The sequence below is a fragment of the Streptomyces sp. TSRI0107 genome, from assembly GCF_001905845.1.
Lineage (GTDB): Bacteria > Actinomycetota > Actinomycetes > Streptomycetales > Streptomycetaceae > Streptomyces.
Map to the genome: position 1 here is coordinate 57,672 of NZ_LIVZ01000003.1, position 115,343 is coordinate 173,014.

Sequence of the window (115,343 nt, forward strand, 5' to 3'; positions counted from 1 at the left end):
CTGCCGCACGCCGCCCGGCTCCGCTGCACCGCCGTCACCGCTCACCGGCTTGCCGCCCGAGGCGAACTCCAGCCGCTGCTCACCGCTTTGGATGTGCTCGGTCCGTACGAGCGGCGCCTCGCCGCGCTGGCGGCCCTTGCCGCCGGGGAGCAGGGATATCTGCAGGCCCGTCTCGGCGACCCGGACCCGGTGGTTCGCCGGTATGCGCTGCGCGGTGCCCGGCGACTGCCGGTGCCGGACTGCGCTGTCGAGGCCGCCTACGACGACGCGCCCGCCGTGGTCCGTGCCGACCTCGCACGACTGCTGCGCGACGGGCGGCGGCCCGCACTCGCCGAGCGGCTGGTGCCGCGTGTGCGCGCCGAGTACGGAGACCTGGACGCGGCCCGCCTGCTGCCGGGCTGCTCTGCCCAGTTCACCGCGCGGCTGCTGCCCGAACTCGCCGGGGCGCTCGCGTACGAGGACTGGAGCACGCTGGCCGTGCGCCATCCCGTCGCCGTCCTCGACCACATGGAGCGTGAACTCGGCTCCCTCCCCCAGCGGTTGCGTGGTCGTTGGTGGCAGCGGCACGCCACCGGAATCGCCGCCGCCCTGCCCGCCGCGCCAGGGCGCGTGCTCGACCTGTTGGAGAGGTACGGCCCCGACGACCTGCCGGGCCCGGTGCACGACCGGCTGGGCGACCTCGTCGCCGTGGACGCCGAGCGCGTCACGCGCTGGCTCGCCGACCCCGGCCGGGCGGCAGCACGGTGGGAACGGACACCCGGCCGGGCGGTCATGCGGCAACTGGTGACGGCAGATCCGCCGTCGCTGCCCAGTCTCGGCGCCCGGTGGTTCCACCGGACGGCTTTCAGCACCTTGCTGCGGTCGATGCCACCGGCGCGCCGGCCCGGCTTCGTGGACGCCGTCGTCACCGCGGGCGAAGCGCGCCCCAACGTCCGCGCGCACGAAGGGGTGCTCGCCCTGCTGCCGGCCGCCGAGCGGCACGCCCGTGCCCGCGCCGCGATCGAGACACTTCGTGCCGGACGCCACTCGGGCTGGGACCTGTGGGGCCTGCTCGCCCTGCTGCCGCCCGCCGAGGCCCGCGCCGAACTGCTGGCCGCCCTCCATTCCGGTGACGCCGAGGATCGCGGAACGATCTGGAACCGCCTGGCCGCCAACGCCGGACACACCCGGGATCCGCAGCAGGTCGCCGAGGTTCTCGCGCTGGGCGCCGACCGGCTGACCAACGAGCGCGACCCCGTACGCGGGGAGGCCCTGTCCGCCTTCGCAGACCTACCGGCGTCCCTGCTCGCGGCAGCCCTCGAGGCCGACGCGTCCGCCGCGGGCCGCACCGGCTCCGCGTCCCTGGAACGGCTGTGCCTCGACGCCCTGGGCGCCCGGGACTGCTCGCGCGGCACCCGGGACACCATCCGCACCCTGGCCGTGACCCTGCTCGCCACCGCCGCCGACGGGGCCCCGGCCGCCGGCACGACGACCGCCAACGCACCGGCCGGCCCCCTCGGCGGAGCCGCCATGCACACTGCCGTACGCCTCATACAGGCCCTGACCGCTCACACCGCCACCGTGGAACTCGGCCGCCTGGACGACAAGCTGCGCGTCAGCGGGATACGCGTCGTGCTCAAGGCCCTCGGCCCGTGGCTGGACCGGGCCGCCGCCCACGGCGACATCCGGCCGCTGCTCGCACTGGTCAAGTCCTGCGGCCACCGGGTGCACCAGGTCCCCGAGCTCCAGGACCGGCTCGAACAGGCCCTGCGCACCTGCCCGGACAGCCACTTCGGCGAGGTCGCCGCGGCCTGGCTGGCCGCTCCTGCTTCCCGCGGCGACCGCGTGGCGGACCTGCTGGCACAGGAGCCGTCCGCGGTCTTCCTGCCGCAGGTGCTCGCCGTACTCGCCGCGCAGCGAACCGACCTGCTCGACCACGCCCTGACCGGGACGCCACCGCCAGGCGGCCGGTTCCCCGTGCCCGGCACCGCCCGGCCACTGCCCCCTTTCCGCCACGCCGACCGATGGCTGCCCCGGCAGCAGCAGGCCGCGGTCCGGCTGGCCGCGGCCGTCATCGCCGATCCCGGCCGCGGCATCGGCGAACGGGCCGCCCTGCTGCGTGCGGTGGCATCGGTGCCACAGCACGGGAGGTCCCTGCTGCGGCAGTACACCGCCTCCTCACCGGCCACGGCCGGGCCCGAAGACGCGGCCACGTCCACGCCACGCCCTGCCGAGTCGGCTCTGACGGCAGCGGCCCTGGACGCGGCCGCACACACGGACGACCCGGCCGCGGCCCTGGGGACCCTGCTTCAGCATGCCGGTGACGACCGCGCGGCAGCCGCCTGGTCCGCCGCCGCTCGCGCCGCCGCCCACGCCCGCCCCACGCAGCTGGCGGCCCTGCTCCATGACGTCCTGACCCGCGAGAGCGCAGTCAAGATCACCGTCAGGAAAGCGGCCGCCCGGCTCGCCGCCCGCCACCTGCCTCCAGCCGCCGCCACCGCACTGCTGTCCACCGTGGCCCGCACCCCCGGCGTCCACCCGGACGTGCACGCCACCGTCGTCGCGCAGGCCACCACGCTGCTGCCGAACGAGGACATGTGGGCCTTGCTGGAATCGGCGGCCACCGACGGGCCGGACCCCGCCCGGCGCACACTCCTCGACCACAACCCGGCAGACCTGGCCGCCCCCCACCGCTCACGCTACGGACAGCTCATCGCCCAACTGCCCTTCACCGCAGACCAACAGGCGGCCGACCAGGCCCTGTTCAGCCTCCGCGACTGGGCACAGTACACGCCCGCAGCCGGCACGACGCTGGCCAAGGTCTACACCGACCTCACCTCGCCACTGAGTATCTGGCGGGCACGTCACGGGCTCACGGAGCTGGCCCAGTCCGGCCTGCCCCACCCCATAGGCGGCGTGGAACCCGGCAGCCTGCTGGGCGACGTGGTCGAACGGCTCCTGGCGCTCATCGCCGCCGGTGAACCCCAAGGCGGCGCGCACGGTGGTGACCTGCCCGCACGCCGCCGCCTGGAGACCCTCCTCAACTCGCCGATCCAAGACCGCCGGATGTGCGCGGCTCTGGCCCGGCGACTGGCCACGGAACCAGCGCTCACGGCCCTGCGCACCGCTCTCCTCGTACGATCGATCGACTTGCAGGCAACCGAGCCGGAACTCTCACTCGCCTTCCGGGAGTTGATTACCGCGATCGAAGGCCGCCCTGTGCTCGCGGTCCGGGTGGCCGAGGATCTGGAGGAGGCACACCGGTACGGCACCCCGCTCACCGACCCCACCGCCGCCCTCGCCACGGTCAGTGCTCTCAGCAACGACGGTGGCCTGATCACGGGCCTCCTCGCCGTCAGCCTCGCCACAGCCCTCGGCACCCGTCAGAACTGGCCGCAAACCTGCCGCACAGCCATCGTCACGCTGCGCCACCACCCGCAACAGGACGTCCGCGAGGCGGCATACGCCACAGACCTGAGCTGAACCACAACAGCCCCGTCCGGCATCACCGCCAGGGGGTGCAGGGCGTCGGTGTGGCCGTGCTCGGCGGCCTGCCGGAGTGGCGGGGGTGGCATTCGCGCAGTCGCACGGCAGCTCTGCATGACGCTCAACACTATTCAGCGGTACTGACCAAACCCGGAGCGGACCGAAGCAGCACGAGCGGGCGCGTCACTGCTCGTCGAGGGATGCCTGCCGGGCAAGGAAATCCTCGAACGCCGCCTTCTGCTTCGGATCCATGAAGCCCTGACGGACATTGCGGGCCTGCTCCTGCAGCCAGTGCGCCTCGCCGGGGTCGAGCAGCTCGGCGACCACCACGCCATTGCGAGCAACCGCCGTGCGCCCTCCCACACGACGACGAAAGAGCGTGAACGCGCCGAACTCCGCTGGGTGAGCCAGTTCCCGCTTCTCCCCCACAGCCCGGATGCCGTCCCCAGCCTCACTCGCCGGGTAGGCGGTGGGTGCCCAATGCTCCCAGAGCGCCAGCATGGCCGCAGGCACCATCACCACTCGCTCCGCCTGTTCATGCCCCTCCCACATGAACGTGACAGTGACGGGCTCGCCGACCGCTTCGGCCAACCCGAGCACCCTCTCCACCTCATCGTTGATCGGGTAACCCACCACTACATCGATCTCAATGCCCATGACGCCTGAGGCTACTGTCCGCTTACGACACACCAGCCCAGCGCACCTGAGCCTCGTCGACCACGGCCCACCAGGCGAACCCGCCCGAGAGCGGATATCTCACCGCCCTGTCGCACCGCCTGAGCGCCTGTCCGAAGCCACACCACGCCCCACCGCGCTGCGCTTCGCGGCCTGAACGGCACCCCTCATCGGCCTGCACCCAAGTCAGGCCGGACGATGCGATGGTGTGACGATGTCGGTCATGGCTATCGAATCAGTGGTCGTGCGGCAGCGCGTCGAGAACCTGGACGCGGCTGTGCCCTTCTACGAGAAACTGACCGGAAGCACAGCATCCCGTTTCGCCTTCGCCGGGGTCACTCTGGCAAGTGTCGGCCCCTTCCTGCTGTTCAGCGGTCCGGACGAGGCCGCGCAGCGAGTCGCCGACGTGGCGGCCACCCTGGTGGTCGCAGATCTGGACGCAGCGGTGAAGGAAGCGGTGGCGGCAGGTGCCGAGGTGGTGGCTGCTACGTCCCCGACACCGAATGGCCACCGCGCGTTGCTGCGGCACCCCTACGGCGGGGTCTTCGAGTACGTCGGTCCCTGAACCTGCGGCCACCGCGATGGATCGCCAGGCCGTGACATGACGACGGCCGCATGGCTGGCTCGTCCACTGCCAGGACGCGGCCGCCTTCGTGGGCGAAGTCGGGTACAGCAAGCTGGCGGCGCATCCCGAAGCCCTCGACCAGTTGCGGGCCAGCCTGGGCGTGGGGGCGACCGCCATGCTTTTCCGCTGCACGGTCTGCAGTGCCCATCTCGCCTACGCCGACGCATCCTAGAAGTCGTCCGCTTGGGCGAGTCGTCGGTAGCAGATGGCGGTGCAGGCGATGCTGGTGACGGCCGGGGCGAGCCAGGCCATAGCCGCCTGGGAGGGCCGATCCGGGACGGACCGGCTGTCGTAACGAATCGGCGGCCGCCGTCCGAGAACGCAATGCCCCCCTTCACCATCTATTGAATCGAATGCCGATGTATGGCCAGTGGGGACGTCTCGGGACCGGACGGTCCGGTGCTGTCCGACTGTCCTTGCCAAGGAAACCGGCGAACCCGAGCCACCTGTGTGGCTGAGCTGGAGGGACGAGCGTGGCAGGTACGGAAGAAGCGTACGAGGTGCGGCCGTTACCGGAGCTGCTGCGCGAGAACTCCTCACGGCACGGTGACAAGGTCGCGTACGCCGACGACCGGCGCGGTGTGAGCTGGACCGAAGTGGAGCGCAGGACCGCCCGGTTGGCGGTGGGGCTGGGTGTCGGTCGGGGTGAGCGGGTGGCGTTCTGTCTCGGCAACGCCGTGGAACTGGTCGAGGGGCTGCTGGCCACGGTGCGGGCCGCCGCGGTCGGTGTGCCGCTCAGCGCGCGCGGTACCGATGCCGAACTCGCCGCGCTCCTGGCCGACTGCGATCCGGCCGTGCTGGTCACCGACCGGCGGAACCTGCCGCGCGTCACCCGGCTGACTGCGGGCCGGGCGATCCGGCTGGTGGTGACCGGTGAGGGGTCCCTGCCGGCCGGCGCCACGGGCTACGAGGCCCTCACCGCCGTATCCTCGGCCGCGCCGCCGGACGACCTGGGTCTGGACGAACCGGCCTGGCTGCTCTACACGTCCGGGACCTCCGGCACTCCGCGGGCCGCGGTCTCCAGCCAGCGGTCCGCGTTGTGGTCCTCGGTGGCCTGCTATCTGCCGCGGCTCGGTCTGTCGGAGTCCGACCGGGTGCTGTGGCCGCTGCCGCTGACGCACACCTACGCCCATTCGCTGTGCGTGCTGGGGACCACGGTGGCCGGGGCGAGCGCCCGGATCACCGCGCACGCCGAACCGGCCGCGCTGGCCCGCCTGGTGGCGGCGTACGCGCCGACGGTCCTGGCCGGTGTCCCGCTGACCTACCAGCAGTTGCTGGACACCGGCCTGGGAGCGGTCCCCTCGCTGCGGTTCTGTGTCACCGCCGGGGCGAGCAGCGACCCGGAACTGCGGGCACGGGCCGAGGAGCGGTTCGGTGCCCCGCTGCTCGACGGCTACGGCAGCACCGAGACCTGCGGCAAGATCGCGATGGAATCGCCGGAGGGGCCCAGGGTGCCCGGTGGCAGCGGCGTGCCGCTGCCCGGTATGGAGGTCAGGATCACCCCGACCGCGACCCCGGCAGACGTCACCGGCGCCGGCGTCAACGCCAACGCCGACACCGACACCGACACCGACACCGACACCGACACCGACACCGACACCAGCGAAGGCGAGATCTGGGTTCGTGGCCCCGGCCTCATGCTCGGCTACCACAACCGGCCCGAGGAGACCGCGGAGGTCCTGCGCGACGGCTGGTACCGCACCGGCGACCTGGGCCGGCTCGGCGAGGACGGCTGTCTGACCGTCATCGGGCGGGCCGGCGACCGCATCGTGCGCGGCGGCGAGAACGTCGACCCGGCCGAGGTCGAGCGGGTCCTGCTCGACCTGCCCGGGGTGCGTGACGCGGCCGTGGTGGCGCGGCCCCACCCGCTGCTGGGGGAGGTCCCGGTGGCGTTCGTCGTACCGGAGCACCGGGACCTCGATCCCGGAGGTCTGCTGCGGGCCTGTGCGAAGGTGCTCTCCGCTCACAAGGTGCCCGAGGAGATCCTGTTCACCCCGGCCGTGCCGCGCACCGGGGCCGGCAAGCCGCGCCGGGCACTGCTGCGCGAGGCGCTCGCCGGGCATCGCGCCGGCCCGGTCCTCTCGCCGGGGGCCGACCGGACGCCCGCCGAGCGGCGGGCCGCGCTGACCGACCTGGTGTGCGACGAGACCACGGCGATCCTCGGGGTGTCGGCCGAGCCCGCCGCCGCGTTCGCCGACCTCGGGCTGACGTCGATGGGCGCGATGACGCTGTGGCACCGGCTCGCTCTGCGTACCGGCCTGCGCCTGCCCGCCACGCTGGTCTGGGACCATCCGAACCCGGCCGCCGTCGCCGCCTACCTGGACACCCGCCTGTACGGGACAGCCGTACCCGCCGCGCAGGGCACCTCACCCCGCCCGCGCGGCCCGCGGGCGGAGCCGGTGGCGATCGTCGCCGTCGGCTGCCGTTATCCGGGCGGCGTGAACTCGCCCGAGGACCTGTGGCGTCTGGCGGCCGGGGGCGTGGACGCCACCGGTGACTTCCCCACCGACCGGGGCTGGGACCTGGACTCCCTTTACCACCCCGATCCCGACCGGCTCGGCACCACCTACGCCCGCCGTGGCGGGTTCCTGGACGACGTGGCCGGTTTCGACCCGCTGTTCTTCGGCATGTCGCCCCGCGAGGCCCTAGCCACCGACCCGCAGCAGCGGCTGCTGCTGGAGGTCGCCTGGGAGACGCTGGAACGCGCGGGCATCCCCGCACCGGCCCTGCGCGGCTCGGCCACCGGCGTCTTCGTCGGTCTGATGCACCTCGGCTACGACACCGGCGTACCGCCCCACGAGCTGGAGTCGTACTTCGGCACCGGTTCCACGGGCAGTGTGGCCTCCGGCCGCATCTCCTACGTCCTCGGGCTGCGCGGCCCGGCCATGACCCTCGACACGGCCTGCTCCTCCTCGCTGGTCGCCCTCGACCTGGCCGCCAGGTCGCTGCGCGCCGGGGAGTGCACCCTCGCACTGGCGGGCGGGGTGACGGTGCTGTCCGGTCCGCAGCCGTTCATCGCGTTCAGCCGTCAGCGCGGGCTGTCCCGGGACGGCCGCTGCCGGTCGTTCGCCGCGGGCGCCGACGGCACCGCCTGGGCGGAGGGTGTCGGTCTGGTGCTGCTGGAGAAACTGTCCGACGCCCGGCGCAACGGCCATCCGGTGCTGGCGGTGCTGCGCGGCTCCGCCGTCAACTCCGACGGCGCGTCGAACGGCCTGACCGCTCCCAGCGGAGAGGCCCAACGCGACCTGATCCGGCTGGCGTTGGCCGACGCCGGGCTGGGGGCGGCCGACGTGGACGCCGTCGAGGGGCACGGCACCGGGACCGCGCTCGGCGACCCGATCGAGGCCGGCGCCCTGCTGGCGACCTACGGGCAAGGCCGAGACCAGCGACTGCCGCTGTGGCTCGGCTCGGTGAAGTCGAATCTCGGACACACCCAGGCCGCTGCGGGTATCGCCGGACTGATCAAGATGATCGAGGCGATGCGGCACGGCGAGCTGCCCGCCTCGCTGTACGCCGACCGGCCGTCGCCGCACGTCGACTGGTCCTCGGGGGCGGTACGGCTGCTCGACCGGGCCCGGACCTGGCCGCGCCGCGACCGGCCGCGTCGTGCGGCGGTCTCGTCGTTCGGGATCGGCGGCACCAACGCCCACGTGATCATCGAGGAGCCCTCCGAGCCGGTTCCCGGCCCGGTGCCCGAGCGTCGCCGGTTGCCGGTCACGCCCTGGCTGGTCGGGGGTGGTGACGAGGCGGGCCTGCGCGCCCACGCGGCCGTCCTGGCGAAAGAGCTGGCCGGTGAGGAGGGCACGCTGGACGTCGCGTACTCGCTGGCGACGACCAGGGCGCCGCTGTCCCACCGGGCCGCCGTCGTCGCTTCCGACGCCGAGGGTCTGCTCGCCGGACTTCGCGACCTCGCCGCCGGCGCCGACGGTCCGGCGGTGCTGCGCGGCACGGCTCGGACCCGCCCGAAGACTGCCCTGCTGTTCGCGGGGCAGGGCGCCCAGCGGTCCGGCATGGGCCGCGAACTGCGCGCCGCGTTCCCGGCCTTCGACGCGGCGTTCACCTCCCTGTGCGAGGAGTTCACGCCGTGGCTCGACCGGCCCCTGCTGGAGGTGATCGACGCTCCCGACGACGGCCTGCTGCACCGTACCGACTACGCGCAGGCCGCCCTCTTCGCCTTCGAGGTCGCCCTGCACACGCTGCTCACCGAGTTCGGGGTACGGCCGGACCACCTGGCCGGACACTCGGTCGGCGAACTGGCCGCCGCCCATGTCGCCGGGGTGTTCTCGCGCGCCGACGCGGTGCGGCTGGTCGCCGCCCGTGGTCGGCTGATGGCCGCCCTGCCCCGCGGCGGGGCCATGGCCGCGGTCCGTGCGCCACTGGCCGAGGTGACGGCCCGGCTCGGGGACGTACCGGGCCGGATCGCCGTCGCCGCGGTCAACGGCCCCTCCTCCGTGGTGCTCTCCGGCGACGAGGAAGCGGTGAGCGCGCTGGCCGGCCTGCTGGGACGGCCCGCCCGCCGGCTGCGGGTCAGTCACGCCTTCCACTCGCCGCTGATGGATCCCATGCTGGCCGATTTCCGCGCGGTCGCCGAGTCGGTGACGTACCGGCCGCCCGCCGTCCCGGTGGTGTCGACGCTGACCGGCCGGTCCGAGACGCAGGCGCTCGCCACCGCCGACCACTGGGTACGGCAGGTCCGCGAGACCGTCCGTTTCGCCGACGCGGTGGCCCACCTGTCCGAGGACGGGGCCGGCTTGTTCGTGGCGGTCGGTCCGTCGGCCTCCCTCGCGGCCGCGGCCGAGGAGTGCGTCCCGGTCGATGCCGGCGCGGTGTTCACGTCGTGCGCCGACCCGCGTACGACGCTGGAGACGCTGGCCGCGCTGCACGTGCACGGCGTGGACGTGGACTGGCGGGCGGTGTACGCGGACAGCGGTGCCCGCCGCCGCCCGCTGCCGACCTACCCCTTCCAGCGGCAGCGCTACTGGCTGGACGCCGTACGGCAACCGGTCCCGGCCGGCCACCCCCTGATCGGGCACCCGCAGCCCGACGCCGACGGACCCCGGATCCGGCACATCGCCGTACTCTCCACCACCCGCCACCCCTGGCTGGCCGACCACCGCGTCGGCGACCGCACGCTGGCCCCGGCGACCCTCTTCGCCGAGCTGGCCGCCCGCGCCACGGGCACCGACGGACCGGTCCGGCTGACCGAGCTGGCCTTCCACGAGCCGCTCGTGCTGCCCCCGGCGCGGCCGATGCGGGTACAGGTGGTGACCGACGCCCCGGACGCCTCCGGCGAACGGCCGGTCGAGGTCTGGGCCCGCCCGGCCGACGGGACTGCCGAGTGGACCCGGCACGCCACGGCCACGCTCGCTCCGCCGGCGCAATCGCCGCCGCCCGCCGATCCGGGCGGGGCATGGCCCCCTTCGGGTGCCCGGCCCGTCCCCGTCGACTATCCGCGCCTGGCCGCCCACGGCCTGCACTACGGCCCCGCCTTCCGCGCGGTGACCGCGCTGTGGCAGCGGGACGACGAGGTGTACGCCGAACTAGCCCTGCCCCCGGGCGAGGCGGCCACGGCCGCCGCGTACACCCTGCACCCGGCGCTGTTCGACGCGGCCCTGCACGCCGCGGCGCTGGCCGAGGCACACAGCCCGGCACCGGCCACGCCCCGCGTCCCGCTCGCCTGCACCGGCGTGACGGTGTCCGCGACCGGCGCCTCCGCCGCGCGGGCGGTGCTACGGCGGCTCGGCCCGGACGAGTTCCAGGTCACGCTCAGCGATCCGGCGGGGCGCCCGCTCGCGGCGGTGACGTCCGTCGTCACGCGGGCGATGCCGGTCTCCATCGAGACGTACCGCCTGACCTGGCGACCCGTGACACCGGCCCCCGGCACCATCGACTCCGGCTCCGATTCCGATGCCGCCTCCGGCTCCGATTCCGACTCCGGCCATGAAGTGCTGGACCTGGCCCACGAGGTGCTGGACCTGGCCCGCCTGGCCACCGCCCCGCCCGGCACGACCGGCATCAGCGGCACGACCGGCATGCCGGACCGGGTACGCGGTCTTCTGTCGGCCGTGCTGGGCCGGGTACAGGACTGGACCTCCGGCACCCGGCCGGGCCGTCTGCTGGTGCTCACCCACAACGCGACCGGCGACGACCCCGACCCGGCCCAGGCGGCGGTCGCCGCGCTCGTGCGCAGCGCCCAGTCCGAGCACCCCGGCCGGATCGTGCTGGCCGACCGGCGTGGCACTCCTGCCACGGAGAAGGATCTCGCGGCGGCCTTGCGCTCGGGTGAACCGCAGGTCGCCCTGGACTCGGGCACCGTGCTGGTACCGCGGCTGGCGCCCGCCGACCCGTCCGCCGAAGCGCCGCCCGCACTGGACGCGGAGGGCACGGTACTCGTCACGGGCGGCACCGGTGCGCTCGGTGCGAGCCTGGTCCGGCATCTGGTCGCCGGCCACGGAGTGCGGCACCTGCTGCTGACCAACCGCAGCGGCCGTATCCCCGAATGGGTCGCCGACGTACCGGCCGAGGTGCGCGTGTCCGCCTGTGACATGAGCGACCGCGACGCCGTGCACGCCCTGGTCGCATCCTGCCGGCCGGCCCTCACGGCGGTCTTCCACCTCGCCGGTGCGCTCGACGACGGCGTGGTGGACGCCATGACGCCCGAGCGGCTCGCGGCCGTGCTCGCGCCGAAGGCCGACGGCGCCTGGTACCTGCACGAGGCGACACGCGACCTCGGCCTGTCCGCCTTCGTGCTCTACTCCTCGGCGGCCGGGGTGCTCGGCCGGCCCGGTCAGTCGAACTACGCCGCCGCGAACGGGTTCCTCGACGCGCTCGCCCGGCACCGCGCGGCCCGCGGACTGCCCGCGCAGGCGCTGGCCTGGGGAGCGTGGACCACAGCGGGCGAGGCTGGGATGGCCGGCCGGGTCGCGCCCGGCCGGATCGCCGAGGGCGGGCTCCTGCCCGTCACCGAACGCGAGGGCATCGCCCTCCTGGACACGGCGCTGCGGACACCGGAACCCGTCCTGATGCCGGTGCCGCTGGACCGCGCCGCGACCCGCTCCGACGCGTCCCCGCTCCTCGCCGACCTGCTGCCGGTCTCCGCACCCCGGACCGAACAAACCAGCCACCCCCTGGCGCAGGGCACCGTCCCGGTCTCGCAGGCACCCGGTGCCTGGCCCGAACGGCTCACCGCCGTCCCGGAGCCGGAACGCGAAGCACGGCTGGCCGATCTGATCCGCGCCGAGGTCGCCACCGTCCTGGGCTACCCGGACGCAGCCGCGCTCCCCACCGACCGCGCCTTCGCCGACCTCGGCTTCGACTCCCTGACCGCCGTGCAGGCCCGCAACCGCCTGAGCGCGCTCACCGGGGTACGACTGGCCCCGAGCGTCGTCTTCGACCATCCCACGCCGGCCCTGCTGGCGGCACACGTCCACGCGGCCCTGCTCGCCTCGGGAGCGATGCCAGGCGACGGGGGCGGCGAGCAGGAGAAACGGCAGGAGGCGGAACCCTAATCCCCGGTCTCCTACCGCTTCGGCCCCCTCTACCACCGGGTGCTGCGCGAGAAGGGCCCGTTCGAGGCCATGGCGCTGCGCTATCACGCGTCCTACGCCCTGCCGGTCTTCTCCCCCGCCGAGCACACCCGGTACTCGGTCCCGCCGATCCGGCTCGCCCAGGGCGACGGCACGCCGGTCGTGTACCTCCCGGACTACCTCTCGCCCCACCATCGCGTCCCGTCCGCCCTGGCCGAGCGGCTCGACGGCGCGCACGACGTGTTCCTGCTGGAGCATCCAGGGCTCGGGGAACGCCGGGGCGTGCCCGACGGCATGGACACGCTGGTCCGGGCGCACGCCGACACCGTCCGTGCCCTGCCCGTCCGGAGGTCGCCCGTCCTCGTCGGCTTCTGCGCCGGCGGCGTGATCGCGCACGCGGTGGCCCGGCACCTCGCCGAGAGCGGACGGCCACCGGCCGGTGCGGTCCTGATCGACACCCACGCCGGTGTGCTGCGCCGGGACGATCCTCGCGGGTCGGCCCTGATGGCAGCCGGCGCCGCCCTGCCGGAGGACGTCGTCGCGGCGTCGGACGACTCGCTGCTCATCGCCGGGGGCGGCTACGCGCGCGTACTGGAGGACTGGAACCCCGAGCCCTCACCGGTGCCCACGCTGCTGCTCCGCGGCCGCCCCACGCCGGAGATGCTGCGCATCGCCCCGGACGCGGACTGGCAGCCACGCTGGCCGCTCCCGCACGAGGGCGCCGACCTGACCGGTGACCACTACTCCCTGCTTCACCGCCACGCCGACTGCACGGCAGAGGCGATCCGCGCCTGGCTGAGCAGGCCACGCGGTCGTGACTGATCGGGGTCGAGCGGGAGCTCGGCTCGATGCGAGCACCTGTGCCGCTGGGGCATCTCTGGGACGAATGAGGGCACTCGGCGAAAGCTATGACGAACCGGACATCGGGTCGGCTTTCGAGCTTGAACAGGGGATCTGCCATGTCCACACACGCACACGCCGCCCGCACCGCGCGCACACCGGTCCAGCAGGCCGCTCTGGTCGTGGGAGCGGTCTTCCTCCTGGTCGGTGTTCTCGGCTTCATCCCAGGCATCACCACGAACTACGACGCGATGGAGTTCGCGGCTCACCACTCCGAGGCGAAGCTGTTCGGCATCTTCCAGGTGTCCATCCTGCACAACCTTGTGCATCTGGCCTTCGGCGTCGCCGGACTGGCGCTGTCGCGCACCGCGGCACAGGCACGGCTCTACCTCCTCGCCGGCGGCGCCATCTACCTGGTCCTGTGGCTGTACGGCGTGATCATCGACCTCGACAGCGCCGCGAACTTCGTCCCGCTCAACACCGCCGACAACTGGCTCCACCTCGTGCTCGGCCTCGGGATGATCGCACTGGGCGCCCTGCTCACCCGTAGGCACGACGCGACGCGGACTGTGTGACCGGCGGAGGCACTGGATCGCCCGACGGCGACGAGTGGCTGGTCACGGGCAATCCCCACACAGACCGAAAGCGCCGGTCTTCGCCGTGGCCGGCGTCGTTACGGCCGGAAGTCCAGTCCGCAAGGACTGCGTCCCGGCCAACAGGGCGGCGATCGGCCGACCGGTTGCGGGCAACCGGAATTCTGGTTGTCACATTATCGTGGGTACCCCGTCCCGCGCACAACATGACCGACCGCTCGCATTCTGTGAACCGCGAGGCGGATGTGACGGAAGGGCCGATGGCCAGGTGGGGCCCTGATGGCTTGCGGACGCCGTTGTGACGGGGGGAAGCGCACGTCTAGCTTGGTGGACGCGTCGGCGCCCCCCTCGATGGTGTGGCGCGCCGGCTCAGGTATCAGGCGGGACAACCCGCTTTCATCGACGGCACGTTCCTCGACGAAGGGATATGACGATGGCTTACGAGCGTCCCACTCTCACCAAGGTCGGCGACTTCCAGAAGGTCACGGGCCTGGCCGGGACGGGCAGCCCCGACCTGCTGGGCGGCCACAGCCTGCTCTGACCTTCTCCGAACCTTCCCTCTGATTGACGTGTACACGTAAATCCGAGGGTGGGTCAAGCGCGTGGGCGGCGCCACCGGTGCCGCCCACGCGGCGTCGCACACAGCCGACCGTCCCCGACCGGAAGGACCCGCTCATGGTGACCGGCCCGTCGTCCACCGCCGGGGCCTGCTGGTTCCTGGTCTTCCCGGACACCGATGCCGTCGCCGTCCTCGCCGCACGAGCCCGGTCGTGCGGGATCCAGGAGATCCCGCACCCGTCCGGACGGCCCTGGCTGATCGGCCGCTGGCCGGACCGCGACCTGACGACAGTGGCGTGCGGACCTGCCCGGCTGGCCGTGCTCGGACAGCACGCGGTGACCGAGGAGGAAGCGGCACACGCGGCTCGCGCCGGATCGCTCGAGGCCGCCGACGCCTACGCGAGGAAATGGCCCGGCAGCCACCACCTGATCGCCGGTCTCGACGGCAGGACGCTGGTCCGCGGCACCGTCACCGGCGTCCGCAGCGTCTTCGTCGCCCAGGCGCCCGGCACCCACGGCGCCCACGTCGTCTCCGACCGTGCCGACGTCCTGGCCGACCTCACGGGCGCGGACCTGGACGAGGGCCGCCTGGCCGTGCACCTGCTCAGTCCCGGAATCCTCCACCCGCTGACCACCCAGACGGTCTGGCGCGGCGTCGACGTCGTCCCCGGTGACCGGCGCGTCCTGCTCGACCGCGAGGGCCGGCTGCGCACGAGCCGCTGCTGGAGCCCGCCCCCGGCCGAACTGCCGCTCGCCGAAGGTGCCCGGCTGGTCCGGGAACGGCTCGCCGACGCGGTCGCCGTACGGATCAGGGGCCGCGAACTGATCAGTGCGGATCTGGGCGGCGTCGACTCCACCGCGGTCGTCGCCACCGCCGCCCGCGCGGGCGCGAAGACCGTCGCCTACACCGCCGCCGTCCACGACGTCCTCGGCGACGACGTCGCCTATGCGCGCCGCACGGTGGAGGCGCTGGACGCGGTGGAGCACCATGTGGTGCCCGCGACCGCCGTACCCCTGACCTTCGACCGCGTCGACGCGCTCGACGACGACCTCGACACCCCATCGCTGTACGCGGTCAACCGCCATCGGCGGATGCACATCATCGAGCGGGCCGCGGAGCGCGGCTCCCCGCTGCACCTGAGCGGAATGGGCGGCGACGAACTGTTCAGCGGTGCCTCGGCGCACGTCCACGGCCTGCTGCCGCGCCATCCCCGTACGGCCTGGCGGCTGGCCCGCGGCTTCGCCTCCCGGCACCGCTGGTCCCGCCGCACGGCCATGGCCCAGCTCCTGGACCGCCGCCCGTACGGCTCCTGGCTGGCCCGGGTCGCGCACGACCTGACCCTCCCGCAACCCCCCATGTCCGTCCCGCTCTTCACCTGGGGCACCCCGCCCCGGCTGCCCCCATGGGCCACCAGGCCGGCCGTGGAGACCGTGCGCGCGCTGATCCACGAGCAGGTCGAGGACGCGGAGCCGCTCGGCCCCGGCCACGGCGGTCACCGGGAGCTGGCCACCCTGCGCACCCTGGCCCGCTTCGCCCGGCACGTCCAGCAGATGTCCGAACCGCTCGGCGTGACCTTCGCCGCGCCCTACTACGACGACCTGCTCGTCGAGGCCGCCCTCGCCGTCCGCCCCGGCGAGCGGGTGACGCCGTGGCGGTACAAGCCGCTGATCGAGGAGGCCATGCGGGGCGTCGTCCCCGAGTCTGTCCGGCACCGCACCACCAAGGCGCACGCCGCCCTGGAGGAGGAGACCGGGCTGCGCCGCCACCGCTCCGCGCTGCTCGCCCTCTGGGAGGACTCCCGGCTGCGCGAACTGGGCCTCGTCGACGTGGCGGCCCTGCGCGACTGGTGCGTCCGGCCGCTCGCCGCCGACCTGGAGAGCGCCCTGCTGCATCCGACCGTCGGCTGCGAGGTGTGGCTGCGCGCACGCGAACGAGGCCGCGGCCCGCTGCGGCCGGCGGAAACCGACACAGGAGGTATCACGGCATGACGATGACCCTGCGCTCCGGAGTGGTGACGGCCGACACCGAGTACGGCATGGCGCTGCTCGACCAGAACAGCGGCGAGTACTTCACCCTCAACCCCACCGCCGCGCTGATCGTGCGGACCCTGCTGGACGGCACGAGCAGGGAGCAGGCGGTGACGGCGCTCACCGACCGGTACGACGTGACCGCCGAGCAGGTCGAGGAGGACATCACCCGCATCCTCCAGGAACTGCGCGCCGCGCGGCTCCTGGCCGCCTGAGCCCTGACCCCTGCCCCGGAGCAGTGCAGCGGAAGCGCCGTCCCCTCCCCCGCTCCGGGCCCGCCCCGCCCGCCCGTCCGTCCGTCCTCGTCACGGAGGCATCGCCACAGTGTCCACCTCGCAAGTCGTCCCGCACGACCCCCGCTCGGTGCCCCTCGGTCCGCGGCTGGTGACCCGGCTGGCCGTCGGCTGCGCCCACCTGCTCGCCCGGCAGCCCCCCGCCCGTATCCGCAAGGTCCTGCTGCGGCTGCGCCCCGGAGCCCGGCCGGCGACCCTCGCCGAGGCCGCCCGGGCGCGCGAGACCGTCCTCGCGGTCAGTCTGGCCGCGGGCGGCCAGCAGGGGTGCCTGCCGCGTTCCCTGGCCACCGTGCTGCTGTGCCGGCTGCGCGGTCAGTGGCCGACCTGGTGTGTCGGCGTCCGCACCCAGCCGCCGTTCGCCGCGCACGCCTGGGTGGAGGCGGACGGCGTCCTGGTCGGCGAAGGCGCGCCCGCCGACTACTTCCAGCGGTTCATCACGGTGGACTGAGCTGCATGCCTACGGCCCGGCCCTCGGCCCAAGGGCTGGGCGACACAGTCGTGGCCGGCCGGCCCGTCACGGGCAGCGAACCGAGCGGCGTGAAGAAGATCCCCTTCCAACGGACGTACACCGACGACGCGTTGTACGCACCGGTGACCGGCTGCCGCTCCCTGGCCTTCGGGCGGTCGGGCCTGGAGGCGGTGTACGACTCCGACTGTCCCGCGGCTCGGACGTCGTCACGACCATCGAACCGGCCGCCCGGAAGGCGGCGTTCACCGCGCTCGGCGACGACGAGGGTGCGGCCGTCGCGCTCGACGCGTCCACCGGTGACCTGCTCGCGGTGGTCAGCACACCCTCGTACGACCCGGCCGGCTTCAGTGGCCGTCTCCCGGCCGACGCGGAGGCCTGGCGGGGGCTGAACCAGGACAGCCGCCGGCCCCTGCGCGACCGCGCTCTGCGGGACGCGACGGCACCGGGCGGGACGCTCGACGTGGTGATCGCCGCGGCGGCCCTGGAGCACGGCCTCTACCGGAGTGCCGACGAACCGACGCGCACCGGCGGCAGCGGCGACTGCGCGGGCGCCTCCATCCGAACGGCCCTCGCCAACGCGTGCGGTGACGTGTTCGCCGCGATGGCGGACGCGCTCGGCACCGGCAAGGTCCGTGAGACGGCGCGCGCCTTCGGATTCGACGACCGCGAACTCTTCGTCCCGCTCCGTACCGCGTCGAGCACGTACGGCCCGGACGGCACGTCCACCGCCACACCGCTCCAGATGGCCCGGGTCGCGGCCGCCCTCGCCGACGGCGGGCGGCTCGCGCCCCCACGGCTGGTGGCCCAGGTGGAGAAGCCGGCCGTACGGGCCGTTTCGGAGCGTACGGCAGCCGCGCTGCTGACCGCCGTCCGCGCGGCGGACATGTGGGTCCCGGCCGAGGACGAGGACGGCACCCCGCTGTCCTGGTCCCTCGCCTACGCCCGCGCGGACGACGGGCGTAGGGTCGCGCTCGCCGCGCGGATCACGCACGCCGACCCGGCGGCCGCCGCCCGGGTGACCCGGCGGATGGCCGTTGCTCTGACATGACACCACCTGACGTGACACCACCTGACGTGACGTCACCTGATGTGACATCACATCACCTGGCATGTCTTCGGCTACGGTTCCCCAATCACGACGACCCGGCAGGGAGGGCTTCCCCGCTCCGCGAGGCGCATCAGCGCGAGTGACCAGCGCGCACCACCGCACTATGCGCTCCGGCGGCTCCCTGCGACGGTTCCCCTCCCGGTCCGGCGGTCGTACGGTGGGTGGTCGAGTCGCCATGGGCTGGGGGTCGCCGCAAAGACGGACGCCCTCGGGGCGCGGAGGGGTGGGCGGCATCGCGGAATCGGGGGCACGTGGATGGAAGTCCACAACCTGGCCACGCAATTCTTCGAGTTGGGGGCGCGGTATTGGCAGGCAGCGGACGCGGGACAGCCGACCGGACGGCTCTTCCATGAGCTGATCCTGCTCGGACGACGGATTCTGGCGGTCTTGCACGCGCCCGGCGGCCCGACCACACCGTCGGTTGAGCCGTCGCATGTCGCCGGCATCCTGCTGGACGCCTTCGGGCGGGAGCTCACCACCCACCGTTCCGGGGCCCGTACTCACCGGCAGGCCGAAGAACACTGGGCGCGGGCGGAGGAGTTCACACCCCATGCGACACCCGGCCAGCTCCGCTCCTTCCTGGCCGGCAAAGCCCAGTACGAGCTGCAGGAGGGGCGGCCCGGCGAGGCCTTCGCCCTTGTGGAGCAGGCCACGGAACTGGATGACGACGCGTCCCGGCACTCGCTCGGAACTCCGTCCGCCCTCTACGGCGACCTGCGAATACTGCGGGCCGAGGCGCTGTACCAGCTGTACGACGCCGAAACCGCCCTGGAGGAGCTGGCGCCGCTGGAGGCGGAACTCGCCGCTCTCCTTCCGGACGGGCCGATCGACGAGACCGATCCCGAAGCGATGCGTCCGCTCAGCGCGCTCCTCGCGCAGGGCGGTGACGGTCCCAAGAAGGTTGGCCGGCTGCTCCAGGCAACCACCGTCTACGTACGGCTGCTGGATGTGAAAGCGGGCGCGCTCCGCGACACGGGCGCACCGGAGGCGGCCGAAAAGGCCTACCTGCGCCGCATGCCGCAGTACGCGGCGACCGGCCTGCCGGAGGCGGGGCTGCTGCAACTGGCCCGCTGCGCGCTCGACCGGGGTGCGGTGGGCGAGGCGACCCGGCGGCTGGATCAGGCCGCCCTGCTGTTCGAGGACACCTCAGCGGCAGACCGGACGTCGATGCGGGCGCGTCTGCGCCTGGTGCGCGGCGCGGAGTATTGCCGTCTTCGTGCCGTGGCGGCCCGGCTGTCCGGGGCGGACGGATGGTGCGAGCGGGCCCTGCGCTGGTGCGACCGCGGGGCGCGCTGTCTGGCCGGCCATCCCGATGACACCCTCGCGGCCGGCCTGCTCGCCGAGCGTGCCCGGGCACACCGTGGTCGTGCAGACCGCGGGCACACAGACTGCGGCCAGGCAGACCGGGCCGATGCGGCACGCGCCTATCGCGAGATGGCCCACGCCCTCGACCGAGTACTGCGCGTGCCGCTCGGCCATCGCTTCGACACGCTGCACCTGCGCCATCGGCGGCCGCTGTTCGAGGAAGCGCTGGCCTTCGCCGAGCAGACCGCCGACGCACCGCTGTGTGCCGTCGTCACGGATCTGCTCAAGGCCCGCGCCTTCTCGGCCCGCCTCTCCCTGGCCCGCTCGGACGTACGGAACACCCCGGACGCGTCCCCCGGCACCGGCGAGCGGGACGCACGGCACGGAGCGGACCACGCCAAGTTCGCCGAACTGACCGAGCGGATCACGGACGCCGAGCATCACCAGCGCTGGGAGGAAGCCGACCGGCTCGGCGTCGAGCGGGCCGCGCTGCTGACCAGGATCCGTGCCGTCGACCCTCGCTGGCGCCTCATCAGGGACGATCCGCCCTTCGACCCGGACCGGCTCACCCGGTTCCTGGCCGCGTACCGCTCCGCCGCCCCGGGGAGCAACCCCGGCCGCTGTGTGGCCCTGAGCCTGTACGAACGCCCCGAGGGCATCCTGGCCCTGCTGGCGACACCGGACGGCAGGCTGCGCACGGGCCTGCGGCGGCTGAGTGACGACACCCGCGACGCACTGGAGGCCTACCAGGGAGAACTTCGCCAGGACACACCCGCACGCCTGGACTTCTGGGCCCACCACGGTCTCGGTCTCTCCGACCTGATCCCTCCGGAATTCGCGGAGGAGGTCACGGACAGCGGCACCTGCCTGCTGTCCCCGCACGGGCACCTGCACAACCTGCCCTGGACGCTCGTCCGTCACCGTGGCGGCCATGTGATCCGTGGGACGGCCATCGGAATCGTCCCCAACCTGTCCAGCGCGCCGCTGCTGGACCACCGGCCCGCGGGGACGGTCCGGGCCACGCTGCTGGGCGTCGACCGGCCGTCCAGGGGCGAGCCGCTTCCCGGAGCGCGGAAGGCGGTGTGCCACCTCGCCGACTGGCTGGGGCCGGAGCGGCTGCGCACGGGGCCGGTCACCGGCGATCGGGCGACGGTCGCCGCGCTGCACGACCTGCTGCTCTCCGGACCCCCGGCGCCCGGCCGGACGGAGGTGCTTCAGATCATCACCCACGGCGTGACCGCTCCCGGGGAGCCCTTCGGCGCCGGTGTGACGATGGCCGACGGGACACTCGAGACGGGGCAGGTGCTCATGAGCCGGATGTGCTTCGAGGAGGTGCTGCTCACCGTGTGCAGCACCGGCCTGCGCGCCACGGCCGACCACAGTGGCGGGCACGGGGCGCTCGCGGGGGCGGCACCCGGGACGCCGCGTCCCCTCGAACTCGCCGGTGACGCCGCCAATGCCCTGGTCCACGCCTTCCACGAGGCGGGAGCGGCCTTCGTACTCGCCAGCCCCGTCCCGATCCGATCGGCGCCCGCGATACGCCACTCCAAGGGGTGGATCTTCCAACGCTGCCAGGGCCGCGCTCCCCTGGAAGCCGCCCGGCGGGCCGCGGTGGCCATGCTGGACTCGGGCGACTCCCCCGAGCAGACCGACAAGTGGGCCGGAATCACGGCCTACGGAGCAAGGTGACCACACTTCGACGGTGAACAGCCGCGACGGATGCGAAGGAGTGACGATGACGTACGAGGACGAGCCGCAGCGGGCATCACGCGAACTGTCCGAGGAAGAGGAGGCCAAGGCGCAGGCCGACCTGATGGGCGACGGTACGGATCCGGACGACGGGCCGCCGCTGGGCATCGTCAAGGGCACCTATGACCCGAGGGACCGGCAACGCCCGCCCGCCCCGCCGGCGCCTCCCGCCCCGCCCGCAGAGTGACCCTTCATGCCGTCCAGCCTCGCGGGTTTCCTGGCCCTGCTGTACGCGGCCGTCCCCGGCTACCTCTACCTCGTCCGGTACGAACGGCACGGCCTGCGCGAGCGCCCGGGGGCCGCCCGGGAGATCGCCGAGCTGTTCACGGTCGGCACCTTCGCGACGCTGGCCGCCGCGGGGGGCGTCCTCGTGGTCGCCGAGTACGTGCCGGGCCTCGCCACGCTGGACGGCGTCGTGTCCGGCGCGCCGTACGCCCGTTCGCACGCTTGGCACCTCGTACGGTCCGCCGTCCTCGTCCTCGCCCTCAGCACCTTTGCCTGCGCGGCCCTCGGGGAGCTGCGCGGTCGCCGCAGCGGTGCGAGCAACTGGTCCACGGCGCCCGGCACGGTGTGGGCCGAGCTGCTCAAGCCCCGGCGCGGCGAGGCCGATCCCCGGGTACAGGTGCTGATGGACGACGACACACTGGTCTACGGCAGCGGACACATGGTCTCCGACGAGCGGGACACGTACTACCGCGACGTCGCGCTGCACCATCCCATCTCCATCCGCCGGCCCGGCGAGGCCCAAGCGCGGCCCTCCGAGGCGGACTACGTCATCATTCCCGGCGGTCACATCCGGCTCATCGAGATCACCGCCGTCCCTCTGCACCAGCCCCCCGGGAATTGAGCGTCGATGCGCCCCAATCGGCGCTTGGGGAGTTTCCCCGATGGAGAAACCTTTCGGCATTCAGTCCCGCATCACGCTCCACTTATGACCCGGGTCAGGAAATCACATCAGATGGCGCTTTCCTCTTTCGAGGGGTGGCTCTCGCTGGCATCCTTGGGGTCCTCGCGACCGGCAGGTACAACGGGGGGTGCGGTGGCAGGAGAACAGCGCGGTGTGCTGGGGCAGCTGATCAGAATCGTGAGCCTGGCGGCGCTCATCGTGGTCTACCTCGGCAGCCTGTGGGCCACTTACCGGCAAATGGACGCCGAACCGGCCTTCGACGGAGCGCTCGGAGTGCCCAATTGGGTCCATGCGGCGCTGGTCATGGGGCTCATGGTGTGCGGCGGACTGGGCGTCACGGCGGCGATCATCGACGGCCGCCGTGAATTGTCTTCCTGGATTCTCACATTGACCGGCGTGGCAGCCGCACTCGCCTGGAGCCTTTGGGCTTCTCTCAACAAGGACGACGACACGGTGGGCATGCTCTTCGCCGCCGTCTCTCCTTTGATCAGTTTGCTGGCGCTCGCCGAGCTGATGCGGCACTTGCGTACGCAGCCGCGCAGCTGACGCCCCGATCGGTCGGGAAACCGAGCGATTCGAAAAGGAAATGGCGAGGCGCGTTCTCATCGGGACGCGAAGGCGCCGAACTCCAGGGGCGTCGTGGCCACCGCCGGGGTGAACGGCGGACTGGGCGTGCGGGCTCAGGCTCTCGCGCTGCCGTCCCGAGTGCGACACCAGATTCGAGCATTGCACACGGACTCCACGGTCACCGTCTACCAGGCGTACGCGCCGGAGATCGGACTGCCGGCCGCCCGGGAGGGCCGTTTCCCGGCGGTGTGGCAACGGAACCGGATGACATGGATCAAACCGTCGTTCCTATGGATGATGTACCGCTGCGGTTGGGGCACCAAGGAACGCCAAGAGACCGTCCTGGCCGTCGAGATCACCCGGGACGGCTTCGAGTGGGCACTGGAACACGCCTGCCTGTCCCACTATGAGCATGGGCTCCACGCCGACCACGCCACGTGGAAGCGCCGGCTGAAGCAGGCTCCTGCCCGGGTGCAATGGGACCCCGAACGGGATCTGCACCTTCAGCCACTCCCCCACCGCTCGCTCCAGCTCGGCCTCGCCGGCGAAGCCGCACGTCTCTACGCCGACGAGTGGCTCGTCTCCATCACCGACGTCACTCCGCTCGCCCACACCGTCCATGCCCATGTACGGAGGTGGAGAGCTGGACATCGCCCGGCAGCTGCTGCCCCTTGAGCGTCCCTACCTCGTGAAGGATGAGCTCTTGGCCCATTTGCACCGGTGAGCCGCTCTCACCAGCAGCGCGCTGCGTTTCGCGTAGCACCACCGATCGCGCTCCCGCCGGTCCACCTCCCGACTGCAGCCCCGCTGCCGAGGGTGTTGCAGCGCCTGTTGGGGACCACGGTCCGTATGGTCTTGGTGTTGGTGCTCCGTCGTCGGGGCGTCTCCAGCAGTGTTGGCTGTCCCGCTCGGTCCGACGTTCGAAGTCTGGGACGGCCTACCCGGTCGACCAGGAGTGCTGCCTTGAGATCTGCGGACGCCTCATCAGGACCCGGCAGCCTTGGTTGGAATCGTGGGAGCGCGACACTGGCGCTGCTGTCGTTCGCGATGCTGATCGTCTCGCTGGACCAGTACATCGTCGTCGTGGCGCTGCCTGACATCGCACGCGATCTGGGCTACTCAGCGCAGACGCTCCAGTCGGTGATCAGCGCCTACGCGGTCGCCTCGGCGGGCCTGCTGCTGTTCGGCGGGCGGGCCGCGGACCTGCTCGGGCGGCGCAGGATCCTGGCGAGCGGACTCGCGCTGTATGCCGGAGGGGCGCTGGCGGGCGGCCTCGCCAGCGGGCCGGGCGTGCTGCTCGCCGCACGCGCGTTTCAGGGAGTCGGTGGAGCCTTGGTCTTCCCCACCACGCTGGCGCTCATCAACACCACGTTTCCCGAAGGGCGGGCGCGCAACCGGGCTTTGGGTATCTGGGGCGGTGCGGGTGCGGCCGGCCTGGTGATCGGCGTATTGCTCGGCGGACTACTGACCCAGGCTTTCGGCTGGGAGGCTGTCTTCTTCGTCATTGTCGCGTTGGCGGGTCCGGCATTGCTGCTCGCGTTCGTGCTGATCCCACCCGACGGTGCACGTGAGAAGGGCCGTACGTTCGATCTGCCTGGCGCGCTGAGCGTCACTCTGGGCGTCACCTCGATCGTGTTCGCGCTGGTGCTGGGTCCCGGCCTGGGCTGGCTTTCGCCGGGCATCCTGATCAGCGCCGCGGTCGGCCTGCTGCTGCTCGGAGCGTTCGTGGTGATCGAGCGGCGCAGCGCCGACCCGCTCATGCCCCCTCGGCTGCTGTCGAATCCCAACCTCGTCACCGGCGTCGTCATCGCGTTCATGTTCATGGCGACCTTCGGCTCTGTGCTCTACTTCCTGTCGGTCTACTTCCAAGAGGTCCTCGGCTACGACGCCCTGCAAACCGGCGCCGGGTTCCTGATCCCCACCGCGGTCGTCGTGGCAGGCTCGACGACGGCCGGCCAGCTCGTGACTCGGTTCGGGCTCAAGCGCACGCTGGTGGCCGCTCTCGCCATCGGTGCGCTCGGCGCCGTGCTGCTCGGCGTCGCGGTCTCGCCGGACGGCTCGTACGTCGAACTGGTCCCGGGTCTCGTCGCGCTCAGCGTCGGTGACGGCGTGGTGTTCACCACCATGTTCATCGCCGCCGCGACCGGCGTGGCGGACCGGGAACAGGGCATCGCCTCGGGTATCGCCTCCACCGGCTCCGGCGTCGGTGCCGCGGTCGGCCTAGCCGTCCTCGTCCTCGTGGCGACCGCCGGGCTCGACGACCTCACCGGCGAACGCCTGCGCGTCTCGACGGCAGAGGGAATCAGCACCACGCTGTTCGTGGTGGCCGGCGGGATCCTCGCCATGCTTCTCGTCGCTGTGACCCGGTGCCCGACACCACCAGCACCGGAGCCGGCTCCCGTACCCCGCCTGTGGCGTCGTTGCTGACGCCGTTTCAAGTCGCACAGGTGGGTCTCCGGATGCTGCCGGCTGCCACGATCTCCGCCAGTTCAGCGTCCATGACCGCCATTCCGCGCCCTGTGGCTTTTTGCGGCCTCCGCAAAAAGTCTGGGCCTCAGCGCCGTCCCCCACCGAACCTGAGCTCGCAGACGATCCCGGTCCGGCCCGAGGGGGATTTCCCATGACCACGACGACCCTGTCCGCCCCGCCACCCGCACTCGATGCGCGCCGGCGCTGGACGGTGCTCGCCGTCTGTGCGCTGAGCATGTTCCTGGTGGGCTTGGACACCACCATCGTCAACGTGGGCCTGCCCGAGATCGGACGCGGCCTGGGCACCGGCACCCGGGGGCTCGCATGGGTCGTCGACGCCTACACCGTGGTCCTGGCGAGCCTGCTGATCGTGTCCGGGGCGCTCGCGGACCGCTTCGGAAGGCGGCGGGTCTTCCAGAGCGGACTGATCATTTTCGGTCTGGCCTCGCTGGCCTGCTCGCTGGCTCCGTCACTCGGTGCGCTCGTCGCGGCGCGGGCCGTCCAGGGGATCGGGGCCTCGATGCTGAGTCCCGTGGCGCTGGCGATCGTGGTGAACGCGATGCCCGACCCACGGGAGCGGGCCCGCGCGATCGGCATCTGGGCGTCCGTCTTCGGGCTCAGCATGGCCGCGGGCCCGGTCACCGGCGGAGCGCTCATCGCCGCGTTCGGCTGGCGATCGGTGTTCTGGATCAACGTTCCGGTCGTGGTCGCCGCGCTCGTCCTGGTCGCCGTGTTCGTTCCGGAGTCGCGCGGGGCGCGCGCCCGGCGGCTCGATCTGCCCGGCCAAGTGCTCCTCACCACGGCCCTGTTCCTCACCGTCGGCGTCCTCATCGAAGGACCCCGTCTCGGCTGGGTGTCACCGGCGGCCCTCACCGGCTACGCCCTGATCGCCGCCGCCACCGCCGCCTTCGTCCGCGCCGAACTACGCAGGCCCGAACCCCTGATGGACCTCGGGCTCTTTCGGCGGCCGGCGTTCGCCACGGCGGTGCTGGGCGCGGTCGCGGTGTTCGTCGCACTCAACGTCAGCCTGCTGCTCAGCACGCTCTACCTCCAGCACGGCCGGGGCCTCACCCCGCTCGCCGCGGGCACGGCGACCCTCCCCATGGCCCTCGGAGCCACGCTGTGCGCGCCCTGGTCCGGCACTCTGGTGGGACGGCTGGGGCCGCGCCGGCCGCTGCTCCTCGCCGGCGCGTTCATCACCGCCGGGGGCCTGAGCCTGGTGGGTCTGAGCCAGGACACCGGCGTAGCGCTGCTCGGGCTCGCCCATCTGCTCATCGGCATCGGTTTCGGCTTCGCGAACGCGCCGCTCACCAACACCGCCGTCGGTGGACTGCCACCGTCCCGGGCGGGGGTGGCCGGGGCGATCACCTCCACCGCGCGGCAGGTCGGCTCGGCGATCGGCATCGCAGTCGCCGGGGCCCTCGTCACGGGCGTCGCGCCGGCGGGGCTCGCGCGGGCCTCCCACGCGGGTTGGCTGCTCGTAGCGGCGTGCGGACTCTTCCTGCTCGGCGTTGCACGCATCTCACAGACGACCGCAACGGTCACCGCAAAGGTCACTGACCGTTGAAGCCAACCAGCCCGTCCCTGCCTCCTTGCCCCGTGTCCCTCTCCCCCGCCCCCCTGCCCTCCCTCGCGGCGGGTTGCGGTTCGGGCTCGGAGGACGACGATGGATCGGGGAGGTGCGGGGAGGTTTCCGGGGGTGGATCATCAGCCGTGGCCGTGAGGCCGCAAGAACCGGGCACACCGTGCTTGCGACATGGAGTGAACATGACCGAGATTCCTCCGCCGATCACGCCCTACCTGGAGCCCGCCGCGCAGGAGCTGTGCAACGCCACCGCTCCGCATCCGAGGCTCTACGAGGTCCCTCCGGAGAAGGGCCGTGACATCCTTCTCGGCCTGCAGAGCGATGAGAGTGTTCCCCGGCCGGACGTCGACGAGGAGTGGGTCGACGTGGACGCCGGCGAGTGGGGCACGGTCCGCACCCGCGTCATCCGGCCCAAGGGGGCGAGCGGGCCGCTGCCTGTGGTGTTCTTCATCCACGGCGCCGGCTGGGTGTTCGGCGACGACAAGACGCACGACCGCCTTTTCCGCGAACTGGCCGTGGGAGCGGACGCCGCCGGTGTCTTTCCCGTGTACGACCGCGCTCCGGAGGCGAAATACCCCACGCAGGTGGAGCAGAACTACGCCGTGGGCCGGTGGGTCATGGAACACGGTGCGGAGCACGGCCTGGACACCTCACGTGTGGCGGTGGCCGGCGACTCTGTCGGCGGCTGCATGTCGGCGGTGTTCGCGCTGATGAACAAGGAGCGCGGCGGGCTCGACCTCAAGGCGCAGGTCCTGCTGTACCCGGTGACGAACGCCGACTTCGACACCCCGTCCTACGTGCAGTTCGCCGAGGGGTACTACCTGACCCGCGACGGCATGAAGTGGTTCTGGGACCACTACACCTCGGACCCCGCCCAGCGCGCCGAGGTCCATGCCTCCCCGCTCCAGGCCTCCCTGGACCAGCTCCGGGGGCTGCCCACCACCCTGGTCATCACCGACGAGGCCGACGTGCTGCGCGACGAGGGCGAGCAGTTCGCGAACAAGCTCCGTGAGGCCGGCGTCGGCGTCACCTCCGTGCGCGTCGGCGGAATGGTCCATGACTTCCTGCTCCTGGACAGCCTCCGTGACACCCGCGCGGCCAACGTGGCGCGCGCACTCGCCGTCGACGCGCTGAGGACGGCGCTGCACGGCAGCTGAGGCAGGACCACCCGATCCACCGCAGAACCACCCGATCCACCTCCCGCCCACAGGCGTGGGGCGGACGCAGGTCCGGGCTCCCGGACGCCCTCGCGGCGCGGGCCGGCCCGGACCTTCGGCGTACCTACCCACTGGCGCTCGCTCGCCCGCAGAATCCCCCCACTCGATTGTTGACGGTGCTTACATCGCTTCCTATTCTCATGTGAGCATCGCTTACATGAGAGTGAGGAACCCACGCCATGTCTTCGGCACAGAAGGACACCCTCGAGGTAGACCTGGGCGGCCGTGCGGTCACGGTCCCCAAGGGGGGTCTGTACGACCGGTACCGGATGAACCCTGACCTCGACGAGGTCGCGCGTGACCCCCGCGTCAGCGGCGTGGACTTCTTCCGGCAGCTGCCCAAGATCAAGGTCGACTCCCCGATCGGCCCCACGCTCACCCCGAACTTCTACTACAGCGTCTCGACCGCCCGGCTCACGATGCTCGCGCCGTCCCGAGCGATCCGCACCCGGCTGCCCGGAGAGCTCGCGCCACTGGAGATCGCTCCGGGCCTCGGCCTGATCTCCGTGATGTTCTTCCGCTACGACGTGTGCGACATCGACTTCTACACCGAGGCCGCCGTCGGCATCGCCGTCAGGCCCGCACGGCACGGGAAGCTCGGATTCTTCGACCTCGTCGCCGGCCTCAAGAACGAGCACCTCGACTCGTACGTCCTGTCCCTGCCGGTGAGCACGGAGATCGCCCAGGTACGCGGCCACGACGGCTACGGCTTCCCCAAGTGGGTCACCGAGCTCGACGTGGACATCGACCGCAGCCGGACGACCGCCCGCGTGGCCAACGACAGCGGCGGAGTCGACTTGTCGCTGCTGGCGGCCACGCCGAAGCAGACCGCCCACCCGAGCGGCGAGCGCGTCAGCTCGCTCACCTCGTACACGACGATCAACGGCGCGTGGCACTCGACCCTGAGCCAGACGCACGTGCTGAGCGCCGGTACCACGCGCGTCCCGCGTGACATCACCCTCCAGGTCGGAGAAGGCCGCATGGCCGACGACCTGCGGTCGCTCAGGCCGATCAGGACCATTCAATTCGACGTCATGACCGAAGGCCAGCTCGCCCTGCACATGCCGGTCCCCACCTCGGTCCAGAACCGCAACAAGTAGCGAGGATCCCCAGTCATGGCCACCGACCACGCCACCCGCCCCACCGCTGCCCGCGCGCCAAGCCTGCCCGCGTCCATCGCTCCCGCCGCGCTCGAGCGGCTGGCCGCCCGGGTCTCGGCCGCGCCGAACGTCGCGCGGGTCACCACCAACGCCCCTTACACCGGTGCCCCCCTCGCCGATCTGCCGGTCTCGACGCCCCTGGACGTCGAGGAGGCCTTCGCCCGCGCCCGTAGGGCGCAGAAGGCCTGGGCGGCCACGCCGCTCGACGAGCGCAAGCGGATCCTGCTGCGCTACCACGACCTCGTCCTGGCCCGTCAGGACGAGGCGCTCGACCTGATGCAGGCCGAGAACGGCAAGACCCGCCGCGACGCGCACCTCGAAGTGGTCGACATCGCGATCACCGCCCGCTACTACGCCCGCAACGCCGCCAAGTACCTGAAACCCAAGCGGCGTCGCGGCGCCATCCCCGTCCTCACCCACACCACGGAACTGCGCCACCCCAAGGGCGTCGTCGCCGTCGTGTCCCCGTGGAACTACCCGTTGAGCATGGCCGCCGGCGATGCCATAGCGGCGCTGATGGCGGGCAACGCCGTGGTGCAGAAGCCGGACACCCAGACCGCTCTGACCGCGCTGTGGTCGCTCGACCTGATGTACGAGGCCGGTCTGCCGGCCGGCGTGTGGCAGATGGTGATCGGCAGGGGCAGCTCCATCGGCGGCGCGCTGATGGACAACGCCGACTACATGATGTTCACCGGCTCCACCGCCACCGGCCGACAGATAGCGAGTGACGCCGGCCGCCGCCTCATCGGCGCCTCTCTCGAACTCGGCGGCAAGAACGCCATGATCGTCCTCGACGACGCCGACATCGAGAAGGCCGCCGACGGCGCCGTCGCCGCCTGCTTCCCCTCCGCGGGACAGCTGTGCGTCTCCATCGAGCGCCTGTACGTGGCCGAGTCCATCCGTGACGAGTTCGTCGCCGCGTTCGTCGAACGGACCGAGAAGCTCAAGATCGGCGCCGCGTACGACTACAGCATCGACGTCGGCAGCCTCACCACCCCGTCCCAGCTGAAGACCGTCACCGAACACGTCGGCGACGCCGTCGGCAAGGGCGCCACCGTCCTCGCCGGGGGCAGGGCACGCCCAGACCTGGGGCCGCTGTTCTACGAACCGACCATCCTCACCGGCGTCACCCCCGAGATGACGCTGCACGACCACGAGACCTTCGGCCCCGTCGTCGCCGTCTACTCCTACCGTGACGTCGACGAAGCGGTCGCGCGCGCCAATTCCACGCCGTACGGTCTCAACGCCAGCGTCTGGACCAGGAACGGGGCCCGGGGCCGCGCCGTCGCCGCCCGCGTGCACGCCGGCACCGTCAACGTCAACGAGGCCTTCGCCGCCGCATGGGGAAGCATCGACGCGCCGATGGGCGGCATGGGCGACTCCGGCCTCGGCCGCCGTCACGGCGCCGACGGCATCCTCAAGTACACCGAACCCCAGACCGTCGCCCACCAACGCGTCCAGGGGTTCACCCCGCCGGCCCGCGTCTCCCCGGAGACCTGGGCCGCTCTCCTGACCGGCGCGCTGAAAGTCATGAAGGCAGCCGGCGTGCGCTGAGCAGCGATCGGCCATTCGACCGTGGCCCGCTCGGGCCAGAACACAGTATGAGGGCGGCTCGTCCACACGACGAGCCGCCCTCTTCGTCTCGCACGCCGCCATGCGGTGGCCGGGCACACGCTCGGGCCCGCGCGGTTCCGGCGGCGGGAGTTCGGCGCGAGTTCGGCGCGAGTTCGGCGTGGCGGGATCGCGTACGGCATCGGCGGCAGGCGGCAGGCGGCAGGCGGCAGGCGGCAGGCGGCAGGGCGATTCGTACCGCCCGGAGCCACATGCGGATGTGCCCGGCGTCCCCAACTGAGCTGGGCACACCGGACACATCCGAGGACATCGCCACGAGGGCGGCGTCAACGACCCGCGGTGCTCTGCGTGTTGGACAGCCAGGCTCGGTAGCCGCGCAGGGCCTTTCGCTGCTTCCGCTGCTCGCAGATCAGGGCGATCGCCGGGTGAGTGCCGGGCTTGGGCTTGCGGCCACGGGCGAGGCGGCGCATCTGGTGGCGGACCTTCGCCATGCCGGCAGCGGAGGCGAGGGCCTTGTCCGACCAGGTCACCGGCTCCATCTGGCGGTCGGCCTCACGGTCTTGCGTCCAGCGGTCGGGGAGGTCGGGGGTGACCGCGAGGGCGGTGCCCATGCCGACGACCGCCACCCCGCTGTCGAGAACCCGCTCGGCGGTGACGCGCTGGGTGATGCCCCCGGTCAGCATCAGCGGAAGGGGGCTCGTCCGAACCAGGTCCTTCGCGAGGTCCAGGAAGTAGGCCTCACGGGCCCGGGTGCGGTCATCGGCGGGGCGGCCGGTCATCGCGGGGCTCTCATAGCTGCCGCCGGACAGTTCGACCAGGTCGACGCCGAGCGGTTCGAGCATCGCGATCACCTGGCGCGCGTCGTCGGCGTCGAAGCCGCCGCGCTGGAAGTCGGCCGAGTTCAGCTTCACCGCGACCGCGAAGGACGGCGAGACGGCGGCGCGGACCGCCCGCACGACGTCGAGGAGCATCCGGGCCCGGTTCTCCAGTGAACCGCCCCACTGGTCGGTCCGCTTGTTGACCAACGGGGAGAGGAACTGCGAGAGAAGGTAGCCGTGCGCCGCGTGGATCTCGACGCCGTCGAACCCGGCCTTCTCCGCGCGGTGGGCCGTGACGGCGAACCGGGTCACGGTGTCCTCGATCTGCTGCGCGGTCATGGCCGTCGGGCGGCCGAAGCGGCTGCTGTGCTTGCCGAGGTCGACGCCGATGTCGGTCGGGCCCCACACGACGCCGGGCATGTCGGACGCCACCTGACGGCCGGGGTGGTTGATCTGCATCCAGATCGATCCGCCGCCGGACTTGCCGGCCTTCGCCCACTCGGTGAACGGCTTCAGGGGCGCGTGCTCGTCGAGCACGACTCCGGCAGGGCCGGTCAGCGCCTCGGCATGCACCATCACGTTGCCGGTGATCAGCAGTCCGGTGCCGCCGCGGGCCCAGCGCCGGTACAGCGTGAAGAGCTGTTCGTCGGGGAGCTGGCCGTCGCCGGCCATGTTCTCCTCCATGGCGGCCTTGGCGATCCGGTTGCTGAGCACCTGCCCGGAGCTCAGGCGCAGTGGCGAGAACAGCTCGCTGGTCATCCCGGTTCCTTCTTCCATGTCCGATCACTTACGATGTATGCACCACTCACATTAGGGCCGCGATGTAAGCGCTGTAAACATAAGGGGATGTGACTCATGTCGCAGAGCGGTACGTATCATCACGGCGACCTGCGTGCCGCCTGTCTGCGGGCCGCGCGGGAACTGCTGGAGGAGGACGGAAGCGCGGGGCTCTCGCTGCGCGCGGTCGCCCGCCGGGCCGGCGTGTCGCCGACCGCCCCCTACCGTCATTACGCGGACCGCGAATCACTTGTCTCAGCGGTCGCCGCGGAGGGATACCGCGAGCTTGCCGCGCACCTGACAGCGGCCCACCCCGCGCCTTCGACCCCGGATGATCTGGCCGCGGTCGCGGTCGCCTACGTGCAGTTCGCGATCGAGCACCCTGCCCTGTTCCGGGCGATGTTCGCGGAACCCTGCGACCCGACCAGCGCGGAACGCGTCGCCGCGACCGCCGTGATCACCGAGTACGTGCAGGGCATCGTCCGCGACGCCTTCCCGGGCGCGGACGACGCGGACGCGCTGGCCACCACCGTGTGGGCCCTCGTCCACGGCCTGGCATTCCTGCACCTCGACGGCAAGCTGGACAGCTCCACGCCCGAGGTGGTCGCGGACCAGGTCCGCGCCTCCGTCCACGCGCTCTTCAGCGTGGCGCCCGCTTTGTCCCAGGCGGCGGCGTCGGCCGAGCAGTGACCGTCCGGTCGCGGCCTCTCAGCGCCTGGGCACGACGGCTGAGGAGCGAGTGCGCGGCCGGCCCCACTCGGGCGGTTCCGGCCGAGTGGGGCCCACTCGGGCGGTTCCGGCCGACGCGGCTCGCTCCGACGCGGCTCGCTCCTCAGCGTCCCTCTCGAGCCTGCTTACGCCATGTCCTCGCTGAAGTCCTCTTCCATCATCGCGCCGCCGAACCCGCCCAGGATCTCGTCGACGTCCAGCTCGGTGGCGTCGGCCGGGGCCGTGGGTGTCCGGCCCTCGCTGATCCGCACCACCAGGCCCAGCTTCTTCACGTCGGCGTTCTCGGCCAGCTTGGCGAGGTCGACGTACACCTCGGTCAGCTCGCCGTTCTTGAGCGTGAAGTCGGCTGTGACCTTGGTGTTCGGGGCGTCCGCGAAGTCCTTTTCCGTGGGCAGTTCCATGCCCGGCGGCAGGTCCTTGACGAGCGGGCGGATCTCGCCGACGAACTCCGTGATCAGCGTACGGAACGGAGCGGTGGCGGTGATGTGCTCGGAGCCGTCCTTGTCGTCGGCGGTCTTGAAGTCGACCTCGCGGGCGATGGTCTTGCGCAGCGCCTCAAGCACCCGCTTCTGCGTCTTGGCGTCCAGCGTGGGCTCCGGCGAGGGCTCCGCACCGGCCTCCGCCTCCAGTTCGGCGGTGGTCTCCTCCATCTTCTTGGTGTCGATCTTCACCCACTCGCCTTCCAGCACCTTCCTGAGGCCGTCCGCCTCCGGGGGCAGGTCCTGTGCCGACGGCACGGGGGCGCCCAGTGCCTTGCCGACGGAGTCCGTGTCGGTGCGGATGTAGGTGTAGTCGCCGATCACCCGGTACTCGATGAGGTCGCCGTCCTCGGTGCTGACCTTCATGGTCATACCGACGTAGTCCTTCTCGCCGGACTCGTCGATCGGCTTCTTCGACTGCACGGTGACACTGATCTTCGCGCCGCTGAGCAGGTCGGCGGCCTCGTCGGGCATCTCCTCGCCGGGCTCGGGGTCCGACGAGGAGTCAAGCGCCCTCAGGCTCTGGGCGTCGGTGTCCAGGTCGAGCTCGAAGGAGAGCGTCTTCTCCTGGCCGAGCTTCTCGAAGGCCTGGTCGAGCTTCTTCCCGGCGGAGAGCTGCTCCACGGTGCCGCAGGCGGCGGAACCCGCCAGGACGGCGCCGACTACGGCGGTGGCGGTCAGGGTCTTGCGTATGGCGGTGATGATGGTCTCCTCGTCACTGTGATCACGGTGTGATCGTCGAGAAGACTCCTGACACCGCCCAATGGTTGCCCTCCTGTCTCACCATGCGTCGTGTCGAAGCCCGCCGGCCGCGGAGGAGGCAGGGCGGATCCGCAGGCACCATGGCGCCGGTTCACTCAACTGCCCCGCAGCGGTTCGCCGTTGGCGCTGCAAGGGGGGCGGGGCGAAACGACGTCAGGACGACCGCCCCGCGCCGCCCATGCCATCACCTGTGCCATCGCCCCCGCCCTCACCCGTGCCCGCCATCCCCCGTGACGATCAGGCGGTCGGCCGCGGCGCGCGCCGCGGCCAGCGCCGCCGCGCGGTCGGTGCCGCGCTGGTTCAGCACAACGCGGGTGCTGAGCCCGTCGAGAAGCGCGAGCAACAGGTCGGCCCGCTCCGCGATCTGGTCCCGCGTGATCCCGAAGCGCCCTTGACTGACCCCCTTGGCGAGCAGCGACTCCAGGTCCCTCTGCCAACCGCGGTCCATCTCCTCCTGCGCGTCCCGCAGCGGGCCCTCCCCCGTCGTACGGGCCCAGAGCTCGATCCACAGCGTCCAGCGCGGGTCGCGCGGTCCGCGCGGGAGGTACATCCCGAGGAAGAGGTCCAGTTTGCGCTCGGCGGTCGTACGACGGGTGAGCAGGGCCCGCCGCTCCTCGCCGAGCTCGCTCTCGCTCCACCGCAGCGCCTCCAGCAGGAGCCGGTCCTTGCTGCCGAAGTAGTACAGGATGTGGCCGCCGCTGGTGCCCAGGCGCTCGGCGAGGGACGCCATGGTGAGCGAGGCCAGGCCGTTCTCGGCGATGACCGTCATGGCCTCTTCGAGCATCCGCTCCTGCGCGATGCGCCCGTCCCGCCGCCGCGCCGTTCCAGCCACGCGCCATCCTCCAGTCGGCCGCCGAATCGTCGGCCACCCAATCGTCGGCCGCCCACGTCGGCCGCCGACTCGTCGTGTCCCTGTCGTGCCCTGCCGCGACCTTATCCCGCGGATCCGGTTCCGGGTCTTGACGGGCGCGGCCCCATGCCACATCTTGAATGCCGTTCTAACTTCTAGAACGGCATTCAAACTATCGAGAGGGGTCCGCATGGGGCACGGCACCGGTGTGGCCAGCGACGAGGTCTTCCGCGTCGAGACCCATGGCATCGACACCATCCCCGACGAGGACCGGCACGGCAGTCCCAAGGACCTCTTCTGGCTCTGGTTCGGCTCCAACCTGACCTTCACGTACGTCATCAACGGCGCGCTCGCCGTCGCGTTCGGCCTCTCCTTCTGGCAGGCGACGGCCGTCGTGGTCATCGGCGGCCTGGCCTTCTTCGTCGTCAGCGCCGCGGGCCTGAGCGGCATCCGCACCGGGACCGCGACGCTCGTCATCTCGCGCGCCGCCTTCGGTCACCGGGGCAATCTTCCGGCCGGAGTCCTCAACTGGATCGTCAGCATCGGCTACACGGTCGTCAACACCGTGGTGGGCACCCTCGCCCTGGAGGCGTTCTTCGCGGACGCCGGCTGGCGCGCGCCCGGCGACACGGGGCGTGCCCTCGCCCTCCTGGTCACCCTCGCCCTCACCTTCGTGGTGGCGATGTGGGGCCACGCCACGGTGCAGGCGGCCGAGCAGTGGCTCGCCTACGGCCTGGCCGCCGGCTTCGGCGCGTTCCTCGTCTTCACCGTCCCCCAGGCCGACTTCGGCGGCACGACCGCGGCGGGCGCCGCCGGTGTCGCCGGTGTGTCCGCGTGGAGCTGGGCGCTGGTCGTCGCGCTCTCCGGCCCCTTCTCGTACCTTCCGATGCCCGCCGACTACACGCGCTACCTCCCCAAGGACACCTCGCTGCGCGCCATCACCTGGAGCGGGGCGTTCGGCGGTTTCATCTCCTCCGTGGCGCTCGGGGTCGGCGGCGTGGCCGCCGCGACGCGGACGGACATGACCGACGCGGTCGCCGGTGCGCAATCCCTGCTGCCCGGCTGGTTCCAGCCCGTCTTCCTCGCCCTGGTGCTCGGCGGCTCGGTCACCAACTCGATCATCACGCTCTACTCCTCCAGCCTGAACCTCCAAGTGCTCGGCATTCCCTGGAGCCGCGCCAGGACCATCGTCATCAGCGCGACCGTCACGGCCGTCGGCTCGCTCGCCGCGCTCTTCCTCACCGACTTCACCTCCTCCCTGCTGTCCTTCCTGTCGCTGCTGATCATCGTGTTCGCGCCGTGGAGCGGCGTGTTCCTCGCCGACATGCTGCTGCGCCGCTGCCGCTACGACGCCCACGCCCTGCACGCCGGACGGGCCGGCGCCTACTGGTACCGCGCGGGCTTCAGCCCGGCCGGTACGGCGGCGCTGCTCACCGGGCTCGTCTTCGCCCTGCTCACCTGCGACTCCGAACTCTGGACGGGCCCGCTCGTCGCCCCGCTCGGCGGCGCCGACCTCACCGTGCTCGGCTCGGTCGTCGCGGGCCTCGCGTACTGGGCGCTGAGCCGCCGCACCGGCGCCCCCACCCCTGCGACCTCCGCCCACTGACACCTCTCAGGAGCACCACCGCATGTCCCCCACCCCCGCCGACCTGGTCCTGCGCGGCGCCCGCGTCCACACCGTCGACCCGCGCCTGCCGCACGCCGAGGCACTCGCCGTACGCGACGGGCGGATCGTCTGGCTCGGCGCCGACGCGGACGCCGCCGCCTGGACGGGGCCCGGCACCCGCGTGATCGACGCCGCCGGACGCCTCGTCCTGCCCGGCTTCGTCGACGCGCACAACCACGTACGTCTCGGCTCCGACGACGCCTGCGTGCAGCTCGCGGGCGTCTCCACGCTCGACGGGATCCACGCGCGCATCCGCGCCTGGGCCGAGGCCCACCCGGACGCCGAGTGGATCGAGGCGGAGGCGTTCGACTACTCGGCCATCCCCGGCGGGCGCATGCCGCACGCCCGTGACCTCGACCCGGTCACCGGTGAGCGCCCCGCCTTCGTCCTCAGCTACGACGTGCACACCGCGTGGCTCAACACGGCGGCCCTGCGCAGGCTGGGCGTCGACCGCCACCGTACGGAGCTGCCCTTCGGTGACGCCGAGACCGACCCCGTCACGGGCGAACCCACCGGTTTCGTACGGAACTTCGCCGTCAAGGGCCTGTCGCGGGACGGCCACCGGGCGCTGCGCGAGCTGGGAGTGCCGTGGGCCTCGCCCGACCGGCAGTACGGGCGTCTGGCCAAGAGCCTCGACGACGCCATCCGGTTCGGCATCACCACGGTCGTCGAACCGCAGAACTCCCTCGACGACCTCGCCCTCTTCGAGCGGGCCCGCGCCGAGGGACGGCTGCGCAGCCGCCTCGTGGCCGCCCTCTTCCACCCGCGCGGCACCAGCGACGCCGACCTGGACGCGTTCGCGGCGGCGGCGCGCCGCTTCGACGACGACCGGCTGCGCGTGGGGCCGCTGAAGCTGTACATCGACGACGTGGTCGAGCCGCGTACCGCCGCTCTCCTCGAACCGTACGCGGGCTGCGGGTCGCACCGGGGCGAGACGTTCTACCCGCCGGAGGAGTTCGCCGAGTTGCTGGCCCGGCTCGACGCGCGCGGCTTCCAGTGCTTCGTGCACGCCACCGGCGACCGGGGCATCCGTACGGCCCTCGACGCGGTCGCGCACGCCCGCGCGGTCAACGGCCCGCGCGACGCCCGCCATCAGGTGGTGCACGTGGAGTGCCTGGACCCGGCGGACGTGCCGCGCTTCGCCGAGCTGGGGGTGGTGGCCTGCATGCAGCCGCGCCACTGCGCGCCGGAGATCGCCGGTCCCGGGCAGGACTGGGCGGAGAACGTCGGCGCGGACCGCTGGCACAAGGCGTGGCCGATGCGCAGCCTGCGCGACGCCGGCGCGGTCCTGGCCTTCTCCAGCGACTGGAACGTCGCGGAGATGGACCCGATGGTGGGCCTGTACACGGCGGTCACGCGCCGCCCGCTCGACGGGGGACGTGACGGCGAGCCGTGGCGTCCGGAGGAGACGGTGGACATCGAGACCGCCGTGCACGGCTACACGATGGGTTCCGCGTACGCCAACTTCCTCCAGGACGACCTGGGTTCGCTGACCGTGGGCAAGCTCGCCGACTTCGTCGTACTCTCCCGCGACATCCTGCGGTGCGATCCTCGGGACATACCCGGAACAGTGGCGGAGACGGTCGTGGTCGACGGCGAGGTGGTCCACACGGCTACCGCCGCCTGATTCCTCGCCGGTCCGCCGCCACACCCGCGGCGGCGAAGGAGCGGTGCCGTCCTCCCCGAGGCGGACGACGCGGCCACGGCCCGGTCGGCGGCGGGCGCGGGGCGGCATGGATCATTTTGGCTGGGCCCGCGCCGCTTCCGGCGCGGGCAGGCTTCTTCATCTCACGGGGGATTCCATGACCGCACGTGACGCGGTGCCGGGGCTGGCCGCCAACCCGTCCGCGCCCGCCGACGTTCTTCTCCGTATCGTGCCGTCCGAGCACGACTGGGACATCGTGACCCGTCTCGTCTGGCGCAGGTCACTGCCGGCCGAGGTCGGTGACGCGCTGGTCACCCACCCCGACCGCCGGGTGCGCTCCGCGCTGGCCGAGAGCTGGCACGCCGACCCGGAGCTGCGGGCCAGGCTCCTGGACGGCCCGGACTCGGACGCCATCCTCGTCGCCTGCGGTCCGCTCCCCTACCGTGCGACGGTCGCTCCCCTGCCGGACCGTGCGTACGAGCGGCTGCTGAGCCACGAGCGGCCGCTGGTCCGGCACGAGACGGTCATGTCCGCCCACGTCCCGGTCCACGTCCTGGTGCCGCTGGCCACCCACGAGGACCCGGTGTTCCGGCTGGCCGCGTGCCGCCGCGTGTGGTCCGAACTCCCCGACGAGGTGCGCGCCGCGCTCCTCGACGACCCGGACCGCAGGATCCGCCAGACCGCGGCGGTGCACGTGGCGCACGAGGACGCCGAGCGCACCGCCTGGCTCGTCGAGACGCTCACGGACCAGTGGCAGCTCGAGGACGTGCTGGAAACCGGCCTGCTCACCCGGGAGCTGGCCGAACGCCTGATGGCCGACGGAAGGCACCTGGCCCGCCTCGCGCTCAATCCGACGTTCCCCGCGGACCTCGCGGCCCGCCTGGCAGGCCATGAGGATCCGCAGGTGCGGCTCGCGGTGTCCGCCCGACCCGAGCTGACGGAGGACCAACGCGCCGCGATCGACTGGACGGTGACGCCCGAGGACCGGCTGGACGTCCTGAAGTGGGTGTGGCGCTCGCGCGGCGACGAGGCCGTGCTGCGCCGCTGCGCGCACTCGGCGCACACCTGGCTGCGGCGCTCCGCCGCGCTCTGTGAGGAACTGCCCGAGGACTGCGTGCGGCTCCTGGCCGACGACGAGGACTTCGCCGTACGACTGCTGCTCGCCGAGTGGCATCCGAAGGCGCCACCGGAGCTGCTGTACGACCTGTACCTGCACGGCACACACCGTGCCGTCGGCATGCTCGTCACCCGGCCCGGGTTCCCGTCGGCCGGGCTGGCGGCGCGCTGCGCCGACGCGGAGGATCCGAGGGAGCGCGCCCTCGCCCTGCGCGATCCGGACGCCTCGCCGTCCCTGGTCGAGCGGCTCAGCCGGGACGCGGACGCAAGCGTGCGCGGGGCGGCGGCCCACGATCCCAGGCTGCCGGTTCCCAGACTGATCGACCTGCTCGACGACCCGGAGGTGGGCCAGGCGGCTGCGGCCAACCCTTCGCTGCCCGTGGAACAGATGCGGGCCCTGCTCGACCGGGCGGGAGTGCCGGAGCTCGACCGGCCGGTGACACCGGTCCGGGCACGGCGGCGTGCGGCGCTGTACAGGCGGCGGCCGTCATGGGTGACGTACAGCGCGGGCCGACTGCCGGACGACCACCGCTGTGTGCGGGGTCGTTGCTGTGACTGAGCACTCTGGCTGGCCGGCCCGGCTCTGGTCGACCAGAGCGCTCGGTCACAGCAGGTGCCGGCCGGCAGGGCCGCCGGAGGCGGAGGGAGCGCCCGGCGTCCGGTCAGCGGGAGGCGGCGAGCAGCTCGAGCGTGTCGATCACGCGGTTCGAGAAGCCCCACTCGTTGTCGTACCACGCGACCACCTTGACGTGGCGGCCGTCGACGCGGGTGAGGGCCGAGTCGAAGATCGACGAGGCGGGATTGCCCACGATGTCGGACGACACGAGCGGGTCCTCCGAGTACTCGAGGATGCCGGCGAGCGGCCCTTCCGCCGCGGTGCGGTACGCCGCCAGCACGTCGTCGCGCGTCACATCGCGGGCGACCGTCGTGTTGAGTTCGACGATCGAGCCCACCGGGATCGGTACGCGGATCGAGTCGCCCGACAGCTTGCCGTCGAGGTTGGGCAGCACCAGGCCGATCGCCTTGGCGGCGCCGGTCGTGGTCGGCACGATGTTGACGCCGGCGGCCCGGGCGCGGCGGGCATCGCGGTGCGGGCCGTCCTGCAGGTTCTGCTCCTGCGTGTAGGCGTGCACCGTCGTCATGAACCCGTGCTCGATGCCGGCGAGTTCGTCGAGGACCGCGGCCAGCGGCGCGAGCGCGTTGGTGGTGCAGGAGGCGTTCGAGACGATCGTGTGCAGGTCCGCGTCGTAGGCATCGGTGTTGACCCCGAACGCGAGCGTGACGTCGGCGCCGTCCGACGGCGCGCTGACGAGGACCTTCTTCGCGCCCGCGTCGAGGTGGGCGCGGGCGGCCTTGGCCGAGGTGAAGCGGCCGGTGGCCTCCAGGACGATGTCGACGCCGAGCTCGGCCCACGGCAGCTGCGACGGTTCCCGCTCTGCCAGCACCCTGATCCGACGTCCGTCGACCACGAGGGCGTCCCCGTCGGCGGTCACCGGGCGCCCGAGCCGGCCGGCCGTGCTGTCGTAGGCGAGCAGCCGGGCGAGAGTGGCGGGCTCCGTCAGGTCGTTGACGGCGACGATCTCCAGAGCGCTGTCGCGCTCCAGCAGTGCGCGCAGCACATTGCGTCCGATGCGGCCGAATCCGTTGATGGCGATGCGAGTCATGAGTGATGTCCCTTCCCTTCGCCACCAGGCTCGCCCGCGGCTCGCGCCGCTGACAGTGGCGGGATCGCCACGGTTCGAAAGGATCTCGCCACGCGGTGCCGGGCGGGTCACTCGCCCCGGGTGAAGGTGCGCCGGTACTCGCTCGGTGTGGTGCCGAGGATGCGCTGGAAGTGCAGGCGGAGGTTCGCGCCGGTGCCGAGTCCGACGTCGGCGGCGATCTGTTCGACGCTTCGCTGCGAGCGCTCGAGCAGTTCGCGGGCCAGGTCGATGCGGGCGCGCATCACCCACTGCATCGGCGTGTAGCCGGTCTCCTCGACGAAGCGCCGGGAGAAAGTGCGCGGCGAGACCCCGGCCTGCCGCGCCAGGATGTCGAGGGTGAGGGGCTCGTCGAGCCGGTGCAGCGCCCACTCGCGGGTGGCGGTGAACCGCTCGCCGAGCGGCTCGGGCACGCTGCGCGGCACGTACTGGGCCTGCCCGCCGCTGCGGTAGGGGGCGGCGACCAGGCGCCGGGCCGCGTGGTTGGACGCGGCCACTCCGAGGTCGCCGCGCAGGATGTGCAGGCACAGGTCGATGCCGGAGGCGGCACCGGCCGAGGTGAGCACGCTGCCCTCGTCGACGAACAGCACGTTCTCGTCGACCTGGACACGTGGATGCTTGGCCATGAGCGCCCGCGTGTAATGCCAGTGCGTCGTGGCACGCCTGCCGTCGAGCAGGCCTGTGGCGGCGAGCGCGAAAGCGCCCGTCGAGATGGCGGCGAGCCGCGCGCCCCGGTCGTGGGCGGCGATCAGCGCGTCGACGACGGCCTGCGGCGGGTCGTCGCGGTCCGGGAACCGGTAGCCGGGGACGAAGACGATGTCGGCCCACTCAAGGGCGTCGAGGCCGTGAGCGACGTGGTACGCGAGACCGTCGCCGCCCGTCACGAGCCCGGGCGTCGCCCCGCACACCCGCACCTCGTACGGCATGCTCGCGCGGGTCGTGAACACCTGCGCGGGAATGCCGACATCGAGCGGCTTCGCCCCCTCCAGCACGAGGACGGCGACGCGGTGCAGGCGACGGGAGGCTGGCATGGCAAGAGGTTACGTGGCGTGTGACTGCCAGACGCCCTAGCGAGACGCCCACTGCGCGGACTGGGCGGACGACATACCGGCCGGGTGGTCTTCCGCCGGGTCGCGGTCCACTGTCCGTCCCGCCGATCGCCGCGTCCCGCCGATCGCCGCGTCCGGCCGATCAGACTCCCATCCGGGTTCAGGCGCCGGAGAAGAGATCGCTCACTGCGATGACTTTGCTGCCGAGCATGAGTCTCCTACGGGAACGCCCCTGCCGGACGTCAACCATTCGGGCCGGGGCAGCGCAGATCACGATCCTTGACAGGAGTCCAGCCCATATGACCGACCCGGCACTGACAGCGGACCGCAATCGCGAGACCGGGATCTGGCCCTTGATCCGCGCCGAGCGAGCGGCGCTGGCGGCTGATCTCGCAGGTCTGACGGACGAGCAGTGGTCAACGCCGTCGCTCTGCTCCGGTTTGACGGTGCGTGAGGTGCTGGCGCACCTCACCGCGGGTCCGCTGCCGGTTCGATTTCGACAAGCAGGTGGCCATACGGCTGGCCGAGCAGCTAGGCGCGACCCCGGGCGAGACCCTTGAACGCTTCCGGCGCATCGTCCCGAGCACGACCAAGCCTCCCTTGCCGGCGATCGCCATGCTGGGCGAGACGATCGTGCACGGAGAAGACATCCGGCGCCCGCTGGGCATCCGCCGCGACTATCCCATCGGGGTCGTCACGGAGACGGCCCAGTACTACCAAGGATCAGATCTCGTGGTCGTTGCCAAGGGACGGATCGGTGGCCTGAGACTCGTAGCGGATGACGGCCCGTTCACGACCGGTTCCGGGCTTCTCGTGTCCGGCCGCACCTTGGTCCTGGTGATGGCCATGACTGGGCGCGCGACGTACTGCGACGACCTCGAAGGCGACGGTGTGGAACTCCTCCGCAGCCGCTGCGGGACCACGTGACAAGCCACTCCGCTGGTTCCGGATCTGGCGGTTGCACGGCATAGGTGTGCTTTCTCCTCATCGGGCACGCGAGCGCCGTAGGGCCGCTCCGACTGTTGCCGGCAGCGCAGCAGGCCGAGCACCCGTACGCCTTCACATTTTCATCACCCTTCTGCCACCCAACAATCACCGATTCGGTATGCTCCGGGACGCTCCATCAGCATCATCGAGGGGGGAATCCTCATGCGCACCCGTAGCACCCTGACCGCCGCGGCGATATCCGCGGCCGTCACCGCGGCACTCGGCATCGTCACGGCAGCCCCGGCGCAGGCCGCCGAGTACTCCTCGGCCCTGAAGGTCAAGGGCATCCAGTACGACGCGCCGGGCCGGGACGACAACCGGTGCAGCGGCGGCAACACCAAGAACGAGTACCTGACGATCAAGAATTACTCGCGCACCACGACCGTGAACCTCAAGGGGTACGTGGTCAGGGACGACGCCGGAAACAGGTTCACGTTCACGGCCAGCCACAGCCTGCAGCCCGGCGACCAGGTGAGCCTCCGCGGCGGCCGGGGCACCGACTCCGACGCGAACAACGTCGTCTACCGGCAGAACTGCAACTTCATGTGGAACAACGACAAGGACACCATCTACCTGTACAAGCCCTCCGGCTCCCGCGCCGACGTCCACTCCTACACCAAGCGCGACAATGACCGCGACGGGAACGGCTACATCACCTACCACGGCTGACCGGCGGCAACGTCGCTGAACGAATCAGACGCCCGGCTGCCGCACCGCCGCTCCCACGCGAGGGGAGACGCGCGCCGCGCCTGCCGGGCGCTGTCGGTCGTCGACGATGACCCGAGTCCCATGAATCCGGGTGTCGGCGCTGACGGCGTGGCGCCACTCGGGTCATTCCACAGACCCGCCTTGGAAGATGGGCAGCAAGCATCATTTGATCACGGATGCGACGCACGCCCTGGCGGCGCCCCGATGTCCCGGTCGCCGAAGGCCGGCTCAGTCCGAGTTCACTCGTAACGCAGACGCAGTGACTCCCGTTCGGCCTCCTCGATCTGGTCGATGGTCAGGCCGGGCAGATTCAGCTGGGCCAGCGTGACCTCGGCGCTGGTCGGCTGGTCTTCGGCGGGCACCCACTGCTCCGGTTGCCAGGCGTTGGCGCGCATCAGCGACTTCGGGCAGTGCGGGTAGACCTGCTCGATATGCACCACGATCGCTGTGACCGGCGGTTTGCCGACAGGCGTGAGTTGGGCGAGCAGCTCCGGGCGGGCCGAGACGCAGGCGCGGCCGTTGACGCGCAGCGTGGTCGGCCGGCCGGGGATGAGGAAGAGCAGGCCGACGCGTCCGGTCTGCAGCACGTTGTGCATGGTGTCGAGCCGCTTGTTGCCGGTCGCGTCGGGGATCGCCAACGTCCGCTCGTCCAGCACCGAGACGAACCCTGCCGGGCCGCCACGCGGCGTCACATCCGCCCGGCCCTCGCCATCCGCACTGCCGATGAACACCAGCGAGGAACAGCCGATCAGCGCCCGGGTCTCCTCGGTGAGGCAGTTGATCTCCTTGCGGAGCGCGTTCGGGTTCGGTTCCGGGTAGAGCTCGCGCAGTTGGTCCGGGCTGGTGAGGGCGTCCGCCTGGAGGGATTCGAACAATGTGCCGGCGACTCCAGTGTCGATCATCATACGGACGACCCTAGAAGACAACCGAGGAGGCGGTACGCGGGTCAGCGCGGAATCTCGCCGGCGTTGGACCGGCCAGGGGTGACGAGTACTCAGCCCAGTTGCCGTCTGACCGGCTACTGCATCAGCTCGGCGTGGGGATGCTCCGGCGAAGTCGGGCAGACGTAGAGCTGCTGTATGTATCCGCTGCCGATTTGGACCGCGGTCGGCTGTCTCGGGACAGGGTCGGTGACAGGCGGCGTGGCGCGGGCTTCGAGGGGGACACGGCCACGGGCGTGCACCTCAATGCCTTTGGCTCGGAAGAAATCGATCACGGCCTGGCCCTCCGGGCGAGTGTCCGTGGAGGACGCCCTGGTGCGGGCTTGATTTTCGTCAGGGATCCAACTGCGCTTGCTGTCGTCCCATTCGAAGGTGGCGATGGTCAGCAGCGGGACCATCTTGGACTCGCAGGTCAGGCAGAACTGGGGGTTGGGATCGGTAGGGCCCCAGGAAGCCCAGCCGCCGACCTTCCAGCCGGGCGCGACGGACAGGTTGTCCCAGTAGAAGCTCTCCGGGTGGGGCGCGTAGGAGCTGTCCACATCCGCGTCGGCAGCCTGCCAAGTGCTCCAGTCCCCGAGCGGCTCTCGGAGCTCTTTGCTCAACTCCATGGGGTTGGGGTACTCGGTGATCTGCTCCGGCTTGAGCAGGCACGGCTCGGGCAGGTAGCCATCGAACTGCACCGCGGGCGGTTCCGGGGGCGTTGTGAGAATGTCGGTCACCGTGGCTGCCGACCGCCAGAACAGCGCGGTTCTGGGCATGATCGGGTGATCGAAGGGACACCACAGAACCTGAAGCAGGTCCGCCCCGGCCGGTGCGTGCAGATCGGGCACATCGCGCACGTACAGCTGCGCGACCGGCAGCATCGCCATGGATCCCTCATACGGCTGGGCGACCGCCGGCTTCAGCGGAAGCTCCCGCGGGGGACGGATCCGGTCAAGGGTCTCTCGCTCCTGCGGGGTCAGGCTCCTGCCTCGCGCGGCGGCACGGATCCGCCGTTCCACCCGCAGATCCGCCGGGCACATCGCCGGGTTCAGTCCGTCCACTTCATGAGGGCCGTCGCAGTGAGGCCAGGGCTCGTCGGCGGGCCACAAGAGCGGCCCACCGACCGAACTGTCCTGCGGCGACGGAGCCCCGGGGTAAGGGTGCAACCGGGTTGCTGTGCGTGCCAGCGGAGCGAGTTGGGGGAAAACTGCGGTGACGTCGACCGGCCGCGGCGGTGTGGTACGGATGACAGTCATAGTGGTGATGTTGCCAGCAGCCACTGACAATGGGCGCACTGGTCCGCGTACTGCTGACATCAGGTAACTTCCGACACACGGCCTACGACCCAGCGGCCGTCCCGCGATTCTTCTCATTGGGAACTGTCCGCGTGCGAGGGGCGGCCGGTGCTGTGGGCCGCTCGGCTCTCCCCCGTCGGCCATGACGTACTCGCCTACGCGGAAGCCAGTCCCCCGTCGGTGCCGATCCCTGACCAGCCGAGCCCGGGAGAGCAGTTGGTTGAGCTGCGCCCGGCGCAGATGAACGCGCTGCGCGTGTATGTCAGCCTCGGAGACCGGCTGCGCGTTCATCCGGCCAGGGAGCTGGCCGAGCGGGTGAGGACGGCCCGCTACAGCGGCCCGGAGAACCGCTGGCGGCTGCATCTGACTCCGCAGCAGATCGAATCCGTCGCCTGCGCCTTCCACCTTCGCTCGGTGGCAGGATCCGCCGCGGAGGCCAACGAGTTCGCTCGCAGCTACCGCGTGATCTATCGGCCGGACGACACGACCGGCCAGACGCAGCTGGTCACCCTCGCGTAGCCGGCCCCGGTCTGGATCCATCTGCGCAGTGTGGGATTCCGGCGGCGGAACGAGTACGACCGTTACCGCAAGCCGCTTGTCTGAGGGACCGGTCCCTGGGCCGGCTGGTCGGTCCGCGGTCCGTCAGCGGCCTCGGCGGGCGTTGAGCCGGGCGGCCTGGCGCGTCAGGTGGTCGCGCTCGGCCAGGTTGGGGGCCTTGTGAGCCGCCTCGGCGTACAGCCGTGCCGCCGTCGTCAGGTCGCCGTCGCGCTCGTGGAGGTATGCGGCCACCGCGGCATGGCGGGGCAGTGTGGCGTCCAGTGCCGCGAGCGCCGCCAGGCCGGCGCGTGGTCCGTCGGCCTCCCCGACGGCGACCGCGCGGTTGAGCCGGACGACCGGGCTGTCGGTCAGACGCGTGAGCTCGTCGTACCACTCGACGATCTGCACCCAGTCGGTCTCCTCGGCGGTGGGCGCGTCGGCGTGGAGTGCCGCGATGGCGGCCTGGGCCTGGTACTCGCCGAGCCGGTCGCGGGCGAGGGCCGCCTGCAGGATTCCGATTCCCTCGGCGATCAGCGTGGTGTCCCACCGGCCGCGGTCCTGCTCGGCGAGCGGCACCAGGCTGCCGTCGGGCGCGGTCCGGGCGGCGCGCCGGGCGTGGTGGAGCAGCATGAGGGCGAGCAGCCCGGCCACCTCGGGGTGGTCGATGCGGGCCGCGAGCTGCCGGGTGAGGCGGATGGCCTCGGCGGCGAGGTCGATGTCACCGGAGTAGCCCTCGTTGAAGACGAGGTAGAGGACGCGCAGCACCGTGGCGACGTCGCCGGGCTTGTCGAAGCGCACACCGGAGACGGTGCGCTTGGCGCGGCTGATGCGCTGGGCCATGGTCGCCTCGGGCACCAGGTAGGCCTCGGCGATCTGACGGGTGGTCAGTCCGCCGACGGCGCGCAGCGTGAGCGCGACCGCCGATGCCGGTGTCAGCGACGGGTGGGCGCACAGGAAGTAGAGCTGGAGCGTGTCGTCCACCGCGGGCACCGGGCCGGGCAGCGGCTCCTCCTCGACGCGCTCCTCGCGCCGGCGGCGGGCGGTGTCGGCGCGTGCCGCGTCGAGGAACTTGCGCCAGGCCACGGTGACCAGCCAGCCCTTGGCGTCCCGAAGGGGCTCTGCCCTGTCCGAGCCGTGCCGAGGGCTCGGGGGAGGGTCCGCCGCCCAGACCCGGAGAGCCTCGACCAGAGCGTCCTGCACGGCGTCCTCGGCCGCCGCGAAGTCGGCTCCGCGGCGGACGAGGACGGTGATCACGCTCGGCGTGAGGCTCCTGAGCAGGACCTCGTCCATCGGTGATGTCACTCCGTGATGGTGGGCGGCGCGGCCAGGAACGGGCGCACCTCCAGCCACTCGTGGATCGGCTTGCCGCCCGCGCCCGGGGCGGCCGACAGTTCCCCGGCCAGCTCGACGGCGCGCTCGTAGCTGTCGACGTCGATGATCATCCAGCCGGCGATGAGGTCCTTGGTCTCCGCGAACGGTCCGTCGGTGACCGGCGGGCGCCCCTCACCGTCGTAGCGGACCCACGCTCCCTCGGGGGCGAGGGCCTGGCCGTCGACGAACTCGCCGGTCTTCTCCAGCCGGGCCGCGAAGTCGTTCATGTACTGCACATGCGCCGAGATCTCCTCCGGGCTCCACTGGTCCATCGGCACGTCGTTGACCGGAGCCGGGGCGCCGCGGTAGTGCTTCAGCAGCAGGTACTTGGCCATCGTGGTTCTCCTCGGTGCTCGTGCGGCCCATTGTGGCCGCGTTCACCCCGGGGACGGAGCCGGACGCGGGTTCTCGACATCGCCGCCCGACTTTTTTTCGGGCTCTCCCCGCAGACGTCAGCGGGCGGGAGGCGCCGCCGGTGCCGTCGGCCCGTCGAACGGCGGCAGCACCTTGAAGCGCTCGTCGAGGGTGACCGTGGGCGTGATCCGGGACAGCGCCGCGCGGACCAGCGTCAGCGGGTGGTCCGGGAACTGCGCGTCCCACTGTTCGTGGTCGCCGAGGTGGTACGGCAGCCCGCCGCTCAGTCCCGGCGCATACGGATGCGGCCGGAAGTAGTCGGCCGGCCCCACCTGCGCCAGCACCATCGCCTCGCGCACGCCCGTCATCGCGCCCTCGGCGGCCTGCACCTTCACCACCGTGCTGCACCCGGCCCTCGGCACCGTCCAGGACCCGAGGAACACCTGCCCCCGTCCGTTCGGCCGGGGAACCTTGATCAGCTGCCGGACGGCCGGGACGCCGTCCACCGCACCGAGCCGCGCCTCGATCAATCCTCCGCCGGCCCCGGCCACGCCCTGTGCGAGAGCGGCCCGCAGCCGCTCGGGCTCGTCGAGCCGGGTGGGCAGGTCCGGGACGAGGGGGAAGAAGTGCACTGACAGCACGACGTTCCGCTCGTCGGTCCACACCCCCGGCTCGCGCTCGGTGAAGCCGGTCAGGTCCATGCCAGTGATCGGAGTCATGCCGATCATCATCGCGATCCCTGCCTTCGGCCCGGCAGGCGGGGTCCACGAGGAACGCGGCCCCGGCCAGTGCTGGGGGACGCCACGGGCCGGACCGGGTGTTGAGGCCGGCTGTCAGCCGAGGCAGAGCACGAGCAGGCACACTTCCGCGGGTTCTGTCGAGGCGGGTGCCGGGGCGGTCTCGGGCGCGTCCGCGTCCGTGTCGTCGGGGGATGCCGGCGCGGCTGGTTGCTGGGCTGCGGTGCCGCCGCCGTCGTGGGCCGCGGGGGGCCGGGCGGTTGTCTGCTGCTGCGGTTCCCGTGCCGTGACGGCAAGGGGTGGTGCGGCGGCGGCCGGCTGGGCGTTCGGCGGCGGGGCCAAGGTGGGCCGGGCGACCGGCGGTGTTGCGGACACCGGAGCCGCGTGCGGCTGCTGCCGCGCGGCGTCGGCGGATGGTGCCTGGGCCTCGGCGGGGGTACGCGACGGCCGGTCGTCGGTACGTGAGGTCGGGGGCGTCGCGTTCGGCTGGGGCACCTGCTCCTGCGCCTTGCCCATGCTGTGGTTGTCCGGCGCTGTGGCCGCCTGGGCCCGGTCGGTGCTGTGCCGGTCCATCGCGACGACCGACAGTCCGCCGCCGACGATGGCGACCGCCGTCGCGACTGCGGCCCGGCGCTTGTTCTTCTTCCAGCGCGCGAGCTGCCGACGCCGTGCCGCCCGCCCCTGCTGCGCGGGTGGTACGCCCTCCGCGTCCGTCGACAAGGCCTCGCTCGTGCCGGGGTCGAGCTCCGTTTCGCTGTGCCTAGGGGTGTCGTGCCCGGCGTCGGGGGCCTCGGGCTGCGCGGCATGCGGGGTGCCGGGTGCGCCGCCGGCGATCGCCGGGTCGGTGTCCCAGGGCGGCGCGGTGTGGTTCTCGGCGGTGGGGGGAGCGATGTCAGGGGCGTAGGCGCCACACCCCGGACACACCAAGGCGCCGTTGAGATGTCGGCGGCACGCGGAGCAGTAGTCCATCTGTGGTCTTCCTGAGTTGCTTGTGCCGTCGGCCCGTTCGGGCCACGACCTGGTCGCATTCGCACGCGGGATCGAGCAGCCAGCAACGCTAACGACGCTTTCGAAAGGCTGTGTGCAGCCTGTGTGGCGCTCTTGCACAGATTCTTTGGGGCCGGACGGCGCTCGGACGGTGCCGCGGACAGCGCAGCGCGACTCGGGGTGGGCCACTGTGGTGAGCGCGCTGCCGCATTGCGGGCCTTCCGCCGTGGCGGTCCCGGGCGGAACGGGCGTGTGCTGCCCAGAGTGCCGTGCCCCTTTGTTCCATGCTCGGGGCTGTGCCCCTGGTGCTGAGCCTGGCTCTGGCCCCCGGCGCCGCCGCCCGGGCGGACCTTCTCGTTTCTACAGCTCGAACTCGACCTGTTCGACGTCGGTGAAGCGGACCTCCTCCAGCTGGCCTGCGCGGCGGCCGGCGTCCTGGAAGTACACCTCCTTGAGCCCTTCGGCGGCGATCTGCTGCAGCTGCCGGTCGTCGGCGCCGGCCTGCTGGGCGTCGAAGAGGCGGGCGGCGTACTGCGGCGGCAGCGCGACGGTCAGGTGCCGGATACGGGCGTCGTCGGTCGAGCCGACCGGGGCGGTGTAGCCGATGCGGGCCCTGGTGTCGATGACGATGCCGCCGGTCGTGGCGGCCTTCTGCCGGGCCCTGGCCCGGACCTGGGGCTGCCACCGCTTCTTCACCTCGCGTTCCATCCGGGCGGCGAGTTCCGGGCGCGGCTTCTTGATCTGGTCCTTGACGTACCGCTCGACGGTGCGCTGGGAGATCCGCAGCATCTGGGCGACCGCCTTGGTGCCCTTGAGCTGCTTGACCAGGTACCGCATCTGCGCGCCCGCGCTCTTGGGCGCCGGACGTGTGAAGGACTTCTGCACGGCGGCGTCCAGGCCGTCCCCGAACAGGCTCATCGCCCTCTCCCCCTACTCCCCGTTGTCGGCGTCGGTGACGGTGCCGTCCTTGATGTACCGGGCGAGGTTGAGCTCCGGGGCGTCGAACCGCTCACGGACCTCTTCGCCCCACAGGACGGTCTGGGTGCCCTCGTGCTTGACCAGGCCCGGGTTGATGCCGAGCTTGAAGCCGCCGGGCAGCGGTTTGCCGTCCCGGTAGGGCAGGTAGTCGAGCGGGCTGGTGCCGTCGGCCGCGTACACGACGCAGTCGGACAGGATCGCGACCGGGTAATCGCCGGTGAACGCCGCATGCTTGACGATCTTGCGGTGCAGGTTGATCCGTGTGCGGGAGATGACCGCCGCGCGGATGTCCGGCCTCCAGGTGGGCCGGGACAGGGCTCGCCACGGCTCCCCCGGGCGCCAGCCCTCACCGCGCGGGCGCTCGCGCAGCTTGCCCAGGCCGCCCTTGACCGTCGCCTTGATGGCGGAGACGACGATCGCCAGCTGCGGGTCGCGCTCCTTGTAGCCGTCCATCGCCGCCAGGAAGTCGGCAGGCGCCATGTCCGGGTGCACGCCCAGGTCGGCCATCGTGGCGAGGAAGGCGTCACGGAGCCGGTTGTACCAACCGTCCAGATAACGGCCGTTGTCGTACCGGACGTACGCCTCGGTGGGGCGCACCTCGTAGCCGAGTTCCACTGCGTACGCCACCGTGGGCGTGGCGTACCAGGCCGGGCCCTCGGGGCGCTCGCCCGTCGGCGTGAACGGGCTGGGCAGCAGGTCGGCGTCCAGGTTCGCCCATCTGTCCTTGGCGACCTTCACCCGGGACAGGTCGACGTGGGAGAGGTCGACCAGCCAGGAGCCGGGCAGCTTCGCGTCGAACACCGGATTCCTGACGTGGGTCGGCGCGCCGAGGCCCACGGTCAGGCCGTTGGCTCCGGCGGCGAAGGCCATGTTCACGTCGATGCCGATCAGGTGCCGCCGGGTGCACTCGGCGTCGGTCATCGGCCGTGCCCAGTCGTACGCCTCCTCGAACAGCTTCTCCCCGGGGCCGCGGACGTGGAAGCGCGGCAGATCCTTCAGGAGCGGATGGCCGTCCGGTGCCTCGCACGGGGCGCAGTCCACCGGGTCCTTGCCCAGGCTGCCGGGGTTGTGCTCCGAGTGCCGCTTGCCGTTCGCGTCGGGCTCGGAGGCGCGGGTCGGCGGGTGCAGCGCGGTCATCAGCTCCAGGCCGGTGACGGCGGTGGAGCCGCGCGGGGTCGTCACGCGCGACGCGTACACGCAGAGGAGCCGGGCGAGTTCCGACGGTGGGAGATGGGCGGCGTCGCCCCAATGGCGGGAGTCGAGCGCGTGCCAGGACGGGACGCACAGCTGGACGCAGGCTCGCTCCGATCCCTGCGCCGGGCGGTAGATCCGCGCCCATGGCCCGAAGCCGCGCTTCGTGAGCTTCCAGCCGGCGCGGGCCAACTGCTTGACGACCTTGTGGCCCTCCGGGATCCGCCCGGCGAGCCGCTCCTCGTCCGTGAGCGCGACCGGCAGGCCGTAGCGTTCCAGCGCGGCCTCGGTGAGCACGAGCAGCGGGTCGGCGTCCTTGCCCGGGCCCGACAGCCTCGGCTGCCCGAGCTTGGCCTCCGTGAGCGCCCAGTCCACCAGAGCCGGGATGCTCTTGGCGGGCACGTCCAGAACCAGGCCGCCGACGCAGTACGCCAGCGCCTGCCCGTCCTCGTCGACATCGACGACCGCGAGCGGACCGTTCTCGAAACGCGGGTCGGTGCCGGTCGACGGGGTGCGGGTGGGGGCGGTCTTCCCCTTCTCCGAGCCTGGGCGTCGTGACGTCGACGGTGTCGACGGCGTCGAAGAACTGCGCGGGCGCGGCGCGACGACGACGACCGAGTCCGGAGCGTCGGCAGAAACGTCGGCAGCCGACGCAGGGGCCACCGGGCTGGCGGTGACCGTTTCCGGCACCGCCGTGTCGTCGACCGGGGCTTCGCTGTTGACGGGGGCAGGGTAGAGCTTCGCGAGCCCTTCGAGGAGGCGCGCGTACGCATCCCGCTCCGGCGGCCGGGGCTCGGTCTTGCCGGACTCCCAGCCGCTGACCGTGGCCCGGCGCACCTGCAACGCGGCGGCGACCTCCTCGACGGTCAGGCCGTGAGCCTTGCGCAGCCGCCTGCGCTCGGTCGGCGGCGGCAGCGAGGCACGGGACGCGAGCAGCGCGTCGACCGCGTCGAACAACTCGGACATGGGCGGACCTCCCTACGGCCAACCTATCACCGAGCGTACATTTGCAGCGCATTGAGCGTACTTATCGCGCACTTTTCGCGTGCATCGCATGAGTAAGTTCCTTTTTCTCGGTCCCCGGTGAGCCCGAGCGCCGGATCGCCCGTAGATTGGAAGAGACGCGCAGGCGCTCGCGCTCACAGACCCCGGAGCGCGTATGACACCACTCCGACGGAACGTGGGAACTGCTCGACCAGGCCACCGATCCGCCGCTCGGCGCCCGCCTGCACCATGTCCCCCGCCCCCAGGCCGGCCTCACCTACGGCTCCGGGGACACTCTCGTGCTCTACACGGACGGCCTCATCGAACGCCGTGACGAGGACATCGACGCGGGCCTGGCGCGCCTGACCACAGCACTGGCCCAGGACAGCGCCCTCGACCCCGACCGGCTGGCCGACGCGTTGCTCGTCCGCCTCGACGTCGCCAGCGGCGCACCCGACGACATCGCCCTCATCGTCATCCGCCTGTGACCCCGCCGCGCTGTGAAGGCGAGTACGGAGGCTGTTGTCGTTCTCGGACGCGTTGACGCTGCTGGGGTGCGACCCGCCCGCCGGCGCCGCCCTGGGCCGGGCGCTGGGCGGGGCGCTCAGCGTCGCGATCGGCGGAGTGGCCGACGGGCTGCTGCGGATCGCCGACGCCCGCGGCAGCGTGCTCACGCTGGGCCGGGGCGCCGTACGGGGTGTCGGACGGCGCCTGGCACACGCGGAAAGCCGTGCGCAGCGCACCGAGTTGCTGCACGCCGCGCACACGGTGATCGTCGTGGTCGCCTGGTTCCAGGCGCTGGAGGAGCGGCATCTGCCCGTCGGGCTGGACGACTTGGAGCTGACGCGCCGTGAACAGCTCTCTCTCGCGGGCGCGTCGTCGGTGGCGGAGCGGAAGGACGCGTTCGCGCGCTCGCTCGCCGCCCCGGACGCGCCGAGTCCCGCGCCGCACCGGCCTGTCGAGGCGGTCATGGCGGAGTTGGAACGCTGGTACGAGGGCCTGTCCGCGAGGTTCCTCGACTTCGCCGAGGGACTGCTGGCATGGAGCGCTCAGGGCGACGCGGCCCGGAACGAGGCCCGGCGGCTGATCCGCAGCGAGCTGCCCCGGGAGGCCGTCGAGTTCCGCCGCCGAGCGCGATCGGCTGGCGAGCCTCCTCATCGCCGTGCTGCAGCAGCACGGGCAGCGCTGTCACGAACCGCACCGTGGGACGAGCTGCGGCACAAGGCAGACGTGTCCGGGAGCACGAACGACGGTGTCGTACGCCATGCCGGCCATGGACCCGGTCTTCGCATGGCTCGGTCCGGCCGTGACGACCTTCACCACCTCGCGGGGCGGGCCGGCCACCTCCCTCGCGCACGACGTGCTGGAGCGTCTGCTGCCTCGCCGATGTTCCGCAGGAGGTGCGGGAACGGATACGGCGGCTGCTCGGCCCGCGCCGGGACTGCGGCGACGTCCCTCAGGGGACGCTGTGACGGCCAGGCGCGGGTAGGTGGGGTGCGGGCAAGCCGCACCCCGCTTCCCGCGCTTCGGCTCAGGGCTTGATGAGGACCTTGAGGCTCTTGCGGTCTGCCATGGCCTGGTAACCCGCCGGGACGCCGTCGAGGTCGGTGGTGGCGTCGAAGACCTTCCCCGGCTCGATGACCCCGTCGAGGATGTCGGGCATCAGTTCCTCGATGTAGGCGCGGGCCGGCGCGGGTCCGCCGGCCAGGCGGATGTTGTGGCGGAACAGGCTGCCGAAGCCGATCGGCGCCTCCTCGTACTGGGGCACGCCGACGCGGCTGATCACGCCGCCGGGGCGGACGACGCCGAGGGCCTGCTCGTAGGCGGACATGTGGCCGACGGCTTCGAGGACCGCGTGCGTGCCGTGCCCACCGGTCAGCTCGCGGACCGCCTCGACGCCTTCCTCGCCGCGGGCGGAGACGACATCGGTGGCACCGAATGCGCGGCCGAGGTCGGTACGCGCCTCGTGGCGGCCCATGAGGATGATCTGTTCGGCGCCCAGGCGCTTGGCCGACAGGACCGCCAGCAGGCCGACCGCGCCGTCACCGATCACGGTGACGCGGGTGCGCTCGTCGACACCGCCCGCCACGGCGGCGTGGTAGCCGGTGCCGAGGACGTCCGACAGGGTCAGCAGGGACGGAACGAGGGCGGAGTCCGCCGCGACGGGGAGTTTGACGAGGGTGCCGTCGGCGAGCGGGACGCGGACCGCTTCGGCCTGGCCGCCCTCCTCCGGCTCGCCGTCCCAGAAGCCCGCCTGCGGGTGGGCGCAGGACGTGTGCAGGCCCTCGCGGCAGAACTCGCAGGTGTTGTCCGAGATGGCGAACGGGGCGACGACGAGGTCGCCGCGCTTGACGGTGGTCACCTCCGAACCGGTGTCCTCGACGATGCCGATGAACTCGTGACCCATCCGGGCCGGCCCGTCCTCGGGCTTCATCGAGGCGTACGGCCACAGGTCGCTGCCGCAGACGCAGGACGCGGTGACACGGACCAGCGCGTCGGTGGGCTGTTCGATGGCGGAGTCGGGGACGTCCTCGACGCGGACATCGCCGGCGCCGTACATGAGGGTTGCGCGCATGAGGTGCTCTCCGGGGCGGTGATTGCGATTCGAGTGGTGTGCTGGTCAGGGGGGTGGGCGAGTGCGTGCCCTGGCCGAGTTCAAGCCTGTGCGGCGGGGGCGCCGGGCGCACTCCGGGGCTCCGCCGAACCGGGTGCGGTGAAGCGGCGGCACCGGTCCCGTGCGGGGCGAAGATGAGTACGACGACTCAGGCCACGGCGGCGCTCCACGGCCGACGATGAAGATCAACGCCGTCGAGATCTGGAGACCGCTCCGTGCTCAGCCGCATCGCCGACCTGCTGGTGCCCGCCTTCGGCCGGCTGTCGGTGACCACCGACCCCGGTACCGAACTCGCGCCGGGCAGCATCATCGCCGCGAACCACACCTCGCTCGCCGACCCCGCCGTCGTGCTCGCCGCCCTGCACCGCCTCGGCGTCGAACCGGTCATCATGGCCACCGCGGGCCTGTGGCGCGTGCCCGTTCTGGGCCGCGCCCTCGTCCGCGAAGGGCACATCCTCGTACACCGAGGCGACCGACGGGCCGCGGCCGCGCTCGACCTGGCCGCGGAAGCTCTGGAGCGGGGCAGGCACCTGCTCATCTACGCCGAGGGTGGCCTGCCCCGCCGCAAGGACGCCTCGGAGGCGGCCCCGGCAGCTTCCGCAGCGGCCTGGCCCGGCTCGCCGAGCACGCCGGCGCCCCCGTCGTGCCGGTGGGGCAGGCCGGTGCCCGGCGCATCACCTCCGGCGGCATCGTGAAACAGCTCGCAGGCCTGGCGACCGCCCCAGTGCGGCGACCGAACCTGCACGTGCACGTGGGGGCGCCGATGGTCCTGACCGGGGACCTCGCCGCCTGCACCGCCCAGGCCCGCACCGCGGTGACCACGGCATGGCGTGCGGCAGCCGCGCGCCTCGGCGAGCCCGCATCTCTCGCCGCGTAGCCGTCGCCGGCCAGGCCGACGGCGACGCGCGCGGGCCGCGGGTCCACCCCGGGCGGCGCACAATGAGACAAAACGGTCCATCGATGTCAAGGACGTCTCGGATGTCTGGAGACCGGTCGGCAAGCCAGAACATACGGGAACGGCTGCGCTCCGAGCCCGGGACGCTCCTGGAGCACGTGTCCGTGGCCGTCATCGGCATCGACGACCGCGACCGGATCTGTTTCTGGGGTCCGGGCGCGAGGGATCTGTTCGGCTACGACGACGACGCGCTCGCCGAGCCCGCCGCTCTCCTCTTCCCGCCACCGCCACCGCCACCCAGCGGTCCGGGAACCGGCGCTCACGGAGCGGGTGCGGCCGCGTACCTGGCCGGCCGGGGCCGCACCCTCGGCTACTGGCGCGGCCGGCTGCCGGTACGGCATCGGGACGGGACGGTCTTCGACTGCGGCTTCCGGGCCTTCACGGTCGCCGGCGAGCAGGGCCGCACGGTGGTCATGGCCCTGGCGAGCAGGAGTGCGGAGCTCGACCGGGTCAAGACCAACCTCGCCTTCCTCGACGCCATCTTCGAGACCTGCCCGATCGGCCTGCTCATGCTGGACGAGGAACTTCGGTACGTCCACCTGAACCAGGCGCTCGCCGACATGGACGGACTCCCCATCGAAGAGCACATCGGCCGCCGTATGACGGATGTGATGGGTGCCTGTGACGACGCCGCCGGCTTCGAGCGGCTGCTGCGCGGCGCGGCCGAGAAGGGCCGCCCGGTCGTGGGCCACCTGATCGGCGTCCGGCACAAGGGGTGCGAGCAGGTCCGGTCGGTGAGCCTGTTCCCGCTCACCCGGGCGGTCGGCACGCCCCCCGGTGTCGGCGGACTCGTACTCGACGTCACCGACCGGGAGCAGGCCCTCGTGGAGGCCGCGGAGTCACGCGAGCGGCTGGCGCTGCTGGACCGGGCCACCGCCCGGATCGGCACCACCCTGGACGTGAAGGTGACGGCGGGCGAACTCGTCGATGCCGTGGTCCCGGACTTCGCCGACGCGTCCGTGGTGGAGGTCGTGGACTGGATGAACGAACCAGAGGTGTTCGACCCGCGTCTGCCGCTGGTCACGCGCCGCATCGCCGCCGGGACGGTGCTGCCGCCGCCCGCCGGGGAACTGGTCGGAGGGCTGGACACCGTCCGCTACCCGCCCGGCTCCAGCATCCACAGGGTGCTGCGGACCGGCCGCCCGATCGCCGTCCCGGTGAGCGCGGACTTCGTGACCACCACCGTCGTGCACCAGGAACGCGCCCGCGTCCTCATCGACAGCGGCCTGACCGGCATCGTCATCGCACCGCTGATCGCCCGGGGAACCGTTCAGGGGCTCACGATGTTCGGCCGCTCGGCCGCCCGCCCCCCGTTCACCGAGCAGGACCTGCGGCTCGCCGCGGAGTTGTCCTCCCGCGCCGCGCTCTCCCTGGACAACGCGCGCCTGTACAGCAGGGTCCAGGACATCGCCCTCACCCTGCAACGGGCCCTGCTGCCCACGAGCCTCGCGACCAGCCCCCACCTCGAGGTCGCCCACCGCTATGTGCCCGGCAGCCACGTCACCGTGGTCGGCGGCGACTGGTACGACGTGATCAGTCTGCCCGGCGACCGCGTCGCCCTGGTCGTCGGCGACGTGATGGGCCACGGCGTGCCCGCGGCGGCGGCCATGGGAAGGCTGCGGATCACCGCGAAGGCTCTGGCCCGAAGCATCCCGGAACCCTCCCTTCTGCTCGCCGAGTTGGACGCGTGCGCCCAGGAGGCGGGCATCGAGCTCGCGACGTGCCTGTACACGGTGTACGACCCGGGCACGGGCCGCGCCCGTATCGCCTGCGCCGGGCACCCGCCGCCGCTCGTACGGCATCCGGGCGGCCGGGTCGAGACCGTCGACGCGGTGCTCGGGATCCCGCTCGGCGTGGGCGGACACCCGTTCCGAACCACCGAGATCGCCCTCCCCGACGACGCCGTCCTCGCCCTCTACACCGACGGCCTGGTCGAATCACGGGGCAGGAGCATCGACGAGGGACTGGCACTGGCCCGCGCCGTACTGGGCGACTCGCCGGACGGGTTGGAGGAGACGGCCGACAGAATGCTGTCCACTCTGCTCCCCCGCCCGCCCGGCGACGACACGGTCCTCGTCCTGGCCCGCGTCCACCACCGCCCACGAGACATCCCCTAGGGGGTGTCTCGCCGATCATGCCGGGCTCGCGGCGCCTGGCACCGCGCCTCGCCGCGTTGTCGTCGGTCCCCGATGCGCCGCATCGGCTCCCTCCTCCGCCTTGCGATGCACGGCACCAGACGCCGCTCCCTGATCCGGCCTGATCGACGAGACACCCCCAGGCGGACAGGGCGGGGACCGTCACTGTGCGGTGATGCGCAGGATCCCGGTGACGGTGCCCTGAAGCAGTGTGCCGTCGGGTGTGATGGTCCCGGCCATCTGCAGGGTGTCGTACAGCGCACCGACCCCCACGCTCCTGCTGCGCACGACACGCCCGGTCGCGGGGTCGATCTGCGCGTAACGGTACGGGTCGAGCAGGCTGGTGCCCTTGGTGCCGGGGATGACCGGGTCGCGCAGCACCGTGTGGAGCAGTCCGTCGCCCGTCGACAACTTCGGTACGGCGGCGGAGCGGAGGGCGTTGTCCCACACCGTCGAGCAGCCCGAGCCGTCCGCTCCGACGTCCACGCGGGTCAGCCCGCCCGCGAAGTCGGCCGAGGCCGGGACGCTGTCGCCGGCGCCCTCGGGGACGGCGGAGTAGGGGTAGCCGTAGGTGCCGGCGACGAAGACGCTCCGGCCGATCGCCACCGGCGAGTTCTCGCTGCCGGGTCCGCCGGCGGCCCGGAGCACCGGGACACGGCAGACCTGCGCGCCGTCCGAGGTGCGGTGGACCAGCAGGTGTGCGGCGGTGTCGGCGTTGTCGACGAGGGCGACGTACTCCGTGCCGGAACCGGGTCCGAAGAAGGTCGGCGTGGATCCGCTGCCCCAGCTGAGCAGACCGGGCTTGCGGGCGGAGCCGCGGTCGTAGGGCTGCCGCCATCCGATGCGCGGGGCGCCGTCGTCGTCGGCGGTGAGCAGATAGGTGGCGTGGGTGGTGGTGACGGCCGTGCCCTGGGGCGCCGTCGAGATGCTGTTGGCGACCCGCTCGCCCGCGGGCAGCGTCAGCGCGCGAACCTTACCGGTCGTGTCGTCCGCGGTGCCGACCACACCGCCACCGGTGGCGAACCACACGCGGCCCTGCCAGTCCGGCGCGAGGCCGGTGACGGCATCGTCGGCGGGGACGACAGAGCTGAGCGGCAGACGGCGGTCGACCGACAGTCGCCAGTTCCCGTCGCTGCCCTGGTGGTGCCCGACGCGCAGCAGACTGCGGCTGCCGTCCACGACCACCAGCCTGTCCTCGTGGTCGACGTAGGCGTACACACCGCCCAGGAGTGACCCCTTGGTGAGTTCCAGGGTGGCCAGCGAGGAACCGTTGCCGGGATCCAGCAGATGGACGGTGGGCACCTGGCCGAAGATCGGGGTGCACAGGGCGATCGGAAAGCCGTCGGAGCCGACCAGCACCGTCGGGCAGGCCGAGGCGAGCGCGATCCGCGTCGACGCCAGGCTGCCGGCCCCCGGCCCGGGCAGAGGAGTCGTGTCGGAGGATCCGGTGTCGCCGTGCATGGTCGCGGTGCCCTCCGGGCCCGCGTACGGGTTGTACGGGGGCGGCGGGCCGAAGCCGTCGGCGGCGGGCACGGCCGCGGCAGGCGTGCCACCGAGGAGAGCGAGTACGGTCAGCACGGCGAGCAGGGTGCCGATGCTTCTCCATCGCGGTCGTCTGCGGGGGGTGCCGAACCGGGGCGGCCGCGTGGACATGGACGTAGACATGGACATGGACGCAGACATGGGCATGGGCATGGGCATCGTGAGGAGGGTCCCTTCATCGGGGCATGCCAGAAGACTGCCGCTCGGGCAGGGGGCAGGGGGCAGGTGATGGCGTCTGTCAGCGAACCCATCAGGGTGCCGGAATGCCCGATACGGCAGCGCGGGCGCGGGCGCGGGGCCCTGAGGGGTGCTTCAGACGCGGGAGCCCGGATCAGCGGGCGTCAGCCGGCTGATGACGCGAACGCGTTCAGCCGGTAGGAAGACAGAGCGCGCCGGCCGTACGCACGAGATCGACGTGACGTCGCCGCGTGAAACCCTGCCAGCAGATCATGCGCTGATCACACCAGGAAGCTGACACATGGTCAACAAAAACTCTCGCGCGTTTCGCATGGCGGACAGCCCCCCACCACTTGAGGTGCCGTAGCGGATCACACGTCCGGGCTCGCGACGTGGTGGGGCTGCCCTGCGGGCCGGGGCGCCTCGGTGGCGGCCCAGGCGGCGAGTAGCTGGAGTTTGTCGTGGTCGGGGGTGTGGGGGGCGGCGCTGTAGGCGGTGAGGGTGAGACCGGGCTGAGCAGGCAGTTCCATGGCGTCGAAGTCGAGGGTGAGCAGGCCGACGGCGGGGTGGCGGAAGGACTTGCGGCCGGTGTGGTGCAGGCGCACGTTGTGCTTCGCCCAGGCGGTGCGGAACTCCTCGCTGCGGGTGACGAGTTCCCCGATGAGGGCGGTCAGGTCGCTGTCGTGCGGGGCGCGGCCGGCTTCGGTGCGCAGCAGGGAGACGGTGGTGTTCTTGGACTCCTCCCAGTCGGGGAAGTAGTCGCGGCCGCGTGGATCGAGGAACTGGAAGCGGGCGATGTTCACGGGCGACCGGGAGGCCGCGTCGGCGTACAGCGGGGAGTAGAGGGCCCGGCCGAGCTGGTTGGTGGCGAGGATGTCCAGACGGCCGTTGCGGATGAAGGCCGGGGAGTCCGCCATGGAGTGGAGGACCCGCAGGACGCTGTCCGGGAGCGGGCCGCGGACGCGCTTGCCGCGGCGGGGAGGCCGCTTGGCGGCGGCGCGGGCCAAGTCGTAGAGGTGTGAGCGTTCGGCGTCGTCGAGCTGGAGGGCGTTCGCGACGGCGCCGAGGACTTCTTCCGAGGCGCCGGCGAGGCGGCCGCGCTCGAGACGGACGTAGTAGTCGATGCTGACGCCGGCGAGGAGGGCGACTTCTTCGCGGCGCAGGCCCGGCACGCGCCGGTTGCCGCCGTACGCGGGGAGACCGGCCTGCTGCGGGGTGATCTTGGCGCGGCGGGAGGCCAGGAACTCGCGGATGTCACTCTCGGTACTCACACATTCCAGGCTAGGCCGGACGGCAGGCGCGTGGGGGGGTCCTGTGAGTACCTGTATCGGCAGACCCTCCCCCACCGCTTTGACCTGCGGTTTCCTCGATAGCAGCGGAAGCTGGGCACGAGGGCGCGGGCCGCGGATGGGCTCTGGGTACTGGGCTCTGGTTACTGACAAAAGCCCGCGCCCAGCCGCGACCGCCCACAGTGAGTCAGCGCCGGTTTCACTCGTTCGATCAAGGAGTCTCCAGAAGATCGCCGACGAGCGCGACGCCGCCTGATCACTCACCCACCGACCGCCCCGCGACAGCCACGGAGGAACACCATGGAATTCGTCGATCCCCAGCCCACCGGCAAGGGCCCGGAAGACTGGTTCAACGGGGACGTCTGGTTCGACGTCATCCACGCCGGCACCGAGCCGTCCCGGCTGCGCGCCAACATGGTGCGCTTCGCTCCAGGGGCGCGCACGGCATGGCACCACCACGCCGTCGGGCAGACCCTCCACGTCGTGGCCGGAATCGCCCTTGTGGGCACCCGCGACGGCACGGTCTTCGAGGCCCACCCCGGCGAGACCGTGACCTGCCCGCCCGGCGAAGAGCACTGGCACGGCGCTGCCGAGGACCGTTTCATGCAGCACATCGCCCTGTGGGAAGGTACGGCTCCCGACGACGACCGGCCCGAGACCAGCTGGCTCGAGCACGTCACCGAGGAGGAATACCGCGCGCCCCGCACCCGCAGCCAGTGACGCGCGCCGGACGGCTACGGCACCTCAGCCGATGCCGTAGCCGTAGCCGCGTGCGAGTCACGCCATGGGCCGGGTCTGAATCTGCATGCCGGGTCGGCGTCGGTGGACGGTCACGTACGCCATGCCGTTCTTGCCGGCGGTGAGGCTCCGGGCGGAGCCGTGTGGGAGCCAGACCAGGCTGCCCGCGGCGAGCGGCTGCGGCGGTTCGGTTCCGAGCGTGCCGTCGCCGGCGACCACGAGCACGAGGACGTCGAGCTCGGGCTCGACGTGGGTGGCGATACCCCCCTCGGGCGGAATGCGGACCAGGTTGGCGTCGAGCTGCCGTCCGGGCTCGGCCAGCCGCCACAGTGCTCCGCCGGGGGCGGAACCGGCGGCCGAGAGCGCGTCCACATCGCACAAGACACGCGGCCCCTCGGCAGCGAACCGCTCGCGATCGTCCGCGCCGGCCTGTGCGTCATCCATGCCTTGTCACCATTCGCCACCTGTCCTCACGGATGGTCTCCGCGACGTCCGCGCGTCCTGACCCCGAAGGGGAATCTTAGGGTCAAGACCATCTACGCCGACTCCACGCACGACCGGGGAACCCGGAACCCACCCTCCGGCGCCGTTGTCCTCACTTCCACGGGTCGGTGAACGACCGTCCAGGCACCGGCTTGGCGATGAGTACAGCTTGTCGGAGACCATCTCGCCGCGTCGGGACGGCTGGAGCACTGCTTCCACGAGTGCGAGCGCGGCGCGCTCGGCAGGCAGGTGCTGACGACGATCTGACCGGCGCGCAGCTGCACAGGCTGATCGTGGTGCGCGGTACCGAGCCGTTGCCGATGAGCCCTGAACAGGGCCGGCGACACCTCCGCCAGCTCGGGGACGCTCTCCACCGGATGAACGAGCTGTGGCGTCTGACGTTGCCGCTGGGGACGGAGGAGCAGTACCGCGAGCCGGCGTTCAAGCGAGCGCGCGAGGAGCACGACGCCGTCCGCGGACATTCCCTCCCCGAAGGACTGTGGGACGGCATCCGTGCCCCGGGCATCAAGGAGTGGCCGGGTCTGCCCTACGGGCTCCTCTTTCTGGACGCGTGGCGCGGGCGGTCGACGGCGAGGAACTGCGCCGCAGGCTGGGCGCGGCGGTTCTGTCGGGCAATCCCTGGGCACGCCTCCATGCCGGCTACGTTCTGTGGCTCCTCGATCGTCCCGAGGTGCCTAACACACGCCACGTCTGGCGGACGTGGCTCGCGGCAGCGTCCTGAGACGAGCGGGCCCCGCCCGGACCGTACAGGAGGTGAGGTCGGGGCTTCTCAGCTCGAACGAGCAACGACCTGTCCAACGACGGAGCAGCGACCTCCGCACTGTCGGCAGGTTGCCTCGCCGAAGGCGTAGGTCAGGGCGTGCGCCACATCCTCGTGGCCGTCCGCCAGGGCCAGCTCGTAGAGGCGGCGGCCAAGGCCGTCGAGCGTGCCTGGGGCGGCCGGGTGGAGAGGGAGGGTTTCGACATCATCGGAGAGGGCGTAGTCCTCCGACGTACTGAAGCAGCCCCGCTCGCCGATGACCACCCATAGCGCCGCGCAGCAGTCCGGATCGGGGCACTCGAGCTCGTACTCCTCGCTGACGATGCCCCAGGTCAGGTCCTGAGCCCAGTGAATGTCGCCTTCCAGGTTCAGGATCGTCTCGAGCAGGTGGCAGTAGTCGTTCCGGTCAGCGGTGGCCTGCCGCCACCGATTCGCGGCGGCCAGCAGGCGTGTGACTGCGGGGGCCTGCTCATCCCGTAGGTTCCGGGTCTCGTATCGCTGATCGGCCTGGACAAGGAGGGCACCGGCAAGGTGGAGGGCCGCAGCCGCCGTGTCGGCGTCGTCGCCCTCAGCCATGTCCATCAGCGCGGGCAGTACCGATGGATGGGACGCTTCGAGGGTTCCGTTGTGATACAGCTCCGTCCAGAGGTCGCTCCAGGCCTGACTGTCCCGGCCCGTGGAGGCACGGTTCAGCAAGGCGGCCAGGCGGCCGGAATCGGCGTCGTCTGCACGGCGGGCCGGGGATCTCTCGTCCATCTCCGACATCCAAGCAGAGTCCGAAGGCGGCCATGGCTTCGGGCTTGTCAATGATCCGGGCCCGCCCCCGCCTGACAACCGCGTCCCATAACCTCGTGAATGAAGACGCCAGACGGAATGTGTCACCGCAATGAGGAGGCGATGGTGATCACAAGGGTCACGCGGTTCGTCGCGGGCGCCGCGATCGTGGCCTGCATGGTGCTCGTCGGCGTCGGCGCCAATACACCGAGCGGCGCCCCCTTCACCCGGTCACTGCCCGCCGACGCTGTCAAGGATGTCGTACCGAACCGGGTCATGACCTGGAACCTCTGCAACCCTTGCGAAACGAGCAACGCTGACCGGGCGGCGGAGATCGCCACGTACGCGCCGCAGGTCATCGGTCTGCAAGAAGCGTGCGCACGCGACGTCGAGAGTATCCGGGACTATCTGGAGGTCCTTCACGGGCTGGTTTACAACGTCGAGTACGGCTCCGTTCTCAGGAATTGGGGCCGCTGCGGGGGAATGCCGTGGAGTCCGGGGGCCTATGGGCAGGCGATCCTCTCGGCGGCACCGATGAGAGACCACGTCAGCGTGGAATACCCCGACGGAGGGTCCGAAGACCGTGGGTACATGGCAGTCACCACCATGGTGGACGGCCGGTCCGTCCGGGTCTTCAACACCCACCTCGCCGAACGGCGTCAGGAAGCGGTCCGGGCGGAGCAGACCGACGTACTCGCCGCGGAAATCGCCCGGTACGACCGCGCGATCGTGCTCGGCGACTTCAACGCCGTACCGGACGCCCCCGAGCTGGCTCCGATAGCGGCACTGGCCATGGATACCGACCCCCAGTGCCGTCCCTCGCTCGCCGGCACCTGCGAGCCGACCACCGACTGGCACAGCAAGTTCGACTACGTCTTCCTGCGAGGCATCACCCCGCTCAGGCACAGCGTGCGGCCCAGCCAGTACTCGGACCACCACGTGCTGCACACCGACGTGGATCTGCCCTGACGCGATCTTTTATTGGTTTGCCGCCTGCCGGCCCGGTCGGATAGGAAGCTCACATGCTAAAGGGCAGCACGGTCGGGCTCAGAGCCCGGCACGAGGACGACATCCCGATCCTGCGGACCGAGCTCTACGACGACGTGGTCAACGCCTCGCGAGCCGAAAGCGGGCCGTGGCGGCCGATCAAGCCCGGCTCGAACGATCCGCGGCTCGTGGTGGACGACAATCAGCAGGGAAGCGTCGCGTTCTCCGTGGTGGAGCTGGAGGGCGACACCCTGGTCGGCACGGCGACGCTGTGGGGCATCGACAACCACAACCGGTCCGCGCACATCGGGCTGGGGCTGCGGCCGTCCTGCCGCGGCAAGGGCTACGGCACCGACGTGGTCGCGGTGCTGTGCCACTACGGTTTCGTCGTGCGCGGCCTGCAGCGGCTGCAGATCGAGACGCTGTCGGACAACGCCGCGATGCTGCGCTCCGCCGAGCGCAACGGCTTCGTCCGCGAGGGCGTACTGCGCTCCTCGGCCTGGGTGTTGGGCGAGTTCCTGGATGAGGTCATCCTCGGGCTCCTCGCCCAGGACTGGAAGCCGGAATCGAAGGCCTAGGCCGCCGGCCGACGGTCAGCGCGGACGCCACGCACCCAGCCCGGCACGGGCCGGCCGCCTCAGGGACGGTTGAATGCTCAGGTGGTGAAGTGGGCGCAGATGTACGACTGCTTCGGGGACGTCGATCGAGTCCCCGAGCTCTTGGAGCGGGTCGAGCGCGAGGACGACGCCGAAGCGTGGGATGAGCTTGGGTACCGGCTGGTCCTCGAACATGACTTGGTGTTCCCCGCCAGTTTCGCCGCCCTGCCGCGCCTGGTCAGCCTCGCCTCCCGGAGCGCGCGGGCACGTGGACTCGCCGGGACGATCATGCGGCGCGCGGCAGGAAGTCACTGCTGCAACGACCTTCTGACCGAGTGCGCCGACGCGATCGTGGACACTGGCACCTGGGCGACGTGGACCGGCGTGACCTACGGCCGGCGTCTCCCGACAGCCTCTCCGGCACTGGTCGATGGATGCACGAGACCGCCGTCCGGGACGGACAGGACGCGCTCGCCGACGGGATCACGTATCTCTTCGGCCAAGCGAAATGCCCGCGCTGTGCCAGCGTCTTCACCATCGCCGATGAGTACGCCTCCTCCAACCGCCCTGTGATGTGAGCATGCACGGATCGCCCGCTTCGCCGCCGGCGACGAAGCGTGTCAGGGACCGCTCCGGCAGCTTCGGAAACTGCCGTGGGCCCGGTCAGGTGGCGGGCAGTGGTCGGTCCCCATGCCGGTGGAGGCGGTCGGTGAGGAAGGTGAGGATTTCGTCGCGGGCCCGGAGTGTGGGGTGGCCGGTCTCGTCGACGAGGTGGGCGGTGACGACGCTGTGCGGGGTGCCGACCAGGTCGGCGAAGAAGGGTGGTGGGGCCGGGTTGGCGGCGCTGTCGGGGAGGACGCGTCCGTCGAAGGCGTCGCCGAGCAGCGCGCGGTAGGCGGCGAAGCGCTGTCCCGTGCACCAGCGGTCGCCCTCGAAGCGGTAGGCGAGGACGGTGAGTCCGTCGCGGTGGAGCCGGTCGCGCACCGCGCGCGCGTCCGCCGCGTCGAGTTCGAGTCCGCCGGGGTCGTCGAGCGGCAGCGACGGATGGTTGACCACCGGGGCGATCACGGCCGGTTCCAGGGCCATGGTGAGGGCGAAGTTGCCGGTGAAGCAGAGGCCGATCGCGCCCACCCCCGGCCCGCCGCACGCGGCGTGGGCCTGGCGCGCCAGGCCGCGCAGCCAGACCGTCACCGGGCTGGTGCCGCCCCCGGCGAAGGCGCGGAACTCGGCGCTGACACAGGCGCGGCGGACGACCTCCCGGCCGCCTTCGACCGTGGGGAAGGCGCCGTCCGTCCCGAACAGGGAGGGCACATGGACGGTGAAGCCCGCGTCCCGCACCCAGCGCGCGAGCCGCAGGACGTCGGGGCTGATGCCCGGCATCTCGGGCATCACCACGACCGCGGGCCCGGCCCCGGCCACGTACACCGTCTTCTCCACCCCGTCCACGGCCACGTTCCGGCGGGTGAAGTCGGTGATCGGATCGTTGTCGCTCATGGGGCCAGCCTGGTGCCAGGGCCGGCTTCCGAGGGAGGGGCGGGATCGCCGAGGTCAGGGGTAATCTCGCCACACGTGCGGGGGCGAACCGGTACGCCGTCGGGGACACCGGGCCGGGACACAGGGGGTGCGGGAGCGGTGGCGGAGGAGACGCGGCCGGCCGACGAAGGTGCGGGGCCGGGCCGCGGGCCGGGTGCGCTGCGGGTCGGGGTACTGGCGTACTCGGGCTGCTTCGCGTCCGAAGTGTTCGGCGTCCCCGACCTGCTGACGATGGCCAGGCATGTCGCCGGACCCGACGCGCCCGGTTACCGGGTGTCGGTCGTGTCGCCTCGTCGCCGGGTCATCGCCTCGGGCGGCGCGAGTCTGGACGTGCGTCCCTTGCACGAGGTCGACGTCCTCGTGGTCCCCGGTTTCGAACTGCGCCCGGGCACAGACCTCGACGCGCGGCTCGCCCGGCTCGGCCCGGAGATCGCGGCGATCCGCGCTCAGGCCGCCGCCGGGACCGCCCTCGTCTCCCTCTGCGTCGGCGCGTTCCTGCTCGGCGAGGCCGGGCTCCTCGACGGGCGCCGGGCCACCACCTCGTGGCTGCACGCCGGCGAACTGGCCAGGCGCTGCCCGGACGCCGACGTACGGCCCGAGTACCTGGTCGTCACCGACAAAGGCGTGACGACCACGGCCGCGTTCAGCGCCATGTACGACTTCGCGCTGGACCTGATCCGCCGGCACGACGGTGCCCGGGTGGCCCGCACCACCGCACGGCTGACGCTCGTCGACGACGCGCGGACCTCCCAGACCCCGTACGTCGACCCGCGGCTCCTGCCGCAGCCCGGCCGGGAGTTCTCCCAGCGGGTCATGCGGCGGCTCGACCAGAACCTCGCCGAGCGGTACGACCTCGCCGCGCTCGCGGACGCCTTCCGGGTCAGCACCCGGACGCTGCTGCGCCGCTTCGCCGAGGAGACCGGACGCAGCCCGCTGGCCCATCTGCAGGCCTCCCGGGTCCGCCGCGCCCGCCATCTTCTGGAGACCACCGACCGCACCGTGGCCGCCGTCGCCGCGGCCGTCGGCTACCAGGACCCCGGTACCTTCGCCGCGCTCTTCGCCCGCCACACCGGCCACCGTCCGAGCGCCTACCGGGCCGCCTTCCGCCGCACGGCCCGGGGGTCCGCCCCGGACGGCGGCGCCTGACGGGCCGGCCGCTGAAGCCGACCGTCGCCGTTCCCGGAGAGCTGCCGGGACCGAGCGATGGGGCGCCGGGGGGTGAGTGCCGGTCAGCGGCGGATCAGGCCGAGTTCGGTGGCCGTGGCGACGGCGGCGGTGCGGGAGTCGACGTCGAGCTTGGCGTAGACGCGGGCCAGGTGGGACTTGACCGTTCCTTCGGTCAGGTGGAGACGGTCGCCGACGGCCTGGTTGGACAGACCCTCGGCGACCAGGGCGAGAACCTCCGTCTCGCGCCGGGTCAGGGCGGTGCCGGGGGCGCGCAGCCGGTTCATCAGCCGGTCCGCGACGGTGGGTGCGAGGGTGGTGCGGCCGGCCGCGGCGGTGCGTACGGCGGCGGCCAGGTCTTCGGGCGGGGCGTCTTTGAGGAGGTAGCCGGTGGCGCCGGCCTCGATGGCGGGGAGGGTGTCGGCGTCGGTGTCGTAGGTGGTGACGATCAGCACGCGGGGGGCGTCCGGGCGGGCGGTGATCCGGGCGGTGGCTTCGGCGCCGCCCATGCCCTTGCCGAACTGGAGGTCCATGAGGACGACGTCGATGCCGCCCTCGGCGGCACGGGCGACGGCGTCCTCGGCGGTGGCGGCTTCGGCGACGATGACGAGGCCGGGCTCGGTTTCCAGTACGGCGCGCAGCCCGGCCCGTACGACGGGGTGGTCGTCGGCGAGAAGCAGGCGGATGGGGGTGTCGGTCACGGGCGGGCCTTGGGCTCGGTGGTCTCGGAATCGGCGGGCTCGGAATCGGCGGGCTTGGTCGGCTCGGTCTCGGCGGGCGGGGTGAGCGGTATCCGGGCGGCCAGGGCGGTGCCGTGGCCGGGGACGGATTCGACGGTGAGGGTGCCTCCGAGCGCGTGGGCGCGGGCGCGCATCGCGGCCAGCCCGAACCCGCCGGCCTCGGGGTCGGGGGTGGGCAGGCGGGCGGGGTCGAAGCCGCGTCCGTCGTCGACGACGTCGAGGGCGATGTGGTCACCGAGGTAGCTGAGCGTGACCTCGGCGGTGGTGGCCTCGGCGTGGCGGGCGGTGTTCGCCAGGGCGGACTGGGCGATGCGCAGCAGCGCGACCTCGTGCGCGGTGGCGAGCGGTACGGGCTCGCCGGTGAGGTGGAAGCGTGCGGTGAGCCGGTGCCGGGCGGAGGTGGTGGCGCACAGGCGTTCCAGGGCGCCGGCCAGGGTGGTGCCTTCGAGGGCGGGCGGGGTGAGGGCGGCGACGAAGCGGCGGGCCTCGGCGAGGTTGTCGACGGCGGCTTGCCGTGCCTGGTCGACGTAGCGGGCCGCGTTCTCCGGTGTGCGGGGCAGAGCTCGTTCGGCGGCGCGCAGCAGCAACTGGATGCTGGACAGGCCCTGGGCGAGGGTGTCGTGGATCTCGCGGGCCAGGCGTTCCCGTTCGGCCAGCACCCCGGCGGTGTGCTGGGCGGTGGCCAGGTCGGCGCGGGTGGCGGTGAGTTCGTCGATCAGCCTGCGGCGGTGTTCGCTCTCCCGGTACAGGGCCTGGTAGCCCCACACCACCGCGACCGCGACGGCGGCGCCGAGCGCCGGGCCGATGGCCATGGCGGGGCTGAAGGCGTGCTGGTGGGCGGCGAATCCGGTGATGGCCGCCGCCTCGGTGGCGGCCACCGCGGCCAGTCCGGCGCGGCGGGGCAGCAGGTGGAGCTGGAGGAAGTACAGCGGGAAGGCCACCCATACGGCGTCGGGGGTCAGGGCCAGCAGTACCAGCCACACCGCGCCCACGGCGGCCAGCCACCAGGCGGCGGCGGGCCGGGAGGAGCGGACGCGGGGCAGGAGCGGTCCGGCGGCATACACCAGTCCGCACGCCGCGGCCACGGCGACGATCACCCCGGCATGCGGTCGGCCCGCGGTCAGGGCCCGGGCGGCGGCCAGGGCGAGCAGGCCGAGGACCAGCAGGTGCAGGCACCAGGTCAGGGCCCGGGTGGTGGGGGTCAGGGCGGGGGCGGCGGTGTTCACAGTGCCTTCCAGGCTACGGAGGCAGACTCCCGCGCGCCTCCATCGAAAGTTAGAACCCAGGTGCCGTCTTCCGGCCCGTGAAGTGCCGTCCTGTGCCAGACGCGCGCGCCGGGGCGCGGCGGCGACGGTGGAGTCCTACCGCTTCGACCGCCGGAAAGGACGGGCCAACGCCGTGTTCGTCGCCTGGAGAGACCTGAGGTTCGCCAAGGGGCGCTTCGCCCTGATGGGGACCGTGATCGCACTGATCACCCTGCTGGTCGGACTGCTGTCCGGGCTGACGGCCGGTCTGGGCCGGCAGAACACGTCCGCGATCACGTCTCTGCCCGCCGACAAGATCGCTTTCCAGGCTCCCGCCGGCGGGCAGGACGTGTCGTACTCCGACTCCGCCGTCACCGAGCGGCAGTGGCGGCAGTGGTCCGAGGCTCCGGACGTCGAGAGCGCGGAACCGCTGGGGATCACCACGACCAAGGCCACCGCCGGGGACAGGAGCGCCGCCGTCTCCGTGTTCGGTGTCGAGCCCGGCTCGTCCATCGCCCCGGCGAGCGGAAAGATCGACGACGAGTCGGTGGTGCTGTCCACCGAGGCCGCCGACGCCCTCGGCGTCGAGGCCGGCGACGTGCTCACCCTGGCCGGGCAGCGGCTGGAAGCGGCCGCCGTGCGGGGCGATGCCTTCTTCAGCCACACCCCGGTGATCTGGACCAGCCTGGACACCTGGCAGAGGACGGCGGCGCCCACCGGCTCCGGTGACGGCGCGGCCGCCACCGTCATCGCCCTGAACACCGATTCCGAGGCCGATACGGCGGCCATCGACAGGCAGGCCGGTACGAGGACGGTGTCCACCGGCGACTCGCTGGCCGCGATCGGCTCCTACTCCTCCGAGAACGGCTCCCTGCAGCTGATGCGCGGCTTCCTGTTCGCCATCTCCGCCCTCGTCATCGGGGCCTTCTTCACCGTCTGGACCATCCAGCGCAGCGGTGACGTCGCCGTCCTCAAGGCGCTCGGCGCCTCCACCGCCAGCCTGCTCAAGGACGCGCTGGGCCAGGCGGTCGTCCTCCTCGTCGGCGGCACCCTGCTCGGCACCGGCGTCGCCGCCGCCCTGGGAGCCGTCGTGGCCGGCTCCGCCGTACCGTTCCTCCTCACTCCGGCAACCGTCCTGCTCCCGGCCGCCGTGACGATCCTCCTCGGCGCGCTGGGGGCCGCGCTGTCCATCCGCCGCATCACTTCCGTCGACCCGCTGACCGCCCTGGGGAGCGCACGATGAGCTTGCACCTGTCCGGCATCACCCTCACCTACCCCGACGGCGACACCCGCCTGACCGCTCTCGACCAGGTCGGTCTGGAGGTCCCCAAGGGCAGCCTGACCGCCGTGGTCGGTCCCTCCGGCTCCGGCAAGTCCAGCCTGCTCGCCGTCGCCGCGACCCTGATCACCCCCGACGCCGGCACCGTCACCATCGACGGCACCCGCACCACCGGCCTGAGCCGCGCCGAGCTCACCGACCTGCGTCGCCACAAGATCGGCATCGTCTTCCAGCAGCCCAACCTCATCGCCTCGCTCACCGCGGTCGAACAGCTCCAGGTCATGGCCCAGATCGACGGCCGAAAGCCGCGCGCCGCCCGCGACCGGGCCCTGGAACTCCTGGACGCGGTCGCTCTGGCCGACCAGGCCGACCGCCGGCCCCACCAGCTCTCCGGCGGCCAGCGCCAACGCGTCAACATCGCCCGCGCCCTGATGAACGACCCCACCGTCCTGCTGGTCGACGAACCCACCAGCGCCCTCGACCACGAACGCGGCGCCGCCGTCATCGACCTGATCACCCGCCTCACCCACCAGCAGGCCACCGCCACCGTCCTGGTCACCCACGACCGCACTCACCTCACCGCCGCCGATCAGATCGCCGAGGTTCACGACGGAAGGCTCACCGTCCCGGCCGCCGTGACGACCTGAACCGGCCGGCAGGGAGATCGGACACGCGGGCAGGGCAGTTGACGCTCCGTGAGCAGATGCCCCGGCGGAACGGTCAGGCAGCCCGGCAGAGCACCGCCGGGTCTGCCGTGGCGGCGGCGCGGACCCCGGGTGCGGGCACGGGGCGGGCGGTGCGGACGACGGCAGCGGCCTGCGAGCGGCTGCGTGCGAAGACGACCAGGCGCAGCACTGCGAACCGCGCGACACCGGCGAGTGCGGAGGCGGACAGGTAGACGATCTGCTCGAGCATCGCACCGGGCGCCGCCATGAGCTGCTGCAGGACGAACATCGCCAGGCAGGTCACCGCGTACCCGGCCGCCGCGGATCCGGCCGACTGCGAATGCTGGCGCCAGGTCGCGCGCCCGCCCGCGCCGAAGGTGAAGCGCGCGTGCAGCTCGGTGGCCAGGAGTGTGGAGACAACGGTTATCAGGGCGTTGGCCAGGCCCCAGGGCATCCAGGAGGCGAGAGCCACCACGGCGAAGCTGGAGGCGAGCCCCACCCCGCCGCCGCAGAGCACGAAGCGGGCGAAGGCGGTGAACGCGCCGGGCGCCGCCGGCTGCCGGCTCTGCACTGTCTCCCTCATTCGACCCACCCCTATTGATCGCTCACCCCGAGAAACACACGCACTCGTCCCGGCATGGGAGGCGAGCGGTGCACCAGTGACACCATGATGGCACATTCATGGCACCAGCGTGAGTCAAATATGGCACCACTGATGCCATCGATGGCGCTACGTCAACGAAGCGGTCGGCGCGTAGGACTTCGGCGAGGGCTCAGTGGACCTTTTCGATGTGGGGGTGCGACGGGTCGGCCGGGCAGACGTGAAGCTGGAGGTTGTTGCCGCCGGCGATGTCGATCTCGGTGAAGTGGCCGTCCGGCTGGCGCCAGGGATCCGTGAACGGGGCCTTCCGTTCCTCCTCGGGGATCCAGGTCACACTGCCGGAGTCCCATTCCGAGGAGGCGATGGTGAGGAGCGGGACCGCCTGGGTGCCGCACTGGGGGCAGGGGAGGTCGACGGGGTCGGTGACCACCCAGTGGATCCAGCCGCCGGTCTTCCAGCCGCGGGCGTGGCAGAGGTTGTTCAGGTACAGCTCCTGCGGTTCGTCGGCGTACGAGCTGTACAGCGAGGGGTCGACCGTCTCCCAGCGGCTCATGTCGTCCAGCTGATCGCGCAGTTCCTCGTCCAGCTCCCGGGGATCGGGGAATTCGGTGACCTGCTCCGGTGAGAACAGGCACGGCTCCGGGAGGTAGTAGCCGTCCTGCACGATCGGCGGCTCGGGCGGTGCGTCGAGGACGTCGGTGACGGTGGCGGCGGAGCGCCAGAAGAGCGCGGTGCGGGGGTGGGGGTGTTCCGCGTGGTCGAAGGGACACCACAGGACCTGGAGGAGGTCCGCTCCGGACGGGCAGGGGAAGGGTATGTCGCGGGCGTACAGCTGGGCCACGGGCAGCAGGGGGATCGGGCCGTCGAACCACGGGCGGCCCGCATTGAACCGCTCCAAGGCCTCCAGTTCCTCCGCGGTCCACTCGGGCGCCTCGGGGTCGAGGCGCAGCCGCTCGGCCGCTTCCGCGCGGCTGCGGCGGAGGAGCCGGATGTCGTCCGGGGAGTGCGTCACCGACGCCGCGTGTCTGTCGTGCGGCTCGTCGCAGTACGGCCACGGCTCGTCGGCGGGCCACAGCAGCGGGCCGCCGACGGAGCTGTCGTGCACGGTCGGGGACCCGGGCCGAGGGTGCAGCCGGGTCGCCGTGCGTGCCAGCGGGGCCAGTTGAGGGAAGAGCGCGGTCACGTCGACCGGCCTCGGCGGGGTGGTACGGATGGCGTTCATGGCGGTGATGCTGCCAGCAGGGTCTGACAATCGCGGGCGGAGATCACCGCACGTCAGGTGAACGCGTGACCGGCTCCTCGGCGTCGGTGGCTTCGAAGACCTCTTCGGAGTGCGGATCGAGGTCTTCGGGCAGCCCGAGCGCTCCGGCACGCTCCAGCAGGTCACCGATCGCAGCGAAGTGCGCGCGGACCCTCCGGGTGTAGTCGTCCTCGGAGCCACCGGTATCGGCATCGGCCTCGCCATCGGCGAGTACACCAACCACCATGTTCAGCCCATGTCCCGATCTTGCCAGTGGTGATGGGACGACCGTTCTCGGGGGCCAAGGGGGGCCGGTCCGGGCCCACCCGAGTCCACCCGAGTCCGCCCGGGTGAATGTTCCGCCGCCGGTTCCGCTCGGACGTCCTCCCGGCCGAGCCGATCGACATACTGTCCGAATGCGGACGCCGAACAAGATTCCCGCCCTGATCCACCAGACCTGGAAAGACGCTGACGTACCGGACCACTGGCAGGAGTGGGTGGACTCGTGGCGTCTGCATCACCCCGGCTGGGGATACCGGCTGTGGACCGACTCGGACAATCGCGCCTTCCTCCAGGAGCACTATCCGTGGTTCCTGCCGATCTACGACGGCTACCCGGAACCGATCATGCGGGCCGACGCGATCCGCTACTTCCTGCTCGACCATTTCGGCGGGCTCTACGTGGATCTGGACTTCGAGTGCCTGAGACCGGTCGACTCGCTCCTCGACGGCCGAGAACTCGTCCTCGGCTGTGAGCCCGAATCACACACCCGGCTGCTGCTGGCCCGTCAACGCGGCCTCGACCGCATCGTCGGCAACGCGTTCATCGCGTCCCGGCCGGGCCATCCCTTCTGGGCCCATGTGCACCGGCAGTTGGTCGGCGCGCACCGGATGTCCGGCGCTCTGGACGTCACCGGCCCCTTCTTCCTCACCCGGGCGGTCGACCGCGCCCCGGAGCCCTCGTCGGTCACGGTTCTCGGCCCGGAGGTGCTGTATCCCGAGGTGAGCCCGTACGCGCGGGAGCTGTTCGGCCCTCAGGAAGCCGACTACGCGCAGGCGTACGCCGTGCACCACTGGTCGGGCAGCTGGGTGGCGAACACGCCGGGGAGCGCGCGGACGTCGGCCGGCAGACGGGTCCCGTTCTGGGCGAGCCAGGAGCGGCATCCGGTCGCGGACGGCCTGCTCGACCTGGACGCGCAGCGGCGCCGCTGGGCCGCGGGGGCGCCCGCGCCGACGGTGTCGTGCCTGATGGTGACGAAGGACCGCTCGTCGACGGCGCGCCGCGCGATCGCGTGCTTCCGTGCGCAGACCTACTCCCAACTGGAACTGGTCGTCGTGGAGGACGGCGCGGACGACACCCTGGAGCAGCACATCCGCGAGCTGGGCGACCCGCGGATCCGCCATCACCGGTTGCCCGCGGAGGGGCGGCCGTTGGGCGAACTGCGCAACGAGGCGGTGGCCCGGGCCGGCGGGCCGTACGTGTGCCAGTGGGACGACGACGACCTGTACGACCCGGAGCGGATCGAGACGCAGATGGCGGCGATCCTGGCGCTCGGCGCCGACGCCTGTTTCCTCGCCCGGGAACGGCTGTGGTGGCCCGCCCGGCACAAGCTCGCCATCTCCTGCGCGCGGGTGTGGGAAGGGTCCATGGTGTGCGCCAAGGACCGCCTCCCTCGCTACCCGGCGCTCCGGCGGGGCGAGGACACGCCGGTGGCGGAGGAGGTGGTCCGCGGCTGCCGGGTGGTGTCCATCGACGCCCCCGAGCTGTACACGTACGTGTGTCACGGCGGGAACACCTTCGACGAAGCCCATTTCGCGGAGCACTTCGAGGTCGCGACCGAGGTCTGGTCCGAACCCGCCGCCTACGCCGAGCGGTTGCTGGCCATGGCGACCCGGCTGCCGATCGCGCCGGACGACATCACCCACGCGGAGACCGGCCCCGCCGCCCGGACCTCGGAGCGCGATCCGCGGCCGGTCCTCGAACCCGCCCCGGGCCCGGCGAGCGAGCGCCCCTCGGTGCTGGTGCTCACCCCGCTGAAGGACGCGGCGGCGTTCCTGCCGGGCTATGTGGAGAACCTCCGCAGCCTGGACTACCCGCGCGAGGCGATCTCCCTGGGCCTGCTGGAGGGCGACAGCACGGACGCGACCGAGGATCTGCTGCGCGAGCTGCTGCCCGCCCTGGAGGCGGAGTACCGGCGGGTGACGCTCGTCCACCGGGACTTCGGCCTGCGGTTGGACGGGCCGCGGTGGGAGCCCGGCATCCAGCGGCGGCGCCGGTCGGTGCTGGCCAGGGCGCGCAACCACCTGCTCTCCCGGGCCCTCGCCGACGAGGAGTGGGTGCTGTGGCTCGACGTCGACGTCACCGGCTGCCCGCCGGATCTCGTCCAACGCCTTCTCGGGGCACGCAAGGACATCGTCGTCCCGCACTGCGCCACGACGGCCGGCGGGCCGACGTACGACCTCAACACCTTCGTGCTGCATCCCCGGGCCGGCACGCTCAACTGGTCGCAGTGGCTGCGCGACGGCATCCTCCAGCCTCCGCGCGGGTTCGGCCGGACGTATCTCGACGAGTTGCGGGGGAAGGGGCTCGTCCGCGTCGACTCGGTCGGGGGCACGGCGCTGTTGGTGCGGGCCGACCTGCATCGCGACGGCCTGGTCTTCCCGGCCTTCCCGTACCGGCAGCTCATCGAGACCGAGGGCCTGGCCGCGATGGCACGCGACATGGGCACTGCCTGCTGGGGTCTGCCCGACCTGGAGGTGCTGCATCCGCACCACGCGGCGGATCAGGCGAAGACGGCGGTCATGGCGCCGTCGCCGTGACCTCCATGGGGCACACCTCCCTCGCATGGAGTAATCATCTCGGCACCCGGCGTGGCGGAAACCTACGGTGGCGCTACTGCCCGCCTCCGCGACGGAGACCACCAGCGGTGGAGGGCATCCCCCATTCGCACACGAAAGGCTCCACCGTGAAAGCCCGTGTCATGTCATCCCTGGCCCTGCCCGCCGCACTCGCGACCGCCGGACTGCTCAGCTCCGCCGAGGCGGCCTACGCGGCCGCCCTCGGCACGGACGCATCGGCGTCCGCGTCCTACGCACGGCAGGGACAGGCGATAGGCGACGACGTCACCCTCTCCTCCGGCGAGGGCCACCCCTGCACGCCCATCGGAAACGTCACCGTCACCGACTACGGCCACTGCTGCACCCCCGTGGGCAACGTGACCATCACCGACTACGGCCACTGCTGCACGCCGGTGGGCAACGTGACGATCACCGACTACAGCGTCTGCTGCACCCCGGTCGGCAACATCACCGTCTGTGACTACGGCCAGCACCAGGAGCACGGTCACGACGGCTGGGGCCACAGCCGTGAAGAGGACTACGCCCGTGGGCGTGAGGTGCGCCTCAGCTGACCCGTGATCGGCGGGTCCACCGCGACGTAGCCCTTCTACAGGGCCGGGGGGGGGCGTCGCGCCCACCGCGGTGGAACCCCGCCCTCCCCTCCCCCGTTGTCGATCCCCCCTCTCCCTCCCGCTCCCCTTCCGTCCGACGCGAAAGACGACGCATGTCCCACGGATCCGACCCTGTGGTCTCGGTTGTCATCCCCTGCCACAACTACGCCCGTTACCTGCCCGAGGCGGTGTCCAGCGTCGTCGCCCAGACGTTCCGCGCCTGGGAACTCGTCATCGTCGACGACGGCAGCACCGACGACACCGTGAAGGTGGCCGAGGAGCTGATCGCCCGCCACCCGGACCGCGTCATCAGGCTGCTGCGACAGGCCAATGCCGGGGTGTCCGCCGCGCGCAACACCGGCATCGAGGCCGCGGCCGGCCGTTACATCCTGCCGCTGGACGCCGACGACGTGATCGCGCCGACGATGCTGGAGAAGACCGTCGCGGTGCTCGACGAGAACCCCGGCATCGCCATCGCCTCGACCGACGTCTTCACCTTCACCGACGACGACCTGCCCCCGCAGGCGATGCCCCTGCCCGCCTACAGCAGAGAGCTGCTGCTCCAGCGACTGATCATGTTCTACTGCTCGCTGTACCGCCGTGAGGCGTGGCAGGCCGTCGGCGGGTACGACGAGGCCATGCGGGCCGGGGAGGACTGGGACTTCTGGGTCGGGTGCGTCGAGCACGGCTTCGACGCGCACCACATCCATGAGCCGCTGTTCGGGGCGCGCAACAAGGACACCGGGCTGCACCTGGAAGCCGCCGAGAACGACCTCGCCATCCGGGCCCGCATCGTGGCCAACCACCCGGACCTGTTCAAGCCGGTCACCCGGGGCTGGGCGCACGCCGTGCTCTCCCAGGACGCGGAGGCCTGTCTGCGGGACGAGAACGTCCCCGACGACATCCTCACCCGGGCTGCCGAGATGGACCAGTTCCTGTCCGCCGTCATGGCGCTCCAGCGCACGACGCGGGTGCAGTACTACCACATCCGGCGGCTGGAGCAGGCGCTGGCAGCTCGGGGTGACAGCCCCGCACCGTCGGCAGCATCCGCACCCTCGGCCCCGTCGGCACCGTCCGCACCGGACGACGAGCCCGCCCCGACGGTCTCCTCCGTGTGAACCCCGCCGTTCGCCTTGTCTGCGGCGCGGAGCCTGGAGCCCCATCAGCTCCAGGTCGCGCACCGGCGCCCGCCCTCGCTCGGAACGCCCCTCGAACGCGTGCCGCGTACCAACCCACCCCGGGATGACCCGGGCCACCGCGAGGCATGGCGGATCGTTCCGCCTCGGAAGGCTCCCCTAGTGCCTCTGACGGGCGCGCTACTGATGGACGCAGACAGGGGGGCACCGAGCCATGACAGCCATCACCAAGATCGTCGCCCAGGTCGCCACCGCCGACGTGGAGTACGCCGGCACACAGTCCCGGGTCTATCTCGGCATCGCCGGAAGGGAGTTCCGCCTGGCCACGGGAGACGGGGACTTCGCCCGTGGCGCGAAGAAGGATTTCGTCTTCGGTGACGGCACCAACGTACTCAATCCCGAGCACAACGATCCCCGCCTCAGCCCGGTCCTGGAGACGGCCGACCTCGACCACCACCCCGTCTACCTGCGCATGGGAGAGGACGGTCACGAGCCGGCCTGGTGCCTGGACCACGTCCTCGTCACCGTCAACCCCGGGCCGGACGGCCGCGTCTACGACTGCCCTGCCCTCGAGGGCACCGGCCCCGAACACCGGACCTGGTTAGAGGAGATGCGCGGCACCGTCCTGCACCTGCGTCGCCGGGGCGCCTCCGCCCCTCAAGAGGCGACACCGGCTCCGGATCCAGAGCTGTCGTCGCAGCTGAAGCAGGAACTGGGCCGGCAGCTCGGTGAGCAACTGAAACAGGAGCTCGGCCAGCAGCTCGGTGAGCAACTGAGGCAGGAGCTCGGCCGACAACTCACTGAGCAGCTGAAACAGGAACTGAGCGAGAAGCTGAGGCGGGATACCGACGCGCCGGCGGTGCGGATCGTCCACGGCAGTGTCCGCGCCAACGGCACGGTGGAGGGCGACAACAGCGACTTCGTCGTCCAGCGGCTCACCCCGGGCATCTACACCATCCAGCTCCGCCAGCCCTTCACCACGACACCCACCGCCACCGCGACGATCGCCGGCCGCGCCTGGCGGCTGCTCGACAACGTCCACGTCGTCAAGGCCACCCCGCAGGAGGTCGAGTTCTGGACCGGCGACGACAGGGGCAACAAGGGCGACCGCGACTTCCACTTCCAGATCATCGAACGAACCCAGCAAAGGTCGGCGTGAGTGAGCCATGCCCCCCTGATCCGCACACGCCAACCCGAGCCCAGATGCCGGCGTCGTAGGCTGCTACGCATGCACAGCACCCTGACGGAGCATGCCCGGTGCCTCTACGGAGACGAGTACCGGCCCACGCCGGAGTGCGGGCTCGAACACCGGGAGCACTACTTCGTCGAGGAGCTGACGTTCGCCGACGCCGATGCGATCCTCGCCATGCTGCGTGAGCTCTGCCCGCATGTGGTGGACGGGCGCTTGCCGGTGTGGGTCCGGAATCTGGCGTATCGCTTGGTGCTCTTGCAGCGACCGGACGAGCCGGCACTGATGCGGGAGGCTGCGCGGAACCTGTGGATGCACGGCCCGGACTGGGACGGCATCGCCACCAGCTTGGAGGAGCGGGCGCGCGCTCTGGAAACAGGCTGACCCCGGATGCGGGGTGCGGCGCGGACCGCCTCACTGGTCCGGCGGAAGTTCTGGCTAAGGTGCGGCCATGTACCGCAGCCACGCCCGGCCCCGCCGGTCTGCGGCTCCCGTTCGCAAGGCGGAGAGCGGCTGGTTCGGGCCGTCGACGAGGCCGTCCCGGCAGGGCTCGCCGTCGACGGCGCAGAGCTGACGGAGATGTGCGTGTAGCGCCCTGTCGCTTCACCGGGTGACCGAGCCGAGTCCCCGCTGCGGAGATCACCCGTCTGGCTCCGCATGCGGGCCGGAGATCCGGCAAGGCGCATTCCGTGCTGGTCGCGGCCCTCCTCCTGGCCGTCCCCGGCCGAGGCGGTGCTGTGGTCGGTCCCCGAGCCGGCCACAGCACCGTGTCCTTGCTTCCGTCGGCAGGTGTCGGCCCCTGGGCGGTCCGGTCGGTCGCCCGGGCCGCCGTGGTCGTACCCCGCCATCAACCGATCGGATGATGCCGCTTCGAGCGCGATGGCCGATGTCCGGAAGTGCCCCGCGGCGGGACGCTTTTGCGCATGGCAATCATCCAAGTCAGCGGCCTGCGGAAGGCCTACGGGGGCAGGACGGCCGTCGACGGTGTGTCCTTCGACGTCGAGGAGGGGGAGGTCTTCGGGATCCTCGGCCCAAACGGCGCCGGCAAGACGACCACGGTCGAGTGCGTGGAAGGGCTGCGACGGCCGGACGGCGGGGTCGTCCGCGTCGCCGGCCACGACCCCGTGGCCGACCGTGACGCCCTCACCCGCATCCTCGGCGCGCAGCTCCAGGAGAGCGAGCTGCAGCCGAAGATCACCGTGCGGGAGGCGCTCGAACTGTACGCAGCCTGCTACCCGGACCCCGCCGACTGGCGTGCGCTGGCCGAGCGCCTGGGCCTCGCCGAGCAGCTGCGCACCCGCTTCGCGAAGCTGTCCGGCGGTCAGAAGCAGCGCCTGTTCATCGCGCTGGCCCTGATCGGCAGCCCCCGCGTCGTGGTGCTGGACGAACTGACCACCGGGCTCGACCCGCGCGCCCGGCGCGACACCTGGCAGCTCATCGAGGATGTGCGTGACAGCGGTGTCACCGTGCTGCTGGTCACGCATTTCATGGAGGAGGCGCAGCGCCTCTGCGACCGGATCGCCCTGATCGACCAGGGCCGGGTCACGGCACTCGACACCCCGGCCGGGCTGATCGGGCGGAGCACGCGGAGTACGACGGTCTCCTTCCGTCCCTCCGACCCGCTGGACACCCGCCTGTTGGCGGGTCTGCCCGCGGTCGCGGCCGTGACGGAGCAGGACGGCCGGATCGTGATCGACGGCACCGACGAGACCGTCGATGCCCTGCTCTCGCTGCTCGCCGGGCAGGGCGTCACCGCTCATCACCTCCGCATCACGGAGGCCACTCTGGACGACGCCTACCTCGACCTGACGGGACTGGACAGATGACCACCCTCACCGACACCCGCCCGGCCGCCGTCAAGGGCAGTGCCGCCGCCGTCCTCAGGTCCGAGGCGCGGCTGTTCCTGCGGGAGCCCGCCGCCCTGTTCTGGATCCTCGCCTTCCCCACGCTCCTGTTGTGCGTGCTGGGTGCCATCCCGTCCTTCCGGAAGCCCTCGGCCGATCTGGACGGCCTGCGGGTCGTCGACCTGTACGTCCCGATCGCCGTGCTGCTCGCCATGATCACGGCCGGGATCCAGTCCATGCCGCCGGTGCTGACCGGCTATCGCGAACGCGGCATCCTGCGCCGCATGTCGACCACCCCGGTGCGGCCGGGCGCCCTCGTCGGCGCGCAGATCGTGCTGCACGGCGCCGCCGTGGTGGTCTCCGCGGCGGTCGCCCTCGCGGTGGGCCGGATCGTGTTCGACGTGGCCCTGCCCCGCCATCTCGCCGGCTACCTGGTGGCGTTCGTGCTCGCGGCCCTCGCCGCCCTGGCACTCGGCGGCACGGTCTCGGCTGTGAGCCGTACGACCAAGATCACCCAGGCGGTAGGGTCGGCGGTGTTCTTTCCGGCGATGTTCACCTCCGGTGTCTGGCTGCCCGTCTCGGCCATGCCCGACGCCCTCCAGCGCATCGTGGACCTCACTCCTCTCGGTGCCGCCGCGCAGGCCCTGGACGCGGCCGCCGCGGGAGACTGGCCCGGCTGGGGCCACCTGGGGGTCACGGCGCTGTGGGCGGTGCTGCTGACGGCGGCGGCCGGACGCTGGTTCACATGGGAGTAGGGCAGGCATGACGACGACGGTCGAGGAGCGCTGGGCGCAGTTCTTCCGCTACGGCCCTTACGCCCTGCTGGGCCTCGCCATCCTGATCAGCGCCGCGGCCGCCGACGCGGTGATGACCCGCCGGGAGATGTACGTCGCCGCGGCGATGGTCGTCGCCGCACTGGCCCTCCAGGGGTGGTGGACCCGTGCCGTGCCACGGCTGCTGGCGACGGACGGCACACCGGACCGGTCCGCGGACCACGACGCCCCTCGCACGGAGCCCACCTGCGACACGGCGGACGTGGGCGTGCGCGTACTGCCCGAGCGCTCGACCGCCGGATACGTCTACTTCCTGCTCCGCACCGCTCTCGCTTTCGCGCTCACCTGGCTCAACCCGTTCTTCGCGATCTACGCCTGCCTCGGCTACTTCGAAGCGGGGCGTCTGCTGCCGCCACGCGCCGCCCGGGCCGGACTGGTGGTCACCGCCGTCACCATGGCCGGCTCCCAGTCCGGCGGCCTGCCGCCCGCCTCGGTGATGAACTGGGTGGCGTTCGGCGCACTGTTCCTCGTGAACACGGTGCTGGTCATCGTCATGAGCCACCTGGAGACCAAGGAGGCCGAGAAGGTCAAGGAGCGGGCCGAGACCATCGCCGCGCTGGAGAAGGCGCTCGCCGAGAACGCCGCCCTGCACGCCCAGCTCGTCGTCCAGGCACGTGAGGCGGGCGTGGCCGACGAGCGGCGCCGCCTCGCCGCCGAGATCCACGACACCATCGCCCAGGGCCTGACCGGCATCATCGCCCAGCTCCAGGTGGTGGCCTCCGCCACCGACCCGGACCTGGCCCGCGCCCACCTGGGCCGCGCGCAGGCGCTGGCCCGGCAGTCCCTGGGCGAGGCCCGGCGTTCCGTGCAGAACCTCTCCCCGGCCGCCTTGGAGCACGCCACCCTGCCCGAGGCACTGCGAAGGACCGTCGACGAGTGGTCCGAACGCACCGGTGTCACCGCCCGGTTCACCGTCACCGGCACCGAGGAGCCCCTGCACGAGGAGGTCGCGGCCACCCTGCTGCGGATCGCCCAGGAAGCCCTGACCAACGCGGCGAAGCACGCCGACGCGACCCGGGCGGGCGTCACCCTCTCCTACATGGGCGACGAGGTCACCCTGGACATACGTGACGACGGGCGCGGCTTCGATCCCGGCACCGTGCCGCCGCGCACCGGCACCAGGGGTTTCGGCCTGCACGGGATGCGCGCCCGCGCCGAACGCATCGCGGGCACCGTCGCCGTGGAGTCCGAGGCCGGCCAGGGCACCGCGATCAGCGCTCGCGTACCGTTGGTGCGCCATGACTGACCACACCATCACCCTGCTGATCGTCGACGACCACCCCGTCGTACGGGACGGTCTGCGCGGAATGTTCGCCACCGCCCCCGGCTTCGACGTCCTCGGTGAGGCCGCGGGCGGCGTGGAGGGCGTCGAACTCGCCCTGCGCCTCGACCCGGACGTCGTCCTCATGGACCTGCGCATGCCGGCCGGGAGCGGGGTGGAGGCCATCGCCGAACTCACCCGGCGCGGTGCCCGCGCCAAGGTCCTCGTCCTCACGACGTACGACACGGACTCCGACACGATCCCCGCGATCGAGGCCGGCGCGACCGGTTATCTGCTCAAGGACGCGCCCCGCGAGGAGCTGTTCGCGGCGGTCCGCGCCGCCGCCGAGGGGCGCGCCGTGCTGTCGCCCGCGGTCGCCTCCCGTCTCGTCTCCGCCGTCCGCCGCCCGGCCGCGCCCGTGGCCGACACGTTGTCGGCCCGCGAGCGCGAGGTACTGGAACTGGTCGCCAAGGGCACCCCCAACCGCGAGATAGCCCGCGAACTCTTCATCAGCGAGGCCACGGTCAAGACCCATCTCACCCACCTGTACGCCAAGTTGGGTGTGAAGGACCGGGCGGCCGCGGTGGCCGTGGGCTACGACCGGGGCGTCCTCGGCTGATCCGAGGCGGCTCGTGCGACGTGTCACCCCCGGTGAACCACGGCACGAGGTCGCTTCGGCGCCGGGCTCTACGACCTGGTGGCGTGGGTCAGTTCGCACCTCCCGTTCGTGCAGGACCGGCGCAGCCGCCCGGCCGAGACGGTCTCCACGAGGCCGATCGCCCAGCACATCGGGCAGCCGCGCAGCGCGATCAGGCCGACCGGGGCGAGCAGCAGGCTCACCGGCCCGGTGACCGGCAGCAGGGCCAGGGCCCCGGCGAGCGCGCCGAACCCGACGGCGCCGCGGGCCAGATGGCGCGGGACGGTGGCGCTGGCGAAACCGCCACGCGGCGACGCGTCGCGTGTGCCGGGGGTGTTGGGTGTGGAACGGGGCGTGGCGGGGTGTGTCGTCGTGGTCGGATCAGGTGTCATGGTCGGTTCCCCTTGTTCCGGCCGGTTCTTCGCGCAGTTCTTCGCGCAGTTCTTCGCGTACCGCCGAACGCGCCCGGTGCAGGCGGGACTTCATCGCGGCGGTGCTCAGCCCGAGCCGGTCGGCGACGGTGCGGCCGGGCAGGCCCTGGATGTCCCGCATGACCAGCACCTGCCGCTGGTCGTCGGGCAGGGCGGCGACGGCGGCCGCGACGCGTTCGGCTTCCAGGCGCAGCAGGACGTCCTCCTCGGCGGACGGCGCGGTGCCGCCGAACGCTTCGAGCGGGCCGGGCGTGCCGAGCGGGCCGGGCTGTTCGGCCGGTCGGCGGTGGAGCAGGGCGCGGGTGCGGCGCAGGCACTCGTTGCGGACGATGCGGAACATCCACGACGCCAGCGCCCCGGAGGCGCGCAGCATGCCGATCTTGCGGTAGAGGATGATCAGCGCTTCCTGCGCGGCGTCCTCCGCGTCCTGAGGTGTGGCGCACAGTGTGTGCGCGAACCGGTGCACATGCGGATAGGAGTCGTACACCAGCGCGGTGAGCGCCTCGACGTCGCCTCGTTGCGCCGCGGTGACCAGGGTCGCGCCGGGCCAGGAGTGGTCAGCCACGCTGACGCCTCCTGCGACGCAGCAGCGTGACGGTGCACGCGCACAGCAGCAGCGCGGCGGCCGCCACGGCGATGACGACGGCGGTCATGATGTCCTCCCGTTGGGGTGTGGGGCGGACGCGGTCGTCCGCACGCCTATGAGAGGCACGGTGGGCACGAAAGGATTCACCCCGGTTTCCGCGGGCCGGCACTCGCCCGACGGTCCGGCGATCACGCGGCCTCAGCGGGGCGTCGGCTGCGAGCGTTCCACGCGGTCCAGGTCGCCGGCGAGCAGGTCGCGGTGGCTGATGGTGAAGTCTCCGTTGGGCAGGGTCTGCCCTCGGCCGTAGTACCGGCCCACGACCTCGGCGGGGAGGAACGCGCGCAGGCTGTGGCGCATGCCGCCGGGGTAGTCGACGGGTGCGCCCCAGCCGGCAGGGGCCTGGTCGGTGGAGAGCAGGACCCAGTGGTCCACCGGCACGGCCGTGCCGAGATCCGGTGGCCCTCCGGTGTGGCTGTCCAGGGCCGGCACCGTCAGGCGGTCGGGGTCGAGGGGCGGGTACCACAGCAGCAGGGGCTTGGCCTGTCGCGCGTCGGCGTTGTCGAAGCAGCACAACGCGATGGTGTGGTCGGGGAAGTGGTCAGCGTAGAAGCGCAGGAGGTCCGGGTCGACGTTCGGGCGCCGGTGGGGCGGCACCTGCCACAGCGCGGCGGGAATCGCGGTGGGGTCGGCGGCGAGGAGCACCGTGTAGACGTCGTGGTCGAAGACCTGGACGGGCTGCGGTTCCGCACTCATCCACGCGATGTCGTCGGCTCCGGCGGCGACGGGTTCGACGGCGGCGACCATGCGCCGCAGGACGTCGCCGGCGCGTCCGGTGGGGAGGAAGTGCCTTGGAGTGAGCTGCCTGGTGGGCAGGTGCAGGAGCATGGCGTTCGGGCCGTCCGCCAGGTTGGCCGCGGTGTTCTGGTAGCCCAGCACGTGGATGAGACCGTGCACGGGGTGGTCCTGCCGTCCGCAGTACACGATCGTGCCGGAAAACGCGGCCTCACCTGTCGAGATGCACATGGCGGCAAAGTACCGCCCCTGTCGGGGGGGAGCCGAGGGGGTTCGCCTGCCGGGGACCGCCACCGGCGCTCCACAACACGCGGCAGCACGCGTCGTCCGGCTCCAGCGCTCGCGCGCCGGGAGGGCGATCCGCGTTCACGACGACCTGGTGGAGTCAATCACGCAGCCCGACCGCCGCTCTTGCCGCCGCCACGAATGCGGCGATCGCCGGATGACTGCCGCCGCCCGCGCGGAAGGCGACCTTCGAGCGGCGGAACAACGGCAGCTCGGTCAGCACCACGCCTGGGGGGCTTTGCGCAGTGGCCGTCTCCGGTACGAGTCCGGCCCCTTGCCCGGTGGCGGCCAGGGCCAGCACGGTGCGGAAATCGTTGACCTGATGGCGGATTCTCGGCTGGAAACCGGCAGCCTGGCAGGCGCGTACGGCCATCGCGTGACCGGTCGTGCCGTCCCGCGCGGTGATCCACGGGACCTCGGCGCAGGGTCCGAGCAGTTCCGCGAGGGTGCCGCCGCGGCTGGACGGCTTGGTCTCCGTGTCGGTGACGAGGTACATCGGCTCGTCCAGCAGGGGCACTTCGTCCACCGAGGGGTCCGGTGACGCGGGTACGAAGTCGTAGTCGTGGACGAGGGCGACGTCGAGTTCCCCGGCTCGCAGGCCGTCGGAGACGCGGGCGGAGTCGATCTCCTGCACCATCGGTTCCAGTGCGGGATGGCGTCGGGCCAGTTCGGCCAGCGCGGTCGGCACGATGGTGTGCCCGGCGGAGGGGAAGGTCCCGATGCGCAGCGGCCCGCCGATGCCCTCGCGCGTGCCGGCGAGCTCGGCGACCGCCAGCTCCAGGCGTTGCAGCACGGCGTCGGCGTGGGCGACGAGGGACCGGCCCGCCGGCGTGAGCATCACGCGCCGGCCGCTGCGTTCCAGCAAGGCCACGCCTGCCTCGCGTTCCAGCACGCCCAGTTGCTGGGAGACGGCGGAGGCGGTGAAGGTCAGCGCTTCGGCGACGGCCGCGATCGTGCCCCGCCGGTCCAGTTCGCGCAGCAGGTAGAGACGACGGACATCAAGCATAAGCTGAGCTTACGCATGGACGCAGAAATCAGAAATGGATCTACCGGGTCCGTGTGGGTCAGGGTTGGAGCATGAAGCCGAACCCGATCTTCGAAGGCCTGTACGTCCCCCTGGTGACCCCGTTCACCGACGACCTGAGCCTGGCCCCGGACGCGCTGGCCCGGCTCGCCGACGAGGCGCTGTCGGCCGGTGCCTCAGGGCTCGTCGCTCTCGGCACGACCGCCGAATCCGCCTCGTTGACCGCGGAGGAGAAGCAGACCGTGGTGCGCATCTACTCGGCCGCCTGCCGAGCACACGGCGCCCCGCTGATCGTGGGGGTCGGCACCAGTGACACCGCCACCGCCATCGAGTCGCTGCGCGAACTCGCGGCCACCGGGGTCGCCGCCGCGGCGCTGGTTCCCGCGCCGCCCTACGTCCGGCCCGGGGAAGCCGGGACACTCGCGCACTTCACCGCGCTGGCCGAGCACGGCGGCATGCCGCTGATCGTGTACGACATCCCCTACCGCACCGGGCAGACCCTCAGCGCCGGCACGATCGCCGCGCTCGGCCGCCTGCCGGGGATCGTCGGCATCAAGCACGCGACCGGCGGGATCGACGCGACCACCGTGGAGTTGCTCGACTCCCCCGCGCCCGGGTTCGCCGTGCTCGGCGGGGACGACGTCGTGCTCTCACCGCTCGTCGCGGCGGGCGCCCACGGTGGAATCGTCGCCTCGGCCAACGTCCGCACCGCCGACTACGCCGAACTGATCTCCCTGTGGCATCGAGGCTCCGCCGCACCCGCCCGCAGGCTCGGCGCCGAGCTGGCCCGCCTGTCCGCCGCACTCTTCGCCGAGCCGAACCCGACCGTGATCAAGGGTGTGCTGCACGCTCAGGGACGCATTCCCAGCCCGGCGGTCCGGCTGCCGTTGCTGGCCGCCGCACCCGGTTCGGTCCGCCGGGCGGCGCTCCTGGCCGACAGCCGTGAACGCGTCGGCGCCCCGGCGTGAGTGACATCCGAGCGAGGAGCACCGGCGACTGGGGTTGTCGTGGCGTGGCCCACGTCCAGGGGCTTGCCTGGCGTTCTTGGCCGCCGTACTGGCCGACGACGACGCTCAGTCCGCTTCCGCCAAGGGGAGCCAGACCTCGGAGAACGCGAGGCCGTGCTCGTGGGTCACTGCCCCGCACGGGCAGCCCAGCGTGATCAGGCGCCAGTCGCAGGTGACCGTCCACGGACCGGCCGTACCGCCGCACGCCGGGCAGCCGAAGGTCTCGGCCGTCCACACTCCGGGGGCGGGTCTGCCGTGGCGACGGAACCTGCCCGCGTACGAGACCTGCCAGGGAACGGCCTGGGGTGTGATTGAGACGGTCCCGGTCGGGCAGGGACCGGCCAGGGCGGTGAACAGGTCGATCAGCTCGGGGAGCAGGGCCTGGCCCGCTTCGGTCGGCGGCAGCGCCATGCCGTCCGGCAACGGGGGCTTGTGCGAGGTCCCGTATCTCGGGGCTGCCGCCGCGGCAGGTGGGTTCGGGTGGGTGTGCCAGGGCAGGAGGGCGCGAGCGACGGCCGCCAGCAGAGCAGCGGTTGGCGGGTTCACGGCTCCCGCGTCGAGGTGGTGCAGGGTGGTGCGCAGGATGCGTTGGAGCCGTCGGTCCCGGTCCGTGGCCGACGTCCGCGCCGTCGCGGCCCGCCGGGCCGGGAGCGGGGCGGTGAGGCGGGCCAGGACGGCCGCCGCCGCCTCGGCGTCCGATGCGGCGGGCCGCCATTCGCCGGTGGCCAGGAGCTGCCGGGCCCGCTGGGATTCCCTGGTGAGGGCACGTGTCAGCAGCGGACGGGCCCCGGGGGCTGCCATAGGCGTAGGGGTGCCCTGCCCACTCCTCATGGCGTCGCCCATCCCCTCCCCCTGTGCGTCCTGCCGGTGGAGATTCCACCACACGAACGGCCCAGGCCCGGCACCTGCCGCCAGGAGCTAGGGGGCGTCTCGTCGATCATGCCGGATCAGGGAGCGGCGTCTGGTGCCGTGCATCGCAAGGCGGAGGAGGGAGCCGATGCGATGGGGGTCCCCCCTGCTCGAGCGGAGCCGAGAGCTTGGGGGAATCGGGGACCGACGACAACGCGGCGAGGCGCGGTGCCAGGCGCCGCGAGCCCGGCATGATCGACGAGACACCCCCTAGGACAGTGGCCGGCCGTCAAGGCCCAACCGGCTGACGCCTCGGGGCGAGAACGTCATCGGGCCTATCCAGCCGTGGCGGACGAGGGCGACCTGGGACGGCAGCGGTGTCACAGGATCGAGGGCCCTCCCGCGTGACCAGTTCTGGAACAGTCCCTCGGTCGTCTCGACGGCGGACACCACCATGGTCACCTTCAGCTCCCCGTCGCTCCAGGTGTTCCACAGCGCCCAGCCATCGGGCCTCGGTTCGACGCCGAGGCGCGCGCACACCTCCTCGTACTCCTCCTCCACCCCGGCCGGCATGGCTCCGGGCTTCAGCACCGAGGCTCCGACCAGTCGGACCAGAGGCCGGTCCTCCTCCAGGCAGCCGTCGCCTTCGAAGTGGTAGTGGCGCAGGGCGCGAGCAAGTGCGTTCACACTGCGTCGGAGGGGTGTCGCGTCGTCCGGGTCCTCCCCGTACGAGAGCCACCCTTCGCTCGCTGCTTGCGCCTTGACGTGGTTGGCGAGGCGTTCGATCTCCCGGAGGTAGTCCAGATCGCTGAGTTTCGGGGAAGTCATGCCCCGAAGTCTCACACCAGGCCAGGCCGCACCGACACGCGAGCCGAGCGTTGCGGCCGGTGAGCGAGTTGATCTCTGTTTGGCCAAGACGCGGGGGTCCGCGCGGAGCGGGCGTGAGGATCGTCGGCATGGCGCTGCGACCTGTTCAGGTGAATATCAAGGCTCTGGATGCCCCTGCGGTCGGCCGGTTCTGGGCGGGGGCGCTCGGCTGGAATGCTTACAGCCCCGGCGTGACCACCTACGTCGGACCCGCGGGCGGCCTCGTATGGCCGGACCCGGTCGCCGTCTGCATCGACGTCGTCCCCGTCCCGGAAGCCAAGACGGCGACCAAGAACCGTTTGCACCTCGATCTCGCCACGGCCTCTGCGGCCCATCGGGCGGAGTTGATCGCGCGCGTGCGGGCTCTCGGCGCGACGCCCGCCGATGTGGGCCAGGGCGACGTGCCGTGGACGGTCCTCGCCGATCCGGAGGGCAACGAGTTCTGCGTCCTGGAACCTGGCGACATGTACCGGGACACCGGGCCGATCGCCCGGGTGGTGGTCGACTGCGCGGATCCACGCGCCATGGGCCGGTTCTGGGGCGAGGCGATCGACTGGGCCGTGTACGAGGTGACCGACGATCACGCGGTGCTGCGCTCCGCCAAGAGTGTCGGCCCCTACCTCGAATTTCTCCGTACGCCCGTCCTGAAGACCGTGCCGGACCGCGTCCATCTCGACCTGCTGCCCTACCCGGGTGACGACAAGGAGGCGGAGGTGGCCCGGCTGCGGGCCCTCGGCGCCACCGACCTCGACCTCGGCCAGGGCGACGTCCCGTGGACGGTGCTCGCCGACCCGGAGGGCCACGAGTTCTGCGTGCTCGCCCTGTCCTGACCGGGAGGCCTGGCGGCGCCCCGACACGTCGGACGTCGCCCGGCCGCTACCCCCGCGGTCGGCCCGTGAGCAGGTTGCCGGTCGTCGCGATGCCTTCGGTGACGGTCCGCTCGCCCAGGTTGCCGAAGCCGAGGGCGAGTTGGGCGGGTGCGTCGATGTGTGAGGCACGGCAGCCGGTCATGCCGTAGAGGCCGACCGGGCTTTCGCGGGCGGCGGTGATGACGTGGTGCTCGTCGGTACCGGCGGGCAGGTGGGCGACGGCGTGGAAGCCGGCCGCGAGGCCGGTGACCGTCACTCCCCCCGGCCTGGCGCGACCGCTGCACCGGCGAGGGGAAGCGCCGTGGCAGGTGAGTGTGAGCGCCAGGGCCCGGCAGGCGGCGCCCCAGTCCCGTAACGGGGCGGCCGTTCAGAGGTGGAGTTGCCGTTCCATCCAGTCCGCCGCGGCCCGGCGGAACAGTCGCCGGTTCTCCGCGCGGAGGAAGTCGTGGCCCTCGTCGCGCAGGGTCAGGAGTTCCGCGCGCACGCCCCGTTCGCGGGCGGCTCGTACGAACTGCTCGGACTCCCCCGGCGGCACGTTGGTGTCGTGTTCGCCGTGCACGGCGAGCAGCGGGACGCGCAGGGCGTCGATGCGGTTCATCGGTGACAGGGCGCGCAGCAGGTCCCGGTCGCGCTCCGGGTGGCCGTACTTGTGCGCCGCCGACTCCGCGATCCAGGGCTCCGTACCGGCGAAGAAGGTCAGGAAGTCCGACATGCCGCAGACGGCGACCCCGGTGCGGAACAGGTCCGGGTGCCACACCAGGGAGGCGAACGTCAGATAGCCGCCGTACGAGCGCCCCATGACGGCGAGCCGTGTCGGATCGGCGGGGCCCGCCGTGACCGCGTGGGCCGCGCAGTCCGCGACGTCCTCGATCGCCGCGAAACGGCCCGCGCCCAGGTCGGCGTCGACGAAGGAACGGCCGTGTCCCAGGGAGCCGCGGACGTCGGGGGCGAAGATGTCCAGGCCCCGCCCGACCAGCTCGTGGTAGAGCGGGTGGAACACAGGGCGCTCCTGTTCCTCGGGGCCGCCGTGCAGGTGGATGACACAGGGTGCCGGTTCGTCGGGGGCGCGGCCCGGAGCCCTGTAGTACCAGCCGCTCAGCGGCAGGCCGTCCCGGGCGGTGAGGCGCAGCGGGACGGGGCGCACCGGCGGGCGGCCCGGCGGGACGGCGTCCTCGTCCTGGGAGGACCAGGGAGTGCGGAGCAGGGACACGCCTTCGGGGGCCCACCAGATTCCCGGCCGGCGCTGTGACCCGGACAGCGCGAGCAGCAGGCGCCCGGTGCCGGCGGCCGTCACGCGTGTGACGACTTCGTGGGGCAGGGGAAGGGGCCGTGCGGGGCCCGTGCGGTCGGGGGCCTGCCCGGTCGGGAAGGTCTCGACGAGTTCCAGCTCGCTCGCGCCCTGCACGTTCCACGCCAGGGCGGCCGTGCGGCCGTCCTGGGCCAGCGCCAGCAGTTCGAGGTCGGTGTTCTCGCGTTCCGCCGCGACGGACACGCCGTGGGGCATGCCGTCGGCGTCCAGGGCGACCGCGAACAGCGCCGCGTACTCGCGGTCGGCGTTGCTGCGCAGCCACAGTGTCCGCCCGTCGGGGGAGAACCGGCCGATCCACGGGTCGCCGTCGGCGACCGGCATGGCGAAGGTGGTCGCCGAGTCGGCGGTGCGCCGGACGACGGCTTCCCGCCGTCCGCGCGGTCCCCTGCGCAGCAGGACGAGACCGCCGTCGTGGCTGAGGTCGCAGGCTCGCAGGGAGGCGGCGTGTGTCTCGGTGGTGAGCAGGACGGGGGACGCCAGGCCGTCGGGGTCGATGAGGTAGACCGACAGGCCTCCGTCTGGGCGGGCCGCCGGTCCGGCCGCCGCTGTCGCGGTCGCGGGTGGTCCGCCCGGCTCGGGCACCGGTGCCGCGTCGTACGCGGCGGGGCCGAGGAGCGTCGCGTGCCCGTCGCGCTCCGCCCAGCCGGCGGGCAGACGGGTGTCGGCAAGCCGGCCGTCGGCGGGGCCGAGGGCCACCGGGGCGTACCCGGCGCTGCCCCCGTACCCGGCGCTCCCTCCATACCCGGCGCCGCCCCCGTACCCGACGTTGCCCGCGTGCCCCGCGGTGGCCGGTGCGGCGACGGTGACGGCGACGGACGAGCTGTCGTGCGCCCAGCACCCCAGGTAGGCGGAACTCGCCGGATCGGCCCCGGCCAGGATGCGGCGGCCGGTGCCGTCGGGGCGTACGCACAGCACCCGTGAGTGCTCCCCGCCGCCGGGCGCGGTGGTGTACGCGATCCAGCGGCCGTCCGGCGACCAGGACACCTCTTTGACGGGATCGGGTGAGGAGTCGAGCAGCCGCACCTCGTCGCTGCCGACGGGCCCGGCCCACAGCTGGGGAACTCCGCTGCGGTCGCAGATGAACGCCGTCTCGGCGCCGTCGGCGTCGGCGGAGGGGTACCAGCAGCCGTGGGCACGCAGCCGGGTGACGGCGTCTCGCGGGCCGCCCGCCTCGGGCAGCGCCACCGGCGCCGGTGCGGCCGCGCCGGCGGCACCGAGCGCGTCCCCCGTGCGGCTGTCCGTGCGCTGCGCGGGGGCCGTACCGACGGTCCGCAGAGGGGTGACGACAGGCGACGGGCCGTGCACCGTCGCGCGCGTGCCCCGGTCGTCGGTCACTTGATTCCGTGGGTCTGCAGCCATATCTCCAGCAAAGCCATCTGCCACAGGGCGTTCGCGCCTCGCCTGGTGCGGTGCTCGTCGGGGGCGGCGAGGAGCTCGGCCACGTACGGTTCCTGGAACAGTCCGCGTCGCTTCGCCTCGGGTGCCTCCAGTGCCTCGCGCACCCGGGCCAGGACGGGGCCGGCCATGTGCCGGACGGCCGGCACCGGGAAGTAGCCCTTGGGCCGGTCGACGACCTCCAAGGGGAGGAGCTTGCGGCCCGCCTCCTTCAGCACGCCCTTGCCGCCGTCGGCCAGTTTGAGTTCCGGCGGGCAGGCCGCCGCCAGCTCCACGAGTTCGTGGTCGAGGAAGGGCACCCGGGCCTCCAGGCCCCAGGCCATGGTCATGTTGTCGACGCGCTTGACGGGGTCGTCGACGAGCATGACGTGCGTGTCCAGCCGAAGCGCCGCGTCCAGCGCGGTGTCCGCCCCCGGTACCGCCATGTGATCGCGGACGAAGCGTCCCGAGACGTCGTCCGACGTCAGCAGGTCCGGCTGCAGGATGCGGGCGAGGTCGGCGTGCGGACGGTCGAAGTACGTCTCGGCGTAGCGTTCCGCCGCGCCCTCGCGGGAGACGTCCGCCAGCCGTGGGTACCAGTGGTAGCCGGCGAAGATCTCGTCGGCGCCCTGTCCGCTCTGTACGACCTTCACCTCCTTGGACACCTGCTCGGACAGCAGGTGGAAGGCGACCACGTCGTGGCTGATCATCGGCTCGCTCATCGCCGCGACGGCCGCGTCCAGGGCGCTGGAGACCCGGGTGGAGGGGATCATCAGCCGGCGGTGATCGGTGTCGAACTCGCGGGCCACCAGGTCGGAGTACTGGAACTCGTCGCCCTTCTCGCCGCCCTCCGCCTCGAACCCGACGCTGAACGTCATCAGGTCCCGCTGTCCCTCGTCGGCGAGCAGCGCGACGATGAGGCTGGAGTCGAGGCCGCCGGAGAGCAGGACACCGACCGGTACGTCGGACACCATGCGGCGGCGCACGGCCGTGCGCAGGGCGTCCAGCACCGCGTCGCGCCATTCGTCCGCGCCGATGTCGGCGTACTCGGGCCGGCGGGTGTACGACGGCTGCCAGTAGCGGTGGTCCCGGTGGGTGCCGTCCGGTTCGACGACCCGCACGGTGGCCGGGGGCAGCTTGCGCACCCCGTTGAGGACGGTGCGCGGCGCGGCGACCGTGGCGTGCCAGCTCAGGTACTGGTGGAGGGCGACCGGGTCGAGTGAGGTGTCCACGTCTCCGGCGGCGAGGAGGGCCGGCAGCGTGGACGCGAACCGCAGCCGGTCCGGTGTGCGCGCCAGGTACAGGGGCTTGATCCCGAGCCGGTCCCGGGCGAGGACGACTCGACCGGTCCGGTGCTCGGCGATCGCGAAGGCGAACATGCCGCGGAAGTGGTCGACGCAGTCGGTTCCCCACTCCAGGTAGGCGTTGAGCACCACCTCGGTGTCCGACGTGGACTGGAAGCGGTGGCCGAGGCTCCGCAGCTCTTCCCGCAGCTCCGGGTAGTTGTACACGCAGCCGTTGAAGACGCCGGTGACCTCCCCGCGGGCGTCCGTCATCGGCTGGGCTCCCCGGTCCGACAGGTCGATGATCTTCAGTCGCCGGTGTCCCAGCGCGACCGCGCCCCGCGTCCAGGCGCCCTGCCCGTCGGGTCCGCGGGCGGCAAGCTGATCGGCCATGCGTTCGACGGCGGCGAGGTCGGGCCGCCGGCCGTCGAAGCGGATCTCCCCGCTCAGACCGCACATGACGCCTCACCCCCCTCACGCGCTCCGGGCTCGACGTGCCGGGACGGGAGTGCCGGCGCGCGTCCTCGAACGAGGTCCTGGGTGGTGCCGCGAGACATTGACAAAACCTTTCTGCACTGGGACAGGACATATGTCGGACGGTGGTGACCGCGGTGCCGCGCAGGCGGCCGCACCCCGGTCGACGCGATGCGCCGGCGTTGCGGTACCCGCGATCGGCCGCATCACATCCACCCCATGTCAGGGGCCCATGACTTTCCGCGCCCCACGGCCGGCGGACGAGCGCGATCCCCCGGGGACGACGGCCGGGGTGAGTCCGCGGCCCGGCGCCGCCGTCCTGCGCTGGGCGCGTTCGCCGCGGGTCTCGGCGATCAGCATGTCGACACAGCCCAGCAGGTCCTCCCGCTGGGCGGCCCGGCGCATCCGCCGGGCCGCGCTTCCGTCGGCGAGCGCCATCTCCGTCAGCGCCCGCACGGTCTCCCAGTCCCCGTGGGCCTCCAGCGCGCGCCGCAGCCGGAAGAGCAGTTTCCGTACGACCTGGCGCGCGGGTGCCTCCCGGTGGGTCTCGGGATCCACGAGTGTGCCTTCGAGCCCCGAGCGGGCGGCGCGCCACGACGCGCCCCGCAGCCACTCGTGCCGGCCCCCGCAGCGCGGGGCACCGCGCACGCGAAGCCGTTCCCCGGCCTCGGTCACGAGGGCGCGGAAGAGTCCGGCGACGAGCACGACGGTCTCCACGCGCGGGCAGGCATCGCAGATGCGCAGTTCCAGCGTGGGCAGGTGGTCGGAGGGGCGGACGTCGTAGTAGATCATCCCCGGGTCGCTGATGATCCCGGCCCGCACGAAGTCGTCCACCGCCGCGTCGTACTCGTCCGCGCCGGAGAAGCAGCCGGCCGGCCCCGCGGTGGGCCAGCGCTGCCACAGCAGGGAGCGCCAGCTGGCGTACCCCGTGTCGGTGCCCTGCCAGAACGGCGAGCTGGCCGAGATCGCCAGGAGCACCGGCAGCCAGGGCGAGATCTCGCACATGGCGCGCACCGCGGTGTCGCGGTCGGGCACGTCCACGTGGACCTGGGCACCGCAGATGAGCTGCTCGTCGGCGACCCGGCGGTACTCCTCGGTCATGTGGCGGTAGCGCGCGTCGGCGGTGGGGGCGGCCGAGACCCCGGGGGCCAGCGGGGCCGTACCGGCGGCGACCACGGCCAGCCCCAGCGAGGAGGCGGCCGCGTCCAGCCTCCGTCTGGCGCCGGTGAGGTCCGCGTACAGGCTGTGCAGGGACGCGTGCACTCCGCTGTTCGATTCCACCGTGGACTGGTGCAGCTCGGTTGTGAAAGCCCGCTGGGGCAGCCGTCGCAGGATCGCGTCGGCGCGGGGTACGAGCACTCCGCTCTCGACCTCCAGGACGTGGAACTCTTCCTCCACCCCGATACGAACGGTCACGGTCACTCCAAACGATCCGGAGCGCCTGCCCCGAGGGGACCCGGACTGCACGGATGCGGCGCTGTGGTGTGCTCAGAGTTCCCAGACCGCGGACACGTAAGCCCCCGCACCGCGTGACCTGGCACGTCGGGGCGGGGGCGGAGCGGCGGGCGGGGCTTTACTGCGCGGCGTTCTCCCGGGGCGCACTTCCAGGACGCCTACGAGACGGCGCGGGTCCTGTCGGGAAAACGGGTGTTCGCCGTCCTCGTCCAGCTCGCCGAGGGACCGCGCTACCACAACGACCTGGCCCGCTCGACGGGCATGGCGGAGAACAAGCCCCTGGACCGGACCCTGCACCGCCTGGTCCACACGCGCATGGTCGACCGCACGGTCCACGACGTCGGCGGTTCCGCGCCCCGGGTGCGCTGCCGGCTGACCCGGCGCGGCTGCTCCGTACTCCCGATCATCGACGAACTGGCCGGGTGGCGGCGGGCGACCGGGATGCCCGAGCACTGAACGGCGCCGTCGCCGGCCGGCTCGTCACCAGGCCGTCGCAGGCCACGCCGGTTCCGTGGACGAAAGGGGGCGGCCCGCACCGGTCCGTGCGGGCCGCCCCCTTCGCGTGTCGCGGTGGGCTCAGCGGGCGGTGCCGAAGTCCTGTGTCCAGTAGTTGCCGGGCTGGGCGAGGCCGACGCCGATCTCCTTGAACTCGCACTTCAGGATGTTGGCCTTGTGGCCCGGGCTGGACATCCAGCCGGCCATGACCTTCTCCGGGGTGGAGTAGCCGTAGGCGACGTTCTCGCCGTAGGTGCTCCAGTTGTAACCGGCGCGCGTGATCCGGTCGCCCGGGGAGGACCCGTCGGAACCGGTGTGCGACATGTTCTGGTGGGCCGCCATGTCCGCACTGTGCGCCTGCGCGGCCTTGGTCAGGGTCGCGTTCACCTTCAGCGGCGAGCAACCGGCCTTGGCGCGCTCGGCGTTGACGAGTTCCACGACCTGGGCGACGGCCCCGGACGCCGTGGGGGCGGCCTGCGGGGCGCTCGGCGTGGAGGGGGTCGCCGAGGCGGGGGGCTTCGGGGTGCTGGGAGCGGTGGTGGTCTTGGGGGCGCTGGGCGCGGTCGCCTCGGGCTTCGGCGCGGCGGGCGCCGGAGTGCTCGCCGAGGGGGTCGCGGTCTGCGACGGTGCCGTGCTGGGCTCGCTGTCCTTGCGGTGGCCCTTCCAGCGGTCGTGCCGGTCCTCGTCCTTCCACCACGCGTCGTCGGCGTCGTCCCACCGGTCGCCGGCCGCGGTCTGCGCGGCGTTGCGGAGCTGGTCTCCTTCGCTGTTCTCCCAGTCGCCGCACGCCATGGCCACCGACGGAACGGCCACAGTGCTCACGGCGAGGGCGGCGATGGCTATTCGCCGGTTGATCCTCTTCTTACGATGCTTGCCCATGCGAGACCTCACTCGGTATTCGCGGAGCGCCCCTGGTACGGCTTGCTCTGCGCAGACTCCGCTCCTGAGCTGCGGAGACGTCCTGCGGACCGCCATTCTTAGGAGGCTCGCGTCGGCAGGGCAAAGGGCCTCTCGTACTACCTCGCCTCGTAGTGCCGACCACCCTTGCCAGGCGCGTGGCGGTGTGCTGGGGCGGCGTTCACGGGCACGCCGCTTTTCCGGCGCCCCGTCAGAAACCTTGCAGTAGCGAACAACGAGCGAAGATGCCGGGTGCGTGTCGCGTCCGTCCGATCTGATGCGAACTACGTCGGCATCAAATCGGACAAGTCTCATATGTCGCTACGGCGGCATCTACTATCCGGCAGGGTCATTACCTGGAGCTCTTGTGACGGATGTCACGGAACCATTTCCTCCGCTTCCGGATCGGGGGCCTGGGGCGGCTGCAGCCCGCCCGGCCGACCCGGTCCGGCTCTTCGAGGCCTCAGCTCACGGTGTGCCCGCGGCCATGACCGCGACCAGTACGGCGCTGTCGCCGAACTGCCAGACCGGCGCGACATGACTGAAGCCCGCGCGGCGCAGCAGCTCGGCGTGGCGGCGCACCGTCACGCGTTCGTCGCCACCGGTCGCCCCATGGGCCGGCCGACGCCGTTCGCGCTCGTCGAAGAGGTCGGCGAGTTCCGGGTCCCGGGATGCGGCGTCCCACCAGGACCGCCAGTCCTCCCGGGGGTGGCCGCCGGTGCGCTGCGCCCGGCGGCGGCCCACATGGGCGGTGAGGTCCGCGCACGGTGCCGCGTCCGGCGGGAAGTGGTCGCCGTTGACGAGGACGCCGCCGGGGCGGAGCAGGGACGCGAGGCCGCGGTACGTGCGCAGCAGGGCCGGCTCGGGCAGGTAGTGCAGGGCGGTCGTCGAGACGGCGGCGTCCAGGGGGCGCTCCAGCGCGAGGGCGTCGGTCCAGCCCTCCTCCCCGATGACGGTGTCGACGAAGCGTGCGGCGTCGGCGTAGTGGGTGCGCCCCAGTTCGAGCAACAGGGGGTCCATGTCGGCGGCGACGATCTCGGCGTCCGGGAAGCGCGTGGCGAGCCTGGCGGCCAGGGAGCCGGGGCCGCACCCCAGGTCGAGCAGGAGCGGCCGGGCGCGGCCGGCCGTGGTGTGCTCGACGACGTCCGCGATCACGGTGAACCGCTCCTCGCGGTCCACCGCGTACCGCTCCTGCTGGCGTTCCCAGCGCTCCACCCACGCCCTGGCCGTCGCCATGCTCACGCCCATCGCCTGCGCCACCTCATCCGTCTCTCGTGCGTTCGTGGGGCTCAGACGAATCTACAGGTGGAAACGGTTATCAGTTGCCCTTCAGGTCAAGGAGGCGAGGACGGTCAGCAGGCGATCGATCTCCTCCACCGTGTTGTACACATGCAAACTCACTCGTACCGACCCGGCCCGTTCGTCGGCGCCGGCCTGGCAGAGGCTGTCGGCCCGCACCATGAAGCCGTGGCTGAAGAGGATGAAGCCCAGGTCGTCGGAGGGGATGTCGTGGTGCCGGAAGGTGACGATGCCCTGCCTGCGCTGCGACTCCGGGAGCGTTGAACCGGCCGCCAGGCCGGCCTGACAGCCGAGGATCTCGTACGGGCCGAGGTGCCGCAGCCGGTCGGTCAGCCGGGTGGTGAGAGCGGCCGTCCAGCGCGCGATCCGCTCCGGTCCGGCCGCGTCGAGCCAGTCGAGCGCGGCCCGGAGGGACACGATGCCCACCGTGTTGGGCGTGCCCTGCCAGCCTCCGGGCCGGAACTCGGGCCCCCGCGCGTTGCGCGCCCAGACCGCGCCCGAGCCGGGCAGGGCCATCGCCTTGTGCCCGGAGAAGACCACGAAGTCGACGTCCAGCGACGGATCGTCGAGGCGGACGGGCAGGTGGCCGACGCTCTGCGCCGCGTCCAGGCAGATCGGCACGTCCGGGCCGACCGCTGCGCGGATGCGGTGCACGTTCATGTCGCCGCCGTAGACGTGGTGGACGTGGGTCGCGGCCACGAAGCGCGTCCGGGGACCGACGGCCTCACCGAGGGCCCGGTGGTCGTAGTCGCCGGAGGCCGCCTGGTACGGCATCGCGCGCACGCGGACGCCGATGCCGCGTTCGGCGAGCAGCCGCCGGGCCTCCAGCCAGGGGTCCAGATTGGCCCGGTGGTCGGCGTACGGCACGAGGATCTCGTCCCCGTCGTCCAGGTACGGGACGAGCCAGTCGCGGGCGACGGTGCGCAGGCCCTCGGTGGTGCCGCTGGTGAAGTGGACGCCGGAGCGGTCCGGCCGGGGATCGCGAAGGAACTCCTTGACCCGTTCCCGGGTCGATTCCACCAGCTCCGTGGTCCGGTTGGCCCAGGGGTAGGTCCCCCGGCCCGCGTTGGCGTTGGACGTCGTGAGATAGGTCTGGACGGCGTCCAGTACGGCGCGCGGCTTCTGGGACGTCGCCGCACTGTCGAGGTACGCCAGTTCGGGATGGGCTTCGACGATCGGGAACTGCTCCCTCAGCTCCCGCTGCCAGAGCAGGTCCTTGTCCCCGTCCGTCCCGGGCAGCGGCTGCGCGGCGCTCACTCGCGCACCAGCGGTGCGCCCGCGTCCCGCCAGGCGACGATCCCGCCGGCCAGGCTGCGGACGTCGGGGTGGCCCATCCGGGTCAGCGCAGCGGCGTACCGCAGCGACTTCTCTCCGACGGGGCAGGCGAGCAGCACGGGGGTGTGCTTGCTGAAGGGCAGTCCGCCGCGGAGCAGTTCTTCGAACAGTTCGTCGACGATGTTGACCGAGCCCTGGATGTGCAGGGCGGCGTAGGCGTGCGGGCTGCGCAGGTCGACGACGAGCGGCCGCGGTTCGCCCGCCTCGATCCAGCGCCGGGCGTCGACGGTGTCCACGGCGCGGGCCTCGGCGCGGATCTCGGCGTCGGTGAGGTGGGAGGGCGCGTGGCCCCGGCTCGCCCGGCCCAGCAGTTCCGGGCGGCGCTGACGCACGTAACTCAGATAGCTCTCGGCGCGGTCGCACACGATGAAGACCGCCGTGCGGCGCTGCCCGGTGCCCTGCAACTCCGCGTCGGGCCCGCGAAGATGCCGGACGGCCCCCTGGTAGGCGGCGCCTCCGGTCGGTCCCGACAGCAGTCCGCAGCGCCGGATGAGGGTGATCATGCCGTCGATGGCCTCGTCGGAGGTCACCGACTCGATGGTGTCGTACGTCGCCGGGTCGAACAGGCCGACCTGGTGGACCTCGTCGATCGTGCGGATACCGGGGATGAAGTCGGACTTGTGGGAGACCAGGCCGAGGACCCGCACCTCGGGATCGTGTTCGCGCAGGACCCGGGCGACGCCGGTCGACGAACCGGCGGTGCCGACGCAGGCGACGAACCAGTCGGGCACCCGCCCGTCGAGGTCCTTGACGATCTCGGGGCCGGTGCCCATGGCGTGCGCCTCGACGTTGCGCGGGTTGAAGTACTGGTCGGTGTGCAGATAGGTGCTGTCCGGGTCGGAGAGCGCCTGGTGGAAGTGGGTCAGCGGGTCGTCGGTGTCGGTCGGGTCGAGGCATTCGCTGCGCCCGGGAAGTTCCTCGATCTCGGCGCCGAGCAGCAGGAGCAGTTCCTTGATCTCGGGGACGCGCATACGGTTGGTGACGCTCTTGAATTTCAGTCCGTGCAGCCCTGCCATCAGGGCTAGGGCCTTGGCGGTGTTGCCGCTGGACAGTTCCACGACCGTCCCGTCGGTGCCGGCGGCGGCCTCCAGGTGGGGCCGGGCCATGTGCCAGGCGGGCCGGTCCTTCACGGACCCGAACGGGTTGAGCATCTCCAGCTTGGCGTAGAGGTCGATGTTGCGCAGCCCGTGCACGGCGGGGTCGATACGCACCAGAGGTGTGTTGCCGATGGCCTCCGTGATGCTGTCGTACCTCATGCGGGTGTTCCCCCCAAGGGTGTGATCGGCCAGTAGTCCTCGTCCAGGCACCAGCGCCAGGTCGTGCCCTCCTGTTCCACCGCGACCGTTCGCGCGACCGGCTGCCGCTGCGCGTGGTGGGCGTGGAAGTCCATGGCGTATCCGGCGGTGTTGACGAAAGCCAGCAGGTCTCCCGCGCGCGGCAGCTGTGGGAGGTGGACCAGGCGTCGCGTGATGAGGTCGCCTTCCAGGCAGAGATTCCCGGCGAGGAAGACGCCGGCCGGTGCCTCGTCGCGCGTGTCCGGCGCTCCGCGCGGCAGCAGCACGGGGTCCACGAGGACGCCGTGTTCCTCGAGGCTCATGTCGCCCGCGTTCATGCCGAGACGCACCAGGTGCTGCCCGGGTTCCGTGCCCGCGGGCCGTACGTCGAGCACGCGCGCCAGCGTCAGCCCGCACTGGTCGACCAGGGAGCGGCCAGGTTCGATGTGGAGGTCGTGGAGGTGTTCGAGGAGGAGGTTCGCCGTGGGCCGGCCCAGGACCGGTGCGGGCGTCGACAGCAGTTCGTCGAGGTAGCCGGGGCCGGCGGTCGGACGGTGGGCGGGGTACAGCGCGGCGGCTCCGCGTACCGTGCCGCCCTCGTTGCGCAGCCCGTAGCCGTGGCCGCGCCACGTCAGAGGCGGGCGCCGGCCCAGCACCGCCTCGCTCAGGGCGGTGGTCCAGCGCTCCCACTCCCCCGCGTCGTCGACGTACCCGACGCCGAATCCGCCGCCGATGTCTACGGCACGCGGCGCGAGGCCGCGCGCCCGGCACTCGTCCATGAACAGCACGCACTGTTCGAGCGCCCGCGTCTTCTCCTCCACGCCGGTGGTGTCCAGGTGGTAGGCGACACCGGTCAAGTCCACGGCGTCCGTGTGCTGTTCGAGAGCGGACAGCATCGTCCGCGCCTCGTGCACGGGGGTGCCGAAGCGGCTGCGCCGGGAGAGCATCCGGGTGCCCGCTCCCCCGAGGCCGGCGGCCGACTCGAATCCGGACAGGCGGACCAGTACGTCGACGCGGCCGAGACCGTGGGTGCGCACCAGGCCGGCGAGCCGTTCCAGCTCGCCGGGCGAGTCCAGGTTCACCGTCGCGCCCACCCGCGCCGCCAGCCACAGGAACTCGGCGTCCTTGGGGCCGGTGGCCATGATCCGGTCCCCGGTGAAGCCGCAGCTCAGCGCGTGCCGCAGTTCCTCCAGGGAGGCGACGTCGACGCCGACGGAGGCGACGTCCTCCGCCGCCAGTCTGCGCAGCAGGGCACTGGACCGGTTCGCCTTGTGCGCGAAGTACACGCGTCCGGCGAGGCGGTGACGGCGGTAGACGGCGCGGAAGCGCGCGGTGTTCTCGGCGGCGGCCTCGGGGAGCAGCACGTTGAGCGGCGATCCCAGCGCGTCGACGAGCGAGTGCAGGAACGGCTGTGCCTCCAGCAGTGAGGCGAGCGGCGGACCCGCCCTCGGCCTCAGATACAAGGGCGCGTCCACGTAAGGGCCCCTCCCGGCGTCGACCGACCATCGTTGCGACAATCGTTCGGGAATAGTCGTTTCCCACTACACCCGCCGCTAAGCCTCGCCGCGCCCCTGGCCGGTGTGCCGCCGCTGCTTGTCACCTTCTGAACAGACCGGCGTGCAGGCCGAGTTGTTCACGAGGTGATGTGGGCGAGGCTGCGGTTGAGTGCGCTGCCGGGGCGTCCGGTGAGCTCCTCCCAGGTGCCCTCCTCCGTGATGCGGCCGGCTTCGAGGACGGCGATGCGGTCGGCGCGGCGGATGGTGGCGCGGCGGTGGGCGATGACGATCGTGGTGCGGCCCTCCTCCCGCAGCGCGGCCGCGATTCGGGCGTCACTGGCGTTGTCCAAGTGGGCGGTGGACTCGTCCAGTACGAGGACTCTGGGCCGGGCGAGCAGCGCGCGGGCGAGGGCGATACGGGCCCGCTGGCCGCCGGACAGGGTGGATCCGCGCTCACCGACGAGGGTGTCCATCGGGGCGATCCGGTCGACACCGCACAGGCGGGCCGTCGCGGCGAGCAGGTCGTCGTCCGCGTCGGGTGCGGCGAGCCGCAGGTTCTCGGCGAGGGTGCCGTGGAAGAGGGGCGTCTCCTGGCCCACCAGTGCGACGGCACGCCGCAGTTCCGCGTCGCCGATGTCGCGTACGTCGACGGGATCGCCGTCGGCGGGAATGAGCTGGACCGCTCCCTCCGACGGGTCCCAGAAGCGGGCCAGCAGGTGCGCGCAGGTCGATTTCCCGGCGCCCGAGGCGCCCACGAGAGCCAGCGTCTGCCCCGCCCGGACGGTCAGCTCGACGCCGTCCAGTACGGGGCCGCCCCCGTAGTCGAACCTCACCCGGTGCAGCCGCACCCCCAGCGGGCCGGGGGGCAGCGGGCGCGGTGCGGCGGGTGGCGGGGCGAGCGCGGGAGCCTTGACGGCCGCGTCGACGCGGGAGGCGGCGGCGCGCAGCGTCACGGCCTGGCTCAGGGCACGGGCCGACTCCGCGACCGGACCGAGGACGGACAGGGCGAGCGCCATCGCCGCCGGGGCCCACGCGCCGTGCAGCCGGCCGGAGGTCACGGACTGGGCCGCAGCGGCCACCACGCCGAGGACGGCGGCCACGATGAGGAGGTCGCGGACCGCGGCGGCGACCGCTTCCCGCACGGCCTCGGCACGCTGGGCGTCGCCCACCTCCCGTCCCCTGCGCGCCAGTCGGCGGCGTCGTGCGGCCAGGGCGCCGAAGGCGAGCAGTTCGCGCAGCCCGTCGACGGTCTCCACCGTGTCGGCCGACAGCCTCGCGACGGCCGTCCGGATGCGGCCGCCGCGCGCCGCGCGTCCGCGCGCGTCGGCGAAGGGGGCCGCGGCGAGCAGCGCGGCGACCGGCAGCACGGCCGCCGCCAGCCAGGGCTCCACCGTGGCGAGGACCGCGGTGCCGCCGGTGAAAACCGTCGCGGCAGCCAGGAGTTGGGCGGTGGTGTGGGCGTAGAAGAACTCCAGCGCCTCCACGTCGGCCATGGCGGTGGCGGCCAGGTCGCCGCTGCGCCGGCCGGCGACACGGGCGGGTGCGCTGCGGGCGAGTCCGTCGAAGACGCGTACGCGCAGCGCGGCCAGGACCCGGTAGGCCAGGTCGTGTGACAGGTCCATCTCGCGCCAGGTCGTCAGGGCGCGTACGAGGACGAGGGCGACGAGTGCGGTGGCGGTGCCGGCCGAGGGGGTGTGCCCTTCGATGACGGCCGTGCCCACGGTGTGCGCGGCCAGCGTCACCAGCGCGACGAGGGAGCCGTGTTCGAGGACGGCGGCGGCGCAGGTGCGGGCCGTCATGGCGCGGTGCCCGGCGAGGGCGGGGAGCAGAGCGCGCAGTGTGCCCCGGCCGGGCACGCCCGTGTCGGTGCCGGCGGTGGTGGCGGTGTCGGTGGCGCTGCTCATGCGGCGAGTTCTCCTCGGTGGGCGTGGCCGGCCTCGACGAGTCGCGCGTAGACGCCACCGGCTGCGACCAGTTCGGCGTGGTCTCCGACGGCGTCCACCCGTCCCGCGTCGAGGACGACGATGCGGTCGGCGTGCCGGACGGCGGCGAGCCGGTGGGCGACCACCAGGACGGTCCGGCCGCTCGCGGCGTTCAGCAGTTCCCGGACGATGTCCGCCTCCCGGCGTTCGTCCACCGAACTGGTGGCCTCGTCGAGGACGAGCACCGGCGCGTCCGCGAGCAGGGCCCGGGCGAGGGCGAGCCGCTGGCGCTGCCCGCCGGACAGGGTGGCGCCGCGTTCGCCGAGGAGGGTGGCGTAGCCGTCGGGGAGGGCGGTGATCTCGTCGTGGATGCCGGCGACGCGGGCCGCGCGCGTCAGGTCGTCGTCGGTCGCGTCCGGGCGGGCCATGCGCAGGTTGTCGGCGATGGTGGCGTGGAAGAGGTACGTCTCCTGGGAGACCACGGCGATGCCCTGCCGCAGCGATTCGAGCGCGTACTCGGTCGTGGGGCGCCCGTCGAGGGTGATCCGGCCGTCCTGCGGGTCGTGATGGCGCAGGAGCAGGGCGAGGAGCGTCGACTTGCCCGCGCCGGACGGGCCGACGATCGCGGTGGTGCGTCCCGCCTGCGCGGTGAAGGAGACGCCGTGGAGGGCGGGCTCCGGTGCGCCGTCGTACGTGAAGGTGACGTTCCGGAAACCCACGGCGGGTGGTACCGCCCAGCGCGCGGGGGCCGGTCCGGTGTCCTGGACGGCGGGCTCGGCGGTGCGCAGTGCCGCGATCCCGTCCGCGGCCGACACGCCCAGGTAGCCGGCGTGCCACTCGCGGGCCAGGTCGCGGACGGGGCGGAAGCACTCGGAGGCCAGCAGCAGCACCAGGTAGGTGCCGGTCGCCGTGGTGGAGCCGGTGGCGGCCGACCAGGAGGCGAGGAGCGCGGCGGCGGCGGTGCCGCCCTGGACGGCGAGGTCGGTGATGCCGGTGTCGACCAGGGACACCCGCAGTTTGGCGACGGTCGCCCGGTGCAGCGCCGCCGAGCGCCGCTCCAGGCGTTCACGGGTGCGGCCGACCGCGCCGGCGGCACGCAGGGCGGGCATGCCCTGCAGGGCCTCCAGGTAGTCGGCGCCGAGTCCTTCGTAGGTGTCCCAGTGCTCCTTGCCCCGTGCGGCCAGGAGCCGGTCCCAGGCGCGCGGCCCGGCCAGGGCGAGCAGCAGGGCGGGGACGAGACCGAGGAGGGCCGCGGGTTCGACCGCGGCGACGGCGGCGAGCACCAGGGGCGGCACGGTGAGGGTGATCAGGAGCTGGGGCAGGTAGCGGGAGACGTACGCGTCGACGCCCTCCACCCCGTCGACGAGGGTGGTGCGTACCGCCCCGGCGCGCGCGGTGGTCAGATGTGCGGGGCCCAACTGTCCGAGGTGGGCGACGAGTTCGTCGCGCAGGTCCACCCTGACCCGGGCTCCGGCACGGGTGGCGGTGCGCCGCTGCGCCATGGCGAGGCCGGCGCGGGCGGCGACGACGGCGAGCACCGCGCCGAGCAGCCACGGGAGCCGGCCGGTGGCGCCGCGGGCCAGGTCGGCGAGCGCGACGGCCAGCAGTGCGGCCTGCGACAGGTGGGTGAGGGTGACGGCGCCCTGGAGGACGGTGGCGGTGAGCAGGGGGCGCCGTGCGCGCAGGGCGGCGCGGCGCAGTTCGGGGTGGACGATCACGTGGTGTTCTCCTCGTCGGCGTGGCGGGTGCCGAGGGCCAGGGCGTGGACGATCCAGTCCCGGCCCGGCGCGGCGCCCAGCGCGGCGCCCAGGTCGGCCCGCTGCCAGGAGCCGACGGGCCGGGCGGCCAGCCCGTGGCGCAGGGCGGTGACGTGGGCCAGGTGGACGGCGAATCCGGCCCGCAGGTGGGTGCGGCGGATGTGCGGCGCGTCGGCGTCCGCGGGGCAGCCGTGGGCGAGGAGGACGGCGCCCGCGTCGGCGATCCACGCCTGGCCCGCGGCCCAGGCCGCGAGCGTCGGCCGGGCGTCCCCGGCGGCGCGCCGGCGCAGTGTCGTGCCCTCGGTCGACAGTTCCGTCAGGCCGGGCCGTGGCGGGCCGACGGCGGCGCACCAGCGCAGGTCGCCACCGCCCGCCCGTGCGGCGGTGGCGAGGACCGCCCGCAGCGCGTCCGGGGGTGGGGTGCCCGGCAGCGGTGGCGGGGCGCTGCGGCGGGCCAGCAGCTCCTCGGGGGTGGGCGCGCTCGCCGACGGCCGGGGGCGTGGTGCACCGCCGGGCCCGCGCACCGGGCCGCGCGGAGGGATGTGTACGGCGGCGAGCGGGTTCTCCGCGAGTCCGTCCAGCCGTGGCTCGGGCTTGCCCGTGGCGAGTGCGCGGGACGCGAGGCAGAGCGCCGCGGCGGCGTGGCCGGTGTCCAGGAGCAGCAGGGGCCAGGCGCGGTGGCCGTAGTGGGAGACCGTGCGGCGTGCGGTGACGGAGAGTTCGGCGGTCACGCCCGGTGGCGTGCCGTCGGGTGGCGGGCCGAGGTGGTGGACGCGGTGGCGCAGTGGGTCGTAGCCGTAGCGGCCCGGCGGCAGGGAGCAGCCGGTGCCCACGACGAGTTCGGTGTCCACCGGGTGCAGGGCACCGGCGGAGGATGCGGGCCGCAGCCGCCCGGAGCCGTCCGAGGCGGCCAGGGAGAGGCGCAGCAGGGCGTGCAGATCGAGGTCGGCCGGGCCGGCCGCCGGTATCGGGCGCGGTGGCCGCGGCCAGGCGGGGACGGCGGGTCCGGCGGGTGTGCCGGGGCCGGGAGGCTCGGAGGTGCGGGCGCGGGCGAGCGCGGCGGTGAGATCCGACGGGTGGTCCTGACGGGCGTGTTCCACGGCGGCCCTCACATGTGCGGCGGAGGCGCCAGCGTGAAGTCCTCCGGCGCGGTGGGCGCGGTCGTACGCCAGCCCCGTCGGACGGCGGCCTCGGCGAGCCGCGGGCAGCCGAAGTAGCCGAAGGCGGCGGGGGCGTTGGGGAGGAGCCCGGAGACGAGGACCCGGGCGACGCGCAGGGCTGTCTCGGCGACGTCCTCGGTGGTGAGGTCGAACGTCATGACACGGTGGCCGCCCGTGTGCAGCGCGCTCTCCAGCCGTTCCCGGTTGCCGGGCTCGACCGCGTCGACCGGCACGGTCCCGTGGGCGGGGTCGGTGAAGCGGCGGGCCTCGGCCGCCATCCGTTCGTCCAGCCACACCTGGACATGCGCGCCCAGGTCCCGCACATGCTCGAACCGCGGGCCGCACGCGTCGAGATAGCGGCCGTCGGCGCGGTGCTCCAGGTAGAGTCCGCGGGCGAGCAGCCCGGCCTCGACGGCCTGGAAGACCCAGCCGTCGGAGTCGGTGAGGCCCTGGGTGAAGACCCAGGTGTGGACGGCTTCGAGAACCGCTTTGCGGGCGGCCTCGGCCGGGTCGTACTTGCAGGCGAAACCGGCCGCGTACAGGCCGAGGCGCGGGTCGTGGACGAGCGCGGCCATGCAGGGGGCGAACTCCGAGGGCATTTCGACGAGGTGGACATCGAGCGCGGATCCGGCCAGGTCGTCCTCGAGGCCGGGCACGCTGGCCGGGTCGATGCCGCGGGCCGGTCCGTCGAGGTGCCACCACAGTTCCAGGGCGTCGCGTTCGACGATCTCCAGCAGGGCGCGTTCGACGGCGTCTTCGAGGCCCCGCCCGGTGGCGATGCCCGCGTAGTTGAGGTGGTGGGTGCGAGGCAGCTCGCGCAGGTCGCCCTGGCGCCAGTTGAGGTGGGTGAGGGCGACGGGCGCCCAGACCTCCTCCGTCCGTCCGCCGGGCAGCCGCTCCGTACCCCGCGTCCAGAGGGCCGGGGTGTCGGCGGTGAGGCGGCGGTAAGGAAACTTCTCGCGGGTGTACTGCCACTGCGCGTAGGCGGGCAGGTCGTCGGGGCCGTAGAGCCGCAGGCCCTTCTCGGCCAGTTCGGCCGCGGTGGCGCGCAGGGGGGCGTCGGGGTGGCCGGGCGGCGGCACGCGGTTGCCGCAGTACCTTTCCACCCCCTCGGCTATCGCGGCGACACGGGCCTGCTCGGGGTCGCCGAAGGTGGTGCCCAGGGAGACCCGGTCGGCGGGCCACAGACCGAGTCTGCGGGCGTCGGATATCTCGGCGGTGAGCGCGGTGTAGCGCGGCGGTGCGCCAGCGGGGTGTTCTACGGGCTTCACCTTGCGGACGATGCCGCAGACGGGGTCGACGAGTGCTTCCAGCGGCAGCGCCGTCATCGCAGGATCTCCTTGGCGGGCTCGGTGGACGTGGGACGGGAAGGGAGCACGGGAAGCCTCAACGCCACGCTCTCCGGGTCGACTTGCCGCCGGGACGCGAGCAGCCGGGCGGTGGTCGTCGGGTCGTCACCGGTGTGGGGGTTGCGGGCGTGGGCCGGGAAGTGGTGTCCGGCGATCTCCAGGCGCAGCCGTGTGCCGGCCGGCAGCCGGCGCGCGATCCGGCCGAGCTCGATGGTGAACTCGCTCTCCCGGTCCGCCGGTTGCTCGCGTCGCAGGACGCCGACGGCGAGTCGATCGGCGGTGCCTTCGGGTGTGAGGGCGACGAGCCGGGCAGCCCAGTCGGCGGACGGGGTGTCGGCGGTGGCCCGCAGCCGTACCCGCGCCGATCCGACGACGTCGAGCGGGCGCGGCAACGGCGGGCCGGCCAGCAGGCAGCGGTCGGGGCGTCCGCCGGTGGGGACGGTCAGGTCGTCGGAGCGGACGGGCCGGTCGGGGTCGGCGGTGAAGTCGGCGCCGTGCAGCAGCCGCAGCCGCTGCGTGCGGGGCTCGCCGTCGGTGCCGGCGGGCAGCCACAGGTCGCCGCCGCCCAGCGCCAGCGCGCCGTGGCGGCCCGGGGCGAGCTCGCCGGTCAGGGCGCGGTGGGCCCAGCGTACGTACAGGTCGCCGAGGTTCACCCGGTGGGCGGGCCCCGCGTCGGTTCCGGGCGCGGCGACGAGGCTGTGCCCCCAGGGGCCCAGCAGCAGCCGTGCCGAGGGCCCGCCCCAGGCGTGCCACAGCGCGACGGTGTCCTCGGTGAAGTGGTCGTGGTGGCCGCCCACCGCGAGCAGGGGCATCGTGGCGTGCGCCGCCCGCGACACGAGCCGGCCGCGGTCGCGATGCCGCCACAGGCCCGCCCAGGAGGGCAGATCCCGGCCCAGCCGCTCGGGAAGGCCGGTGAGCGGCAGATGGGTGAGCAGCCCCGGGTCGGCGGCGAGGGCCTTGCCCAGCGCGCTCTCGTCGGAGTCCCGTCGGTCGCCGTGGGCGGCCCACCAGCCCGCGCGGGCCAGCAGCCGTTCCACGCCGGAGGGTTCACGCGCCGTCTCGGCGACTCCCAGGGCGGGTACGGCGGCGATGACGGCGTCCGGGCGGGCGTCGCCGGGCGCTTCGAGAGCGAGGACGAGGGCGCAGTGGGCGGCGTAGGAGGCGCCGACGGCGACGAGCCGTCCGTCGCTCCAGGGCTGCCGCCTGATCCAGCGGGCCGTCGCCGTCCCGTCGGCGGTCTCGTGCCGGTACGGCTGCCACTCCCCCGGCGAGCCGAACCGCCCCCGCACGTCCTGGACGACGGCGGCGAGACCCCGGCGGGCCCAGCCGCGCGCCTCGGCCCGGTGCCGGGCACGGTCGTAGGGGGTGCGCAGGAGTACGGCGGGGAAGGGGCCGTCGCCGCCGGGGAGGCGGACGTCCGTGGCGAGGCCTTCGACGGCCGCGCCGATGGAGGTCGTCGGTGCTTCCTCGGCGATGGAGCTCATCGGTCCTTCCTCGGCATCGGTGCGACGTCGGGCACCGGGAGGACGGGGTGTTCGGTGACGGTCAGCGTGCGCAGGTCCACGCGTCGGAGCCGCCGCCGGGCCGGGAGGCCGGCCGGGTCGGGGGCGCCGGTGGCCCACCGGCCGAGGTCGTCGGCGAGCAGAGCCGCGAGCAGCGCGGCGGCGGGCACGGTGAGCCTGACCGGTGCTCCGGAGGTGCGGGGCCCGCTCCAGTAGGCGGCGAGCTCGCGGTGGGCGGGGGTGGCGGCGAGTCGGCGAGCCCGGATGTGGGCGGCGGTGACGTCTCCGGGGGCGGCGGCGAGGGGTTCGACATACGCCTGCCAGCCCTCGCGGTGGCAGCGCAGCCAGGCGACCCCGTGCTCGGGCAGCCGGTCGGCGGCCTCCCACAGGCCGTCGGGTACGGGTCCGTCGAGGCACCACACGACGGCGGCGGGGTCTCCGTCGACCAGATCCTCGATCTTCCCCGGTGACGGGTCGGAAGCGGTCACGGCCGGAGTCGTTCGCGGCTCGGCGCCCAGTGCGGTCAGGTGCGCGGCCAGCGGTTCGGTCAGTGCCGGGGCTCCCAGGAGCCGGACGTCCCGGCGGGCGGCGGGCCACTCCACGTGCTGCGGCTCGTCCATCAGGTAGCCGGCCTGCTCGAAGGCCCCTACGACGCGGCCGAGTTCCTCGTCCAGTGGGGCGGCGGTACCGCCGGAGAGCAGGGCGAGCAGGGAGTCCTGGTCCGCGTCTTGCGTCCTGACGCTGAGGAACTCCCCGTCCGCGGTTCGGACGGCTAGGCCCCGCCCGGGCACGGTGACGACTTCGACACCGGGTACGAGCCGGCTGCGGAACACGACGATCCTCCTGAGACGAACGGGGCCTGGGACGGGTGCGGGCCCGCCCGGAAGGCAACGGGCGGGCCCACGGTCGAGGGTGCTGTGCCCTCGCTTACTCCTCGGTGTCCTCGAACGGGTTCTCGACGAGGGCGTTGGAGTGGGAAGCCGAGTCGTGAGCCAGCTGACCCGGGTCGGCGATCGGCGCGAAGACCTGCTCGTTGTCCATGAACTCTCCTTTTTTCTACGGGGAGATGCGGCGTTCGGTCGATCGCCGCACTGAAGGCACTAATGAATATGATTTTCATATTCCAGCGGGGAGAGGGTGATCTGGGTAACACACCGGCCAGCCCCCCTCGGGATCCCGGCCGACCCGGCCGGCCACCTTCAGCACGTCCGCCAGCAACCCCGGCGTGACGACCTCCTTCGGCGTTCCGTCGGCCACCACCCGGCCGTCGCGCAGGGCGACGACGCGCTCGGCGAACCGGGCGGCGTGGGCCAGGTCGTGCAGCACCATCACCACGGTCAGCCCGCGTTCCTCGCGCAGACGGACCACCGTCTGCAGCACGTCGAGCTGGTGGTGCAGGTCCAGGTAGGTGGTCGGCTCGTCGAGCAGCAGGACGCGGGTGTCCTGGGCGAGCGCCATCGCGAGCCGCACGCGCTGCCGTTCACCTCCGGAGAGCGCGTCGACGTCACGGTCGGCCCACTGCTCCACCCCGACGTCGCGCAGCGCCCGGTGCACGACGGGGTCGTCGCCCTCGCGCAGCATGCCCAGCGGGCCACGCGCCGCGTAACGCCCCTGCCGCACCAGGTGACGCACCGTCATACCCGGTACGGCGGGCGCGGACTGGTGCAGCAGCGCCACTCTTCGGGCCGTGGCGCGCCGGGAGAGCGCGGCGAGGTCGTCCCCGCCGAGCAGCACGCGCCCTCGATCGGGCCGCAGCAGCCCGGCGGCCAGCCGCAGCAGGGTCGACTTGCCGCAGCCGTTCAGGCCTATGAGAGCGGTCAGTTCGCCCGGCCCGACGGTCATGTCGACGCCCCGCAGCACGGGTCGTGCGGGGTAGCCGAAGTGGACCCCCTCGACGTGGATCCCCACGGACTCGCTCATGATCTGTCCTCCGTCGACTTCAGAACGAACGGCTCGGCGTGCGGCGCACGACGACCAGCAGCAGCGCCGCACCGAGGCAGGCGGTGAGCGCCCCGACCGGCAGAGTGAGGCGTGCGGAGTCCAGCGCCGCGGCCAGCAGCCGCGAGGACAGCTGGGCCACGGCGTCCGCCCCGCACACCACGACCGCGCCCACCAGGGCCGCGCCGGGCAGGCTCACCCGCAGGTCCGCGCCGAAGAGGGCCACGGCCAGGTGCGGGACGAGCAACCCCACGAAGCCCAGCGCCCCTACGGCCGCCACCGCGCCCGCCGTCAGCGCCACCGCGCACGACAGGGCCAGGGTCCGGGCCCGCCGCGCGGAGAGCCCGGCGGCGAGGGCGATGTCGTCCCCGCAGCGCAGCAGGGTCAGCGGGCCGGCCAGCAGCCAGGCCGCGGCGCCCCAGACGAGCGCCCACGGCCACAGCAGGTGCCAGTGCTGCCACACCCGGCCCTCCGTGGTGCCCAACAGCCACTGGACGACGCTGCCGAGTTCGCCCGGCTCCACGAGGAGCACCATGGCGGTGAGCCCGCCGAGCACCGCCGACACGAGCACGCCGTGCACGGCGGTCTGCGCGGGATCGCCACGGCCACGGCCGGCGAGCAGCCACAGCAGCGCGGCTCCGGCGCAGCCGCCCGCGCACGCGGCGAGGACCACGGCCAGGGGCGAGTCCCACCCGGCGAGCCCCAGAGCCGTCGCGGTGACGGCCCCGAGGACCGCCCCCGGCGTCACGCCCGTCACCTCAGGTCCGGCGAGGGGATTGCGCAGCGCGGACTGCAGGACCAGCCCGGCCACCGCGAGGCAGGCGCCCGCGCCCAGGGCCACCAGCGTTCTGGGCAGGCGGAGCCGGAGGAGGATGTGGCGTTCCGTCATGTCGCCACCGCCGCCCAGGACGTCCCAGACGACGCCCGGGGACATGCCGCGCCCCGCCACCAGCTCCAGCCCGGCGCACACGACGGCCAGTGCCGCGAGTGCGGCGAAACGACGCTTCACCGTGCGGCCTCCGTTCCAGTCGGCTCGGAGGGGGCCGGGGAGGCGCCCCTGGGACCGTGGAGCCCG

The 115,343-nt window shown here is 72.4% G+C and carries 96 protein-coding genes and 7 pseudogenes (2 of these 103 cut by a window edge); 52 read left to right on the forward strand and 51 right to left on the reverse strand.

Annotation, left to right across the window (positions count from 1 at the left end):
• Positions 1–3,462 carry the 3' portion of a hypothetical protein gene (locus AMK31_RS42060; RefSeq protein ID WP_158074527.1) on the forward strand. The gene continues 42 nt to the left of window position 1, outside the view, so only the last 3,462 of its 3,504 coding nucleotides appear in the window; its start codon lies beyond the left edge, outside the window; its stop codon occupies positions 3,460–3,462.
• 186 nt (positions 3,463–3,648) lie between these two features.
• On the opposite strand, the gene AMK31_RS07495 is transcribed toward AMK31_RS42060, so the two are convergent.
• Positions 3,649–4,122 carry a hypothetical protein gene (locus AMK31_RS07495; RefSeq protein WP_073939608.1) on the reverse strand — a complete coding sequence of 158 codons (474 nt, stop codon included), beginning with the start codon at positions 4,120–4,122 and terminating at the stop codon, positions 3,649–3,651.
• Positions 4,123–4,363: 241 nt separating this feature from the next.
• Between AMK31_RS07495 and AMK31_RS07500 the strand changes: the two genes are divergently transcribed.
• The 21 genes and pseudogenes from AMK31_RS07500 (at position 4,364) to AMK31_RS07580 (ending at position 30,693) form a co-directional block, all read left to right on the forward strand.
• Positions 4,364–4,705 carry a VOC family protein gene (locus AMK31_RS07500; RefSeq protein WP_073940098.1) on the forward strand — a complete coding sequence of 114 codons (342 nt, stop codon included), beginning with the start codon at positions 4,364–4,366 and terminating at the stop codon, positions 4,703–4,705.
• Between the two features lie 46 nt (positions 4,706–4,751).
• Positions 4,752–4,937: pseudogene (locus AMK31_RS39030) on the forward strand (CbrC family protein); the annotation flags it as partial.
• Positions 4,938–5,265: 328 nt separating this feature from the next.
• Positions 5,266–12,273, forward strand: coding sequence for a type I polyketide synthase (locus tag AMK31_RS07505; protein ID WP_241842568.1), 7,008 nt, complete (start codon positions 5,266–5,268; stop codon positions 12,271–12,273).
• A gap of 39 nt (positions 12,274–12,312) precedes the next feature.
• Positions 12,313–13,113: an alpha/beta fold hydrolase gene (locus AMK31_RS41385; RefSeq protein ID WP_241842569.1), complete on the forward strand. Its 801-nt coding sequence runs from the start codon at positions 12,313–12,315 to the stop codon at positions 13,111–13,113.
• Between the two features lie 137 nt (positions 13,114–13,250).
• Positions 13,251–13,706 carry a DUF4383 domain-containing protein gene (locus tag AMK31_RS07510; RefSeq protein WP_073939609.1) on the forward strand — a complete coding sequence of 152 codons (456 nt, stop codon included), beginning with the start codon at positions 13,251–13,253 and terminating at the stop codon, positions 13,704–13,706.
• A 451-nt stretch (positions 13,707–14,157) separates the two neighbouring features.
• Positions 14,158–14,265 carry a keywimysin-related RiPP gene (locus tag AMK31_RS39705; RefSeq protein WP_110635242.1) on the forward strand — a complete coding sequence of 36 codons (108 nt, stop codon included), beginning with the start codon at positions 14,158–14,160 and terminating at the stop codon, positions 14,263–14,265.
• 134 nt (positions 14,266–14,399) lie between these two features.
• On the forward strand, positions 14,400–16,271 hold the full coding sequence (locus AMK31_RS07515) for an asparagine synthase-related protein (RefSeq protein ID WP_073939610.1): 1,872 nt from the start codon (positions 14,400–14,402) through the stop codon (positions 16,269–16,271).
• Positions 16,268–16,525 (forward strand): lasso peptide biosynthesis PqqD family chaperone, encoded by a 258-nt coding sequence (locus AMK31_RS07520; RefSeq protein ID WP_241842570.1) that lies wholly within the window; start codon positions 16,268–16,270, stop codon positions 16,523–16,525. Before AMK31_RS07515 ends, AMK31_RS07520 begins: the two co-directional genes overlap by 4 nt.
• Before the next feature lie 109 nt (positions 16,526–16,634).
• A complete protein-coding gene (locus AMK31_RS07525) occupies positions 16,635–17,051 on the forward strand; it encodes a lasso peptide biosynthesis B2 protein (protein WP_073939612.1) in 417 nt (138 codons plus the stop codon).
• A 5-nt stretch (positions 17,052–17,056) separates the two neighbouring features.
• Positions 17,057–17,242, forward strand: a pseudogene (locus AMK31_RS42390) (penicillin-binding transpeptidase domain-containing protein); the annotation flags it as partial.
• Between the two features lie 44 nt (positions 17,243–17,286).
• Positions 17,287–18,120, forward strand: coding sequence for a penicillin-binding transpeptidase domain-containing protein (locus AMK31_RS42065; protein ID WP_443333940.1), 834 nt, complete (start codon positions 17,287–17,289; stop codon positions 18,118–18,120).
• A gap of 315 nt (positions 18,121–18,435) precedes the next feature.
• The gene (locus tag AMK31_RS07535; RefSeq protein ID WP_073939614.1) at positions 18,436–21,174 is read left to right on the forward strand and encodes a CHAT domain-containing protein; all 2,739 of its coding nucleotides are present in this window, start codon (positions 18,436–18,438) and stop codon (positions 21,172–21,174) included.
• 46 nt (positions 21,175–21,220) lie between these two features.
• Entirely contained in the window at positions 21,221–21,421 is a 201-nt protein-coding gene (locus AMK31_RS07540) for a hypothetical protein (RefSeq protein ID WP_073939615.1), read from the forward strand.
• 6 nt (positions 21,422–21,427) lie between these two features.
• Positions 21,428–22,081 (forward strand): DUF6338 family protein, encoded by a 654-nt coding sequence (locus AMK31_RS07545; protein WP_073939616.1) that lies wholly within the window; start codon positions 21,428–21,430, stop codon positions 22,079–22,081.
• Between the two features lie 192 nt (positions 22,082–22,273).
• Entirely contained in the window at positions 22,274–22,687 is a 414-nt protein-coding gene (locus tag AMK31_RS07550) for a hypothetical protein (RefSeq protein WP_073940099.1), read from the forward strand.
• Positions 22,688–22,834: 147 nt separating this feature from the next.
• Positions 22,835–23,432: pseudogene (locus tag AMK31_RS07555) on the forward strand (DUF4291 domain-containing protein).
• Between the two features lie 323 nt (positions 23,433–23,755).
• Positions 23,756–25,135 (forward strand): MFS transporter, encoded by a 1,380-nt coding sequence (locus AMK31_RS07560; RefSeq protein WP_073939617.1) that lies wholly within the window; start codon positions 23,756–23,758, stop codon positions 25,133–25,135.
• 193 nt (positions 25,136–25,328) lie between these two features.
• Positions 25,329–26,744 (forward strand): MFS transporter, encoded by a 1,416-nt coding sequence (locus AMK31_RS07565; protein ID WP_073939618.1) that lies wholly within the window; start codon positions 25,329–25,331, stop codon positions 26,742–26,744.
• Positions 26,745–26,944: 200 nt separating this feature from the next.
• A complete protein-coding gene (locus AMK31_RS07570; protein WP_073939619.1) occupies positions 26,945–27,919 on the forward strand; it encodes an alpha/beta hydrolase in 975 nt (324 codons plus the stop codon).
• A 239-nt stretch (positions 27,920–28,158) separates the two neighbouring features.
• Entirely contained in the window at positions 28,159–29,079 is a 921-nt protein-coding gene (locus AMK31_RS07575) for an acetoacetate decarboxylase family protein (protein WP_073939620.1), read from the forward strand.
• 15 nt (positions 29,080–29,094) lie between these two features.
• Positions 29,095–30,693: a succinic semialdehyde dehydrogenase gene (locus AMK31_RS07580; RefSeq protein WP_073939621.1), complete on the forward strand. Its 1,599-nt coding sequence runs from the start codon at positions 29,095–29,097 to the stop codon at positions 30,691–30,693.
• A 344-nt stretch (positions 30,694–31,037) separates the two neighbouring features.
• Here AMK31_RS07580 and AMK31_RS07585 read toward each other — a convergent pair whose 3' ends face one another.
• Positions 31,038–32,288 (reverse strand): NADH:flavin oxidoreductase/NADH oxidase family protein, encoded by a 1,251-nt coding sequence (locus AMK31_RS07585; protein ID WP_073939622.1) that lies wholly within the window; start codon positions 32,286–32,288, stop codon positions 31,038–31,040.
• Between the two features lie 96 nt (positions 32,289–32,384).
• Here AMK31_RS07585 and AMK31_RS07590 point away from each other — a divergent pair, with 96 nt between their 5' ends.
• Positions 32,385–32,996, forward strand: coding sequence for a TetR/AcrR family transcriptional regulator (locus AMK31_RS07590; RefSeq protein ID WP_073939623.1), 612 nt, complete (start codon positions 32,385–32,387; stop codon positions 32,994–32,996).
• A 164-nt stretch (positions 32,997–33,160) separates the two neighbouring features.
• On the opposite strand, the gene AMK31_RS07595 is transcribed toward AMK31_RS07590, so the two are convergent.
• Positions 33,161–34,138: a hypothetical protein gene (locus AMK31_RS07595; RefSeq protein WP_073939624.1), complete on the reverse strand. Its 978-nt coding sequence runs from the start codon at positions 34,136–34,138 to the stop codon at positions 33,161–33,163.
• A gap of 346 nt (positions 34,139–34,484) precedes the next feature.
• Positions 34,485–35,108, reverse strand: coding sequence for a TetR/AcrR family transcriptional regulator (locus AMK31_RS07600; protein ID WP_073939625.1), 624 nt, complete (start codon positions 35,106–35,108; stop codon positions 34,485–34,487).
• Positions 35,109–35,316: 208 nt separating this feature from the next.
• On the opposite strand from AMK31_RS07600, the gene AMK31_RS07605 reads away from it, so the two are divergent.
• From AMK31_RS07605 to AMK31_RS07615, 3 genes are all read left to right on the forward strand, one after another.
• Positions 35,317–36,732 carry a purine-cytosine permease family protein gene (locus AMK31_RS07605; protein ID WP_073939626.1) on the forward strand — a complete coding sequence of 472 codons (1,416 nt, stop codon included), beginning with the start codon at positions 35,317–35,319 and terminating at the stop codon, positions 36,730–36,732.
• Positions 36,733–36,754: 22 nt separating this feature from the next.
• Positions 36,755–38,419, forward strand: coding sequence for an amidohydrolase (locus tag AMK31_RS07610; RefSeq protein ID WP_073939627.1), 1,665 nt, complete (start codon positions 36,755–36,757; stop codon positions 38,417–38,419).
• A gap of 175 nt (positions 38,420–38,594) precedes the next feature.
• A complete protein-coding gene (locus AMK31_RS07615; protein WP_241842572.1) occupies positions 38,595–40,112 on the forward strand; it encodes a hypothetical protein in 1,518 nt (505 codons plus the stop codon).
• A gap of 103 nt (positions 40,113–40,215) precedes the next feature.
• On the opposite strand, the gene gap is transcribed toward AMK31_RS07615, so the two are convergent.
• Both gap and AMK31_RS07625 read right to left on the reverse strand, forming a co-directional pair.
• Positions 40,216–41,217, reverse strand: a complete 1,002-nt coding sequence (gene gap, locus AMK31_RS07620; RefSeq protein WP_073939628.1) for a type I glyceraldehyde-3-phosphate dehydrogenase — start codon at positions 41,215–41,217, stop codon at positions 40,216–40,218.
• A gap of 107 nt (positions 41,218–41,324) precedes the next feature.
• Positions 41,325–42,284, reverse strand: coding sequence for a GlxA family transcriptional regulator (locus AMK31_RS07625; RefSeq protein ID WP_073939629.1), 960 nt, complete (start codon positions 42,282–42,284; stop codon positions 41,325–41,327).
• A 317-nt stretch (positions 42,285–42,601) separates the two neighbouring features.
• Here AMK31_RS07625 and AMK31_RS07630 point away from each other — a divergent pair.
• Positions 42,602–43,229: pseudogene (locus AMK31_RS07630) on the forward strand (maleylpyruvate isomerase family mycothiol-dependent enzyme).
• Between the two features lie 222 nt (positions 43,230–43,451).
• Positions 43,452–43,958, forward strand: a complete 507-nt coding sequence (locus AMK31_RS07635; protein ID WP_073939630.1) for a lamin tail domain-containing protein — start codon at positions 43,452–43,454, stop codon at positions 43,956–43,958.
• 278 nt (positions 43,959–44,236) lie between these two features.
• Here the strand turns inward: AMK31_RS07635 and AMK31_RS07640 are convergent, their stop codons facing one another.
• On the reverse strand, positions 44,237–44,902 hold the full coding sequence (locus AMK31_RS07640) for an MSMEG_1061 family FMN-dependent PPOX-type flavoprotein (RefSeq protein ID WP_073939631.1): 666 nt from the start codon (positions 44,900–44,902) through the stop codon (positions 44,237–44,239).
• Positions 44,903–45,015: 113 nt separating this feature from the next.
• Positions 45,016–45,981, reverse strand: coding sequence for a hypothetical protein (locus AMK31_RS07645; RefSeq protein ID WP_143204221.1), 966 nt, complete (start codon positions 45,979–45,981; stop codon positions 45,016–45,018).
• A gap of 315 nt (positions 45,982–46,296) precedes the next feature.
• On the opposite strand from AMK31_RS07645, the pseudogene AMK31_RS41395 reads away from it, so the two are divergent.
• A pseudogene (locus tag AMK31_RS41395) lies at positions 46,297–46,734 on the forward strand (DUF6417 family protein); the annotation flags it as partial.
• Positions 46,735–46,857: 123 nt separating this feature from the next.
• Here AMK31_RS41395 and AMK31_RS07655 read toward each other — a convergent pair.
• From AMK31_RS07655 to tap, 6 genes are all read right to left on the reverse strand, one after another.
• A complete protein-coding gene (locus tag AMK31_RS07655; protein ID WP_073939633.1) occupies positions 46,858–48,042 on the reverse strand; it encodes an RNA polymerase sigma factor in 1,185 nt (394 codons plus the stop codon).
• A gap of 8 nt (positions 48,043–48,050) precedes the next feature.
• Entirely contained in the window at positions 48,051–48,458 is a 408-nt protein-coding gene (locus tag AMK31_RS07660; RefSeq protein ID WP_073939634.1) for a YciI family protein, read from the reverse strand.
• A gap of 117 nt (positions 48,459–48,575) precedes the next feature.
• On the reverse strand, positions 48,576–49,196 hold the full coding sequence (locus AMK31_RS07665) for a hypothetical protein (protein WP_073940102.1): 621 nt from the start codon (positions 49,194–49,196) through the stop codon (positions 48,576–48,578).
• A gap of 114 nt (positions 49,197–49,310) precedes the next feature.
• The gene (locus AMK31_RS07670) at positions 49,311–50,183 is read right to left on the reverse strand and encodes an SCO2400 family protein (protein WP_073939635.1); all 873 of its coding nucleotides are present in this window, start codon (positions 50,181–50,183) and stop codon (positions 49,311–49,313) included.
• A gap of 378 nt (positions 50,184–50,561) precedes the next feature.
• Positions 50,562–51,119, reverse strand: coding sequence for a telomere-protecting terminal protein Tpg (tpg, locus tag AMK31_RS07675; protein WP_073939636.1), 558 nt, complete (start codon positions 51,117–51,119; stop codon positions 50,562–50,564).
• 12 nt (positions 51,120–51,131) lie between these two features.
• Entirely contained in the window at positions 51,132–53,336 is a 2,205-nt protein-coding gene (tap, locus tag AMK31_RS07680; RefSeq protein WP_073939637.1) for a telomere-associated protein Tap, read from the reverse strand.
• A gap of 200 nt (positions 53,337–53,536) precedes the next feature.
• Here tap and AMK31_RS07685 point away from each other — a divergent pair.
• Both AMK31_RS07685 and AMK31_RS40940 read left to right on the forward strand, forming a co-directional pair.
• Positions 53,537–53,842, forward strand: a pseudogene (locus AMK31_RS07685) (SpoIIE family protein phosphatase); the annotation flags it as partial.
• 34 nt (positions 53,843–53,876) lie between these two features.
• The gene (locus AMK31_RS40940; protein ID WP_198948445.1) at positions 53,877–54,896 is read left to right on the forward strand and encodes an NACHT N-terminal helical domain 7-containing protein; all 1,020 of its coding nucleotides are present in this window, start codon (positions 53,877–53,879) and stop codon (positions 54,894–54,896) included.
• Here AMK31_RS40940 and AMK31_RS07695 read toward each other — a convergent pair.
• Positions 54,886–55,929, reverse strand: coding sequence for a zinc-dependent alcohol dehydrogenase family protein (locus AMK31_RS07695; protein WP_073939638.1), 1,044 nt, complete (start codon positions 55,927–55,929; stop codon positions 54,886–54,888). The genes AMK31_RS40940 and AMK31_RS07695 overlap by 11 nt on opposite strands.
• A gap of 254 nt (positions 55,930–56,183) precedes the next feature.
• On the opposite strand from AMK31_RS07695, the pseudogene AMK31_RS07700 reads away from it, so the two are divergent.
• Together AMK31_RS07700 and AMK31_RS07705 are read left to right on the forward strand one after the other, a co-directional pair.
• A pseudogene (locus AMK31_RS07700) lies at positions 56,184–56,845 on the forward strand (lysophospholipid acyltransferase family protein).
• Between the two features lie 101 nt (positions 56,846–56,946).
• Entirely contained in the window at positions 56,947–59,040 is a 2,094-nt protein-coding gene (locus AMK31_RS07705) for a SpoIIE family protein phosphatase (RefSeq protein ID WP_073939639.1), read from the forward strand.
• Positions 59,041–59,220: 180 nt separating this feature from the next.
• On the opposite strand, the gene AMK31_RS07710 is transcribed toward AMK31_RS07705, so the two are convergent.
• From AMK31_RS07710 to AMK31_RS07715, 3 genes are all read right to left on the reverse strand, one after another.
• Positions 59,221–60,711 (reverse strand): hypothetical protein, encoded by a 1,491-nt coding sequence (locus AMK31_RS07710; RefSeq protein ID WP_073939640.1) that lies wholly within the window; start codon positions 60,709–60,711, stop codon positions 59,221–59,223.
• Between the two features lie 256 nt (positions 60,712–60,967).
• Positions 60,968–61,051: a putative leader peptide gene (locus AMK31_RS42395; RefSeq protein ID WP_365518639.1), complete on the reverse strand. Its 84-nt coding sequence runs from the start codon at positions 61,049–61,051 to the stop codon at positions 60,968–60,970.
• 97 nt (positions 61,052–61,148) lie between these two features.
• Positions 61,149–62,048 (reverse strand): helix-turn-helix transcriptional regulator, encoded by a 900-nt coding sequence (locus AMK31_RS07715; protein ID WP_073939641.1) that lies wholly within the window; start codon positions 62,046–62,048, stop codon positions 61,149–61,151.
• Between the two features lie 318 nt (positions 62,049–62,366).
• Here AMK31_RS07715 and AMK31_RS07720 point away from each other — a divergent pair, with 318 nt between their 5' ends.
• Positions 62,367–62,786 carry a (R)-mandelonitrile lyase gene (locus AMK31_RS07720; RefSeq protein WP_073939642.1) on the forward strand — a complete coding sequence of 140 codons (420 nt, stop codon included), beginning with the start codon at positions 62,367–62,369 and terminating at the stop codon, positions 62,784–62,786.
• A 57-nt stretch (positions 62,787–62,843) separates the two neighbouring features.
• Here the strand turns inward: AMK31_RS07720 and AMK31_RS07725 are convergent, their stop codons facing one another.
• Entirely contained in the window at positions 62,844–63,248 is a 405-nt protein-coding gene (locus AMK31_RS07725) for a cupin domain-containing protein (protein WP_073939643.1), read from the reverse strand.
• A gap of 829 nt (positions 63,249–64,077) precedes the next feature.
• Complete coding sequence (locus AMK31_RS07735) at positions 64,078–64,833, reverse strand: hypothetical protein (RefSeq protein WP_073939645.1); 756 nt, start codon at positions 64,831–64,833, stop codon at positions 64,078–64,080.
• A gap of 90 nt (positions 64,834–64,923) precedes the next feature.
• Here AMK31_RS07735 and AMK31_RS07740 point away from each other — a divergent pair, with 90 nt between their 5' ends.
• The 3 genes from AMK31_RS07740 to AMK31_RS40625 all read left to right on the forward strand — a co-directional run bounded on the left by AMK31_RS07740 (position 64,924) and on the right by AMK31_RS40625 (position 67,003).
• Positions 64,924–65,811, forward strand: a complete 888-nt coding sequence (locus AMK31_RS07740) for an endonuclease/exonuclease/phosphatase family protein (protein ID WP_079186756.1) — start codon at positions 64,924–64,926, stop codon at positions 65,809–65,811.
• Between the two features lie 53 nt (positions 65,812–65,864).
• Complete coding sequence (locus AMK31_RS07745) at positions 65,865–66,407, forward strand: GNAT family N-acetyltransferase (protein WP_073939647.1); 543 nt, start codon at positions 65,865–65,867, stop codon at positions 66,405–66,407.
• A gap of 452 nt (positions 66,408–66,859) precedes the next feature.
• Entirely contained in the window at positions 66,860–67,003 is a 144-nt protein-coding gene (locus tag AMK31_RS40625) for a hypothetical protein (RefSeq protein ID WP_158074528.1), read from the forward strand.
• A gap of 85 nt (positions 67,004–67,088) precedes the next feature.
• Here the strand turns inward: AMK31_RS40625 and AMK31_RS07755 are convergent, their stop codons facing one another.
• Positions 67,089–67,919: a dienelactone hydrolase family protein gene (locus AMK31_RS07755; protein WP_073939649.1), complete on the reverse strand. Its 831-nt coding sequence runs from the start codon at positions 67,917–67,919 to the stop codon at positions 67,089–67,091.
• A 138-nt stretch (positions 67,920–68,057) separates the two neighbouring features.
• Here AMK31_RS07755 and AMK31_RS07760 point away from each other — a divergent pair, with 138 nt between their 5' ends.
• Positions 68,058–69,104 carry a GlxA family transcriptional regulator gene (locus AMK31_RS07760; RefSeq protein ID WP_241842574.1) on the forward strand — a complete coding sequence of 349 codons (1,047 nt, stop codon included), beginning with the start codon at positions 68,058–68,060 and terminating at the stop codon, positions 69,102–69,104.
• 83 nt (positions 69,105–69,187) lie between these two features.
• Here the strand turns inward: AMK31_RS07760 and AMK31_RS07765 are convergent, their stop codons facing one another.
• Both AMK31_RS07765 and AMK31_RS07770 read right to left on the reverse strand, forming a co-directional pair.
• Positions 69,188–69,823, reverse strand: coding sequence for a response regulator (locus tag AMK31_RS07765; protein ID WP_073939650.1), 636 nt, complete (start codon positions 69,821–69,823; stop codon positions 69,188–69,190).
• Positions 69,820–71,088: a sensor histidine kinase gene (locus AMK31_RS07770; RefSeq protein WP_073939651.1), complete on the reverse strand. Its 1,269-nt coding sequence runs from the start codon at positions 71,086–71,088 to the stop codon at positions 69,820–69,822. Before AMK31_RS07770 ends, AMK31_RS07765 begins: the two co-directional genes overlap by 4 nt.
• A gap of 172 nt (positions 71,089–71,260) precedes the next feature.
• Between AMK31_RS07770 and AMK31_RS07775 the strand changes: the two genes are divergently transcribed.
• Both AMK31_RS07775 and AMK31_RS07780 read left to right on the forward strand, forming a co-directional pair.
• Positions 71,261–72,349, forward strand: coding sequence for an ABC transporter permease (locus tag AMK31_RS07775; protein WP_073939652.1), 1,089 nt, complete (start codon positions 71,261–71,263; stop codon positions 72,347–72,349).
• Positions 72,346–73,032 carry an ABC transporter ATP-binding protein gene (locus tag AMK31_RS07780; RefSeq protein WP_073939653.1) on the forward strand — a complete coding sequence of 229 codons (687 nt, stop codon included), beginning with the start codon at positions 72,346–72,348 and terminating at the stop codon, positions 73,030–73,032. The genes AMK31_RS07775 and AMK31_RS07780 overlap by 4 nt, the downstream gene beginning before the upstream one ends.
• 73 nt (positions 73,033–73,105) lie before the next feature.
• Here the strand turns inward: AMK31_RS07780 and AMK31_RS07785 are convergent, their stop codons facing one another.
• The 3 genes from AMK31_RS07785 to AMK31_RS07795 form a co-directional block, all read right to left on the reverse strand.
• Positions 73,106–73,633 (reverse strand): GtrA family protein, encoded by a 528-nt coding sequence (locus AMK31_RS07785; protein ID WP_073939654.1) that lies wholly within the window; start codon positions 73,631–73,633, stop codon positions 73,106–73,108.
• Between the two features lie 190 nt (positions 73,634–73,823).
• The gene (locus AMK31_RS07790) at positions 73,824–74,873 is read right to left on the reverse strand and encodes a hypothetical protein (protein ID WP_073939655.1); all 1,050 of its coding nucleotides are present in this window, start codon (positions 74,871–74,873) and stop codon (positions 73,824–73,826) included.
• 43 nt (positions 74,874–74,916) lie between these two features.
• Positions 74,917–75,138, reverse strand: coding sequence for a hypothetical protein (locus AMK31_RS07795; RefSeq protein WP_073939656.1), 222 nt, complete (start codon positions 75,136–75,138; stop codon positions 74,917–74,919).
• 169 nt (positions 75,139–75,307) lie between these two features.
• On the opposite strand from AMK31_RS07795, the gene AMK31_RS07800 reads away from it, so the two are divergent.
• From AMK31_RS07800 to AMK31_RS07840, 9 genes are all read left to right on the forward strand, one after another.
• Complete coding sequence (locus AMK31_RS07800) at positions 75,308–77,710, forward strand: glycosyltransferase (protein ID WP_073939657.1); 2,403 nt, start codon at positions 75,308–75,310, stop codon at positions 77,708–77,710.
• Positions 77,711–77,871: 161 nt separating this feature from the next.
• Positions 77,872–78,300, forward strand: a complete 429-nt coding sequence (locus tag AMK31_RS07805; RefSeq protein ID WP_241842575.1) for a hypothetical protein — start codon at positions 77,872–77,874, stop codon at positions 78,298–78,300.
• Between the two features lie 152 nt (positions 78,301–78,452).
• On the forward strand, positions 78,453–79,457 hold the full coding sequence (locus AMK31_RS07810; protein WP_073939658.1) for a glycosyltransferase family 2 protein: 1,005 nt from the start codon (positions 78,453–78,455) through the stop codon (positions 79,455–79,457).
• A gap of 232 nt (positions 79,458–79,689) precedes the next feature.
• Positions 79,690–80,634: a hypothetical protein gene (locus AMK31_RS40945; protein WP_073939659.1), complete on the forward strand. Its 945-nt coding sequence runs from the start codon at positions 79,690–79,692 to the stop codon at positions 80,632–80,634.
• A 69-nt stretch (positions 80,635–80,703) separates the two neighbouring features.
• Positions 80,704–81,048, forward strand: coding sequence for a hypothetical protein (locus AMK31_RS07820; protein WP_073939660.1), 345 nt, complete (start codon positions 80,704–80,706; stop codon positions 81,046–81,048).
• Positions 81,049–81,587: 539 nt separating this feature from the next.
• Entirely contained in the window at positions 81,588–82,490 is a 903-nt protein-coding gene (locus tag AMK31_RS07825) for an ABC transporter ATP-binding protein (protein WP_073939661.1), read from the forward strand.
• Complete coding sequence (locus tag AMK31_RS07830; RefSeq protein ID WP_073939662.1) at positions 82,487–83,263, forward strand: ABC transporter permease; 777 nt, start codon at positions 82,487–82,489, stop codon at positions 83,261–83,263. The genes AMK31_RS07825 and AMK31_RS07830 overlap by 4 nt, the downstream gene beginning before the upstream one ends.
• A 7-nt stretch (positions 83,264–83,270) precedes the next feature.
• Positions 83,271–84,587, forward strand: a complete 1,317-nt coding sequence (locus AMK31_RS07835; RefSeq protein ID WP_073939663.1) for a sensor histidine kinase — start codon at positions 83,271–83,273, stop codon at positions 84,585–84,587.
• The gene (locus tag AMK31_RS07840; RefSeq protein ID WP_073939664.1) at positions 84,580–85,221 is read left to right on the forward strand and encodes a response regulator; all 642 of its coding nucleotides are present in this window, start codon (positions 84,580–84,582) and stop codon (positions 85,219–85,221) included. The genes AMK31_RS07835 and AMK31_RS07840 overlap by 8 nt, the downstream gene beginning before the upstream one ends.
• A 68-nt stretch (positions 85,222–85,289) precedes the next feature.
• On the opposite strand, the gene AMK31_RS41400 is transcribed toward AMK31_RS07840, so the two are convergent.
• The 4 genes from AMK31_RS41400 to AMK31_RS07860 form a co-directional block, all read right to left on the reverse strand.
• A complete protein-coding gene (locus AMK31_RS41400; protein WP_241842576.1) occupies positions 85,290–85,631 on the reverse strand; it encodes a hypothetical protein in 342 nt (113 codons plus the stop codon).
• Positions 85,621–86,235: an RNA polymerase sigma factor gene (locus AMK31_RS07850; protein WP_073939665.1), complete on the reverse strand. Its 615-nt coding sequence runs from the start codon at positions 86,233–86,235 to the stop codon at positions 85,621–85,623. The genes AMK31_RS41400 and AMK31_RS07850 overlap by 11 nt, the downstream gene beginning before the upstream one ends.
• Positions 86,236–86,454: 219 nt before the next feature.
• Complete coding sequence (locus AMK31_RS07855; RefSeq protein WP_073939666.1) at positions 86,455–87,279, reverse strand: hypothetical protein; 825 nt, start codon at positions 87,277–87,279, stop codon at positions 86,455–86,457.
• 154 nt (positions 87,280–87,433) lie between these two features.
• Complete coding sequence (locus AMK31_RS07860) at positions 87,434–88,339, reverse strand: LysR family transcriptional regulator (protein WP_073939667.1); 906 nt, start codon at positions 88,337–88,339, stop codon at positions 87,434–87,436.
• A gap of 71 nt (positions 88,340–88,410) precedes the next feature.
• Here AMK31_RS07860 and dapA point away from each other — a divergent pair, with 71 nt between their 5' ends.
• Positions 88,411–89,325, forward strand: coding sequence for a 4-hydroxy-tetrahydrodipicolinate synthase (gene dapA / locus AMK31_RS07865; protein ID WP_073939668.1), 915 nt, complete (start codon positions 88,411–88,413; stop codon positions 89,323–89,325).
• A gap of 105 nt (positions 89,326–89,430) precedes the next feature.
• On the opposite strand, the gene AMK31_RS07870 is transcribed toward dapA, so the two are convergent.
• Together AMK31_RS07870 and AMK31_RS07875 are read right to left on the reverse strand one after the other, a co-directional pair.
• The gene (locus AMK31_RS07870; RefSeq protein WP_107468550.1) at positions 89,431–90,165 is read right to left on the reverse strand and encodes a hypothetical protein; all 735 of its coding nucleotides are present in this window, start codon (positions 90,163–90,165) and stop codon (positions 89,431–89,433) included.
• Positions 90,166–90,483: 318 nt separating this feature from the next.
• Entirely contained in the window at positions 90,484–91,041 is a 558-nt protein-coding gene (locus AMK31_RS07875) for a hypothetical protein (RefSeq protein ID WP_073939669.1), read from the reverse strand.
• Positions 91,042–91,169: 128 nt separating this feature from the next.
• On the opposite strand from AMK31_RS07875, the gene AMK31_RS07880 reads away from it, so the two are divergent.
• Positions 91,170–91,910: a VOC family protein gene (locus AMK31_RS07880; protein ID WP_073939670.1), complete on the forward strand. Its 741-nt coding sequence runs from the start codon at positions 91,170–91,172 to the stop codon at positions 91,908–91,910.
• 46 nt (positions 91,911–91,956) lie between these two features.
• Here AMK31_RS07880 and AMK31_RS07885 read toward each other — a convergent pair whose 3' ends face one another.
• From AMK31_RS07885 to AMK31_RS07900, 4 genes are all read right to left on the reverse strand, one after another.
• Positions 91,957–92,205, reverse strand: a complete 249-nt coding sequence (locus AMK31_RS07885; protein WP_073939671.1) for a hypothetical protein — start codon at positions 92,203–92,205, stop codon at positions 91,957–91,959.
• Positions 92,206–92,316: 111 nt separating this feature from the next.
• Entirely contained in the window at positions 92,317–94,593 is a 2,277-nt protein-coding gene (locus AMK31_RS07890; protein WP_073939672.1) for a S9 family peptidase, read from the reverse strand.
• A complete protein-coding gene (locus AMK31_RS07895; RefSeq protein WP_073939673.1) occupies positions 94,590–96,374 on the reverse strand; it encodes an N-acetylglutaminylglutamine amidotransferase in 1,785 nt (594 codons plus the stop codon). The genes AMK31_RS07890 and AMK31_RS07895 overlap by 4 nt, the downstream gene beginning before the upstream one ends.
• A 237-nt stretch (positions 96,375–96,611) precedes the next feature.
• Entirely contained in the window at positions 96,612–97,805 is a 1,194-nt protein-coding gene (locus tag AMK31_RS07900; protein ID WP_073940107.1) for a carboxylate-amine ligase, read from the reverse strand.
• A 216-nt stretch (positions 97,806–98,021) separates the two neighbouring features.
• On the opposite strand from AMK31_RS07900, the gene AMK31_RS07905 reads away from it, so the two are divergent.
• A complete protein-coding gene (locus tag AMK31_RS07905; protein WP_079186758.1) occupies positions 98,022–98,300 on the forward strand; it encodes a winged helix-turn-helix transcriptional regulator in 279 nt (92 codons plus the stop codon).
• Positions 98,301–98,420: 120 nt separating this feature from the next.
• On the opposite strand, the gene AMK31_RS07910 is transcribed toward AMK31_RS07905, so the two are convergent.
• The 15 genes from AMK31_RS07910 to AMK31_RS07975 all read right to left on the reverse strand — a co-directional run.
• The gene (locus tag AMK31_RS07910) at positions 98,421–99,218 is read right to left on the reverse strand and encodes a CAP domain-containing protein (protein ID WP_073939674.1); all 798 of its coding nucleotides are present in this window, start codon (positions 99,216–99,218) and stop codon (positions 98,421–98,423) included.
• Positions 99,219–99,704: 486 nt separating this feature from the next.
• The gene (locus AMK31_RS07915; RefSeq protein WP_073939675.1) at positions 99,705–100,484 is read right to left on the reverse strand and encodes a class I SAM-dependent methyltransferase; all 780 of its coding nucleotides are present in this window, start codon (positions 100,482–100,484) and stop codon (positions 99,705–99,707) included.
• Between the two features lie 81 nt (positions 100,485–100,565).
• A complete protein-coding gene (locus AMK31_RS07920) occupies positions 100,566–101,792 on the reverse strand; it encodes an aminotransferase class V-fold PLP-dependent enzyme (RefSeq protein WP_079186759.1) in 1,227 nt (408 codons plus the stop codon).
• Positions 101,789–103,126, reverse strand: coding sequence for a pyridoxal-phosphate dependent enzyme (locus AMK31_RS07925; protein WP_073939676.1), 1,338 nt, complete (start codon positions 103,124–103,126; stop codon positions 101,789–101,791). Before AMK31_RS07925 ends, AMK31_RS07920 begins: the two co-directional genes overlap by 4 nt.
• Positions 103,123–104,619 carry a Y4yA family PLP-dependent enzyme gene (locus AMK31_RS07930; protein ID WP_073939677.1) on the reverse strand — a complete coding sequence of 499 codons (1,497 nt, stop codon included), beginning with the start codon at positions 104,617–104,619 and terminating at the stop codon, positions 103,123–103,125. The genes AMK31_RS07925 and AMK31_RS07930 overlap by 4 nt, the downstream gene beginning before the upstream one ends.
• Before the next feature lie 158 nt (positions 104,620–104,777).
• On the reverse strand, positions 104,778–106,544 hold the full coding sequence (locus AMK31_RS07935; RefSeq protein WP_079186760.1) for an ABC transporter ATP-binding protein: 1,767 nt from the start codon (positions 106,542–106,544) through the stop codon (positions 104,778–104,780).
• Positions 106,541–108,280, reverse strand: coding sequence for an ABC transporter ATP-binding protein/permease (locus tag AMK31_RS07940; protein ID WP_073939678.1), 1,740 nt, complete (start codon positions 108,278–108,280; stop codon positions 106,541–106,543). The genes AMK31_RS07935 and AMK31_RS07940 overlap by 4 nt, the downstream gene beginning before the upstream one ends.
• A complete protein-coding gene (locus tag AMK31_RS07945; RefSeq protein WP_079186790.1) occupies positions 108,277–109,419 on the reverse strand; it encodes a hypothetical protein in 1,143 nt (380 codons plus the stop codon). Before AMK31_RS07945 ends, AMK31_RS07940 begins: the two co-directional genes overlap by 4 nt.
• A gap of 8 nt (positions 109,420–109,427) precedes the next feature.
• Positions 109,428–110,807 (reverse strand): YcaO-like family protein, encoded by a 1,380-nt coding sequence (locus AMK31_RS07950; protein ID WP_073939680.1) that lies wholly within the window; start codon positions 110,805–110,807, stop codon positions 109,428–109,430.
• Complete coding sequence (locus AMK31_RS07955) at positions 110,804–112,312, reverse strand: CocE/NonD family hydrolase (RefSeq protein ID WP_073939681.1); 1,509 nt, start codon at positions 112,310–112,312, stop codon at positions 110,804–110,806. The genes AMK31_RS07950 and AMK31_RS07955 overlap by 4 nt, the downstream gene beginning before the upstream one ends.
• Positions 112,309–113,163 (reverse strand): hypothetical protein, encoded by an 855-nt coding sequence (locus tag AMK31_RS07960; protein WP_073939682.1) that lies wholly within the window; start codon positions 113,161–113,163, stop codon positions 112,309–112,311. The genes AMK31_RS07955 and AMK31_RS07960 overlap by 4 nt, the downstream gene beginning before the upstream one ends.
• Before the next feature lie 94 nt (positions 113,164–113,257).
• Positions 113,258–113,371: a streptamidine family RiPP gene (gene amiA / locus AMK31_RS41405; RefSeq protein ID WP_241270818.1), complete on the reverse strand. Its 114-nt coding sequence runs from the start codon at positions 113,369–113,371 to the stop codon at positions 113,258–113,260.
• 75 nt (positions 113,372–113,446) lie between these two features.
• Positions 113,447–114,250, reverse strand: a complete 804-nt coding sequence (locus AMK31_RS07965; protein ID WP_198948447.1) for an ABC transporter ATP-binding protein — start codon at positions 114,248–114,250, stop codon at positions 113,447–113,449.
• A 19-nt stretch (positions 114,251–114,269) separates the two neighbouring features.
• Positions 114,270–115,277, reverse strand: a complete 1,008-nt coding sequence (locus tag AMK31_RS07970; RefSeq protein ID WP_073939683.1) for a FecCD family ABC transporter permease — start codon at positions 115,275–115,277, stop codon at positions 114,270–114,272.
• On the reverse strand, positions 115,274–115,343 hold the final stretch of the coding sequence (locus AMK31_RS07975) for a FecCD family ABC transporter permease (RefSeq protein WP_241842577.1). The gene runs 965 nt beyond the window's last position; 70 of the gene's 1,035 nt are visible here — the last part of the coding sequence; the start codon falls outside the window, past its right edge — the gene reads right to left on this strand; the stop codon is at positions 115,274–115,276. Before AMK31_RS07975 ends, AMK31_RS07970 begins: the two co-directional genes overlap by 4 nt.

Coding starts and splice junctions, on each gene's coding strand:
- AMK31_RS07495 (WP_073939608.1), bottom strand. CDS start 4,122: ATGGGCATTGAGATCGATGTAGTGGTGGGTTACCCGATCAACGATGAG.
- AMK31_RS07500 (WP_073940098.1), top strand. CDS start 4,364: ATGGCTATCGAATCAGTGGTCGTGCGGCAGCGCGTCGAGAACCTGGAC.
- AMK31_RS07510 (WP_073939609.1), top strand. CDS start 13,251: ATGTCCACACACGCACACGCCGCCCGCACCGCGCGCACACCGGTCCAG.
- AMK31_RS39705 (WP_110635242.1), top strand. CDS start 14,158: ATGGCTTACGAGCGTCCCACTCTCACCAAGGTCGGCGACTTCCAGAAG.
- AMK31_RS07515 (WP_073939610.1), top strand. CDS start 14,400: ATGGTGACCGGCCCGTCGTCCACCGCCGGGGCCTGCTGGTTCCTGGTC.
- AMK31_RS07520 (WP_241842570.1), top strand. CDS start 16,268: ATGACGATGACCCTGCGCTCCGGAGTGGTGACGGCCGACACCGAGTAC.
- AMK31_RS07535 (WP_073939614.1), top strand. CDS start 18,436: ATGGAAGTCCACAACCTGGCCACGCAATTCTTCGAGTTGGGGGCGCGG.
- AMK31_RS07540 (WP_073939615.1), top strand. CDS start 21,221: ATGACGTACGAGGACGAGCCGCAGCGGGCATCACGCGAACTGTCCGAG.
- AMK31_RS07545 (WP_073939616.1), top strand. CDS start 21,428: ATGCCGTCCAGCCTCGCGGGTTTCCTGGCCCTGCTGTACGCGGCCGTC.
- AMK31_RS07560 (WP_073939617.1), top strand. CDS start 23,756: ATGCTGATCGTCTCGCTGGACCAGTACATCGTCGTCGTGGCGCTGCCT.
- AMK31_RS07565 (WP_073939618.1), top strand. CDS start 25,329: ATGACCACGACGACCCTGTCCGCCCCGCCACCCGCACTCGATGCGCGC.
- AMK31_RS07570 (WP_073939619.1), top strand. CDS start 26,945: ATGACCGAGATTCCTCCGCCGATCACGCCCTACCTGGAGCCCGCCGCG.
- AMK31_RS07575 (WP_073939620.1), top strand. CDS start 28,159: ATGTCTTCGGCACAGAAGGACACCCTCGAGGTAGACCTGGGCGGCCGT.
- AMK31_RS07580 (WP_073939621.1), top strand. CDS start 29,095: ATGGCCACCGACCACGCCACCCGCCCCACCGCTGCCCGCGCGCCAAGC.
- AMK31_RS07585 (WP_073939622.1), bottom strand. CDS start 32,288: ATGACCAGCGAGCTGTTCTCGCCACTGCGCCTGAGCTCCGGGCAGGTG.
- AMK31_RS07590 (WP_073939623.1), top strand. CDS start 32,385: ATGTCGCAGAGCGGTACGTATCATCACGGCGACCTGCGTGCCGCCTGT.
- AMK31_RS07605 (WP_073939626.1), top strand. CDS start 35,317: ATGGGGCACGGCACCGGTGTGGCCAGCGACGAGGTCTTCCGCGTCGAG.
- AMK31_RS07610 (WP_073939627.1), top strand. CDS start 36,755: ATGTCCCCCACCCCCGCCGACCTGGTCCTGCGCGGCGCCCGCGTCCAC.
- AMK31_RS07615 (WP_241842572.1), top strand. CDS start 38,595: ATGACCGCACGTGACGCGGTGCCGGGGCTGGCCGCCAACCCGTCCGCG.
- gap (WP_073939628.1), bottom strand. CDS start 41,217: ATGACTCGCATCGCCATCAACGGATTCGGCCGCATCGGACGCAATGTG.
- AMK31_RS07625 (WP_073939629.1), bottom strand. CDS start 42,284: ATGCCAGCCTCCCGTCGCCTGCACCGCGTCGCCGTCCTCGTGCTGGAG.
- AMK31_RS07635 (WP_073939630.1), top strand. CDS start 43,452: ATGCGCACCCGTAGCACCCTGACCGCCGCGGCGATATCCGCGGCCGTC.
- AMK31_RS07640 (WP_073939631.1), bottom strand. CDS start 44,902: ATGATGATCGACACTGGAGTCGCCGGCACATTGTTCGAATCCCTCCAG.
- AMK31_RS07655 (WP_073939633.1), bottom strand. CDS start 48,042: ATGGACGAGGTCCTGCTCAGGAGCCTCACGCCGAGCGTGATCACCGTC.
- AMK31_RS07660 (WP_073939634.1), bottom strand. CDS start 48,458: ATGGCCAAGTACCTGCTGCTGAAGCACTACCGCGGCGCCCCGGCTCCG.
- AMK31_RS07665 (WP_073940102.1), bottom strand. CDS start 49,196: ATGACTCCGATCACTGGCATGGACCTGACCGGCTTCACCGAGCGCGAG.
- AMK31_RS07670 (WP_073939635.1), bottom strand. CDS start 50,183: ATGGACTACTGCTCCGCGTGCCGCCGACATCTCAACGGCGCCTTGGTG.
- tpg (WP_073939636.1), bottom strand. CDS start 51,119: ATGAGCCTGTTCGGGGACGGCCTGGACGCCGCCGTGCAGAAGTCCTTC.
- tap (WP_073939637.1), bottom strand. CDS start 53,336: ATGTCCGAGTTGTTCGACGCGGTCGACGCGCTGCTCGCGTCCCGTGCC.
- AMK31_RS07695 (WP_073939638.1), bottom strand. CDS start 55,929: ATGCGCGCAACCCTCATGTACGGCGCCGGCGATGTCCGCGTCGAGGAC.
- AMK31_RS07705 (WP_073939639.1), top strand. CDS start 56,947: ATGTCTGGAGACCGGTCGGCAAGCCAGAACATACGGGAACGGCTGCGC.
- AMK31_RS07710 (WP_073939640.1), bottom strand. CDS start 60,711: ATGTCCACGCGGCCGCCCCGGTTCGGCACCCCCCGCAGACGACCGCGA.
- AMK31_RS42395 (WP_365518639.1), bottom strand. CDS start 61,051: ATGATCTGCTGGCAGGGTTTCACGCGGCGACGTCACGTCGATCTCGTG.
- AMK31_RS07720 (WP_073939642.1), top strand. CDS start 62,367: ATGGAATTCGTCGATCCCCAGCCCACCGGCAAGGGCCCGGAAGACTGG.
- AMK31_RS07725 (WP_073939643.1), bottom strand. CDS start 63,248: ATGGATGACGCACAGGCCGGCGCGGACGATCGCGAGCGGTTCGCTGCC.
- AMK31_RS07735 (WP_073939645.1), bottom strand. CDS start 64,833: ATGTCGGAGATGGACGAGAGATCCCCGGCCCGCCGTGCAGACGACGCC.
- AMK31_RS07740 (WP_079186756.1), top strand. CDS start 64,924: ATGAAGACGCCAGACGGAATGTGTCACCGCAATGAGGAGGCGATGGTG.
- AMK31_RS07745 (WP_073939647.1), top strand. CDS start 65,865: ATGCTAAAGGGCAGCACGGTCGGGCTCAGAGCCCGGCACGAGGACGAC.
- AMK31_RS40625 (WP_158074528.1), top strand. CDS start 66,860: ATGCACGAGACCGCCGTCCGGGACGGACAGGACGCGCTCGCCGACGGG.
- AMK31_RS07755 (WP_073939649.1), bottom strand. CDS start 67,919: ATGAGCGACAACGATCCGATCACCGACTTCACCCGCCGGAACGTGGCC.
- AMK31_RS07780 (WP_073939653.1), top strand. CDS start 72,346: ATGAGCTTGCACCTGTCCGGCATCACCCTCACCTACCCCGACGGCGAC.
- AMK31_RS07785 (WP_073939654.1), bottom strand. CDS start 73,633: ATGAGGGAGACAGTGCAGAGCCGGCAGCCGGCGGCGCCCGGCGCGTTC.
- AMK31_RS07790 (WP_073939655.1), bottom strand. CDS start 74,873: ATGAACGCCATCCGTACCACCCCGCCGAGGCCGGTCGACGTGACCGCG.
- AMK31_RS07795 (WP_073939656.1), bottom strand. CDS start 75,138: ATGGTGGTTGGTGTACTCGCCGATGGCGAGGCCGATGCCGATACCGGT.
- AMK31_RS07800 (WP_073939657.1), top strand. CDS start 75,308: ATGCGGACGCCGAACAAGATTCCCGCCCTGATCCACCAGACCTGGAAA.
- AMK31_RS07805 (WP_241842575.1), top strand. CDS start 77,872: ATGTCATCCCTGGCCCTGCCCGCCGCACTCGCGACCGCCGGACTGCTC.
- AMK31_RS07810 (WP_073939658.1), top strand. CDS start 78,453: ATGTCCCACGGATCCGACCCTGTGGTCTCGGTTGTCATCCCCTGCCAC.
- AMK31_RS40945 (WP_073939659.1), top strand. CDS start 79,690: ATGACAGCCATCACCAAGATCGTCGCCCAGGTCGCCACCGCCGACGTG.
- AMK31_RS07820 (WP_073939660.1), top strand. CDS start 80,704: ATGCACAGCACCCTGACGGAGCATGCCCGGTGCCTCTACGGAGACGAG.
- AMK31_RS07825 (WP_073939661.1), top strand. CDS start 81,588: ATGGCAATCATCCAAGTCAGCGGCCTGCGGAAGGCCTACGGGGGCAGG.
- AMK31_RS07830 (WP_073939662.1), top strand. CDS start 82,487: ATGACCACCCTCACCGACACCCGCCCGGCCGCCGTCAAGGGCAGTGCC.
- AMK31_RS07835 (WP_073939663.1), top strand. CDS start 83,271: ATGACGACGACGGTCGAGGAGCGCTGGGCGCAGTTCTTCCGCTACGGC.
- AMK31_RS07840 (WP_073939664.1), top strand. CDS start 84,580: ATGACTGACCACACCATCACCCTGCTGATCGTCGACGACCACCCCGTC.
- AMK31_RS41400 (WP_241842576.1), bottom strand. CDS start 85,631: ATGACACCTGATCCGACCACGACGACACACCCCGCCACGCCCCGTTCC.
- AMK31_RS07855 (WP_073939666.1), bottom strand. CDS start 87,279: ATGTGCATCTCGACAGGTGAGGCCGCGTTTTCCGGCACGATCGTGTAC.
- AMK31_RS07860 (WP_073939667.1), bottom strand. CDS start 88,339: ATGCTTGATGTCCGTCGTCTCTACCTGCTGCGCGAACTGGACCGGCGG.
- dapA (WP_073939668.1), top strand. CDS start 88,411: ATGAAGCCGAACCCGATCTTCGAAGGCCTGTACGTCCCCCTGGTGACC.
- AMK31_RS07870 (WP_107468550.1), bottom strand. CDS start 90,165: ATGGCAGCCCCCGGGGCCCGTCCGCTGCTGACACGTGCCCTCACCAGG.
- AMK31_RS07875 (WP_073939669.1), bottom strand. CDS start 91,041: ATGACTTCCCCGAAACTCAGCGATCTGGACTACCTCCGGGAGATCGAA.
- AMK31_RS07880 (WP_073939670.1), top strand. CDS start 91,170: ATGGCGCTGCGACCTGTTCAGGTGAATATCAAGGCTCTGGATGCCCCT.
- AMK31_RS07895 (WP_073939673.1), bottom strand. CDS start 96,374: ATGTGCGGTCTGAGCGGGGAGATCCGCTTCGACGGCCGGCGGCCCGAC.
- AMK31_RS07910 (WP_073939674.1), bottom strand. CDS start 99,218: ATGGGCAAGCATCGTAAGAAGAGGATCAACCGGCGAATAGCCATCGCC.
- AMK31_RS07915 (WP_073939675.1), bottom strand. CDS start 100,484: ATGGGCGTGAGCATGGCGACGGCCAGGGCGTGGGTGGAGCGCTGGGAA.
- AMK31_RS07925 (WP_073939676.1), bottom strand. CDS start 103,126: ATGAGGTACGACAGCATCACGGAGGCCATCGGCAACACACCTCTGGTG.
- AMK31_RS07935 (WP_079186760.1), bottom strand. CDS start 106,544: ATGAGCAGCGCCACCGACACCGCCACCACCGCCGGCACCGACACGGGC.
- AMK31_RS07950 (WP_073939680.1), bottom strand. CDS start 110,807: ATGACGGCGCTGCCGCTGGAAGCACTCGTCGACCCCGTCTGCGGCATC.
- AMK31_RS07955 (WP_073939681.1), bottom strand. CDS start 112,312: ATGAGCTCCATCGCCGAGGAAGCACCGACGACCTCCATCGGCGCGGCC.
- amiA (WP_241270818.1), bottom strand. CDS start 113,371: ATGGACAACGAGCAGGTCTTCGCGCCGATCGCCGACCCGGGTCAGCTG.
- AMK31_RS07965 (WP_198948447.1), bottom strand. CDS start 114,250: ATGAGCGAGTCCGTGGGGATCCACGTCGAGGGGGTCCACTTCGGCTAC.